The sequence below is a fragment of the Planktothrix rubescens CCAP 1459/22 genome (assembly GCA_904830895.1).
Taxonomy (GTDB): Bacteria; Cyanobacteriota; Cyanobacteriia; order Cyanobacteriales; family Microcoleaceae; genus Planktothrix; species Planktothrix agardhii.
Map to the genome: position 1 here is coordinate 3,297,672 of LR882958.1, position 115,343 is coordinate 3,413,014.

Consider the following 115,343-nt stretch of genomic DNA (forward strand, 5'->3'; position numbering starts at 1 on the left):
AATCTTAGGGATGTCAGAATCTCTTAAAGACGAGATTTTGGGATCGCTAAACGAAAAGCAATTAAAGGCGATCGGTATAGTCGAATCAAGCGGCGAACATCTTCTATCCCTAATTAATGACATTCTCGATCTATCAAAAATCTCATCAGGGATGATGGAATTAAATACTGAATCAGTCTCAGTCAAAAATCTCTGTGATTCTAGTCTGGTCTTTGTGAGACAGCAAGCATTTCAAAAGAAAGTGCAACTCAACAGCAACATTCCTAAGAATATCAACAAGATTAATGTCGAAGAGCGTCGCATCAGACAGGTTTTAATCAATCTGCTCACTAATGCTGTCAAATTTACTCCCAGCGAAGGGCAAGTAAATCTTCTCGTTGCAGTTGGTGGCGGCGATACATGGCAAGGAGAGGCAACAATCCCCCAGTACATCAAACTGATGAATTCACCGATGATCGTATTTCAAATCGTAGATACTGGCATTGGCATTGCTCCCAAAGATTTGCAACGCCTCTTCCAACCCTTCGTGCAAGTTAGCAGCAGTCTCAATCGTCAATACGAAGGCACGGGCTTAGGGTTAGCCCTAGTCAAGCAGATTGTCGAACTACATGGCGGTCAGGTCATGGCTGAGAGTAAAATCGGCAAAGGTAGCTCTTTCTCGGTTGCCCTACCCTATGATATATCCCAGTCTAGCGCTCCAGAATCCACAACAGTTTCGACTACTTTAGAGCCCACATTCCGCAGATATTTAAGCCAATTGAATTGCCAATTAAATTGGAATAAATAAAAGCCCAAATCATTATATGGCAATCATTTGGGCTATTTTCAATGTAGAATAATAATTAGAGTAGCTGAACAAATAAAAATATGAAAAACCCCCTAGAAGCGATAGAAATCGTGAATTTAGACCATTTAGGAATAGTAGCAGGCGTAATAGATGAGATGGAATTAGTAGAAGAAGTGAATAAAAAAGTGGGATTAAGAGGAAAAGAAGCCATAAGCCCAGGACAGGTAATGAAAGCAATGATTTTGAATGGATTAGGGTTTTTGAGCGCGCCGCTGTACCTATTCGAGAACTTTTTCGTAGGGAAAGCAACAGAACATTTAATAGGAGAAGGAGTAATAGCAGAGCAACTAAATGATGACAGAATCGGGAGAGCATTAGATAAATATTATGAAGTAGGAACAACAAATCTATTCACAGCAATAGCCCTAAAAGCCGCCCAAAAATTCCAAGTAGAAAAGGAAAGCGTACACCTAGATAGCAGTTCGATATCAGTAGAGGGAGAATACAAAAGTAAAGAAGAAGAAAATCAGGAAATAGAAGAAGAAATGAAAGCCATAAAAATAGTGCATGGATACTCAAGAGATAAAAGACCAGATCTGAAACAATTTATAATAGATATGGTAGTAAGCGGAGACGGAGATGTGCCATTATATCTAAAAATAGATGACGGAAACGCCGATGATAAAAGCGTATTTGTAGAAAGACTAAAAGAATTTAAAAAGCAATGGACATTTGAAGGAATATGTGTAGCAGACAGTGCATTATACACAGCAGAGAATATAGGAGCAATGGCAGGAATGAAATGGATAACAAGAGTACCATTAAGTATAAAAGAAGCGCAAAATAAGATTGTAGAGATAGAAGAGGAAGAATGGGAGCAGAGTCAAATAAAAGGATATAGAATAGCAACGAAATCAAGTGAGTACGCAAACATAAAACAAAGATGGTTAGTAGTAGAAAGTGAAGCCAGGAAAAAAGCAGCCCTAAAAAAAATATCAGAGCAAGTAGAAAAACAGTTAGAGAACGCCAAAGCATCACTGCGGAAGCTATTGAAACAAGAGTATGCTTGCATAGCGGATGCAGAGATTGGGATAAAAATGTTATCAGATTCGTGGAAATATCACGAAATAAAAGAAATAAAATGCACAGAAAAAGCCAGTAAAAAAAGCCAAAGTAAAACAGAAAAAGGGAATCAAGAAAAGACAATAGTTTATCAAGTAACAGGAGAGATAGAACCTAGAGAATCAGTGATAGAAGCGGAAAAAATCAAAGCCGGAAGATTTATATTAGCGACAAATATATTAGACAAGAAAGAGGTGAGTAATGAAAAGCTATTAGCCGAATACAAAGCGCAGCAAAGTAACGAGAGAGGATTTAGATTTTTAAAAGATCCGTTATTTTTCACAGCAAGTGTATTCGTGAAAAAACCAGAGAGAGTGGAAGCAATAGCGATGATAATGGGATTGTGCTTGTTAGTGTATAACCTAGCTCAAAGAAAATTGAGAAAACAATTAGAAACAGCCCAAGAAGGGGTAAGAAATCAGGTCAAGAAATTAACGAATAAACCGACGATGCGGTGGATATTTCAAATGTTCCAAGCGGTGCATTTAGTCAGGATAAATGGAGAAAACCAAGTGAGTAACTTAACCCAAGAACGTCAAGAAATATTGCAGCATTTAGGGAAAGATTGCTGTCAATACTATTTAATGATTCCTGGGGGATAAAGATTAAAAGAAAGGGGGAAATAGTTGTAAAAAATCTAAGTTATGAGTCAAGATGAGAACTCTTGGCTGAAAAGAATTTGGTGATAAAATACAAATATATTAAAAAAATGGAGTTCTATTTCTATTAAAAAATAGTAATTATTTATGTTTAGTTAAATAGCGGTAAACTAGCTATATAATTTGATAGTAAAGCCTCGGAAGTTCACCGAAAAATTGGAATAGGTTTCTATTTTTTAGAATTAGTGGAAAATTTGACCCCTATCTGCGGAATGTGGGCTTTAATCCATCCCGTGCGATCTCTATCAGTCAAAACCCGCACTTTTTGCCATTGTTTATCATCACTTTCTCCCAAAACAACCACTTTTTCTTGATAGGCAATGCCACCAATTCGGTTAGCCTCGGTACTGGGAGTATCGCGTAAAATCAAACCGATAGGCTGGGTCACAATTGCCTGATAAGCACCAGGTTCAAGTTTTTCTGCTTCTGGAGTTGGGATCGGGGTTGGCGTGACCGCGGCTTGGGGAGTAACTGGCTTTGCTGCTATTTTTGTTTGGGGGTTATCATTAGGAAAGGTCGGACGTTCTGGAAGTTCTGATAAACGGGCTGCAAAATATAAGGCGGTAGCGACCGTTGCACCCGCTAAAATTAAAATTGCCAGAAAAAAACCCACAATAAATTTAAAAACACCATAAAGATTCATAGTTTTGGGAATAGTTCTATACATAGGTTTTAAACCCCGATCTAAAGATACCTATAATACCATCAACCGGATAGGCGACGATTTAAACTACTCTGTCGAGAAGCTAAACGAGCTTTCCCCGCAGCAGCCCAATTTTGCAGAAACTCAATTTGCTCCTTCGCTGTTCTGGCTAAGGGGACAATTTGACTCGCCGCTTCTAAAATATCATCGGTGACGAAATCTCGGTTTTGACTAAAGCCAATGTGCATCGCTTCAATTAAAGTCTGTTCAATTTCCGCCCCAGAAAAATCCGGGGTTTCATAGGCTAATCGTTCTATATCATAGTTTCTAATATTTTGGGGACGTAGTTTGGATAAATGAACTTCAAAAATGGCTTTTCGTTCTTCTTGATAGGGTAATCCCACAAAGAAAATTTCATCAAATCGCCCCTTTCTTAACATTTCCGGGGGCAAAGATTGAATATTATTGGCCGTTGCGACCACAAAAACCGGGGAGGTTTTTTCGGCTAACCAAGTAATAAATGTCCCAAATACCCGATTACTGGTTCCTGAATCTCCTCTACCATCTAATCCCGAAAAGGCTTTATCAATTTCATCAATCCATAACACACAAGGCGCTAGGGCTTCTGCTAATTGAATCATTTGTCGGGTGCGAGATTCCGATTCTCCAACCAGTCCCGCAAATAAACGCCCCACATCTAATCTTAATAATGGTAAATGCCAATGATGGGCGATCGCTTTTGCCGTTAAGGATTTTCCCGTTCCTTGAATTCCTACTAATAATAACCCTCTGGGATAGGGTAAACCATATTGTCTCGCCCGTTCTGAAAAGGCACTTCCCCGGAGTAATAACCAATCTTTTAAATTATCTAATCCCCCAATATCCGAGATATTTTCCTGGGCAGAATAGAAGTCTAAAATTTGAGTTTGACGAATGGTTTGGCGTTTTTCTTCTAATATTAATTCAATATCATCAGCCTGTAATTCTCCATGGGTAGCGATCGCCTTTGCCAAAATTCGGCGAATCCTTTCCATCGAAAGTCCTTGACAGGAACGCACCATTTCATCTAATAAACGAGGATCTAAAGGCTGTCCTGTTGTAATTAATAATCGTTCAACTTCCGTCTTAATTTCTATTAGATTGGGTAAGGGAAATTCTAAAACCGTTAACACTTCACTCAAGTCAGAGGGAATCGCAATTTGGGGAGAAATAATTACTAAATTCTTAGGTTGAGACTTTAATTTTTTGGCTAAATTTCTTAATTTCCGCGAAATTGAAATATCTTCTAAAAATCTATGAAAGTCCCTTAAAATAAAGACAGCAGGCATCGCCTCTGGTAATTTTTCTACGAATTCTAAGGCTTGTAACGGATTCCGTTTTCCGGCGCCTAAATCATTAGGATTTCCCTGCTGATATCCTTCCACAAAATCCCAGACATAAACCCCACGGTTGCCCTGATCTTTTGCCGCTTGTTTAATTACAGTTTCGACTCGTTCTTCTTCTAAGGTCGGAATATAGATAATAGCGTAGCGCGATCGCAATAATAACTTCAATTCCTCATTGAATTTACTCATAGAAAGTGGGAGCAGGGGGAGGTAGGGGGGCAGGGGGAGCGTCCTCGCTCGCTGACTATCAAATGTTAACTATCAACACCTCTTAATTATTGTAGATTTTGCTTCAAAGATTGTAATGAAGCCCAACGTTGATCAACAATAGGCCGGGATTCGGTTGATATTGGTTGGGGAAGTTCACAGGGCCCCTCACAGAGTTGGCGTAGGGGTAGGGCTAAACACAATTGTTGATAGAGCCAATCCCCAAGTAAAAAATGACCTTGGGGATGCAGACTTTCCACAGGTTCATCTAAAGAAATTTCTACTTCAGCTTTAGAAGCATCGACTTTATCTACCGAAGCCATCAACCAAATTAATTCAGAAGTATCGACCTTTAACCGATGGTTATATTGTTTTAAACATCGGTCACAGGTCAGGGTAACAATAGTTTCCGCCTGAACCACCGCCTCGATATAAGTGGTTTTATGACTGACCCGCATCCGACCTCGAACCGGAGTTAGAGTTTCTAAGTCGGGGAAAAACTCTTGAAACTCAAATTCTAAAGATCGGTTTTGTGTCCTAAGTAAATCTGGGATATAGATGGAGTCCATAATTATTTTCCCACCTGCCAAAAATAAGCAAGGCTAAACAAAGTTTTCGGTGTCTAGCCTTTTATTTTAACCACCAAACGACGATCGGGTTCCTGTCCCCGACTATAGGTTTCTAAATCATCGCTTTCTTCGAGAAAAGAATGAATCAGACGTCTTTCTGCCGAAGACAGGGATTTAATTTCCACCTCTCCCCCGGTCTCTCGGACACGACTGGCCGCATGGTCAGCTAAAGCCCGCAATTCCAAATGACGTTGAGTTCGATATCCGTTGAGTTCTACGGTGTAAGAGGTGCGCTCCTCGTCGTCTTTGCCCAGGTTATGAATGGCGTTGAGTAAATATTGAATCGCATCTAAAACTTCCCCGTCCTGACCGATTAAAGTTGCCACCTGTTCGGGGGTGAGATTAACTTGATCAATGGTTAACCAACAGGAATCCGCTTCTAAACTAGGTTTTACCTGGGAGGGAACTGCCCCTAATTTGAGCAATTCCTCCAACCATTCTTGGCCCTGTTGTATATCGCTATTATTCATTTCTACGACTGCGCCTTTTTCTTAGAACGTCCCGGCTCAAAGGGTAATGCTTCTCTTTCCCCATCAACCGTTGCTAATTTAGCGGTTTTACTGGATTCTTCCACAATTTTTTGCAAGTGTTCGGGTAGAGGTTCCCGGGACAAAATAAATGCTTGAACCGTTTGGAAGATATTCGCAATCAGCATATACAGCAACACACCCGCCGGAAGGGGGAAGAAGAAAAACATCCCACTGAACAGCACAGGTGTAATTTTATTAATCGTATCTTGCTGAGGATTACCACTACTCGAACCTTGTCCCGATAAGACTTGGTTGAGATATAAAGATACCCCAAAAGCCAGAATCATCCCGACAATATCCCAGTGAATCGTACCATCGGGATCAACGGCCCCGACTCGACCCAAAGCATCAATAAACAGAAATCCTTTATCCGAAGCTAATCCCCTCAGACCCACTTGAATCGTGGCATCTCCAGGTGCTAAGGCCAGGATTTGACCGTTTTCACCGACTTGGATCTTATCTTCCCCTTTCAGAATTTTCCAGGTGGGGATTAGGTTTACTTCGGGATATTTTTCCAATTCCGATTTTAAGGGTTTACCGTCAACGGTTTGGAGTTCTACCTTTACCTTTTCATTCAGCCCTAAACGATTACCACCGGGAATCATCGCGACAACGGAGGTGTGAATTCCATCGGCGAAATAATAGTTTTGAGCTTTAGTAGCGTAGGCTTGGGGCTGAACCTGTTCAATTTGTGCTTGGGGTAAAATCTGTAGGTCTATGCTGTAGTTGACATCAGAAAAGGGTGAACCCCGCAAAGTAGCAAACAGAGCAAAAAGAATCGGCATTTGAATCAGAAGCGGGAAACATCCAGCTAAGGGATTTCCCAGTTCTTTGTAGACTCTGCTCATTTCTTCCCGTTGTTTCACCGGGTCATCTTTATGCTGTTGTTGGATTTGATCAACCCGTTCTTTCATCAACGGTTGGGTGACTTTCATTCGCCGCATATTGCGAATTGAACCCGCATTCAAGGGGTAAAGCGCGAAGCGAACCACTAAGGTTAACGCTACAATTGCTAAACCATAACTAGGCACGATCCCGTAGAAAAAATCTAGGATCGGCAACATCAAATTATTGGAAAGAAACCCGATACCAAAGTCCATTCTTTTGAGTTTATTGAACTGCTTGCGTAAAATATATATAATTTTAAGAACCATTAGCCGACGCTGGATTCGTGGGTTGGCGACAACCCATACCATCCGTCAGGCTTCAGGCTCAACACCGAAAAAACTGCATCCTTTTCCCAGATTATCGGCTGGTTATCGCACTGGCTTTTTGAGCCTGGGGTGAGATTTTATCGAGGATAAAGTCGTAGGCTTCTCGAAATCGAGGAATAGCCCGCAGTTCCAGACGAGAACCATTTTTCAGGGTGACAACCATATCCCCCCAAGTCCCGAGTCCTCTGGGAACCTTCACGATTTTGATAATTTCTGAATAGACAATATCGGTACGATCCTGTCCCATCCATCCACCGATCACAGATATCCGGCGGTTCGTGATCCGATAGCGCAGCCATAATGCCCGCACAATTGCCCCAATCGCCAGAGGGATACCAATAACCGTCAGTCCTATTAATAGATTGATAATCAGGTCGCCGATCGCCGGGCCTCCCTCATAAAAACTTTCCTCCCGTATACCCATTTAAAACCTCTGCTTCTACCAACAACTTTTCTAATTCTTGCAGAATTTCTGAATAATTGCACTGATCGGCCGTTGGTTTAACAACGATCACAACGTCCCAACCCGGTGATATCAAGGGTAAAAACTGATGCCAAACTGCTCTAATTTGACGTTTGATCCGATTCCGAACCACAGCCCGTTTACTCACTTTTTGACTGATGGAAATCCCCATCCTAGTCGGCTGAACACAGGACGAGTCGCTTAAATTCCGTTCTGTTCTATGGGGTTGACCTCGTAAGGCCCTCAAGGTTAAATGAGGGGTTTTGCGATGCAGTCCTTTGCTATAGACGGCTTTGAAGTCTTTGGGATGCCGGAGTCGATTGATTTTCGGTAACATTAATTAGGTACTGCTACCCACAAATTCAAAATTCCCTTTAGCTTGATCATCAGGATGGCAATGAGTTCGTGGGAATAGCAATAGGTTTTCTTGAATTGGGATCAAGGATTTAAAACGTTAAACGCGCCCGTCCTTTCTTGCGACGAGCTTTGATAACTGCTTGACCGTTTTTTGTCCGCATTCGTACTCTGAAGCCAGAAACTCTTTTCTTTTTGCGGTTCGTTCCTTGCAGGGTTTGTTGAGCCATTACTTACCTCCGGTGCCTTTTTGTTAATTTGTTAATTAAAAGTCACAATTTTTCAGTGTACCACAATTGTTGGACTTTAGGCGCGGGGTGCAAAAAGCTTCTCCACAACTACAATATTAATCAATACTCAAAACCCAAGTTCCCACATAACGCAACATCGGCACATCTCCGGGGGTGCGAATATTGGCATTAAAGTTGAAAACGCCCCCAAAGGTGGGATTTTTGACGTTAGAGAGAACGATTTCTACCTTAGTCCCCGCCGGAATCGGTTCTTGGGGATAAATTTGGATAATATGGTTCTCTTTATCCCAAATCACGTCTTCTAAGGGAATCGGCTTATCTTTAATGCGAATTTGTACTGATTTAGGATCAATTTTGCCTTTATAGTATTTGGGATAGGTGATGGAAATTTCGGCGATCGCTAAATTCAACTTATCAGCCGGAAGTCTTAATTTATAACGATCCCATTCTCCCGACCGTCCGCTTTGGAGAAAATAATTTAAGATGTTGGCCTTGTCGGGGCCACTCAACAGGGTCATCCCTGGTAAACCTTGGGCTTGGGTGATTTTAGCTAAACTTGTCAGGGCTAAACCCGTTATTAATAATGCAGAAAATAGTTGTCGCATATCGGCTCCTGTAAAAAAGTTAAATTTTGTTTAAATTTTAACAACTATATCAAATATAGGTTAAAGGATTAAGAATCTAAATCGACCAAATACGCGGGGAATTGTAACATTTTTTGGGTTTTTGTGCAACAATTACTCTATCTTATACTAATTATGGTATTTCTTGATTTCTGTTATATTTGTAGGTGTATTAGTTGTGAAGCCTTCTATCTAGGTTATGAGCATGGATATTACTGTTGAAACGAATCCAGATGATGTTATGACTTGGGAGGATATAAAAAAATAATTAAAGTGAAGCGATCGCTTAAACAAAAAAACAAGGAAGGGTTAAACAGATGTCATCAATACCCAGTGTTAAGCAAGAGTTATTAAATTTAATAGAACAGTTACCTGATCATAAAATGTCAGAAGTTGTGCAGTTTGTCAATTTTTTAATCTATTGTCAAAATCAATCTTTTAGTTTGAATTTTGATCAGAAAAAAAAACCGGATCATGAAGTAGATCCGCTTGCGGAATTTATTGGGGCTGTTGCTCATGGTTCATTAGCTCAGAATATTGATCAAGAAATTTATGGATAATCAACTTTTTGTTGATACTTGGGGATGGTTAACGTTACATGATCAGAGGGAAGATCGGCATCAAGAAGTTGTAAATTTTTATCACCAGTTCAGACTTAAATCTGATAATTAATATTATAAACTCTACGATTCTATCCTTTCGCGTACCCATTTACGAAATGATCTCAACGCTACACTCGTCCCCTTTATCCAACTCATTTCTACAAACTGAGAAATTACTTCTATGACTGGAAAATTGGCAAAAATTGGGCTAATTTGAGACTTAATATATTCTCCATTTCGCAGAACATAAATTTGCAATTGATCATTTTCATAGCGCCACAGTTCTGCAACACCGAGTGCTTGATAAGCACTTAACTGAGTTTTAGAGGTAACATCAACTTCAATGGCTAAATCTGGGGGTGGGTCAACCGTTAAATCTAACCGTTTTTTCCCAATCATCGCTTGATAATTTTGAATATAAAAACAATTATCCGGTTCAATTCCAGCCGCCATTCCTTGACGTTTAAATGTTGTTGATCCAAAACACTCCCGTTCCATTTCTAGTTCTTCTAGCAGAATTTTTACCATATCCCCAATAATTTCTTTATTAAATTCATGTTCTGGTAAAGGCATCCTAATCTCCAAAATTCCTTGAAAATAAGCCACTCGCGCCCCTCGATGTTCGCCCAACTCCGCTAAAATTGCCTCAAAATCTTGCCAGCTTACATCCAGAAACAGCACACGCTGTCCAGGGGGAACGCTGAGTTGCTTGAGTTGCAGTGTCACCATCACCATTACCCTTTTCTAAGAGTTACTTTTAGTTTAATACAATTCAAAATAAAAATTTTATCCTTGTTCCCTATTTTTTTAACGGAACATAACTAATAATGTCTTGATATTCATTTTCCTCCGCAGCTAAAGCAATTAAAATTAAATCCTCAATAATTTGACCAAAATTTGCTTGTTTTCTTAAAACTAAAATTCCAGGAATGTGATCCCCGTTGTTTAAATGATCAGCTAAATGGACAGGCATAGAACTGCGGTTATTAGTCACTAAAATAAATCCGAATTTTTCACACCAAGACAAAATTTCAGGATCAAGCGTTCCAATAGAGGGAGTATTCGGATCACCAATTCTTAAAACAATAAGATCAGAAACACGGTTTTTAAGCTGTTCTTGATAAACAGGAGGGAGATTTTCATCAATTAGATATTTTATGGGCATTCTTGACTCACCTTAACCGCTTCCTGTTCAGCTTTTAACTTCAGCAATCTTTTGACAACAGTAGGGGGATTTTGATCATGTTCTGTTTCAGCTTGATTCGTAGCTGTTAACCAATTTTCTAAATAATCAGAAACCTGTTCTTGATTTCTAAAATAATAAAGAATAGTGGCATAAATTTGTTCTAATGTAACTGTTGTAAAATGCTTTTGGATTTCTTCGGGGGATTGATGATTATAAAGATATTCATACAAAATCTGTTCAATGCTAATGCGTGTTCCTTTAATTCGGATATCATCAGAAGCAAGAACATTAAAATAATCGTGCAATTGAATCAATGATTGGATCATTTTCGTTAAAGTTTATAGTTGTTTAGGATGACCTTTTTTAGCTTGCAAGTGGGTGGTAATAATCATTATAACAATTTATTTAAAAAAATGATTGCCGTGAAGCGATCGCTTAAACTAAAAAAACAAGGAAGGTTTAAATAAATGTTATCAATAATGGAACGAGAGGAATTTACCCAATAACAATAACTTCAATTATTATCCGTATGATTATTACCAATATTCTCATCAATATTACAATCTTGTATAGATAATTCAGTGATTTCTGATGTGGGGATTGTTAGATGAAACTGAAAAACGATTTGATGTTGTTCTATATTAACAGTAGTGATATTAATAACGCTTTGTTTAGGTAATAAATTTTTAACAGGAACTTTGTTATCCAGCTTAGATTTATAACCGGATTCATCAAGCCATTCATAAATCTTGCGCCAGTTTTCTACTTTTTCTGCTTTATCTAACAAAGACTTTACATATTTATAAACCGTTGCACATAAATCAGACTCTACGCCTCTGGGAATTTTCTCTAACTTTTGAGCGATTTCCGAGGGACTACAGCCAGACAATAACCCCCTTAAGTGAGCTTTTTCAATGGGAGTGAGATGCTTTCCCTTCGCAGATGCCAAGTCAGCATAAAGACTTTCTAAATCCCATTCCTGGGCAGCCTGACTAAATATTTTGTCCACTTGAGCCATATTGCGGGTATAAAAAACAGCTAACACGATTCTAACATAAATTCTAACGTTAATCAGTAGACAATTAGAAGTTAGTTAATTTATTATCAGTTACAGAGGAGTTCGACAAACCAGAGAAAGATAGGAAACCTATGCCCACAGGGAATCTAGCGGATTTTGCGATTAACCAGGAACCACGATGTCCAGTTGTTTTGTTACTGGATAACTCAGGTTCAATGTCCGGTCAACCCATCCAGCAGTTAAATCAAGGGGTTGCCGTGTTTAAGCAATTCGTAGATTAATAGCAGAGATAACAAAATAATAACAGATTAATCTGAAGATCTGTTATTAAACTGTAAAATTATAACATTTAAGGATTGAGAACACATGGCTAAATATATTATTTCCAAAACAGATTTGGATCAATTCGGTCAATTTTTTGGCAGTATTGATAACGATACTATTACATTAGAAAATTATCAAGATACAATCTCTTACACAATATTAGGTTTGTCAGGACAAGATTCTATTGTTGGAGGTGAGGGGAAAGACATTTTGTTCGGAATGGAGGGAAATGATACAATATTAGGTAGGGATAATAATGATATTTTATATGGTAATGAGGGCAACGATTCGTTATACGGTGACTATGGATATGATACAATTTATGGAGGTCAAGGTAATGATATTATCAAAGATAGTGGTTATTCTTTTGATGGTAATAATGGCATAAGCTTTTTATTTGGTAATTTAGGAGATGACTCAATTACTGTATCCTCTAGTGGAAATGCTGATCTATTTGGAGGGCAAGGTAAAGATATTTTAACAGGAAATGAAGGGAGCAATAGTATTTCTGGAGATCGAGATCAGGATATATTAAGAGGTGATCTTTATGAAACAGGTGGAGCAGATACTTTTATTATCAGTAAAACTGCTGATCTTAATGAAATTCCAACGGGTACTGAAAATGCTGACTTAATTTTAGACTTTATCAATAGTGAGGATAAAATTGGTTTAGTTGGTGTTACCTTTGAACAATTATTAATTAGCGAGATCCAACCGCAACAGATTGATAGTATTTTTGGACAAGGAAGCGTTGAGGAAAACTTTGGGACTAATATTACCAAGTTTTTGAAAATTGAGTCCGGTGGTGAGTTACTGGCAGTGCTAGGACGAGATCGAGATAACTTTACTCTAACTGCTAATGATTTTGTGATTATTTAGCTTAACTTTTCTGATTTGATTTTGGAAATATCATTCAGTCCCTTATTTTATTGGTGATCGAACTATGAACGACAAAGAAAAGCAAAACTTGGTTGCTAGTCAAGTTAAATCAACGCTCAATGATGCTATTCAAGGATTAAAAATTTTCTTAGTTAATCCTGTAGGGGGTCTACCTATCTTTTTTCAAGGATTAGGAGAAAAAAGAGCATTAGGAGTGGGAATTACTTTTGGCGTAGCTTACGTTCTTTGTATAATCTTAGCATTTAATAAATTCAAAAGTCAGAATTCAATTTCTGAAATATCTGTTTTCAACCTAATTGCTCTGAGTATTACCAGTTTCTTAAGTATTGCTGGATCTAGCTTTTTAACCCGTAAATTATTTAGAGGTGCTGGCAGTATAAAAGCAGATATATTTATTGCTGGTACAGCTTTAATTCCTATATCATTATTAATTTTAATTTCTTACTTTTTGGGTTTTATTAACTTGGAAATCATTGCTATTTTTGCTGTAATAGCTATGACTTATACAATTTTAATGATTTACACAGGTTGTAATCAAATTTCAAAAATACCTGAAAATGGCTCTGCTTTAGCTGTATCAGTCATGTTAATTATTAGTGGGTGGCTATTTAAAATTTTAGTTTTTTCTAATTTAATCTCAAAATAGACTTAATATTTGAGATAGAAGAAGGGCGGGTTTAGTGAAATCTTTGATGGGTATTCAATATCTGGGTGAACCCGCCCCTACGGAGATTTTGTGGATTTAACCGGATATCATATCAACATTATCCTTTCTATGAGCAAATTCTAATGCTGAACAATTTTGGTAAATTTTTAATTGTATCAATCATTCCATTGATTGAACTAATTGGCAATTCTACATCAGTTTTGGCGCAGTCTACCGCAGTTCCCATGAGGTTACAACATGGCGAAGGAATTTATACAATGACTGTTCCTGACCGAGATACAACTCGTGCTGCTTATGGGGGAAAATTGAGGCTTTATGATGTGCATATCGCTAAAATGTTTGAAGTGACTTATTATGATTGTAATAATCAAGGTAGTTCAAGAACTTGGTTATATTATGCTGGCAATGGTCAAATTAATATGGGCGAATTCTTTATTAGTTGTGACCTTGCTAATCGAATGGCTAACCGCTATGGTTTAGGTCAACCTGAATCAACAGTGATTGAATACTCTCAAGAAGAAGCTGGGCCACCGATTCCTAGAACTCGTTCTATTCCGATTTTAGATATTACAGGTTCAAAAGTGGATTCATGGATTGATTTTGTCCAGGGATTTAAACCTGTTCGTTAAATTGGTATTATGCTGATAGCTAGAATTAAATTTCACTTCAGGACTTACGCAATTGCGCTACATATAGCACATAGAAAACCGAGCGATTTTCGGCGATTTAGCTCAAAGAATCGCAAGGAACCCGGATTAAATTAGTCTCAATTCATGAGTTTTAAAGCTCAATAAATTTTAGCTTCAAAGACGGATATTTAAGCTCTTGGGTAAAGTATTTAGACAATAAATTATCTTTTAATTCATAAACAGTTTGAGAAACTTTCCTCGCTGTTGTTGAGAGAAACGTCCAAACTAATAAAGCGCAAGCAATATGGTTTTTTTGAATTCTCCCTCAGCGACATTGACAAGATTCTATCCCGGTTAACTGTTTGATTTCCCATACAGGGCTACGCTACGCATAGCATAGCTGCGTAAGTCCTGTTAATGTAGAAGCAGAGGAACAAGATATTTTGATCAACGAAGATATGGTTGAAGATGAGTAGATACGGTGACATTGCGGGGTCAAGGATTTAGCCCTAAAGTTAAAATGGGCGATCGCATTCAAAATGAGCGTGGTCTGGCCGCCCATTGGAGCCGCGATTTCTACGGCTGCAAATGCCGCCACATCCGGTGGCAATGTTAGTCTTACCGCCGCAATTTATGGGCTTGTGGAGCGCTTATTATTACCCTTTGGATTATATCATATTTGGAATGTTCCTTTCTTTTTTCAAATCGGATCATTTCTTGATCCAATTACCAATAGGACAGAATATTCAAAGCGTTGATGCTGTCGCCTTAACTCGATTACGAGTTAAAATTATTGATAATAACCTGGTTGATGAAGATAAATTAAAAGCCGCAGGTGTGGAAGGAATTTTACGTTTACCCGACGGTATTTTACATCTATTAGTCGGTTTGGGTGCAGAACAATATGTAAGAAATCAGTAATCAGTCATCAGTGTAGAGACGTGCCACGGCGCGTCTCTAGTGGTTATCTGTATTAGATAGGTTTAAAATCAGTGTTAAGATTGAGTTGATTGGCTTGGACTCCAGGTAAAAATGCAATCAGTTCTTCTAAACCCGATTTATTAACATAAATACCTGCTCCGGTTCCATACCCGGATAAGGTTAAATCTTTAAAAGTAATTACATCATTAGTTTTATAAGCAAAGTAATCTTGACCTACAGTAAAATCACTAATAAAGGCAAAATCCGTTAAACCTCCGGCGGCGTAATAGGTGCTAGAATCAGAACTACCTAAGTAAAATCCATCTAATCCCGCACCCCCAACTAAAGTATCAATTTTACCCGCCCCTGGAGTGGTTGAATTAACATCAATCCCCGCAATAAAATCATCCCCAAGATCACCGGAAACATAATCATTTCCCCCACCACCCGCTAGGAGATCAATTCCTTGACCTCCAAACAAAGAATCACTATCATTTCCTCCAAATAATAAATCTGAACCTAAGTTACCAAAAATTTGATTTTTACCTGATTCTCCAATCAGAACATCGTCGTCTTTTCCTCCAAATAGCAGATCATTCCCTGGACTACCATAAATAACATCTGCTCCTATAGCAATCCTATTTGAGTTGTGTTTAAAATCCCTGATCAAAAGGGAATAGAGAACAGCCCCCCCAAACCCCCCGTGCACGTGGGGCTAGGGGGGGGAGGGATCTGGGGTAATACTTCTGGCCGTTTCATATCAGCATTAAAATGTTACAACCTATTTAGGATTGCTATAGATTGCCATTCATCGTATCATCGCCCTCAAGACCTTGCAGGGTATCATTTCCAGCCAAACCGTAAATTTCATCGTTTCCAATCAATCCAACTAGATTGTCAGCAGTTTCAGTTCCTAAAATTAAAGCCATTTTTAATCAGTTATTAGTTATTGGTAATCAGTTATAAAGCAATTGTCAGTTCTTGTCAACTACAATAAATCTTGATTTTGCTTTATTAACGGGATTTATTTTATTAACTGATAACTGATTACTGATGACTGATGACTGATTTCTGAGTAGTGGCGATCGCCACAATACCCGCAACAGAAATTCCCGACTTTTGGAATTGAGAAATGGCTGATTTAACCGTTGCACCTGTAGTATAAATATCATCTAAAATTAAAACCGAACCCTGGGGAGGGCGGCGCCGGAAATCCTGACCAATATTAAACACACTTTGCATTTCTTTTAAACGTTGATCGGGCGAAAGTTCATGGAGTGCTTCCGTTTGTTTAATTCGTTCTAAACCGTGAGAAGATAGGGATAAACCCGTTAATTCACAAAAACTTTTCGCCAACAGTTCTGCTTGATTAAACCCGCGTTTTTTTAACTTAGCTGGGTGGAGGGGAATGGGTACGACGGTCACAGGGGAGATCCCTAACCCGGGAGTCGATAACCAAGTTTGTGCCAATCCATAGCCCAAAGGTTTAGCTAATTCGGTATGATGATTATATTTGAGAGCAGCGATCGCTCGTTTGAGAACATCTTTGTACTGTCCCCAGACACAAAGCGGCACCTCAGAGGTAAATTTAACCCCAGGGGGAAACCGACAGCGAAGTAACTGTCGTTCGCAATAATCACAAAGTTCTGTTGTTGCAGGTCGGTCACATAACGGACAGTTGGGTTTGAGAAATAAACTTAGGAGCGCTTTCACAGTTCGGGTTTTCAGATCAAGTTATTACTAAATTTAGTTCAAAGTGTGGATAATTTTTATGGGCTTCACGAAATTCAATCTGATCATCGCGATTTTGTCGGGGAGCCAGCCTTTTATTTAAGCCAATTACTCCATCAGGGTCATCCGGTTTTACCCGGTTTTGTAGTTACGGATCAGTTATTTTGGGAGTTTTTAGAAACCATTAATTGGTTAGAACCCCGATTTGTTGATTTCCCCGAATTATCTCTGTATTTTGACATCAATCAACCCCGGCAATTACAAATTATTGCTCAACATCTTTGTCAACAAATGATGGACAGTCATTTACCCCCGTCATCGAGTCAGCCTATTCAAGACAGCATTGACAAATTAAAAACCTCAGCATTGATTTTTTATCCGAGTTTGAACACTCCCCATCACTTAAAGACATCGGGACTTTTTGACTCGGTGATCGGGTGGGCGCATACTCAAAAAGCTTTAGTGGGATTAAAACAAGCCTACTGTGAATTTTTTCGGGCAAAAAGTTTATTATATTGGCAACGATACAAAATTGAATTACAAAATTTACGTCCGGTGGTATTAGTTCAACCTCTCCAGTCCGCGATCGCTTCCGGTTTTGTGGAAATTCGCCCTAACTGTTGGGAAATAAACTCGACTTGGGGTTTGGAATTTTCCCTATTATGGGGAGAAAGCCATGCTGATATTTATTTGATCCAACCCCAAACGGGAATGATTCAACAACAAAAATTAGGCTCTAAAACGATTATCTATAATTTAAAATCTGCTCCTGATCAATCGACAAAATATCCCATTTCTCAAAAACAATTCGGAATTAAAAATCCTCAACTTCCGATTCATGCTACTTGGATTTCTGAACACCAACAAGGATTTTCCCTAAACCGTGAAAACCTACAAAAATTAATCAATATTATTCAAAAAATTATACAGTTTAATCCGGCAATAACTCGATTAGATTGGCGTTTATTGCAACAGCCGCAAGATCGAGAACCTCAATTCTATATCGTCGGGGCTAAATGTGCCAAAATCCCTCTTTCTTCTCCTTCAATAAAGTCTGATTATAGCACCCATCAACAGCATTTTCAAGGACTAGCTCTGGCGTCTGGAAAATCTAAAGGAACTGCATATATCTTGACGGAAACACAACCTATACCCTCACAATTACCGGAGAATACCGTGTTAGTAGTTCCGGCAATTACTTGGAATTATTTACCCCTATTAAAGCAGACTGTTGCTATTGTGGCTGAAAAGGGAGGAATGACCAGCCATGGTGCAATTGTGGCGCGAGAATTGGGTATACCTGCTGTTTGTGGAATCATGAATGCAACAATCAAAATCAAAACAGGGGAATCTATTTTTGTCGATGGAAATTATGGGGAAGTTTATGTTATTAAGCCTGAGCATTTAGTTGATCAACGGGTTTTAAAATGGAGTTTTCAGGAACAAAAACCGATTAAAATTCCTACCTATATAAACTCTACACCCCTAATGGTTAATATTAGTCAATCGAGTTCTATCCAGCGACTTCATTCTTTACCTTTACCGATTGATGGAGTAGGTCTATTTCGATCAGAATTGATCGCTCTTGAAATATTAAAACGTTCTGAATATCCGACTATAAACTCTTGGATTTCTCAGGAAATAGGGGACAAATCCTATGATTTTAATAAATGGATTTTACATCAAAAACAGCAAAAATTTATTCAAGAAATGGCCGAACTCATTGATCAGATGGCTAAAATTTTATCCCCTAGACCCGTTTATTATCGAGCCTTGGATTTAAGAGAAATAGAACAATCTGTATCGGGATTCAATTATTTTTATCCCCTGGTGGACTATAGGGAAAGTCAGAATAGGAAGTTATCCTCCGAGAATAGTATTAATAGAGGAACTTTTCCAGTTTCAGACTCTCCCTCTTTAGAACGTTTAGTTTTATTTGATTTAGAAATAAAAATTTTATTAAAAGTATATGAATTGGGGGACAAAAATATTCATTTGATTTTACCTTTTATTCGTTCCGTTGAGGAGTTTACTATTTATAAAAATCGAATCGAAGCATCACAATTAAGTCATTATCCTGAGTTTCAAGTGTGGATTATGGCGGAAGTTCCATCAATTCTATTTTTATTACCTGATTACCTGAAAGCAGGAGTTCAAGGGATTTCAATTGGCACCAATGATCTGACCAAATTATTATTTGGAATTGATCGAAATCAAATGCAGGTATTCCCAGGTTTATATGAAAGTAATCCGGCTTTTAAAAAAGCGATAAAACAGTTAATTGAAATTGCAAAAACTGCTAATATTCCTTGTTCAATTTGTGGAGATGCTCCCGCATTATATCCCGAATTAATTGAAGATTTAGTCCGGTGGGGAATTACATCAATTTCCGTTAATTTAGATGCCATTGAATCTACCTATATGGCGATCGCCAAATCAGAAAAACAGATTTCCCTAGAAACCTCTCGCCATCATCTTTAGAGAGTAGGTAGGGGCGAGGTCTTCTCGCCCTCAACCCTCAACCCTCAACCTTAATATTGAGTCCGTTGGAAGGCTTCTTCTGGGGAAATATTACCGTAAATTACCGATAAAATTCCGGGTAAATAGTCATCCATCGTCGTGACACTGGTATAGATTAAATGTTTAATCAATGCCGGGTTTAGAGCCGCATCTTCCGCATCTAAACTGGTTTTATATCGAAGTTCACCATCTTGAAAATTCATTTCAAAATTTCCCACCACTGTCCCATAGTTGAGCAGGGTGATAAATGTCGCCATATTATAGCGTTTATAGTCAGGAACTTTCACTGGAGAAACGGAATAAACCGCAATTTGCCGTTCTTCTTCCCTAACAATGGTATAACAATCAAATCGGCCGTTTTTGCCCTCTACACCCAATGCCAAGACTCGCCGATGTTCAATTTCTCTATAAACCCAACCATCTAGGGTCATAAAGTCAATGAGAACATCAAATACAGGCCGATCTGATGGGTATTCTTGAGAAAGTAATTCCGGGTTTTGTTCTGACACAGTAAACATCCTTAATTTTCCTATATCTACAAAGTTCTTTGAATAGTGGCTTTAACAATTACGCTCGATGGGAGTTATCTGGCGTTGGCATATTATACGCAATTTTATTTGCTTTAGCACTCCGGTAAACAATATTAGTTAATTCATAATAAATGGGGGGATACAAGGAGTAAAGTTGACCATAATAAAAACGATTTTGATATCGGTTATAATCTTGAATTTTTTTTCTAATTCCCGATCCTAAACGAGAATTTTTTTCAAAGGTTTTATCACTCTGTTCAATTGTCCATTTAATTTCCTCACCATCAACTCCGCGACTAATCAAATCAAAACACTGTTCAATAACTTGACGAATTCTTTCCCTGTCTTTGGACTGAAATTCTAGTCCCTCTTGCTCAGAATTTCTGGGTAATAACTCTAACCGATAGCATCCATTAGGATCAGCATGGGGATACCAACCGAGTTTTAAAGTATAACCCTTTTGATTAATAATCCAGTCTGTTTCCTTAAACTCAATTGATTGAATCACTAGCAAGTTTTCATGATAAAAATGCTGATTGAGAATGCGACCATCCTGTACAAACGGATCTTCATCCCCAAAAGAATTATCAGTGATTGCCCAACCACTAGGAATATTCAGACGAACAAGGTTTGATTGCATAAATTAGGATTGACTGGCTCAAGAATCAAGTAAACTCAGCTATCTAGTGTGCCGTTAGCAGCCATTAATATTGCTTTCTGCCCACTTACGAATTATAATGCAACTTCTGATCAATATCATGTTTTTTTATAGACCGCAAGGCAAAAGACACCTTTCCCTTTCCGGATCGAAGGTTGATAAGCGGATTAATGGAGGTGTGATTGCGTTGAAGTGAGTTTATGTTTAATATCGTATTTTAGCCTTAGCGACCCTGGTGGCGACTCTGAGTGTCGGGTTGAGTTCTCCGAGTATCGCTCAACTATTTGACCAGACATCATCACCATCGGACTCGAATGTACAAGCAACAGTTGATCCGAGTCAATTGATTACGGTCAGACTGTGAAATAAAACCAATCAAACCCTAGTTTATGCCTTAGCTAATGATCATTCCCAACGGTTAGCACCTGGTAAAACTGAAGAATTTTTAGTCAAAGTCGAACGTCAACCCGGAGAAACCAGCACAATTTTAATTAATACACCGGACAATACTTACCCGTTAATTTATAATTTCCGCGTCGTCCCTAAAAATATATTAACGGTTGAAATTAATCCTACCAGTGCAGACAATCCCAGCCAAAGATGCTATTTATATTCCTTAGTATCTTCTTTTGCCAGGTTAATTTGTCGTTTTAAATCCTTATCTGGTGGTTGAGAGGGTAATCTTCGCCATCGCTTTTTTCTAAATTGAAATCCATCTTCAGAAGTATCAGATGGAAAACTTAAACTATCTGAAAAACTATCCGAAGAAGGATTACTTAAAAACTCTGGATTTTTGATAAAATCTTCAATCAAATTGCGAAATTCCTGTTCAGCCTTTTTGCTTTTGCGATAGTGTTTTTTGATTAAATCATTATAACTTTTATCAAATTTCTCTAAACGCTTTATCTGATAAATCTCTAAGCCATTGGCTTCCTTGTTTTGCATCAACAAATTCTCCAATTTCAGGATTATCTCTAACCTCTTTTAAAGTGTCTGATAATACTTCTTGATAACTTTTATTTTCTTGTTCGATAGCATCAAGAATAGTATCAACTAAACCATCAATAGCATCAACGCAAAAAAGGAATTCTCTTTCTTGTCCAGTTATTTTAATTATTAATAAATAAACAAAAGACCAAACTTGTTGAGGAAATTTCCAAATACTATTGTTTGGCTCTATTAAATCATAAGCCAATTTGATCAACAAATCCTTATCTTCTTCTTCAAAATTATGCCATTCTTTTTGAATAGTTTTTGCCAATCTATGTAATTTTTTTCCTACAAGAATAAATTTTGATGGATTGACTACTACTCCATACTTAAAGTGTTTAATTTCATAAGGATTAACTATCACTACTGTAGTCACTAACGTCACCTCCATAAGATGTGACAAATGGTTTTAATCATCGAAGATGTCTTTTTTCTTTTGACAAAAACCTTGAAAACCTGAACCAATTTTAGCACATCCCGTATAAAACTGATAACTGACCCCCAAACCCCCGTAGGAGGTCTGGGGGCTGATGACTGAAAAGATCAGCCCGTATTTCGCATTCCGGCGGCAATGCCGTTAATAGTTAATAGAGCGCCTCGGAGTAATTCACCCTTGCTATAACGGGAATGGACGACACCCGAAGCCACGGATTTTCCGTGTTGACGTAACCGTTTTAACAAAGCCACTTGTAATAAACCTAGAGGAATAATCGTGGCATTGCGTAACTGCACCGAACGCTGTAGGACGGGATCATCTTCTAATAGTTGTTGATGTCCGGTAATTTCTTGGACTAACTGAATGGTGAGATTGTATTCGGCGAGGATTTGTTGGAATAATATCTCAAACCGTTCGAGATCATCGGGATGACTTAACTCCCGAACGTAGTGATGGGCGATTTCCATATCGACTTTAGCCAAGGTCATTTCCGTCTTGGAAATCAACACTTTAAAGAATGGCCATTTAACGTAGAAATACCGCAGGAGTTTCAGATTTTCCTGGGGTTCCTCGTTGATAAACGCCTGTAAAGCGGTTCCCACACCATACCAAGAAGGCAGTAAAAAACGGCTCTGAGTCCAGCTAAATACCCAGGGAATCGCCCTTAAACCAGAAATATCCTTTTTCTTATCACCACTGCGACGGGCGGGGCGAGAACTGATTTGTAGTTGGCTAATTTCTTGGATCGGGGTAACTTGATGGAAGAATTCGGGTAAATCAGGTTCTTCATAAATTAAAGCCCGATAGTGCGCCCGCGATCGCATTGACAACTCCTCCATAATTTGATTCCAGGGATCAATCTCATCAAAACCGTTATGGAGAAGACTGGCTTGGATGGCTGCGGTAGTCACGCTTTCGAGGTTAAATAAAGCCAACTGTGGGAGAGAATATTTAGACGCCAGGACTTCCCCCTGTTCGGTAATTTTAATCCGGCCATTAATACTGCGGCCCGGTTGAGCCAAAACCGCTTTGTAGGCTGGGCCACCGCCTCGACCCACCGAACCCCCGCGTCCGTGGAAGATTCGCAGACCGACTTTATAGGATTCAGACACTTTCTGCAAGGCTTTTTGGGCTTTATGAATTTCCCAGTTACTGCTCAAGAAACCCGAATCTTTATTACTATCGGAATAGCCTAACATAATCTCTTGTAGAGATAGATCGGGATCGTGACTCACAAGTTTATATTGTTCATAACCTCCAGCTAACATTGCCCGATATAAAGGTAATTCAAACAGAGTTGTCATCACCCGGGGAGCACGTTTGAGATCTTCTACCGTTTCAAACAGAGGAACAACAATAACATTCCCAATTCCGGTGGCTGGATCATAAAGTCCGGCTTCTTTTGCCAAGAGTAAAACTTCCAGTAAATCACTGGCTTCATTACTCATACTAATAATATAGGTTTGGCAAATTTCCGGCCCAAATTCCTGTTGTAATTCCCGCATTACCCTAAAGGTGGTAATGGTTTCGCAGGTTTTTTCAGAAAACGGTAATTCCGCCGGAATTAGGGGGCGACGGGTTTGGAGTTCTGTTGCTAACCATATACATCTTTCGGCTTCTGAAAGCTCGGTATAGGGTTTGGGTAAGACTTGCAAATAGTTAGTAATTTCGTTCAGAGCATTACAATGAATTGAAGACTCTTGACGCATATCTAACCGGGCTAAACTAAACCCAAAAACCTCCACCTGACAGATCAGATTTTCCAGTTCTTGACAGTTCATTCCCGTTTCTTCTAGGTTGCGTTGAATCATTTTCAACTCAACTTGGAATTCATTCCCAGAACGGTATAATTTACTGGCTTCGTGGTCAGGAACCAGACGCTCTCGGATGCGAGACATTTCGGCATTATTGTACATTTGCCAATTGCGATCGCGAGTATTTTCTAACCGTTTTTGGACATAAGAAAGTTTTAAACGATAGGGTTCTTGACGATAGCGAATGGCGGTTTGATCATAGATATCAGGTAATTGTCCTTGATCTCGATCCAAAGATTCTAATAATTCGGGAAGAACATCACTCCAATGTAAGGATAAACTCAATAACCGATTGAGGCGTTTCACCGCTTCAATATATTTTTCTAGGACAACATGACGCTGATAACAAGCAGTTTTCCAGGTAACTTCCGGTGTTACCGATGGATTTCCGTCTCGATCTGAACCCACCCAAGATCCGAATTTACAAAAATCATGTTTAGGTAATTTCAGATAGGGAAAAGAAACATTTAAAGCGTGTTTTAAGCGCTTATAAAGTTGAGGAATGGTGTCAAATATAACTTCCTGAAAATAGTGCAGGGAATAATCTACCTCATCCAAAACCGTAGGTTTAAATTGGTGGAGTTCATCGGTACGCCACCACAGCCGAATTTCTTCGGTCAAGTTTTCATGGAGTTCTTCTGTCAATTCCGACATAACGGAAGACTCTCCTAGCTCCTCAGTTCTGAGTCCGCCAAAACTTTCATCGACTTGATCAAGTTGTTCTAGGATAGTGGCAATCCGACGCTGTTTGGTTCTGATTGTATGGCGAACAATTTCCGTCGGGTGGGCCGTAAATACCATCCGCACATCTAGTTGATCTAATAACCTTTGGATCTTTTGGGCGGGAACATTTAACTGTCGCAACATCGGAAATAGGGAATGGAATGTTGCTAACTCCCGATCCTGTTCGGTGTAATTGGTGACATTAGGAAGGGGACTTTCTTCTTGATCGGAAAAACGTTGATTCCGAGTATCGAAAGTAGACATGGATTTCACCGGGGAGACAGGTAACTTTGCTTTCCCTTTTCCGTGGTTATAAGCAAGCTGTTGTTCCCGTTGTTCGTAGTGCTGTTCAACAATATTGATCAGTTGAAAATATAAGGCAAACCCTCTGGCCGCACGAATAGCCTGGTTAATATCAAGCTGTTCGATTAACTTGAGGGAATCCGATCCTTGAAATTCTTCAGCCTGTCCTTCCGGTGAGGTCATGGATGCTAACTGATGGAGTAAATCCACCAGTTGTTGACCGCACTCTTGACAGAGAACGGACTCCCAGACATCCTCAATAATCTTGAGACGATTGCGTAAAAATAAATCCGAAGTGGTGGTTGGCGGGTTTGACGAAACGACCGTATTTGGAGCCTGTTCGGAAGATTGGAGCAGTGAACTCATGATCGTCTTTTCCTGTGTGTGTGGCAAGAATATCCAGTTTATTGTATTGCCTAATTTCTCGCATAACCACAGAACTTTACAGTCAAATCTGTCACCGTTCTCTATTCTATTTTTTGTCTGATTCGGGAAAATGCAGAATCGGAAGGCGATCGCCTCGGAAAATTTCTTCGCTGTTGGTGCTAAGGTTCAACATAAAATCATGGAGTGCTTTGGTTCCCAGTGCAGCGATTAATAGGGGTGGAGTAGCCAAACTGACCAACCACTCTTGGGGAAAAGCAATGGGGTCGGGACTTTTTACTGGATGATTATTGGTGGGGGTGGGTTGCATAGATGATTTGTGCTCAAGCGCAACAACGGGGAGTTGATCTAAATTTTGGGCTAATCGTGCCAAAATTGTAGTCGAATTCTAACATGGGTGTTGTTGTATTTTTGAACCCATCTCAGGCATTAACCCTTGAGATTAGAAATGAAATTCACAAATCGGGCCGTTTGGTAGGGGTAGGGAGTTGAATTGAAGGCCAATAAAACAGTTTTAACCGGAGAGGGTTTAGCTTTAACCCAATGGGCAGAAAAAGCCGTTGGACTTGCGGATGTGCAGGTTCAAATTCGTTTGCGTGGCAATCATTTGCACGTTCTGTGTGAAGCACTGATCAGTCCCGATGAAAAAATCGCTACATCTAATTTTTCCGGGGCCTTAACCCAAACGAATCTAACGGCTTTACTACCGCCCAATCAACCAATCTACAAGATTTTTTTATCGGGTCGAAGTTTGGGGGCGGCACGACCGGATTGGACAGTTAAGCTCGAATACACGGAATTACAATTTCAGACATCTACAGGGCCTTCTAAGGCTGTTGAAAGCCCCCTAACATCAGAAAATATTCAACCTATTCCTGAGCCTAGACAGAATCCCTTAACAAAAATTACCAGCCTATTTAGACGCTCTCAGCCCCAGGAACTTGCTCCGGCCCACCGTATACAGCCAGGGGGGGTTGAGGAGACGATTCAACCCGAACCAGAACCATTTTCCTCCCTCGCCGATGAAGGTTTGGCTTTCACTTCCATGCCTTTGGAATTTAATACCGAAGCACCCGCAGCAGTGCCAGCGTCCTCCCTCCCTAATACACAATCATCAACAACCCTCAACCCTCAACCATTAACAACTAATAACGAACCATTAATACAACCATCAATAACTGACCCTCAACCGTCAACGGTTACAGCCATTGAGGTGTCAACGGAAAGTTTAGCCCGACAGGGTTATCCCGATGCGATCGCCAGCTACCTGAGCGAGATTTTAGGGGGATTGGGGGTTGGGGTAAAAGTGACGATTCGGGAAAAATCCCAAAAAGGCACAAAAACCGAAGCCCCACCGGAAACCAATCCATCGGGTCGGAGGCTGTGGGTATTGTGTGAATCGGCCTATAGTCCCGATCCCTCCCTATTAGCTCAACCCATTGCTCAACGGTTGCGACAGTTGCAGCTTGAGGGGTTTCGGGATGCTTGTATTTTGTTGCAAGTCCAGGGGGAATCTACCCCCGACTGGATGTTACGGATTGATTTAACTTCACCGGATCGGATTCTCAAACAGTGGGGGCGCTGGGGGGATGAACAGGCGATCGCCCGCTTAATCAATGACAAATTGAGTCAATTACAGATAGAAGTCCGAACTACGTTAAAAGAATCCACCCTGCATCTGTTCTGTCACTGCATTCAAACGAACGGTGCAACCAAAAGCCGCAAGCGTCAGGTTCCCGATAAACAGGCGGTGATGGATATTGTTATCCCCCTATTGGATATCCTGGCTCCTCAAGGAATTTGTGCCGCCACTGTCTATGGTTTAGAAACCACCGCCACCCAAGCTAAACCGGGTGCTCCGATTTGGGTAGATTGGTTAAATTTACCCGCGGCCCAACATTCTGACCTCCAGCCCACGGCTCTAACCTTAGCGGAACAGGGCAATCTTTCCGCCTTGCGCTTTGTTCTGACTCGTTTAGTTAATCCCGATTTAGAGCTAAAACTAGCCACGGGGGGGATTCGGGTACTGTTATTACAAAAAGCCGAATTACTGCACGTCATGACCGAGGGAGCCACTTGTCCGTCCCAATCTCAGGTGGCTCCGGTGATTGCTCAATTTTTACGCAACCATCGGATTAGTGGTATTTCCGGGGTGAGAATTTATGGCCGTCGTTCAGGACAGAAACTTCCTCTCTGGCGCTACGGGATTTATCTAAAAACCAGTCAACCTGATACTGTCCCCTCCGTCTTACCCGATTTTGTTACTCCCCCAGAGGAGGGCGAAACCCTGGGAGAAAAGTCATCTTTACCCGATGGTTTAGTCCTGCGTCCTGACTTAAATCTGGATCATCTTGAAGCCGATGTTTCCAAACCCTCAAATCTGCTCTATCCCAATTGGCGAGAGGTTTTAGATCGGGGGGCTGAAGTTCTCGCCCAAGGATTGGTAACTACCCGGTTATTTGCCCCACGGACGGCGATGATGGTTTCCATACCTAGCAAAACCCACCGTTATCAAAAAATTGCTTTAGCTTTAGTTTGGGCAACCTTGGGAGGATTATTTGTTGTACAGGTGGATAAAATTCTAGGGGAATTGTTAGTAGAAATTCCTCTGAGTCGGGTTGGGGAAATGGTAATCACTACTGATAATTCTAGTAATTTAGAGGAAAAAAACTCGGAAATTATCGTGGCATCAGATATTACGGAAAGTCAGAAAAATTCCAAAGAAAATGATATCTTTAATGGCAGTAATTTTATTTCTTCCACGGTCAAAAACCAAAAATGCAATTTATCTGATACAAAATTAGGGTTAGAAGCCTGTAAGTTAGCTCAATTTCTTTATCCAACTTTTAAAAGCCCCCAATTAGATGAACAGTTGGCTCGATATCAACATTTTATTTTGACGGAAAAACGCCCCCCGGATATTATGATTATTGGGAGTTCTAGGGCTTTACGGGGGATTGATCCTGGGGTTTTAGAAACGGAATTAAAAGCCCGGGGTTATGGGAAATTAAAAGTTTATAATTTTGGGGTGAATGGAGCAACTTTACAAATTGTTGATTTAATTATTCGTCAAATTTTACCCCCGGAACAATTACCCAAGTTAATTATTCTAGCTGATGGGGTACGGGCCATGAATAGTGGTCGAGTTGATCGTACTTATGAAACTATTTCTGCTTCGGAAGGTTATCAACAAATTTCCCAGGGAACATTTCAAATTCAGCCCCAAATTGAGCAGAAGCAGCCTTCTATTATAGGTTGGCAATCTAGTTTGGGAAATTTAGCTAAAAAGTTTCATCAAGGAGAGTTGAATTTTGAGGGGTTTCAAACGGAATTAAATCAACAGTTTGTAGGCTATTCACAAGTATATGAAAAACGCGATCGCCTGCAATTTCTATTACAGTCTATAGTCAGGGGAGAAGGGTTTAAAAACCAGATTGAATCCCCCGTTGATGAAGGTGAACCTTTTAATGACCAATCACTGAAAGCCTCTGAGTTTTTACCCAGTGGATTTTTACCTTTATCGACTCAATTTAGCCCTGAAATTTATTATCAAAATCATTCTCAAGTTTCTGGTTATTATGATGGGGATTATAAAGGGTTTGAATTAGAGGGAAAACAAACCACTGCTTTAAAAAATTTAATTGAATATGTAGACTCTAAAAATATAAATTTGGTGTTTGTCAATATGCCTCTTACTGAGGATTATCTGGATCAAGTGCGGATGGCTTATGAACAAAAATTTAGGGATTTTATGCAATCAATCAGTCAGGAAACGGGAATTACTTTTATTGATTTATCCGGCGAATTGTTACATAATTATAATTATTTTTCCGATCCGAGTCACTTAAATCAATATGGTGCAGTGGCTGTTTCTCAAAAGTTAGTTGAACTGGATCAAATTCCTTGGCCGAGAAGGAAGTAGACGAGGATTTAGTAGAGACGTGCCATGGCGCGTCTCTCTGGATTTAGTATAGACAGGGATGACGAAGGCTATATTGGCGCATCTCTACAACTGTAATGCGTAGCGCTATACATCGTCTCTAATATTTGTAACAATAGAATTATTTGAATGGTTTTTCCGCACATAGGAACCCCATGATGTTGACGCTGTATCTATTCTGTCTTACTATTGGTGGGGGTTTTGTGATTCTATCAGCCTTTGCTGGATTTGATGGAATTGATTTTGATACTCATTTTGAGATGGATGTCGAACTTTCTGAACCTAAAAATGATCCAGAAACTCTCACATCCAGAAGCCATCGAAAATCCCCTAAACCAGCATTTCACTTACCCTTTTTAACCTTACGATTTTGGACTTTTGGGAGTTGTTTTTTTGGCTTAACTGGATTTATTTTAACAAAACTTAATCCTCTGTTGCCTCCTATCCTGATTTTGGCGATTTCCTTGGGAATTGGAGTTAGCTTTGGAACCACAATTGTAGGAATTTTAGGCCGACTTCGCCGACAACAAGCCAATAGTTTAATTTTATCTGAAGATATGATTGGATTATCGGGAACCGTTGAAATTCCCTTTGATCAAAATTGCAAAGGCAAAGTCAGATTATATCTGAAGGAATCTATGGTAGATGTTGTCGCCATTACCGAAGATACCCATAGCTTTGAAAAAGGGGATAAGGTTTTTGTCGTTGGTAGAAGTCATAATAAAGTCTTAGTAATTTCGGAGGAAAACTTGAATTAAGGATTAAGATTGAGAAGAATCCCCAAAAATTAAAGATAATATAGCAATCATAAATAGGTTGTAACATTTTAATACTGACATGAAACAGTCAGAAGTATTACCCCAGATCCGGCGTTCCCTCCCCCCCTAGCCCCCCGTGCACGGGGGGTTTGGGGGGGCTGTTCCCTCTTAACTGATTAATTGGAGTAAAAATGACCCAAGATTATATCCCAAAAATTCACAATTCACCAATGATCACGGAAGTTGCCCAAGTTCCTAATGCTGATCTTCCTCCTGATAATAGTTCTGGCAGTATTGGAACGGCTTTACCCGTCGCCCTTTCTATTTTTGGTGTGATTGTTTTTCTGTGGTTTCTGAATACCTTTCTCCAAATTTGTAAACCCAATGAAATTTTGATTTTATCAGGTCGGAAACGTCGAAATCAAGACGGCCAGGAACTGGGTTATCGGGTAATTTTTGGCGGTCGGACAATGTGTATTCCGATTTTAGAAACCGTTAAAACCATGGATTTACGGACAATGCCCGTGCGAGTGGAAGTTAAAAATGCCTATTCTAAAGGGGGAACTCCGTTAAATATTCAGGCGATCGCTAATGTTAAAATATCTAATGATCGGAAAATTGTAGGAAATGCGATCGAACGATTTTTAGAGCGAGATCGTTCAGAAATTTCTCGGGTTGCTAAAGAAACCTTAGAAGGAAATTTACGCGGTGTTGTGGGAACTTTAACCCCAGAACAATTAAACGAAGACCGTCTACAATTTGCCGAAAGTATTGCCGAAGATGTCTCCCGTGATTTATCAAAATTAGGTCTACAATTAGATACTTTAAAAATTCAAAGTGTTTCCGATGATGTTGATTATCTTAACTCCATTGGTCGCCGTCAAATTGCCTTAATTGTTCGAGATGCGGAAATCGCAGAATCTAATGCCATGGCGGAAGCTGAACAAACTGAAGCTGACTGTCGGCGACAAGCAGAAGTGGCAAAAACCCAAGCCCAAACTATTGTTTTACAGAAGGGAAATGAACTCAGAAAAATTAAAGCTGAATTAGAACAACAAGCTCGTTCTGAGGAAGAAAGAACCACCGCAGCAGGAGAAGAAGCTCGGGCAAAAGCGGAACAATTATTGCAAACTGTCAGGGCAGAATTAGAGCGGTTACGGTTAGAATCCGATGAGGTTTTACCTGCGGATGCTCAACGTCAAGCGAAGGAATTAAGAGCCAGAGGAGAGGCGGCATCTTTAATCGAAAATGCCTTGGCTGCGGCAACGGTAACGGATTTATTAAATCAAGTGTGGAAGGAAACGGGATCGGATGCTTCGGAATTATTTAATTTACAACAAATTGAAATGATTCTCCGTGAAGCGGCTAAGGTTCCTAACCGAGTGAAGTTAAAAAATATTAATGTTATTGATAGTGGGGATGGGAAATCTGTTGCGGGTGTTGTTAATATCTATCCTGAAATTTTCCGGCAGTTTTTGGAAACTGTTGAGCATATTTTGGGGGTTAAATTATCATCAAAATAATCACGTTGTTGGGCCGTTGTTGGGCTTTAGCCCTCTTATCTTAATTTTGGAAGTTAACGTTGTTGGGCCGTTGTTGGGCTTTAGCCCTCTTATCTTAATTTGGGAAGTTAACGTTGTTGGGCTTTAAATCTTAAAGATTGCGCTTAAGCGCAACAACGGCGCAACAACATATTTTAGGAGATTTTAAACATGGGAATTATCATTGCATTGTTAGGGGTTCTGGGATTAGGAACGGGGGCGGGATTTTTGATTATTCGCAACCTATACTATATTTGCCAACCCAGTGAAGTGTTAATTTTTGCCGGAAGTCGTAGTCCCGTTGAAGGTGGAACAGACGTTGGTTATCGTTTGGTTAAAGGTGGAAGTAGCATTAGAATTCCTTTATTAGAAGATGCTTTTCGGATGGATTTAACCAATATGATTATTGAGTTAAAAGTCTCCAATGCCTATTCTAAAGGAGGCATTCCGTTAACGGTTGAAGGGGTAGCTAATATTAAAATTGCCGGGGAAGAACCGACAATTCATAATGCAATTGAACGGTTATTAGGCAAGAGTCGGAAGGAAATTGAACAATTAGCTAAGGAAACTTTAGAAGGGAATTTACGCGGTGTCTTAGCCAGTTTAACCCCGGAACAAGTGAATGGGGATAAATTAGCTTTTGCTAAAAGTTTATTAGACGAAGCAGAAGATGATTTAGAAAAGTTGGGGTTAGTGTTGGATACCTTGCAAGTTCAAAATATCTTTGATGAAGTGGGATATTTGGATTCTATTGGGAGAAAACAACGGGCGGATTTATTCAAAGATTCTCGAATTGCTGAGGCTAAAGCCCATGCGGAATCAATTATTCAAACCGCAGAAAATCAGAAAAATACTTCCTTGAAAAAATTAGAAACCGATATTGAAGTCGCCAAAGCTGAGGCAGAAAGACGGGTTAAAGATGCCGTTACAAAACGACAAGCTGTGATTGCGGAATCGGAGTCGGAAACGGCGTCTAAGGTGGCAAAAACCCAGGCTCAGGTGTTAGTTCAGCAAGCCCGAATTAAGCAGGTCGAACAACAGTTACAAGCCGATGTAGTTGCACCCGCCGAGGCTCAATGTAAACGGGCTATGGCTGAAGCGAAAGGGAATGCGTCTCAAATATTAGAAGCTGGAAAAGCTCAAGCGGAAGCTACTAAACGATTAGCTGAATCTTGGAAGTTGGCGGGGTCAAATGCCAGGGAGATTTTCCTATATCAAAAATTAGAAGTATTGTTAAAAACCATAGTGGAAACGGTTCCTAAAGTTGAAGTTGATAATGTTACCGTTGTCAATACTCAGCAAGGAGGAACTGCGACAAAGTTAGCCGCATTTTTAACGGAATTAAAGCAAACAACGGGGATTGATGTGGCAGAAACTATTGAAACCATGAGTCGAAATCATTCACCATCCCAACCGATTCCTCCAATTGTACCTCAAGTGTTACAATCAGTCTCCAAAAATTTCCCCGAATCTAATTCAGAAACCTAATTCTGTTGTAAATTAAACCGTAGGGGCGAGGTATCCTCCCCCTAAGCGATTAGTAATGCGGTGTTTCTAACTAATGAAGGACGGCGAACTTTTCTAAAATTATATGAACAGAAAAAACAATCTAAGTTCAAACATCCAGTTTTGGGGAAACAATGTACTTATCAAGAGGCGTTTGAACTTCAAGCGCGTTTGTTGGCCAAATATTTGATGGGTGATATTGAAAAATATCCACCTTTGGTGTTAGGATAGTTATGTTTATTGTGGTGTCTTACGATATTCCAGAGGATAAACGTCGCACTAAGATTCATTCGATCTTAAAATCCTATGGTCAATGGATGCAATATAGTGTGTTTGAATGCGAGTTGACAAACACGGAATATGCGAAATTGCGATCGCGTCTTAACAAAATTATTAACCCTGAAACGGATAGTATTCGTTTTTATTTCCTCTGTGCTTGTTGTCAGGGTAAGGTGGAACGTATCGGCGGCGAACAGCTACGCGATAGTACGATTTTTTTTGCTTAGTGGTGACAACCTGGGGGTGTACAACCTCAGCAAAGCATTTTAACGGCACTATCCCTTTCTGATGTTGAAACTTTAATTTATTCTCGGTCTTCGATCATAAATGTACTAGGAATATCACTCGCCATCACCGTAAAACATTTATGGCGACACTTGGGGCAAAAAACAGATTCTTGGTCTTTAAAACCTGCGGCGCTATTCCAAACTGCTCGGAAGTGTGTTTTACATTCAGGACAAGTATCTTCTTGTTCTTCGTGCCCATGATAATAATCAATTCCTCCTAGAATGGAAATGTATGCGTCTCGATTCATTGGAAAATTCCTCAATAGTATTCCCTTATTCTAAACTTTACTGGTTGAAAGCATACCGTAAGATTAAAATCGCCTATAATCCCTATCAGGGATTGAAACGAGAGCACCGACCAGCTTAAACTGTAAGCTTCAAGTTGAAATCACCTATAATCCCTTTCAGGGATTGAAACTTTTAATAAAATCCCCTCCAATAGTCCTGTTTCAGTTGCAATAACCTATAATCCCTATAAATAAGGATTAATCAACCCATGACCCAATCCCTAATTCCCCTAAAATTATTGTATGATTGCGACTTTTTAAAATGGACAGAAGAAACGATCACCCATTTACAGAATCGAGACTTTAAACAGTTAGATATTGCCAACTTAATAGAGGAAATAGATTCTTTGGGGAAAGCGCAGAAAAATGCCTTTAAAGGACAAATTAGGGCATTAATAGAACATATTATGAAGCGCTACTATGTTGATATGCCCCTAGAATATCATGGCTGGGAAAGGACAATTCGCAATATTCGCCCCGAAATTGAAGACTTGATTGAAATTTCTCCTAGCTTACAGAATGACTATCCCCAAGTCCTAGATACAGTTTATCAGCAATGTCTGAAAAAGCTGCAACCCGAATATAAAAACACAAAATTTCCTGATACTTGGCAATTTACCCGCTCCTTAGATGACCTTCTTAACCTAGATTTCTGGGAGTAAGGCAAAGCAGTTAGGAAGCGAGGACGCATGAATACGCCCCTGCTATACGTTGTGAATTAAACACCCACCCGACGCCGTTCTAATACCACTTCAAAACCTTCTCCGGGCTGGGGGTTGAGTACCCGGGTTGATAGATTTTCTTTAGCTAACATAGACCGAAAATCCTCTAAATTACCACTGACTTTTAATAACGAAACTAACCACCCTTCATAAACCACATCCCCGGCGGCGGCCGTGGGTAACATCACTTGGGGACTGACTAATTTAGCTAACTCCAAGGCTGTTTTTTGCCCGCGAATAATTGGCCCAATTAACGGTAAACTAATATCAATTAATGGGGTAATAACGACATCAATGGGGGCTAGTTCTTTTAATAGAGAATCATGATATCCATGGGGTTCATAATAAACAGTATTTTCTGTTATTAAATCTTTTAAAAGATAGGCATTTTCAAGAGTTGTTGGGCCGATGGGAGAACCTCGCAAGGATTTAATTTCTACCTGATTTTCTAAACAATAGGTTTGTCCATGTTCCAAAGCTTGTACTTGAGTATATCCCAACTCCTGAACAAGTTTTGCCGCACTAGGAGAGCCGACAACGGGGATATTTTTGTTCAGTTGTTTTAAGGTTTCAGGATGGGCGTGATCTTCCAATCCCTGAGATAATAAAATTAAGTCAATCTTTTCAGGAATGGGTCGGGAATTTCGTCTTTCCCCCTTAAATAACCAAGTTTGATTCCCAAAGGTTAATGCACCCACTAACCAAGGGTCAATCAAAATTTGTTTTCCGCCTATTTCCATTAACCAAGAGTTGCTATCGAGCCAAGTAAAATACATAGAGGTTGATTCCATTAGAACACTACTATTGTAGAAAAAAATCAAAAAACTGGCGAGTAATATTAAATCCCTATCAATTGGCTGGTAAAGATATCAACTTACACAGCCAAAAATTCAAGTTAAGAGCGAGTTTGACTGGCTTGCAACTGTTGTAACAGTTCTTCGGAGTTTTTGGCAGGTTTATTACATTTTAATCCCTGACAAACTAAGCCAATAATATCATGAGAAAGCGTGTTATCAACTTTAAAAATAGTTGAGGGGAAATACTGCACACCTAACCCTAAAATTTGTTCGGGAGAAGTCCGAACTAGGGTATTATTCCGATACCAGTCTAACGCCGTAAATAAACTCGGACAAGCTTGGGGGGATTTTTGCATCACCGAACTAAAGGCGGTTAAACCTTGTTCCGCTTGGTCTAAAAAATCCAGATTTTCTGTTAATAAAAACAGACGCACTAAATTAGCAATAGCTACCCCATTCGCCGCCGGAGTTGCATTATCAATATAACTGCGTTCTCGAACTAATAAATCTTTTCCGGTATCTTTGGCGGTATTAAAATAACCTCCTAATTCCACACTCCAAAGTAAATCATTAAATTCTTCTTGAACTTTTTTCGCCTGTTCTAACCAATAATCTGGCTGTACTAAAGCTGTAGTTAATGTTAAACTAGCTTGGTGTAAATCAATCAAAGATTTAACTAATAACGCATAATCTTCAGACTGAGCTACAACATCCGGTTTTCCTTCATAATTAACTCGATGTAAACGTCCATCTACCCATTGATGATTCAGAATAAATTGGGCTGCTTTTGTGGCTAATTCTAAATACTCAACTTCCCCAAAAACCTTTGCAGCCTTGGCTAAACCCGAAATCATTAAACTATTCCAAGCTACAATCATTTTAATATCCGTAACCGGAGGAATTCTACCTAACCAATTATGGGTTTTTGCCTCCTGATTATTGCGGGCGGGGGCAAATAGTTTTAATGTTTTTGGCATTTCCCCATACCGAACTTGAAACAGTTTTTCTAAACCAGATTCGATGATATCACTTAACTCATCTGCATTGCAACGTTGTAAGACATTTTTACCTTCAAAATTACCGGATTTTGTAATAGTAAATTGTTTTTGTAGGGCGGCATATTCTTCAGGAGTTAATATTTTTTCCAGTTCGCTATTATTCCAAACATAAAAAGCCCCTTCTTCCGGTTCTGACCACCCCGAAGCCTCCCCTTGGTAAGGGGGGGATGGGGGGGTAAAATTATCGGCATCTTGGGAAGCATAAAAATAACCTTCCGGGGCTGTCATTTCCCGTTTTAACCATTCAACAGTGCCTTGAATTGAGCGTTTAAAGGCAGGTTTTTGAATACCAGCACTCCATAAATCCGCTAAATATTCCACAATTTGCCCGTTATCATAGAGCATTTTTTCAAAGTGGGGAACTGTCCAAGTCGGGTCAACAGTATAGCGATGAAATCCCCCCGCAACGTGGTCATAAATTCCCCCTAAAGCTAAGTCTAAACCCCGTTGAGTACAGGCTTCTTTCCCATCATATTTTGACTCAAAATTAAACCGAATTGTTCGTAATGCCATCTCAGAATAGGGAATCATCGGAAACCTTGGCCCCCCATATTCATTGCGACTAATCACCCCAGTATTGGCTTCTAATCCTATTTGTAATAAATCTTCAGTTAATGTAGAAATAGGTAAAATTGTAGACTGCTGCAAATGCGTCATAATTTCATCTTTAAACGCTTGCAATTTGGTTTTTTCTAAGTCATAAAATCGACGAATTGCTTGTAAAACTTCTAAAAATCCTGGTCTACCATAACGGGGTTCTAAGGGGAAATAAGTGCCGCCATAAAAGGGGATTCTTTCATCGGGAGTTAGGAATATATTTAACGGCCATCCTCCTTGACCAGTCATCATTTGTAAGGCTTGCATATAAATACTATCAATTTCTGGCCGTTCTTCTCGATCAACTTTAATTGGCAAGAAATTTTGATTCATATATTGAGCAATTCCAGGGTCAGAAAATGCCTCTCCTTCCATTACGGTACACCAATGACAACTGGAATAACCAATCGAAAGAAATATGGGTTTATTTTGCTGATTTGCTGTTTCTAAAGCCTCGTCACACCAGGGCCACCAATCAATGGGATTTTCTGCGTGTTTGCGAAGATAGAGACTTTTGGACTCAGAAAGACGATTAACCATTACAGATACCTAAAGTTTAATATTAAGTAGAGACGTGCCATGGCGCGTCTCTGCGGGGACTATTAATTATATCAAATTTGGGTATAATTTTTTAAATTAGTAATTCATGGTTTAATATTAAATCTGGGTAGAGACGTGCCATGGCGCGTCTCTACGGGGATTATTATATATCAAATCTGGGTATAATTTTATGATTAGCAATTCATGGTTTAATATTAATATCGTAGTAGATAGACGCGCCGTGGCACGTCTCTACGGGGATTATTAATTATATCAAATTTGGGTATAATTTTTTAAATTAGCAATTCATGGTTTAATATTAATATCGTAGTAGATAGACGCGCCGTGGCACGTCTCTACGGGGATTATTAATTATATCAAATTTGGGTATAATTTTTTAAATTAGCAATTCATGGTTTAGTATTAATATCGTAGTAGATAGACGCGCCGTGGCACGTCTCTACGGGGATTATTAATTATATCAAAATTTTAAAATCATGGTTTCTCGACGACGCTTTAATCAACTTGCTGCTTATTTTTCTTTAGGATCTCTAATTCCTTCTGGTGTTTCTCAATTATTTAACTTTAGCACAAATGAAGCAGAAATTCAAGAGAAATTTAAAACTTTATTATCAATTTTAGATCCAGAAATTGAGTTATTAGTTCCGACTTATTTAGGTAATGATCAACGGCGTTTTTATGGGCGAGGAGTGCCGGAAAACCTGAAAGAAATTCATAAATTCCCATTAGGAACAGGAGTAACTTATGTGGGACGTACCCGTAAAGTTTGGAGTGGGGCGGGATGGACAGGACAACCAACTATTACCCGCGATCGCGGCAAAACCTATTTAATTATAGGAGCATTTGACCATTATTTAAGAAAAATAGAATTAGAAACTCAAAAGGAAATTTGGAGATATAAATTTGATGATGTGGTTAAAGGAACATCAAGTATTTATATTGATCAAACTGCAACAGATGAGAACCAAATTGTCGTTTTACAAGGGAGTCGTAGCAGTATGTCAAAAGGAGGATTAGCTACAAGTTTCCGGGCAATTTCCTTTAGGACGGGAAAAGAAATCTGGAAATTAGATTTACGTCCCACCCCAAGTTATAGTCGAGATAATGATAGTTCGCCGTTATATTTAGGGGATGGAGTTATTTTTAATGCTGGGGAAAATGCGATCGGTTATTTTCTCAATAGTTCAGCTAAAACGGCGGAAAAAAAATCGGGTTTCTTGCAACCTAAAATTTTATCAGAAGTCAAACTTTATCAGGATGGAGATAGTAGCAGACATGGGGGAAATTTAGTTAGTGAATCCTCTCCTTCTCGGTTAGATAATCGGATTTTTATGGCATCGGGTTCGGGACATATTTATGGAATTGATATAAAAAATAGAAAAATTATTTGGGATTTTTATACGGGTTCCGATATTGATGGGTCGGCGGTTATTTCTCAAGATGGTAAGTTATTTTGTGCGATTGAAAAACAATATATTCCGGGAAATGGAGGTGTGCTTAAACTCAATCCTAACAAGAATCCTCAAGATAGTTTGGAATGGTTTTTACCCACCCAAAATCGAAAATTTAATACCTGGGATGGCGGTATAATAGGTTCTGTGGCGTTAAATGATGAATATAACCCCGATGGATTTCCGGCTATTTTTGCCACCAATGCCATTGACGGTTATTTATATATTGGTTCTCAAATGATCACAACGGATAAAACCGTAACTGGGCCATTAGGAAAGGGAGAATATAAAACTCCTTTAATATTAGTCCAAGAAAAAATCGGAGCCTCGATTTCAACTCCTATTTTTACCGATGGTTATAAGTTAGTAACGGCGGGATATAATGGGGTTTATTTATTTAATTTATATTGGGAAGAAGCCAGAGCAAATCAAAGCAATGCTATTCCTAACCAACGGGGGGAATATTATCGGTTAAGAGTCGAAGAAAAGGGACGATTTAAACCCGAAGTTTCCTTTGAGTCAACGCCTGTGGTTTGGAATAATCAGGTGATGATTTGTGGACGGGATGGGGGATTATATACATTAGGTTAAAACTATCAGAAACCCGGTTTCTCCCAGAAGGGTTAGGGAATAGGAACTTTTTGGCTTTTTAATCAGGGTTGAGCCAGTTTTCTACTTTCAAATTAGGAACACGGGAAAATTCACGGACATTGTTTGTAACTACGGTTAGATTTAATGTCAAAGCATGGGCAGCAATTAATAAATCATTACTTCCAATGGGAGTTCCTTGCTGTTCTAAATAAGTACGAATTTCTGCATAATATTGCTCTACAGGATGAGTCAGAGGTAGTATTTCAATACTATCCAAGATAGTTTCCAGTTTTTCTATAAGCTTTTGAGAGTTCTTTTTTTTGGGCTCCAAACTTTGATTCACAGGCTACGATAATACTTGTACAAACTTGATATTCTCCGACCTCTTGAATTTTATAAAATATCACTCCTCTGGGGTTTTTAATTAATTCGGAGATGATGTTTGTATCTAATAAGTATAAATAATTCATTTTTATAATTCGATATCATCTAAGGGTAATAATCCTTCGTCCACGTCTGCAAAGTCTTCGTCTAAGGGTTCAAGGGTAGAAAGGGTTTGTAGGAGGGATTTTTTCTGGACGGGGGAAATAATAGCAAAGGGGATACCGTCTTGGATGATGGTGAGGATTTCGCCTGTTTTTTTTGCTTGGTTAATTAGGGTTTGGAGGGTTTCGGGAAGTTCAGCAAAGGTAATTTGTGTCATAATAAAAAAATGGGAAGTTTGGAAACCGCTTCTCTTCAGAGCGCGGAGGAAAAACGACTCAGGAGAATTTATTCTCGGTGAATACTAGATTAGGAATCGACAAAAATTGTTGTATTTGCCGATTCCCGGTTTTTTTGGTATTTCTACCACACTGATTTCTCAGGTAATGTTAGCTTCGCCAATGTTATCAGTCGGTACTTTCTCGAAAGCACTGTCTTACCCCTCGTAAAACTGTTTAACTTTCAAGTTTTAGAGCTTGGGACTAGCTTCGCATCCCAAGGTAAGAACTTTAACGCTTCCCGATAACGTAGCCAGTTAAGGCTAAGGCGGGTACGAGCTATCCAAAGGAGAGGCATGAAGCCCCGTCTCTTCAGAGCGGGGTGCTGACGGTGGTTTCTAGGGTTAGGGAAGATCAACTTGGCTTACATCTATTTTAACTGTGACGGCGGTACGATATTCTTTTAATAATATTACCCCAGCGAGCGAGGACGCTCGCACTACTCGATGGCAATTTTATCAATTTCTTTCATTAGTCTATCGGTTTCCGTCAAGGCAACGATAATTTTTTGATAATGGAATATGTCTTCAATTTCTAATTTTCGGTCTTTGCGGTCTTTGAGCCATTTTTGAGCGGGTTGATAGCCACCAATATAAAAGTTCCAAGCTATTTCGGGAACAAAATTAAAATATTGGGTATTGTTAATGTAAACCTTACCATCTTGATACTTTGGTTTTGTGACAATATTATCTCCATCTATGGGATATTGTGTAATATATTTTTCAACGGTTGGGCTTTCTAATAAATGGATTTGTCTGATTTCTCCACCTAATTTTACCAATTGCCAAAAAGTGTTTTGGTCTTTGGGATAGGGGACTCTCGGAAAATCAATTTTCAGAAACTCTTTATATTTTTCTCGGTAATTTGGCGAGTGTAAAACTGCATAAATATAGTCTAAAATATCTATGGGTGCAAATGTGTTTTCTGTGGTTTCTTTCTCGTTGGTAAAAGTTAATCCTAATTTTTCTGCTATTTGCTTTATAATGTCTGTGTTTAGGTTTGGTGTTCTTTCGGCTGTTTGCCCGATGATTTGTTGGGCGTTGGTTTCTGGATAAAGATAAAGAGGAGCGATATAATCTCCACCTTGCATTCCTGGTCTTGACCAACTTCTAAAATCAATTATATTTTTTGACACCATTGCGGAAGCAGAATTTTCTTCGGCATTACCAAGTTTATATACAATACCTACATTTCCTTTGGCAAAATGTTGCATTACTTCTGTTCTTGGATAACAATGAAACCCCTTTGATTTTCCTGTGTAAAATGTCCATCTAATATCAAAAGGTCTATAACTAATATTTACAATTGCTCCTTTGTTTGGATAATTATTTTGTAAGTCCTTTTTTGCAAAATTAACTTGCCAGTCTCTTACATCTTTACCTAAATCAAACCTAATTCTTGCCGTTTCATCATCTAAACTTAAAAATTCTTCAATAGTTTTTTGCAATTCAAATTTTGTTTTATGTATTGTAAAACCATCCCTTGCGGTAACAATACCAACATTATTTAATGTAAACAATTCAGTTATCTTAATGCCATTGTTATATGTTTCTTGAACATCAAAATCTTTTGATACAAAAAAATAATTAGGAGCGATATTAGGTAGTTCTTTATAAGGAACAGTTTTTAAAGTATTATCAGAAAGAAAATCATATTTCATTTCTCTTTTGCCATACAAGTCAAAATGAAATAGTTTTCCTAATTCGTTTGCCTTTTTCTTTCCTGTTTTTACAAATAAATTTATTGAAACACCTTGCATAATGTCAAATACATTAACATCAGCACTTCCATCAGGTGCAGTTTCTTTTTTCTTGCTATTTCCGTGTAAGTCTATAGTATAAATTTTGTCATAAGTTTTTAGCAAATTCCAACGCATTCCACGAAAAGTTGGGTTATCTAAAAAGCCGTGGGGATTGATAAAAGCCAAAACACCACTTCCATTTTTTTCAATAAAATGCTGTCCGTAACGCAAGAATTTAACGTAATCATCATTAATCCATTTTGGATTTCGTTCGTTTAATTTTAATTTTCCGCCGGGTTCTTTTTTATAATCTTCCATTAAGCTCATAATCCATTCACCCTTATTGGCACTTTCTCCACTATAAGGTGGATTCCCAATAATACACATTACAGGCGTATCTCTTTTAATATAATTAGCTTCATTAGCTTCGGCACTTAACCAACTTGCAAATAGCGTTCCCGTGTCGGGGTGCTGTTCTTCTAAGCTGTTAGTAAGGTACACTCTAAAACGTTGATTTGTAGTGGGTTTATAGCCAGTTTCAGTTAATAGTAAATCCAATTGAAGATGTGCCATGGCATAACTCGCCATGAGCAACTCAAAACCGTTGAGACGGGGCAATAAATGGGTTTCTACATAATTGCTCCAAATCCCTTGTTGTCCGGCAAATTTGTTATGAATATGTTTAATAACTTCCGCCAGAAAAGTTCCGGTTCCGGCGGCGGGGTCAAGGATTTGGACTTTGTGAACTTCCTGCTCAACCAGTTTTCCCTGCACATCAACCTTGATTTTAGTTTTGCTATTGTCCGCCAGTCCTTGGGGTAAATCAAATTCCGTTTTTAAAATATCATCAACCGCTCTAACTATAAAATTTACAACGGGTGCGGGTGTGTACCAAACACCACGAGCTTTACGCAATTTTGGGTCGTATTCACTTAAAAAGGTTTCATAAAAATGGATAATTGGGTCTTCCATTTTTGTAGATTTACCGTAATTTTTTAAAATTTCTTCGACATTACAAGCTAAAAATATTTCTACTAAATTATCGACTATCCATTTAATTCGATCATCAATATCTGGCCCAGCAATGTATCCAAATAGCTTTCTTAAAAACGGATTTGATTTAGGAATAAGTTCCGCAGCTTTCTGTCGGCTGAAAGTTTCTAAAATCGGGTCATGTAATCGAGCCGCAAACATCCCATAAGCAATAGTTTGAGCATATACATCAGCAAATTCTTTAGGGGTAATATCGTGAATTAGGATTTTCTTAAAAGCACCCATTTGGTCTTTAAGCGTACTATTTTCTTGGTTAATTTCGTCACTCATTAAGGCTTTTTCAATTACTCCTGAAAGAAGACGAGCTTTCCCTGCCATCATTTCTGCTAGTTTTTTAGGACTTTTGATCGTTTGTCCGATGTGAGTACAAAAATCTCTAATTAGGTTAGTAAATGTTAAGAAATTTTCGGGTAAAGATTTAATCCCTTTCTCTGTTACTTCTCCTATGGCAATTTTAGTAATAAATTCGCCATCTCTATATAAATGAAAATCAAGATAATCCGTGAAAATTAAGTTATTTAAAGATGCTTTGTAACGATCAAATTGTTCTTTATTACCTGTCTTTTTAGCTCCTTTAAGGTCTTTATCCCCAATATCTTTGGCTTCTATAAAACCAACGGGTATATCTTTTTTTGTTAAAATATAATCCGGTGCTCCACAGGATTGCCGTTTAGGTTCATTGGTCGCACTAATAGTAGGAACCAAATTTTCAATCAGTTGTTGTAAATCGCCTCGAAAGGTATGTTCAGTTGCATTACCTAGTTGATAACGCTTATTTATATCTTGAATGTATTTTTCTATCATTTCCGACCTCTTGAATTTTATAAAATTGAATATAGAACTCAAAAAACAAAGTAGCCTATTCAAGTTCTTTCAGACGATTTAACACCTCTTGATAGGCAGCTTTTCGACCTAATTTGTCATAAAGTTCCGCCGCTTTTTGAAAATCCGATCTGGCGTTAATTTTATTCTTCAATTCCAGATAAGCCAAAGCTCGATTATAATAGGCATCAGCAAAACCAGGATTTAAACGAATAGCTTCGGTATAATCCTCAATTGGATTAGGGGCACGGGTGGGTTCACCAATATTAGTGGCTAAAAGAGTCCGGGCAATTCCTCGATTAAAATAGGCTTCAGGAGTGTTAGGATCTAATTCAATCGCGTGATTAAAAGCATCAATCGCATCCCAGGTTTCACCTTGATCTAATAAAGTTAACCCTTGAAAATAAAACGCCTGATAGGTTCGCGGAAAATCTAAGGAAACGGGGTTAGCTTCCGGTAGTTTTTCATCAATGACTAAATCCGATAATTTTAAGCCTGTTTCTAACAATTTTGTGATAAATAAATTGATAGGAATAGCCGCATTGAATCCCGTTTTAATCGGGGCGACATCACCGGAACTGGTTTGAGCAAAGCCAAATTCTCCCTGTCCATGTAACCCCACCACTCGGCCTTCAGAATCGAAAACTGGCCCCCCACTCATCCCGCTCCAAGTCACCGCTTGATAGCGTAAATTATAGCCTTCTGGACGACTTTTCGGGCGACTGGTAACTAATCCAGGGGATAATTCGGGTTCCCTTTCTACTCCATTTAATCCCCCGGTTGCGGGATATCCATAAACATAAATCTGAGCACCAATAACTGCTTGTTCAGAATTACCTAATGTAGCAATCGGATAGTTTTGAGAACTTTCAAATTGAATAATAGCTAAATCCGGTTCTTTATCATCATTTTGTAACCGAACAATTTTTGTCTGTGGATGACTATTTCCATCGGAAGTTCGCACGGTATATTTAACATTTGGATCTTCTACAACATGATTCACCGTCAAAACCGTATAAACCTTGCCATTTTTAGCAATAATCACCCCAGACCCATCCCCTAACGGGCTGTTAATTTGTACTGTAATAGGTTCGGCGATTGCTGCCACCTGTTGCGCTGTTTTTGCCAGGACAATTGCAGACTGACTGACAACCAGGGTGACAACTGTTGCTGTTCCCGTTAGCAGATAAAGAAGGGAATCAGACGAAAACAACCCTAAACCCATAATTTAACTCCTAGATATAAATTCCCTTGATTTGTCATTATCCGTTACCCACTACCCGTTAAAAACTAGGACAAAATTCGTAAGAGGACATTTTGATCAATAGACGCAAATTCACTGGATTTTGTTCATCATTTTTCTGACTTTTATTTTAAGTTAATCCAAATTCGGTGTAAACAAACAATTTCAATATAACATTTCTGACTCCCTCCCCGCTAAAGACCTTGCATGGTCAGGAGACTGTTTCACATAAATAAGTTGGGAGTTTGGAAGCCCTGCATCTTCAGAGCCGGGAGGAAAAACGACTCACCGCAGTTTTAACTGTAGTCAGGACTTACGCAAATTTGGGGATGTAACCCTATAGCAATCCTAAATAGGTTGTAACATTTTAATACTGACATGAAACAGCCAGAAGTATTACCCCAGATCCGGCGTTCTCTCCCCCCCTAGCCCCCCGTGCACGGGGGGTTTGGGGGGGCTGTTCCGGTGTTCCCTTTTGCCCAAGACTTTTGAACACAACTCAAATAGGATTGCTATAGATGTAGGGGTAATTCATGAATTACCCCTACTAGGTTTGGTATCCACACCTATTTGCTATTTCTGATTAATTTTTTCCCAGAATGTTTCGATAATTTCAGTTAATATTAAACCCAAGGTTAATAAAATTTCTATGAATAGAAATAACGGCAGTAAAATTACTTGAAATAATCCCAGTAAAATTTTATTACTATTTTTCATCTGGGTTTGGACGGTCATCATTCTTAACCCCCGAACTAATAGTCTAATTAAGCGAATTCTATAGCTAATTTTTAAGTCTTTAAACTTGGGATTATCAAATTGAATTTGACCGGAATCAAAGATTTGATTTAATCTTGAAATCGAACTTTTGGTGTCAATTTGATTAAAGTTTAAGTGGAGCCAAGTTAAACCACAAAGTCTGCCTAAAATAAAATCCTGTTCTCGGTATTTTCTATCAAAAAATCCTCCAAAAGCGTTGATAAAATCTGAAGCTAATACTTGCTCGACGTCTGTAGGTTTCTCGACTAGAGGAGTTTTGAATAAATATCGGAATTTTTTATATAGATTTTCTAATTCCTCTTGCGCTTCTACATTTTCAATCCCTGAAATTTGATTCAAAATTAAGGGTGTAATGGGCGATAATTGGATATGATGATAGGGGATGGCTTTTTCTAGGTCGGTTTTTATTTTAGAAACAGTTTCCCCGGACTGGTTGGTGGGTAAAGTCTCTAAAAGGGATAATATATTCTCTTTATAATCCACTTGTTGATTGATTTCTACAATCTTTTTTAACTGTATGGCATCCTGTTGAGCAGACGGAATATTTAACCCATCAAATAACAAGTCAAATAGATTAAAATTGTTCTTTTTTAAGCTGGGTCTACTTTCTAAGTTTTCCAAAGATGAGGGAGAAACATAAGCATAAATTCGCTGCTCTCGTTCGGCTTTAGTTTTGATGTTAAAATCATGACTGAATTTAATAAAATCCGCCCCTTCTTCTTGAATTAAATACTCTGAGTTGGGCAAAGAAGTTAAGTAAATTCTCGCTTCTAAATCAATGGCTTTGAGAATGGGTAAATTATCTAAAATTCCCCCGTCACTATACCAAAATTTGAGAGTTTCTTGGCTACAAAACATCGGTAGAGCCGGATCTAGTTGTTGTTTTCTGGATTTATCAGAGATTGTAAAATAAGCTGGACTCAGATTTTTTAAGTTATAACTTTTAACATTAGATGAATCTTGAATTGGAGGGAAGGCAACGGGAAATGCTCCCGAAATTAGGCTGGTGTCAATTACTTTTTTCCAAATTTTTTGTAAGCGATCGCCTTGACGATTTAACTCAGAATGAAACAAAAACTGCCGAGTTTCTGCATGGTTAACGGCTGGAATACCGGAAAAATTGCGACATTTGTTTTCATAAGTTACTAACAGCCCTTGTAAATTCGTAACCGTCATTACTAAGGCTAAGGGTTGATGAACTTTCAGTTGATCGGTATTTTCCGTAATTAAATTAGCAATATTTTTAATCCCTTTTTGAGATAATAAACTTTCATTTTGACTGTTAAATAAATTATTCAAAACTTGACGGTAATCTTCAATGGCAAACACCGTATCAATATCTTTCATATCAGCTTTTTCTACCCAAGCTCTTTGTAAGATATTTTGGGACTCATACTCAGTATCAGTAATCTCTCGATTTAATAAATAATAAGCTGTAATTGCTCCGGTCATCGCCCCAGCAGATGCTCCGGTAATCAAATCAATTAACAGGGGAGAATTGTCTTTTCTGGCTTGTCTAACTAATTCAAAACACACCCCAGCCATATAAGCTCCGAGGGCAATTCCTCCTGACAAATTTAGGGAAATTTGACTAGGATTGGGAGAGGTATTTTCTAGGGTCATAACTATTAGAATTTGCAGAAAGGCACCGTTGTTGGGCTTTAGCCCTTTCTTCTTAGGGCTAGGAGGGGCTAAAGCCCAATAATTAGGAGGGGCTAAAGCCCAACAACTAGCCCAATAATTAGGAGGGGCTAAAGCCCAATAATTAGGAGGGGCTAAAGCCCAACAACTAGCCCAACAACGGGATATTAGGATTGAAGTTTGGCTTTCGGACGCAAAAACTTAATAACTGCATATAAATCCGGGTCGGTTTTGGCTTCCTCTCGATAACGGGCACTCAGATCAATTGCTTGCTCTAAATTTTCAACGGCTAATTCCGTTTGACGTTGTTGAGCATAAATAATTGCTTTATTATAATAAGCATCGGCATAATCGGGTTTTAAAGTTAACGTCCGATCTAAACTTTCTAGGGCTTCTTTTCCCCGTTTTAACTTAATTAAAACATAACCGCGATAATTCCAGGCTTTAGAATTATCCGGGTCAAATTCAATCGCCTGATCAAAAGATGTTGCCGCATCTTGATATCTTTCAATTGCTTGTAATGCCATACCTCGATTTAACCAAGCCACACTATCTTCTGGTTTGGCTTTCACCGCCTGATCAAAGGCTTCAAAGGCGTCTTGATGTTTTTGTAATTTGCCATAGGCTACACCTAAATCTACCCAGGCTTGGTGATAATCTGGTTTAATTTCTAGGGCTTTTTTATAGGATGCGATCGCCTCATTTTGACGTTTTAATCGACTTAATGCCATGCCTCGATTTAGCCAAGATCGGTAATCATTGGGTTGCAATTCTACTACTTGATGAAAGGTAGCTAAAGCATCTTCATAACGGCCTTCAGCAAACAATAAATTCCCCCGTTGCACATAATCATCAACATTTAAAAATAACTCCGGTTTATTGGATTTTAACCGATCTAATTGTTCGGAAATGGTGTCAATTTTCTGGATCATTTCTGAAACCGCCGATTCCATTAAATCCGTTGGCGAAACGGCTAATAACTGTTGGAGAATTTCATCTTTTTTCACCAAAGCTTCCGACTGCATTGCCACTAATTCTTGAAAAATCCCCGCTTTTTGAGCATTAGCATCCGCTTGAACTTCTGTGATCTGTTCCGTTAACATTAAATCAAATTTATCTAATTTATTAAAAGTAGAATCCTTGCGGGTTTGTAAATCTCCTCTTAACTGTTCAATTACCCCAGTTACATCTTGATCAAACTTCTCTAACCGTTGGACAATTCGTTCTTTTTGGGTTTTCCATCCGGTTTGACTATCAGCAATAATGGTAGCATATTCCGCTTCTAATTGTTGTAATCTTTGTAACTTTTCATCGACTTGAATCTGTAATTGTTGTTGATAGGTTGCTAGTTGGGTTTCTGCTTGCTGTTCCAACTGTTGAATGCGTTGGAGTTTCTGCTCCATTTGTCCTTGAATTCTGCCTTGGGATTCGGAGAGTTGAGTCACCGCATCCTTGCCAAATTTCTCTAAATTTTTCAGGGCTAAATCAATTTGTTCTTGAGCTTTTTGTTCCGATTTAATTCTAATTTCTTCTAGTTGCGGAGCGAAATCCGTTTCATAACGTTCTAAACGAGCAAAGACCCGATCTTTTTGGGTTTCTGCCTGTTTTTGTAGTTGGGATAACTCCTGAGCTAATTCAGTTTCAATTTGTTGTAAATTCTTGCCCACGGTATTTTTTTGACCTTCGACATCGGTTTGCCAACCGGATACGGTGGTTTTAAATTCTGTACCCACCTGTTCAAGAGTTTTGAATAGGCGATCGCGTTGATTTTGAACTTGAATTTGTAACTCGGATAATTGATTAGTTAAAGTGGCTTCTGATTGTTTGAAATTCTCTAAAACCGTATTTTTTTGACCATCCACATCCGCCTGCAACCCGGCGACATGATTCGCGTAATTTGTTCCCAGTTTATCTAAGTTTTGTAAGATTAAATCCTGTTGATTACTAGCGCGATTTTGTAAATCTGCCAATTGTTTAGAAAACTCAATTTCTAAGCGATTAATTTCCTGGGTAACTTCTTGAGTTTCCTGTTGAAAATTTTGTAATGCTCCTTGACGAACTTGGGATAATTCAGTTAACCATTCCCCAATTTGATTGCGATGGGTTCCTAATTCATCCTGAAAATCATCCGCTTCTGCATTCAGGTCTTGAGCAATTTTATCGGTTTCCCGAATCACCGCTTGCATTTGTTGATTAGCGACGGCAATTTTTCCTTCTAAATCCCCTAATTCATTCAGATGATTTTTAACAATAACGGTTACTTCTCGGACAACGGAACGCCGTAATAACCATAATCCCACTAAGGTTGCTGCTAATAGAATTCCTAACAATCCTAATAGGAGATTAAACAGGGTCATTGTCTGTTTAAAGGTGCGTTGAGCTTCCGCTTGAACTTGTTCCTGTAAAAGCTGCTGTTGTCGCAGTTGTTCCAGTTCCAGCCGCTCCTTGGGGGATAGGGTTTTTGTCGGAGTGCTGGGTTTCGGTTCTGGAGACTTGGGGGACTGAGCCATGCTGACTCCCGCCGAAAGTAATACTAAAGTCAGAATCACGCTGCTGCGGGATATCCAGGCCAAAAAATTCAGGCGTCGATCCGAGATCACACCAGCATCAGTCCGTTGATAATTTTGCATGAATAGCTTTGTCTGCTTAACCAAGTCCGAGTTCTCCAACCCATCCCCTATAGTTTACCCTAAATCCAAGCGATCGGATTCTTAATCAATTACCTGATTCCCCGATCAATGAAAACTAATTTCCAATCTGGGACTGACCTAATAATTGATCTGATTAGGGTAACAATTGCGGTAAAATCATCAAAATTCTAGGGTAAAAATGATGATTTTTAAGAGTCGATGGATGACTTTAATCTTAACCAGTAGTTTGTTTATTTTTAGCGGGGGATGTAGTAACACAAACCCGACAAAAACAGCAGAAGTCGCCGCAGAAATTATCAAACCTCAACCCCCCAAACCCCAATCTTATACAAAAGAAGCAGAATTAATCGCCGTGGGGGATATTATGATGCACGGAGCTCAAATTAAATCCGGTTATAACCCAACTACAAAAACCTATAATTATGATAATTTTTTTAAAGAAGTTAAAGGAATTTTATCATCAGGAGATTGGGTGATTGGCAACTTAGAAACTACCCTATCAGGCCCGGAAACTGGATATACAGGATATCCTTTATTTAATGCTCCAGATTCTTTAGCAGATGCGATTACTAAAGCCGGATTTAATATTATCTCAACTACAAATAATCATTCTTTGGATCGAGGAGAAAAAGGCGTTTTAAAAACCTTAGAAAATGTGAAAAAACGAGGTTTAATTTCCGTGGGAACGGCTGCCTCGGTTGAGGAAGCTGAAAAAATAGTTATTGTTGAAAAAAATAATATTTCCATGGCAATTTTGGCTTATAGTTATGGTACTAATGGTATCCCGATTCCCAAGGGTAAAAATTATTTAGTCTCATTAATAGATGCTAAAAAAATCACCGAAGATATTACTAAAGCTCGTAAATTAGGGGTAGATGTGGTCACGGTTATTTTACATTTTGGTTCAGAATATCAACGTCAACCGAATACCGAACAAAAAACCTTAGTAAAACAGTTAGTTGATGCTGGGGCTGATATTATTTTAGGGAGTCATCCCCATGTTGTGCAACCCTATCAAGTTTTTGAACAAACTGGGAAATTAGGAAAGTCTAAAAAAGCTGTAGTTATTTATTCTATGGGGAATTTTGTCTCTAATCAACGGGAAAAATATCGAGATTTAGGGACTATTTTTAAAGTGAATATTTTAAAGAATTTTCCTGATAAAACCATTGAAATTAAAGACATTCAAACCCTACCCACTTGGGTACATCGCTATGATCAGAATGGGAAATATCAGTTTCGGATTCTACCCATAGCACAGGTATTAAAATCTGGCAAAGATCCCTTATTATCGGCGGGAGATTATCGACAGTTAGAAATTGACTTAAATAATATGAATCGTCATCTTAATTCTTTAAAGTAGAGTATTCAAGAAACCGGGTTTCTAATTAAGATTAATTGTATCCGATCAATATTTGTTGAGAAACCCGGTTTATGTCGTGCGATCGGGAGTGTAGTAATCAATCCACTCTCTTAACTTTTGGACAAGTAAATGAACTTTTGTACTGGGATTAGCTTGTATTGGTGCAACTCCCTTTTGGGCCTGTAAAAGAATTTCAGCCCGTTCAATTGCGTTTAATTCATTACCAAATTGGTTGATTTTTTCGACTATCTGTATATTACCATGATCGTATACGAAATTAGACTCATTGGGATTTTGCCTGATAAGTTCTCCTAGACGAGTGTAAATATCCGATCTAGGAATAGGAGGATGTGAAGGCACTTCTTCTAAGTGTAGTAAAAACCAAAGCTCAAAAGCTTCATTACTATATGCGATTTCAAATTTATTTTGGTTTGCTATTTCAAATGCTTCGTCAAAATTCTTTCGTGTATTAACATTAAAATCTGCATCATCTTTATCAAAAACAACCCAAACAGCATCATCTCTGCCAAACTCTTTTTTAGATTCTGCTTCTAATTCAGCTTTTTCAATAATTGCTTGATTGACAACACCTAATGGTGACAAACCTGTACCTACTGGTCTTAAATACAATGTACCATCAGGAAACAGATCAACAAATTGTTGAAAATATTCTGGCTCAGTTTTTTGATCTTCACAAACAATTAAAAAAAAGTATTCGTAGCGCCGCACTCTTTTTGGACGTTCAATTGTTTCTTTAGTTGCCTTTTGTTTTAACTTACCTTTCCTTGCCATTGCTTTTTATAATTACACTAGATTAAAATTTCCTAAAACTGGAATTGCCCCATATCTACCTTCAAAATATCTTTTTTCTTTATCTGTATCGGGTCTTTCTTTTTCAGGTATTCCGTTTTTTTTATCCATATAAATAAAATCAGATAAAGAATAAAATTCCGTCGATTCCCAAGGATTTTTTTCAGTAAAATATATCTGATCTCTTCTCAAATTAGCATAAGACAATAAATTGGTATCATGGGTAGCAAAAATTAATTGAGCATGATTAGGGTTAGTCTTATTATTCAAAAACATATTGATTGTATGAAGCGTCATTATCGGATGCAATTTTCCTTCTATTTCGTCAATAATTAATATGCCTCCATTCATCAAAGTCCATAGTATGGGCCCACTTAAATGAAATACTTTTTGAGTTCCTGGGGATTCATTTTTATTCAATTCCCAAGCTATTGATTTTTGAGTTTCTTGGTATTGACTGTTATAAATACGATGTGTTGAATAGACAGTATATTTTTTCGCTACGGTGAGTTCATTAATCAAAAAATTCTTAAATTCATCTGATATTTTTTCTGACAATTCTAATGGATCAAAATCTTGGTCTTGAACCTCTAAATCAATAATTCCAAAATTTAGGCTAGTAAAATATGCCTTAATTTTTTGACGATATTCTTGATCGTCCCAAAGACTAATGGTTTTGATTGCCTCATGATCTGTATTTAATCCGTCGATGATTGTATATTTCTTAAACCAATGAAGAATATTTTTTGCTTCTTCAATATTTAATATATCGCAAGTTGATAAAAATAATCCGTTGTCTCTTGTTGCTTCTATTGCGGCATCAATAATCGTTGAAGAAGCTTTTAAACCCGAAGAAACATCAATGATATCTTGGCTTCTTTGAAATAATTTAACTTCTCTACCTATAGATTTTCTAAATAGCCATTCTGAAACTATTTCATTTTGGTTGAATTCAATTCCATATCTGTATCTATCTTCTGCAATTAAAAAAACAATTTCCAAAAAAGTAGGTTTATTAATCCAATCTTCTCTAAGTAAAAAAGGGTCGTATGGTAACTTTGTTGTTGAAGAGAAACGTGCAGAAAAATTAATTAATTTTCCTAATATACCCATTGCTTTCAACAGGTTGGATTTTCCACTAGCGTTAGCACCATATATAGCCACAGCATTTAAAGCCTGATGCTTTCCCCTTTGAATGATATTTTCATAATGCTCCTTTTGCTTTGGGGCAGGAACCAAGCTTAACACTTGTTCTTCACCAATTGATATGTAGTTAGCGACTCTAAATTCTATCAACATTGCTTTTTTAGGGTTATTTTCGCAAAATCATACTGGTTCGATAATTTTAATATAACCAACCAGTATGATTTTGTCAATTAACCAGGACTACAGTTGTTTAACTTCCGAAACCAACTTAGCCACAACATCCTTGGCACTGCCAAACAACATCATGGTTTTATCCTTATAAAACAGTTCATTTTCTACCCCGGCAAACCCAGTGCTCATACCGCGTTTAATCACAATGGTATGTTTAGCTTTGTCCACATCCAAAATCGGCATCCCATAAATGGGGCTATTTTTATCTTCCCGTGCCGCCGGGTTCACCACATCATTGGCTCCGATAACTAACGCTACATCGGTTTGATCAAACTGCGGGTTAATGTCATCCATATCATATAATTGAGGATAGGGAACATTCGCCTCCGCTAATAGGACGTTCATGTGTCCGGGCATCCGTCCCGCCACCGGATGAATGGCATATTTGACATCCACCCCATTACTTTCCAATTGATCCACCAACTCCTTAACACTATGCTGGGCCTGGGCTACAGCCATTCCATATCCAGGTACAATCACCACAGAACGGGCATATCCTAACATCATCGCCCCTTCTTCGGTGTCAATACTGCGAACCGTTTGATCCGTTGAACCACCGCTACTAACAGTCCCAGAACCACTTTCTCCCGTGCCAAATCCGGCAAATAGCACGTTAGTTAAAGAACGGTTCATCGCCTTACACATAATCACCGTTAGGATAATCCCCGACGCCCCAACCAACGCCCCAGCAATGATTAACAGGTTGTTCATCACCACAAACCCGGCTGCTGACGCTGCCAACCCCGAAAAGGAATTTAACAGAGAAATCACCACAGGCATATCGCCACCCCCGATGGGAATGACAAATAACACCCCCAAAATTAGGGAAATGAACACTAACCCTAAAAATACCGACACATTAAAAGGAGTTAGGCAAATATAAACACTGCCGACTCCAAAAGCAACAAACAGCAGAATATTAAACTGTTGTTGCAGAGGAAATAAGATCGGAGAACCACTCATAATTCCCTGCAATTTGGCAAAGGCAATCATCGAACCTGTAAAGGTTATTCCTCCAATTAATACTCCTAAAATCGCAGTAATTGTTGTGCCTAAAGGGGGAGTTTCTGCTAGGGCTAAATAGCGCCAAAATTCTCCCACCGCCACCATTGAAGAAGCGGCACCCCCCAAACCGTTTAGTAAACCCACCATTTGGGGCATTTCTGTCATTTGAATTTTATAAGCCATCACTGCCCCAATGACCGAACCAATCACTAAGGCAAGGATAACCCATTCATAGTTCAAAACCTGCCGATCTAACATCGTGGCAACAACAGCAATTAACATCCCAATGGCGGCCCATAAATTGCCACTTCTAGCTGTTGCTGGAGATCCTAACTTTTTCAATCCAAAGAAAAAGAATGTGACAGCTACTAAATAGCTGAGTTGTATTCCCGTTAAGCGAATATCCATTAGGCTTTAACCTCTTTTTTCTTGAACATTTCCAGCATTCGATCTGTGACTAAAAAGCCACCGACAACGTTAATCATGGCGAGAATAATTGCAATAAATCCCAGAATAACGGTGACATTCCAATCGCGATCGCCAGCAATAATTAACGCTCCTAAAACGGAAATTCCTGAAATCGCATTTGCCCCAGACATCAGGGGAGTATGCAAAGTTGGCGGAACTTTCGTAATCACTTCAAACCCCGCAAATGTTGCTAAAACAAACACAAACAATGCGGAAATTAATGTTTCTGCGGTCATATAATTTTAGATTTAGAGATTGTGAACTTAACCAGAAATCGAGACTTGTTGACTATTTGCGCTTAAAGCATCTTTAACCCGCCCGGAACGAATTTCACCATTATGGGTTACACAAGATCCATCGAGAATATCATCACTAAAATTAATCTCCAATTGCTTATCTTTATTAATCATTAATCCCAATAAAGCCGAAATGTTTTTCGCATAAACTTCACTGGCATGAATGGGCATGGAAGCAGGTAAATTAATCGGCCCAATAATCGTCACACCATGTTTAACCACATCTTTTCCGGCTTCGCTGCATTCACAATTTCCCCCCTGTTCGGCAGCCAGATCGACGATCACCGAACCGGGTTTCATTTGGGCTACCATATCCTCCGTGACTAACACCGGGGCTTTTCTCCCCGGAACTTGGGCCGTTGTCACCACCACATCAGAAGCCGCGACGTGCTGCGTCAGGACTTCCCGGGTGCGTTCCTTGGCTTTTTCGGAAATTTCCTTAGCATAACCCCCCTCGGCCACGGTATCTTCCTCTAGGGACACATCTACAAACTTAGCCCCCAAACTTTGTACCTGTTCTTTAACTTCGGGACGAATATCAAACCCTTCGACGATAGCACCCAGACGTCGGGCCGTGGCGATCGCTTGTAACCCAGCGACTCCAGCCCCCAAAATTAACACCTTGGCGGGACGAATGGTTCCCGCGGCCGTGGTTAACATCGGAAAATATTTCGGTAAGGCTGCTGCGGCAATTAATACCGCCTTATATCCGGCCAAGTTTGCTTGGGAGGATAGGGCATCCATGCTTTGGGCGCGACTGGTACGCGGGATCAATTCCATACTAAAGGCGGTCACGTTCTGCGCCGCCAGTTTCTGGACTAATTCTGGGTTTCCCAAGGGGTTTAAAAAGGTAATTAAAACCCCTCCAGACTTGAGTTGAGAGACTTCAGAGTCCTCTAATACCCCGACTTTCAGCAGGACATCCACTTCGCCCCAAAGTGTCCCCTGATCAACGATTTTCGCCCCAACCTGTTCATAAGTTGCATCGGAAAAACAGGCCCGTTCCCCGGCCCCTGTCTCCACCCATACTTCCACACCCTGTTTAACCAAACGGGCGACAACATCAGGGATGAGGGCCACTCGCCGTTCATCTACCTGAATCTCTTTAGCAATGCCAATTTTCATAAATCTCCTGATAATTTGTTCACAGTTAACAGTTAACGATTAACAGTTATGTTGTTTCCTCCGCTTAGGCAAGTTAATGCAATATTGGTCAATCCCGATAACATGAACAAGATCGTGTTATATTATATGCGAGGTTTTGGAAATTCGATAAGATTCCAGACATACAAGTTTAGGTTATATCTTAATACAGATAAACAAATATCCCTAAGAAAAAAGGAACTAATGTGATTAATCAAATTTAATATTTACATTTGGTATATTATTTTGCCTAATCCATTCTGTCATTAAATAAGGATGTACAATATGCAGAGATTTACCCGAATTAGAGTAAATTAAATGTTTCTCCACTTCGATAATATGTGTATCTTTAGATAAAAAGTCCTTAAGATTTTTTGTTACTAACACAGAAGCATTACCAGCCAAGGCTGTTTCAAGAACATGACGATCTTCAACATCACGTAATGGAATAACGCCAGTTCCTCCTAAAGTTAACTGAGGGCCACCTATTATTCCGGCTTCTGCATAAGCCTGGATTGTCCGAACGTAATCTTGTGCTGTAGATTCTGAAACACCCATTTTATTGACTAATACCAAATATAGACGATCTAGCATCTCATAGGAGATAATAAGTTGAACACAACCCAACTCGCAGATTCCTTCTTGAACAACGTTAACTAAAAATTGGCACGCTGTATTTTGCCAGCCTTTCTTATTAGCAAGCATAACAGCACACCAAATATTGAGGTCAAGGCATAATCGTAGTATGTTATTCATAAAAATTGATTAGCAAGTCAGAGAAACTGCTAGAGATAAAAGTTCATCTTCAGTTTCAATTTCTTCTAGTGTTTCTACTTTCATTTCTTCCATAACTAATTGATTGGCTTTTTCATATTCAAGATTTAGCAATTGGCGAGTAAAATCTTTTGTTGATTTTACTTCAAAATCAGAACTTTCTGAAAGAGAATTAAGACCTAACATGGCTAAAGACAATAAAATTTCTAAGGCTTTTTTGTTGCCATTTAAAGATTCATAAAGCATTAGACTGTTAAAGTCTTCTAAGCTAATAGTTGATAGTAAAAAAAATTTTTCTTGATTTGTAATATTGAAATTTATTTCTATTTTTTCGATCTCATTTTTGAAACCAAGTTTTTCTAATTCTCTGAGTTGATCATTGTTAAAATTTTTCTCATTCAGCCAAGATATTTTATATTCTAAATCTTGATTACCTTTCAGACCTCCAATGCGAAAAGTGCCATTGGGCATTTCATAAAAATCAATCCCCAAGGATTTTAAAGAGGCAATTGTTTCTTGTTTTGCTTTAACAATATCCATCGTTTTTACCTTGATTCTTGTTTGATCCTAAATCAAGATTATCATAAATTCTCGAAAATAGCTATAATCCTTAACTGGGTTTCTCAAAATATTATTAGTTATGATAAGTTTATGAATATGGGTAATCTCAAGGAAATGGCAATGCTAACTAAACAAGATTGGGACTGGTTGGCGACTGGATCAGAATATCAAATGGCTGTAACTATCGAGCAACTATTACAGGAGAATCAAGTGATGGAAGCCAGAGAAGGACTTTATGCCTTAATTGAATCTATGGGAAAATCGAAAAAATTAGCATTAAAAAGTCAGTTAATTCGGTTAATGGTTCATGTGATCAAATGGAAATGTCAACCTCAAAAACGCACGAATAGCTGGGCGATCAGTATTCTCTCAGCCCGTCGAGAAATCGAGGATATTCAAGAGGAAGTTCCCAGCTTGAATCGAGATTTTATTGAATCAATTTGGGATAAATGTTTTCAAGCTGCTGTAAAAGAGGCTGAACTGGAAATAAGGAAAGTTAAATGTCATTTGACTTCTCTTTCTTGGTCAGAGGTTTTTGAGGATGAATATATTTTATCGGATGATGAGCAAGAAGATTAAGGTAGCGATCTGAAACAGAGTTTCTCCAAATCCTATTAGTTATGATAACCTTTTTTTAAAGATTTAACAACAACTAGAACTATCAGGAGCGCAACAGGAATTATCAGAATTTGTGATCGTAACGTGATAATGCTCTCCCTTGGTTTCTTCGGGTTTACGAATAGCATTCCGTCTACAATCGAATTCTGGGGCTGATTCAATATAAAACGGCGACTTATGGGAATACCAATTTCTACTCATTTTCAACCCCATCTTCGTTGATCAAAATATCTTGTTCCTCTGCTTCTACATTAAATTCCACACGACTCTGTAAAACAATTTCTTCAATTACTGCTGCACCTTTACCCCGTTCTAAAACCCTATCAAAATGACTCATCAGTTCTGGAATATTAATCACTTCTTCTATAGATTCCATATATTTTTGAACAATAGCTTTAATATTATATTTTTCCGTCGCTTTTTCTCTGATTTTGTTTAAGATTGTTTCAACGGTATGTTCTGTTTTCACAACAAAAGTAATCGGATATCTCTGAACCTTGTCAATATCGAGAAAATATTTACCTGCATCAAGAGTTTCTGTGACTTGAAAAAATCTTCCCAGGGGTTTCATTACAAAGTCTATACCCCCATCATTTGCGTTGGTTCGACCCGTTTTATATAAAATTAAATATTCCACGTTCAGTTCATCGGGTGACCAACCCCAATATATTTGTTGGTCTGCATAATATTCTTTCAAAATAGCATAGCTGACAATTTCAAAAACTCTTGCATCTATATTAGGTTTCAGTAAATCTTTAATAAATTTAACCGCTTGTGAAGGATCTTGTTTCTGAATATTGATCATCTGTTGACAATAGATCATAAAGTCATTGAATGCTTGACCACGCGCCAATATATAAGCATCAATAATATCTTTAATCGCTTCAGCAATATTTATTTGAGAATTATCAATAGAACATTTCAAGAGATTTTCATTAATCCAATATTTATTGGTTTTAGCATCTCTGATTATAGGTACATAATATGATGTTGGAAAGTATTTTTTAAATTCTTCATTTAGTCTACTATTGAGGGCATGATTTTGGAGTTTACTTCCAAATGGAAGTTCTCTTTGTCTCTGAAGAAGTGTTGTAAATTTTGCTCCTTCATAATCACTATAATTGCCATTAATATGAAACTTATTATTTAGATAGTCCTCGACCAAGACATATATAGCATAATGATTTGCCAATCCTGCTCGTGACTTGGAACCACGATTAGCAGCTTTTGTTTTAATATTTAGATATTGTAATAACTCGCTAGAATCTAAGATTTTACTTCCCTGTTCAGGGAAATATATATTTAAAATTTCAGTAATCTTATCGGTAAATTCATGCTGTACTGTCGGCATTAAAAAGCTCCTTTTGGATGAAATCAAAATTTTGAATTTTTTTATTTCTTCTAGTCTGTTTTTTCTGTGGAGGTAATAGCTGATCACCTTTATATTCTTGCCATCCCAGAACTCGCCTTAGACCAATTTTAAGATACTCCTCTTGAGATTCTATACTAATAGAATTTCTTCCTAATCGTTTGGATACTGCACCCGATGTAAATGTACCTCCAAATGGATCAAGTACAATACCACCCTCCTGACTACTAGCAAGAATTATCCTCTCTAGCAATGCTTCAGGTTTTTGGGAAGGATGGTTTTCATATTCTTCCATAAGATATCTAACACGAGGAAAATACCAGACATTCCCCGGTACTTTTTCCGAATTATAGGGACTAGGAACCGATTTTCTATAATCAATTAACTTTCTTTGTGCGCCTGTTTTTGCTTCTACTTTAATATTGTTCGAGTTGAATACATAATTACTTTTATTTTTAACACAATAAAGTATGGGTTCATACATTGATCCAAAGTATTTTTTAGCTTGAACTCCTGAACTATCATAATGCCATATAATGCGACTCAAAATTACTATTTTATTTCTTAAATAAAGATCAAAATATGGCATCGCTTGGGTACTTGCCATCACATATAAAGTTCCATTAGGCTTTAATATCCGAATACACTCATCCAGTAACTTATAAGCCCATACTGCATATTCCTCATCAGACTCCCACTTATCGTGGAAATTTGAGAATTGTTTCCCGATATTGTAGGGAGGATCAATAAAAATTAGATCTACAGATTCAGATGTTATTTCACTCGACAAAATAGGTAAAGAATCACCGTGAAATATAATATGTCCCTGGTCTTCATATCGTTCAAACATTACCATTGGTTAGGAAAGTAATTTATAAACCAATAAAGTGTTTCTAGCTATTAGCGATCGCCCTAATCTAAAGTTACTAAATATCACCTTAGATCAGTACTTATTATAACCTTTTTTTAAAGATTTAACAACAACTAGAACTATCAGGAGCGCAACAGGAATTATCAGAATTGGTGATGGTAACGTGATAATGCTCTCCCTTGGTTTCTTCGGGTTTACGAATAGCATTCCGTCTACAATCGAATTCTGGGGCTGATTCTAGGGGGATAGTTTCATGGGGTAAAATTCCTAAAATATCTTGATAATAGGGGCCGTTTATGTTATTATAAATATGGTAGGTTTTATCACAAACTGCCATCCGTTCCCCCCGATATAAAATATGTCCGTCATCGTCCATGACTTGTTTCCAAGGCCCTTTATAAATCACGGCTTGGTTTACATCTAAACAGGGGCCGTCTTTGCCTTTAAATGCAGTAACCGTTAGGGAACGAAACTCAATACCATCAATAACTTGCCAAGGTTCTTCCTGTCGAGCTAATATCTCAATGCCGTAAAATCCGGCCTGTTCAAACCGTTCTAAAAATTCATTTTCCCGAAACGCTCCAGCAATACAACCACTCCAAAGATCGGGATCATTTAAAATCCTAGGTGTGGGATCTTGATCGCAAACAATATCGGAAATAACTGCCCTTCCGCCCCGTTTTAAGACTCGATAAATTTCTTGAAATAGTTGATCCTTATCCTGGGGACGGACTAAATTTAAAACACAATTAGAAATAACAACATCAACACTATGATCAGCAATTAAAGGGTTTTGTTGACGGAGGCGATCGCATTCTAACTCAAATTTTCCTAGGTCTTCAATTGATTGAATCGGATTAACTTTTAAACTCTGTTGAACTTGATCTAAATCTAAGGCTAAATCCTGAATTTTTGCCTTAACAAAGCTGGTATTAAAATAGCCTAATTTCTCCGCTATTTCCGGTTGATAGCTGCGGGAAAGAGCCAACATTGTATCATTAAAATCTACCCCAATCACTTGACCGGATGCTCCTATTTTTTGCGCGATCATATAACAATTTTTACCCGCCCCGGAACCCAAATCAACTACGGTTTCCCCTGGGTTAACATAACGAGTAGGATCACCACAACCATAATCTTTATCTATAATTTCCTGGGGAATAATTTCTAAATATTGATTTTCCTGATATTCCACCGGACAACAGAGGGAAGGTTGTACCGTTTGGGCTCCCGCTTTGTAGCGTTCAATAACTGTTTCTTCAATATTGTAATTCATATCACGGATTTAAGAGGATTTGAACACGGATTAAGAGGATTTCACGGATTTCACGGATTTTAATTAGTTAATGGTTCACTATTAACTGTTCACTATTAACTGACAACTATTAACTGTTCACTATTAACTGACAACTATTAACTGATAACTGATAACTGTTAACTGATAACTGATTTCATCCGCCCCAGATTTTTTTAATTACTTGATCGGGAGAGATATCAGACATTTTGCCTGAAGGAGATTTAAGCCCAATTACCCGATCGCTTTTTGGTAATAATTTAGCGGGTTCTGTTGGGCCAAATAAGGCGATCGTATAGGTTCCCACCGCAACGGCTAGGTGCATGGGGGCGCTATCGGTACAAAGCATTAAATTCGCCGAGGCGATCATCGCCGATAATTTACCAATATCCTCCGGTTGGGTGACTTTAACCTGGGGACAAGATTCGACAATTTGCCGCACTAAGGCCCCATCTTCTGGCCCCTGGACAATGATCACGGGGAGGTTAGGTTGGCGCTGTTGAATATCTTGAATAATTTTTTGCCAACTGGCCACGGGGTAGATTTTATCAATGCCTTTTTGTTTGGCTAACTGGCTAGATCCCCCATGAATCAAAATATAACCACTATCCTTGACTCCTAACCGTTTCTGTTCCGCTTCTCCCCAGTCGAGATCCAGTTTGGGCACATTAATTGATAATCCTGGGAAGGGACTAATAATATCCAACCCTTTGAGCAGGTCATAATACATTTCGGCGGCGTACTGCTCTGGTTTTAAGGGGACTGGGTTGCTAATAAATAACCCCTCACCCCCGCCTGCGTAACCAATGCGGGTGGGGATACCCGTTAACCACAATAACAACCCGACTGTCCAACTTTGACCCAGGGAGACTACCACTTCATATTCCCGGTCACGGACAATTCCTAAAAAATTTCCCCAGTCGGCTAAACTGTTCCGTCCCTTGAAATCATAGGTTAAAATTTCAGAAACGGACTTACAAACTCGATAAGCTCCCCTGGCTCTGGGTTCTACCATAACAGAAATTTGGGCTTCAGGATAGGCTTGCTTGAGGCCATCAAGGGTGGGAAAAAACAGGATTTGATCGCCTATTCCACCTGGGACAAGGGCTAGTATTCTCATAATTAAAGAGTTAATCTACAAGGTCAGCTTAATTCTAATATGAACATAGAATTGTCAATTTTACCTCTAAATTTTCACAATGCACCTATTAATTCCGGCGGCGGGTATGGGACGAAGAATGGGGAGCGATCGCAACAAATTGCTCCTAACTTTATTGGATAAACCCCTATTAGCCTGGACACTTGAAGCGGCGGAGGCTTCAGCTTGTATTGAATGGATCGGGATCATGGGTCAACCCGTGGATTTTCCCGACTTTCAGGAAATTTTAGCCCAGCTTAATTTAACTAAACCCGTCGAGTTAATTCAGGGGGGTGAAACCCGTCAACAATCAGTTTATAATGGCTTACAGGCCTTACCAACCGATGCGGAGCGGGTGTTAATTCATGATGGGGCGAGATGTTTGGCCACACCGGAGTTATTCGAGCGCTGTGGGATGGCTTTGCAGACTTGTTCGGGGTTAATTGCGGCGGTTCCAGTTAAGGATACGATTAAGGTTGTTGATCAAAATGGGTTAATTTTAGATACCCCAAATCGCCAACAATTATGGGCGGCGCAAACTCCCCAAGGTTTTGAGGTGAAATTATTAAAAGAATGTCATGATCAGGGACGTCAACAGGGTTGGGAAGTCACCGACGATGCCGCTTTATTTGAAAAATGTGGGTTATCCGTTCATATTGTTATGGGAGAAGAAACTAATTTGAAAGTGACAACTCCTGTAGATCTAAGTGTGGCAGAATTTATTTTAAGATCAAAAATCAAAAATCAGGAATAAAAATATGATCGCCAAAACTACATTGAATAACTGGAAAAATATCTTAATTCGTGAGTTCATTAATCTCGGAATTATTAATTTATATTTAGCCTCATCCTTTAGTATTTTAGTAACCTTAAATTCCCTAGCTTTAGTTAAATATGGCATTAATGGCTTTAACTACGGAATTGAGATTATGGGAGCTTTAGTTTTAGGAAAGGTAATTCTTTTATCGGAAAAAATGCCAATTGTAGAACGCTATCAAGATAAGCCGTTAATTATTTCGGTGGGTTATAAATCCGTTTTATTTACCATCATTGCTTTGTTTTTTAATAGTATAGAACATTTAATTGTAGGTTTATTTCAACATGAATCTCTGGAACGGATTTTAATAGAATTTAAAAATCAAGTTTCTCAAATTGATTTATTTTATCAAATTTTATGTTTATTGATTGTTTTTATTCCTTTCTTTATGATGAGAGAATTGAATAAAATCTTAGGAAAGGGAACCTTATTTAATTTGTTTTTTAACAATAGGAGTTTGAAGGTTAAGGAAGTTGCTTCAATGCCTGTTCAAGAACTTCTACTCCAGCATGGGTCAGATGGGCATTTTCACTAATATAACGTTTCCAGGCTTTTGTCCCTGGTTGTTGGGCAAATAAATCTAAAAAATGGCGGGTCATACTATTTAGTTTTACCCCTTTTTTTAACCAATATTCCAGATAGGGATACATAGCTTCTATGACTTCTTGACGGGTCAAGGGAGGTGTCTTTTCTCCATAGATTTCTTGATCCGCCGTTGCAAACAAATAGGGGTGATCATAGGCGGCGCGTCCGATCATCACAGCATCAACAAATTGCAATTGATCTTTAACTTCTGTTAGGGTTTTAAACCCGCCATTAATTTCAATAAATAGCTGAGGAAACTCTTGTTTTAAACGATGAACTTCTTCATATCTTAATGGGGGAATAGTCCGGTTTTCTTTGGGGCTTAAACCCTGTAACCAAGCTTTGCGTGCATGAACACTAAAATGTTGACATCCGGCGTTAGCAACTATTCTGACAAAATTCGCCATATCTTCATATTTATCCTGGTCATCAATACCAATTCGATGTTTAATTGTCACCGGAATATTAACTACTTTTTGCATTGCTTCTACTGCTTTAGCCACTAACTCCGGTTGCGCCATTAAACAAGCCCCAAAATTGCCATTTTGCACCCGATCACTGGGACATCCCACGTTTAAATTAACCTGGTCATATCCGATATCTTCGGCTATTTTAGCGCAAGTTGCCAGATGATTCGGATTATCTCCTCCTAATTGTAATACTAGGGGTTTTTCTTCGGGTGAAAATCCCAATAATTGCTCTTGATCTCCATGCAAAATTGCCGCCGTTGTCACCATTTCGGTATATAGCAAAGTTCGCCGGGTGATTTGTCGCATAAAATAGCGATAATGGCGATCGGTGCGATCCATCATTGGTGCAATACTGAGGGGATAAACCTGATTTGAGGTGACAATTGAGGTCGGAAGATTCATGGAATTTAGGATTTTGTTGCTTTTAATTCTAAGGTGATTTTGAGTTTTCCACTCACGGGGTTAGACGGTTGCCAAGTTAGGAGTGATCGGCGAATTTGATCAATAATTAGGGCCTGTTTGAGATTATTCTCTAAATCCAGATCAGAGTCAAGATCATCAAAAATAGCTCGTTGGACATTGCCTTGATCAATAATTATTTCAAAGGTCACTTTTCCATTAATTTCATTGGCTAAATTTAAGCCTTGTAAATAACGGTTGAGGTCATTAATTAGGGTGCGATCGCTAATTCCTGTAACTTCAACAACTGTTATTTTTACCTGACTATTTCCAACTGCATTAATATTTGTGGGTTGTGGGTTTATTCCGCGAACAGGAGGGGGCGGTGGCGCAATTTCTGGACTCCGTTGACTGCCATAATTATTATAACCAGATGCAGAACGAGTTCGTCCTAAACTCATGGGTTTTGCTGATGGCAATTGAGAGGTTTCTGGAGTGCCAAAAATACCGTCATAACTCACCCCTTCGGGCAATTCTAGGGGAACTTCTACGGTGTGACGAGTTCCATTAGGATCGACTCTAACTTCTTCGCTGACGGCGACAAAAGCGGTATATTCAGATAGTAATTGATAGGATAAAGCGGTGCGTGTTACTCCTTCAACTCCTGATTTTGTTTCCCCGGAAAACATTTGATTCATCAGGTCTTTAATTCTCGCCCGTCCCCACAATTTGGCGATCGCAATATTACCAGATTCGTTATTATTGATCTCAGGAAAATTAACGGGTAAGGTTTGTTCATAGCGATCGCCTTTGGCGGTTATTCCGGTAATTTTTAATAAGCCATTACGACGATCTAATTTACGTCCAAATAATACTAAAGGTTGATTATCAAATAAATCAGATAAGCTTACCGGATAAATTTCAGGTTTTAATCCTTCCCCTTGCCAAGTGATTTCCAAATCGGTTAGAATGGGGTTATTAATCTGTTTAAAAAATGTTTCCACGACGGTTTCTGTGGGTTCATCTTGACGAACAATTTGGGTTGTTCCCTGGCCAATTTCTCCTAAACGATTAAGTAAAAAACGATTGACAGAACTTCCCACCCCAAAGGCGTACAATCTATTTCCGGGTTTAAGTTTATTTTGCACTGCTGCAATTATTTCTTGATCATTTCCAATATATCCATCTGTTAATAGAACAATACTGCGTAAGCGACCCTGGGAGGGAGAGGTAAACCTCATAACCGCCTGGATTCCATTTAATAATTCCGTCCCGCCATCTGCTTGTAATTGATTAATATAATTAATCGCTTTTTGTCGGTTAGCGGGGGTATTTTCTAAGGGAATTTCTGATAAGGTATTGGTGGTATTGGCAAAATCAATAATATTAAAGGTATCTTCGGAATTTAATCCTTGAATAAATCTTTTCATTAATTCTTGAGATTTTTTCAGGGGTTCTCCTTCTTGGGAACCGGAGGTATCCATCAGAAAAATAACATCTTTCGGAATAATTTGATTAGGATTATAACTAATTGCGGGTAACAAATAGGCGGCAAAATGTCCTCCCTGTTGATCTGCTTCTGTTAATACCGATGCTCTGGTATTTTCTCCTGAAATCTGATATCTTATAATTAGATCTTTATTAGGAATTTGATCGGATTGATCTAAACTAACAAATATCCGATTTCCCTGCTGTTGGGTAATAATTTTATGGGAAGTTGATCGGACATTTTCAATCGCAACCCCAGCATCAATTTCAACATCAACTTGAATATTATGGGGAGATTTTGCCTCCTGTTCAATAATTGGTGACGTGATCCGATCCGCATCGGGAACTTGATTAGTATTGGGTTGATTTTTATTAATTAATTGACCGGGAATATAACGGGGGCCAACTACCATCGGAAACACAAATTCATAGTTTCCCCCTTCAAATTTTAATTGATCAATATAGCGAATCGTTACGGATATTTGTTCGCCCGGTTGAATATTAGCTACAGACTGAGTAAAGATATTATCTCTTTCCTGTTCTAATAATGCGGTGGTGCGACCTTGAGCTTTAGCCCGTTGATAGATTTCTTTGGCGCCTTCTCGGGTTTCAATTTTGGATTTTATGGTGCGATCGCCTATTTTAATTACCATCTGATCAACGGCGGCTTGATCGGGAAGGGGGAATACATAAATCGCTTCTAAAGGTTCTTGAAACGGATTTTCAAAGGTTTGAGAAACTTCAACCTGTGAAACATTTCCCGAAATTTTAGCCTTAACCTGGGTTTGCTTTAGGGGAAAAACTTGGCTTTTAGTTTCAGATTTAACATATAAACCACCTAATTGTTTATCCATGGTTTGTTGCGGAAGTTGTGCTAATTTTAATACTGAGGATTGAGGATTCAACTGTTGAGGTAAACTGGCAAAACTTGGGGTAGTATTTCCAATAAAATGTAACCCACTAAAAATCATAATTCCCAAAGAAAGCTTTGTTATATTTGATAAAGGGTTCATAAATAAAATTGTCATTATTTGAGTTAGACTATTAATTGGAGATACTCACTAAGACCCGATTCTGATTATAAACGTTCCTGAGTCAGATCACTTTTTTACATTCCCAAAACGACCGCAGGAAAAGCTACAATTTTCGTCTGTAAGTAGTGATTGTATCGTTTTTTACTCCGTCTGAATCATCAGATTTTCAGGAAAATTCAGCAGGGACTCAATAAACGGCTATAATCTGAGGTTGGGTTATGAATAAAACCGATCTAATCCGTTCCCAAATTATTTACTATTGAGTTCTAATGCTTCCAAATCAAACCCTAATTCGGATTTTTATAAGTACGGGAGAAGTCTCTGGCGATTTACAAGGGTCAATGTTAATTGAAGCCTTATTCAGACAAGCCAAAAATCAGAATATCCCTATAGAAATTATAGCATTAGGTGGGGAAAAAATGGCCGCAGCCGGAGCAATATTATTAGGAAATACTACAGGAATTGGTTCCGTTGGGCTTTTAGAATCTTTACCATATATTATTCCGACTTATTTAATTCAGCAAAAAACTAAACAATATTTAAAAAATCATCCCCCCGATATTGTAATTTTAATTGATTATATGGGGCCGAATATTGGTATCGGAAATTTTATTAAAAATCACTTCCCCAAATTGCCGATTTTCTATTATATTGCACCGCAAGAATGGGTCTGGTCATTAGGTTCAAAAAGTACGGAACAAATTATTAAGTTAACCGACCAAATTTTAGCGATTTTTCCAGAAGAAGCTCGTTATTTTAAATCAAAAGGTGCGAAGGTTACTTGGGTGGGTCATCCTTTATTAGACCGGATGAAAACGGCTCCCAGTAGAGAAGAATCTCGGATAAAATTAGGGATGAAACCCGATGAAATTGCGATCGCCTTACTTCCGGCTTCCCGATGGCAAGAAATTAAATATTTAATGCCAATATTATTGGAAGCTGCTAAACAAATTCAATCCAAAATTCCTGGGGTTAAATTTTGGATTCCGGTATCTTTACCCGAATATTATAAAACCATAGAAACCGCCATTAAAAACTATCAATTAAATGCGGTTTTAGTTTCAACAAAATCAGGAAATTGTCAAACCTTAGAAGTAATATCCGCCGCCGATTTAGCCATTACCAAATCAGGAACAGTTAATTTAGAAATTGCCTTATTAAATGTTCCCCAAGTTGTGGTTTATCGAGTCAGTAATTTAACCGCTTGGCTGGTTCGTCGTTTCTTAAATTTTTCAGTTCCGTTTATATCCTCAACTAATTTAGTGCAAATGCAAGCCATCGTGCCTGAACTTGTTCAAGAAGAAGTGACTCCTGAAAATATTGTGCGAGAGGCGATAGAATTGCTAACTAATCAACCCAAACGACAGGAAATATTAAATCGCTATCAACAGATGAAACAAGCATTAGGAGAGGAAGGAGTGTGCGATCGGGCAGCTTTAGAAATTCTCAGTAGTATAGCAGGGAACACCGGAACAGAAAAGACATCATAGGAAAGTTTTTCGGCTGAATATCTTGCCAAAATTAGGGTTTCTAAGATATCATAGAGACGGGCAATCATTCTATCGCCTAACATGAATTTGTGATCCTTGGGCAAACGATTTAAAATGGGGACATACCATTTAATTAAATCGTAGGTTTTTTGGATAATCGGCAGTTCTTCCATTAACAAAACTTAATATTTTAGAAAAAATAAAAACGCTCGCTTCGCTCGGACACAAGGGAAAAGAAAAAAGAAGGGTAGAGGGCAAAAGAGCTAAAGAAAATAGGGCTAAGAATCCCGCACACTAACCAGGGACGCACCTACAACCCAACAAACCCGAAAGCCGACGCTGACGCTGAAGTAGACGGGGTGACCGGTGATACGATTAGCAGAACGGCAGTAATCAGGATCGCTGATCCACGAACCGCCCCGCACACAATGAGATCTTTCATCACTTAATAAGTTGACTAAATTTTCAACACTATAGATTTGATAACGATTATCATTCTTATTCTGCTCATCCCAAACTTCCCCTTGTGTTGGTGCTCCTTGATAGTTTTCATGCCAAGGGTCGGCGCACCATTCCCAGAAATTACCATGTAGATCATACAACCCAAAGGCGTTGGGAGGGAATTGACCAACAGGGGTGGTTTCCTGTCGATATATTCCCTTGGGTTCCTCTGCATAGGTTTCAGTTCCATCATAATTGGCTAAATCACTGGTTAGGGTTTCTCCAAAGTAAAATGGGGTGGTAGTTCCCGCACGACAAGCATATTCCCATTGGGCTTCTGAGGGTAAACGGTAGGGGCGTCCGGTGCGTTGCAGCAGTCGGGCACAAAATTCTACCGCATCGTACCAGGAAACGTTTTCTACGGGTCGGTGAGAACCCCCCCTAGCCCCCCCTTGGTAAGGGGGGGAACTGGAGGTTTCTGAAGCCCCTGTTTCTAAAGGGGGTCGGTTAGAACCCCCCCTAGCCCCCCCTTGGTAAGGGGGGGAACCGGAGGTTTCTGAAGCCCCCCCTTTGTAAGGGGGGGTTGGGGGGGGTTTGCTTGTTAAAGGGGGTTGGGGGGAAACTCCTAAAGCCCCCCCTTGGTAAGGGGGGGTTGGGGGGGTATCTTTGAAGCGAGAACAGTCAGGATCAAGATCCCGTTGAATTTTAGGCCCCTTAGCCACGGCTTTCCACTGGGCTTGGGTGATGGGATATTTGGCCATGAAAAAAGGAGGGACTGTAACTTGATGTTGAGGATATTCGTCTTTGTCTCCTTTCCCCTCCAGTGAACCCATGAGGAATGTCCCCCCAGGAATATAAACCATGTCTAAGGTGACTCCATCCCCCAAGTCTTCGGTGAAGTATTGGGCCTGTTTGGTTTCCTGGTTGATAATTTTCCCCCAGTTATTAACAGTAACGGTTTCAAAGGAAAACACCGATAGGGGCAGTTCTTCAGAGGGTTCGGCTTCTAACTGTTGTGCTAGGGTGAGGATAGGGGCAAAGCCAGCTTCTTGGAGTAAATCCCCATAACTTTCGACTAAAGAGGCTAAACGCACCCGTTCTTGAGCATCGGCTTTTTTTAAAGCTTGTTGTATCGCTATTTTAATTTGTTCAAGGGCTTCCCCTGGTCGAGTATAGGCTAGGGCTGTCCAGTGGGGTTCGGGGCCTAATTGCCAAGCAATGCGGCTATTATTAGGTAGGGAAATTTGTTGTTGGATGTAACCTGTCATATAGTCCGCCAGACGGTTGAGGCGACGTTCTCCAAAGTTGGCTTTGAGGCGACGGAGTAACAAGTCTCGGACTTTGCCATCAATAGCATAGAGTTCCCGTCCGACTGAAACACAGAGGGAAGATAACAAGATATCCGCAACAGCAATAAAATCACAGTCAGGAACGAAATTTTCCCGCAAACAATATAATAAATGAGGCGTGAGGGCGAGGGGAAAAGCCGCATGACATAATAAGTCCATCGTCTTGGGCTTGGGTTTAAAGCGTTCTGCAAAGGCTTCAAACCGATGGTCAGCGAGTTGTTGTCGGATATCATTAACCATTAGAAATCGGGTTTTTTTCCTTGTTCCCTGGTTCTACCAGGGAATATTAACGGGAGGCTCTGCCTCCGAATCATAGCAGGCGGAGCCTGCAATAAGCATTGCTAGGTAGAACCTAGCAACGAGAAATTACACGAACCATGGCATTGAGTCCAGAACAGTTAAACTCAAACATGGGAAGATGGAGAGTTTCTATTATTCCTGATGCTGTTGTATTTTGCCAACGATCTTCGGGTAAAGGATTAAACCAAATTATAGACCGTACTAAGGGTTCTATTTGATCAAAAAAGACTTGAGTTAATTCAATTCGTTCTGGATTATAATTTCCCCGTCCTGCTCCCCCATCACTAAAAATTACCACAATAGTTCGATTTTTGTGCAGGGTTGGAAGAATTTCATCCAGGGGTTTTGCTTGGGGTTGGTTGGGAAATAAATAAAGATAATTATGGGGACAATTTCTAAAGTAATAAATTTGGGTTTTCCCAAAGGTGTGTTTTTTGAGACTGGTGATTAATTGTTGGGCTAGAATATGAAACGGAATCATGGAACCATCCCAGTCTATTAACAATAATAATTCTAGGGAATTAACCCGACGAGGACGGAAAACGGGTTCAAAGATTTGACCTTGACGGTAAATTTGAGCTAAGGTTGCGGGGATATCGAGTTCAGTTGCATGACCTTCTGGAATGGGATATCGTAAAAAACGCCAACTTTGCAGGATTTGTCGTTCTGTAACGGGTAAATTTTGAACGTTAAAACTAAAGTCTTTGGAGGGTTTTTTTTCGTTTTGGGGTCGAAATCCTTCGCCGCGTAAAGCAATGGGAATTTGCACGGAATTGGATGGTTTTGGGGTGGGTATTTTGTCAGGAGTTGAGGGGTTTGGGTTGGGGGTGATTTCGGGAGTGGGGGGAGTTTTAATTGTCTCAGATTTTAATGGGGTTTCCGGTAATTTTTGTGACTGAAAACGGGCAAAATAACGATCAAATTCCGTATCAAAAATACCAGAATTAAAAGATTCTTTGGGTTTAAACCACAGCAAACGACAGAGTTGTTTCAGGTCGGCTAAATTGCTTTGACCAAACCCTAAAGTTAACGCTTGTTGAAATAACAGATATTGTTCAACGGTCAGCGACATTCCTGCGTCTCGTAGGTGCAGAAATAAACCTAAATAATTAGGGTAATTTGGGTTATTCATCGCATTTCCGTTGATAGGAGTCTTGACTTTCTTTGGTTTTTAGTAAAGTTCCCAATAGAGGGAGATTACTCGCTAAATCTTTAATATCTTCAAATGCTTCAGATACAGGTTTCTTAAGGAGAATTTTCATCAAGTCCAACAGTTCGCTAGTTCCGGCTTTTTTAGCATTTGGGCGGTTACTTCCCATTTCTCGTACACCTAAAAACTGATCAACTGCTTCATCAACTAATTCGAGTTGGTCTGAGTTGAGATTAGGAAAATGCAGGTTAACAATTTTAATTAATTCTTCTTCATCAGGAAAATTCAAGTAATAATATAAACACCGACGGAGAAACGCATCAGGAAGTTCTCGTTCTCGGTTACTGGTAATAATCACAAGGGGAGATTGTTCCGCTTTGATGGCATTATCTCCCGTGGCTCCAATTTCAGGTATTTCAAACTCTAATTTATCTAATTCTAACAATAAATCATTGGGAAAGTCAATATCGGCTTTATCAATTTCATCAATTAATACAATCGGTCTAACTTCTTTGACTGCAAAAGATTTTCCTAATTCTCCTCTTTTTAAATAGGCTTTTTGATTGTTTAATCGTTTAATAACGGCTTTAATTTCATTTTCTTCTAAATAGTTTTTTGAGTTATTCATCCCTAAAAATTGAGCATCTCTTAAGCGGGCGATCGCATCATAGGTGTATAATCCATCCTGGGCGCGAGTGGTGGATTTAATATTCCAAGGAAAATAGGGCCATTTTTGATTATTTTCCTTGAGATAACGTTGACTAAATTCATAGGCGATCGCAGGTGCGAGTTGTGTTTTCCCACAACCGGGTTCCCCTTCTAAAAGTAAGGGACGTTCTAAAGCGATCGCTAAATTAACTGCTTGAATTAATCCCTTTTCAGGACGATAGGGACACAGTTTCTTTCCCCGTTGATTCGGTTCCGGTTGCGGTTGACATTGTTTATCACCTGTGTATTCTAAAGGTTGATTCATAACGTAAAACTCCGTTCTATATCTGAATAATAGTTTATACTGCAAGACTCACAAATTTGCTCTAAAGTGAAAATTGGTAGACTGTTTTGTTCTATAATATCTTCAATACAACCTTCGATCTGTTCTGTGGAGTAGTTGTATAATAAATTAGGGAGTTGAGCACCTCCCCATGTCCGAATTACTCCCTCTTTAAAATCCTGTATGGGGGTTAAGTCAATGAGTAAGTTAGAAGGTGAGTTAAAAGTTTTATTTCCTACAATAAATAAGATCATTTTAAAAGGGTTTTTAGAAGAATTATGGTTATTAATTTTATCAATAACTCTTAACCAGACTCGTTCTAAAAATGACTCTAAACCTTGATCAACTTTATGAATATCTGTAATGGATAAAATAACAGTTCGAGTAGTCCACTGTTGATAAAGTTGTTCAGCGATCGCTTCAGGATTAGGGTAACATTTGATTGATTCTCCCATATCTTCCCAAAAATCTAGGAGAGGTTTTTTATGGGGAATATTAAGAGGTTTTTGGTAAGCGGTGGAATTATAAGGAATTAAACCTGCTAAACGGTTCACTAACCATCGTTGTCCATAGCCTTTTTCCCCATGAATTAAAAAGGCTCCAACAGATTCCATTTGTCCCAAGGATCTGCGAAAATGATATTCTTGATCAATATAATTCAGATCGAATAACGCTTCCTTTAGTTTTTGGCTAGGAGTATTTGAGTTATTAAATATATTTGATTGTGATAGATCAACAACATCGGAGAACTCCAAACCCAATGTTTTAACAATTTCTTTAGCATAATCTGTATTAACGTTTTTACCAGCAAAGAAGCGTTTAACTGTATCTACTGAACAACCAACTTTAACAACTATTTGCTCATAAGTCCATTCTTTTTTTGTTTCCTGGGTTTTAGATTTCTGCGCGTTTCGGAGTAAGTTTTGTCCCTCCTCACTAGCTTTAACTCTACGCGGTTCTCTTTTTTTAATCATAGATAACAGTCATCACAGTGACACTAAACCTAATCCATTTTAGGGCAAATAGGGCAAATAGGGCAGATAGGGCAGATCAAATAGGGCAGTAGGGCAGATCATTTAAGTAACACGATCTGCTCTTGAACACAACAAATCATCTTGATAGGGTATTTACAGAAGCAAGAAACAAACGTTTTGCGCTGGGCCTGAACCTTGACAACTGCATAGCAACCTTTCGGTTGACATGAAAGGCCATCGATTCAGTTATCTGTTCAGACAAGTAAATCAACGGCAAAACTAATGATTAGTCAGATTGTACAACAGAACAACGGTGTTTCCTCACGAAAAAGGGTTAGTCAGCCCCTGACTATCGAGAAATTCCTGATCCCACTCAAGGAAATTCCCTCTCACCTGTTAACCCTGGACACATTCAAAGACCTGGTGACTCGCTTAGATTTACCGAAGGAATTTTGGGAGGCATTTGTAATGTTTCACCCTGATCGCTATGGCCATCAAATCCTGTTTCGGAATGATTCTGTTGAGGTGCTGGTGATGTGTTGGGGGCCAGGTCAACTCTCTGGCGTTCACCCTCATAAACAGGCAGCCTTAAATGTTACGAAAGTGCTGCAAGGGACTATTACGCAACAGCGATATATTACTGACGAAAAACGGAAGTTATTCTGTTGGAAAGAAGAAACCGTAAGTGCGGGAGAAATTACCTGGACTGACCGTTATGAATACCACCAGTTAGTTAATAACAGTGATGAAGATTGCGTAAGTTTAAACCTGTACGCACCCGTTCGCAACTAGGAATTAAATCACAGGAAAAGGTAATATTTTGCCTTTTCCTTTCTGAAGATTTCTGTTAGGAGGAAATATTATGGACTGTCTCAGAAATACCAAAGGCAAGAGAATGTGCGAGTTAGTTCAAATCCCCAATACAACCAAAGAGTTCATGTGTACTGAATGCAAAAATCAGTTTATCAAAAAAGGCGAGGGTAGCGATTTTGATGGGGTTTGGATACTGTTGATATTGTCTCTGCTATTCTTTGTTTTTCTGTTAAGTGGGTGTAGCAAACAATCAACCAAGTTACTGTTAATCAGAATTGCGGATAGTAGTGCTTCAGCCCTCAATGATCCGAAGCAAGCAAAAGGATCTAAAGATACTTGTTTTGGTCTGGCAGATGGGGCAAAACCAGGGGATCAACAGGCCTTAATTCAAGTGAGTCAAGACATTATTGCCACCGACCCAGCGATGATCAAAGACTCCAATGATGGCTATGCTGTCTGCCATCAAAAAACCGAATCTAAAGGCCAAGGAACCTATGTCTGTCCGGCTTTAGATTTGGCTGTTGAAATGAGCGATCGCCACCCTGAAACCCCAATTATTGTACTACAAATTCAGGCCAACGAAGGAGAAGAATTTTGTCCAGACACCTTAAAAACCTCGCCAATAAAGTCTCATCCCGACAAGGAAAACTCTTGATTATTGGCAGTACCAACGATGGCAATACGGGGTTTAATACTAATCTTTGGAATAGCCTCAAAGATTTACCTAACACCCAGTTTTGCAATCAGAATATCCGAAGCTGTGTCAAAGATTCAATCAAAAATATTCGTTCTAATCAGGAGAAGTAAACCTATGATTTCCAAATTTGATGAAGACGTGATTTTACAGGAATTTATTGCTGAGAAGTTGTTACCTGAACAACTCCCCAATATCTTCGTGCTTTACCCTCGCTTAAGCCAAAATTTGACGATTTTAGCGCCGTTAAAATATGCCTTAGAAATGAAGCGACGGTATCAAGTTAGTTAATTATCCTTCCCACTCGAACAATTAAACTTTGTTAGGAAAGTGTTGTTATTTTATATTCAATGCTACTAAAGTACACTTTCCTAAATCTTTAATCCATCTTACTCTGTGAGGAAAATTATCCTATGAACTTACACAAATTTATCGTTCTTTTCTGTATCACAATTGCTGCATTAATCAATAGTCGTGGACCCTTTGCGGCTTTAGGTGGATTTCCTGGCGAATGGCGCTGGGTTATTGCGATCGCAGTTAGTTTTCCTCTTGTTTATTTCACAGAATGGGCTATTGCTTATGATGTGGCAATTTCCAGTATTAAACGAGATATTCACCATGATCAGGAGCAAATAGAAGCCAAAAAAAGAAACACCAAAAATCAACTAATTGCAGTGCGCGCAGAAGCAGAACAAATGGTCTTTAATGCAGTTTTGAAAGACTATTTACATCAAAAAACAAAAGTCTTTGTTGTTTTTGCCACTGGGCTTTTAATTGTGGAGTATGCAGCCACTCTATTTTATGTGCGTTTTCAAGGGGAAGATACCGATTGGATTATCTATATTGTCCCCTTACTCGGAATCATTTTAACAATAATGACAGGATTTTATACCGGAAAAATTATTCGTTATCCTGAATATAAACGGCAAATTTCCCAAAAGTTTGATGCTTATTATCAACAACGTTATCAAGAAAACCCCGATGGAATTAAACACGCCAGTCGTGAGTTTTGGGTCTTAGAAGAACTAACTAAGTATGTGTTAGATCATCCTCAATCTACCCCTGAACAACGCAATCAAAAAGAAAATCAAGTTTGGATTGAACTGCTAATTCATCAACATAATCAAGTCTTGAAACAAGGACAAAAAGCAATTCAGGAGAAAAGACGCCAGTTAAATCAAAGTCCAGTGGGGTTAATTAGTCGAGAAGCTTGGGAAACTGCCATTAATGAGGAGATCAAAGCCATCACTGAGGAGTTCCAATTAGAACTTTACCAGATTCAAAGTGAATTAAAACGACGGGGCTATTCTATGGAATCTAATCAGGTCTTATCGACTGAAAAAATGAATTCTATTAAGCCTCCTAAATGGCAACTTAAACCTGATTCTCATTCCTAATTATTCAAGGAAGTCTCACTGATGCTAGGTGGACTTCCTTAAATTTAAGGGAAATTAAGAAGAACTATCAACCTCATCATCCGAATAGTCTACGGATCGATATTCAACATAATCTGTTGAATTATCATTCGGACGGCGATCTTCAGAATAGCGATATTCTGAAGAAGCAGAGGGACGACGGCGAGATCGGGGTGCATCAGAAGCCGAAGTTGTCCAATCTTCTCGATCTACCGCAGGCGTTGCGGGAGGGCGGTTAGAGCGACTTCTGGGAGGTCTTTGTTGCCGTTCTCTAGGGGGTTCTCCCCAATCCGAGGTCGGTTCTGGACGAGATTCTGGACGAGATTCTGGACGAGATTCTGAACGAGATTCTGGACGAGATTCTGGACTGGGACGACGTTTGCGAGGACGTTCCGCCGAGGTCGGATAGTCAACGGCACTACTTTTGCGACTAGAGGGACGCCGACGAACCGTATCATCCTCATAAGCATCGGCTCGGCTCAAACGAGTATCACGACTCCCGCGAATTTGACGGGCCATCGGCATATATTCGTCCGTCGGTTCGAGTTCATCTAATTCTGCATCCACCCGATAAACGTCACTGACATAGCGTTCATCGTCCACAATGGGCCCTCGTTCCTTAGCTTGGACAACGGCAATTCCTCTGAGGCGAACACTTTCCACCGCAAAGAAAACCGCACTTCCAGTTAATAAAAATTGACCAAAGGCTAGAATTGGATCAAGTCGCCATCCTTGAAACAACAGAATCCCGCCACAGAGTAACGCAATGGCAGCAAAGAAAATATCATGATCCCGTGCTAGTTTTGGCCGCCAAGAACGCAGGAAATATAATCCAGCACCAGAAACCGCGAGGGCAATGCCCACTAAGCTGCTGAAATTTAAACCTAAATTAACCATTATTTTTTCTCCTATGCCAGTCCTATCTTAGCGATTTCTTTTGAAAATCTCTAATCACCGGAGCTTGGGGCTGGGTATTTTGGCAACAATACAACATTAGGGGCTATCGATTCAGACAAAATTCTGATTCTTAGCCCCTAAGTTTATGGGTTTAACCAGGATTTTGGCAAGTCTGCCTAGACCTGTTCCCAGATAACCAGTCTAGGAACGAATTACTTTATCTTTTTTGCTGATAAAGAGCAGACCGACAGTTGCAGGAATCACCACAATCAGGATTCCAGCCAGCAAACTATAGAAAAAGTTCATTAATGAAGGTGTCATAACAAATGCGATCCTTGTCTTAGATTGATTTCTTGGTTTAACAGTTTAACAAAATTTCACAATCTTGAGAAGGTATTTGTCTGTTTATGAGAAAACTTCCCAAAACCGCTAGAATTGATCCGATAAACAGTAACAAAACTTAAAATATTTTTTCCGATCCTATGGACACAATAACAATTTTAACTTGGGGTTTAGGTTTAATTCTGGGTTTGATGACCTTTTTGTTTATTTTCAGAATCGTCCTCACCTGGTATCCCCAAGTTAACCAGCAGCGTTTTCCATTTAACCTAATTGTTTGGCCCACCGAACCCTTTTTAGTCATTACCCGCAAAATTGTTCCCCCCGTGGGAGGGGTAGATATTACCCCGATTATTTGGGTGGGACTATTTAGTTTGTTACGAGAAATGCTCCTCGGTCAACAGGGATTATTAAGAATGATGTAGGTTAATCTTTGAATATTAGTGGATCAGGATTTAGATCAAAACAGTGTATTATGTCCGATACTGGCGGTTTTGTCCAGAATTTCAATAACAACTATATTGTCTAAGTCTATTTATGTTAAACCGAATTATTCAATTTTTCAAACGACTGATTCAACGCCTGTTTGGGAAGCAACCTAGTCCTCCATCGCCATCGGTTGAAGCAACTCCAACTCGCACGGATACGGAATATGAAGCCCTATTTCTGCAACTGTTGGACACCTTACAACCTAATAGCAGTCGAGGACAAATTAAGGGATGGTTAATTGGTAACAGAGTTCAAGAAGCGCAGTTAGTGGCTTGGTTGGAACGGTTTGGAACTCGTTTACAGGAAATACCCAGCCAACACGAAGAACTCGCACGACGTCTGGTATTTTTAGCGAGTCTGGATATTGGTGATTTAGGAGATGTGGCGGGAAGTATTGGCAGAAGCATTTTGGCCCAATTAACTCCACAAACCGAGGTTATAAATTCCGATATTAATGAGATTAAACCAATCATTGATGCAGAATTTATCGAGGATGGGGTTGCGACTCCAGCAAATCCTTCTGAGAATATTGAGGTTTCTCCAATTATTAATGCAGAATTTATTGGGGATGGTGTTGCAATTTCAAGGGAAGAAGAAACCCCAATAGTTGAAGAAACTCCCGTTATTTCCCAACAGGAAATTACTCCTGAAGTTACTCCAATAGTTGAAGAAACTCCCGTTAGTTATCAGCAGGAAATTGTTCCTGAAGTTACTCCAATAGTTGAAGAAACTCCCGTTATTTCCCAACAAGATATAATTCCTGAAGAAACCCCAATATTTGAGGAAACTCCCGTTATTTCCCAACAGGATATAATTCCTGAAGAAACCCCAATAATTTCCCAACAGGAAATTATTCCTGAAGAAACCCCAATATTTGAAGAAACTCCCATTATTTCCCAACAGGATATAATTCCCGAAGTTACTCCAATAGTTGAAGAAACTCCCGCTAGTTACCCACAAGATATAATTCCCGAAGAAACTCCAATAGTTGAAGAAACTTCACCAGAAGTTAAACAATGGTTTGAGCAAGGAATAAAACAAGATGAAGCTGGAGACTTTTATGGTGCTTTAGACTCATTTGATCAATTGCTTCAACTACAACCGAATCATATTCGTGTTTGGTTTTATCGAGGTAATACCCTCAGAAATTTAGGCAGAATTGAAGAAGCTCTATCCTCCTTTGAACAAGCGATTATCCTGAAACCAGAATATGCAGATGCCTGGAATAATCGAGGTAGTGTTTTAGAGGTTTTAGGGAATATGGAAGAAGCCTTAAAATCCTATCAACTTGCAGTTGATTTAGAACCCAATGATCCTTATATTTGGAATAATCGCGGAAACGCCCTATCGGATTTAGGAAGATTAGAAGAAGCCTTAGAATCCTATCAACAGGCGATTCAATTAGAGCCTAATTATTTTAACGCCTTATATAACCAAGGCATTTCACAACTCAATTTAGGACAATTAGAAGCAGCCTTAATTTCCTTTAACCGTGCGCTAGAATTGCAACCGGATGATGCCGATGTTTGGTATAATAAAGGTCTGACATTACAGGATTTAGGACAAACAGAAGCAGCCGTTGCCGCCTTTGAAAAAGTCAGGGAATTGCAACCGGATGAAATCGAAGGTTAAACCCATTAAAGTAGGGTGCGTGTATTGGAATACCCGCACCATTGCACTAAAATTAATATAATATTTATGCGTTTTAACCCCTATTTATTAAAGACCGTAACGGTTGTTGCGATCGCATTTTCCCTAAACAGTTGTAGCAGTAAACCCGCAGACTGCATCAAACTTATCGGTATCATCAATGAAGGTCAAACCCTAGTAGTTAACCTCAGTCCTAAATTAGATGGGAAAACCACACAACAACTGTCTCAAGAATTAAACAGTATTGCCAAGGAGATAGAAACCCTAACGATTAAAGATGAATCCTTACAAACCTTTCAAAAAAACTCAACCCAACAGTTTAAAGACCTCTCCAATAGTCTCAAACAAATCGCTGAAGCTCTAACCATTGCGGAGAAAGCTCCCGTTACTCCAGAAGGGAAAAAACAACTATTAGAAGCCCAGAAAACTGTCCAAGAAGCCGGAGAAAAAGCCAAACAAATTGTTTCCAACAATGAAGTATTATTCAAAGAATTAGTAAATTATTGCCCCCAGAAAAAACCGTAAGAACTTGTAGGGTGCGGGTATCGTGGCGCACGCATCATCTAAGTGAAATTAACAATTAGGAAAAATGCGATCGTAGCGATCGCCATTCTTGTCATATCTTTTTTAGATGCAACAATTCTTATAAAGAGATGGCATTGCTATCTTCCTAGAGTATTTGAGTGCTAATTTTCCCATAGCATTGTTTTTATTGTAATTTTTATCGAGTTGTAGTATAGTAGAGTTAGGAATGGGGAAAACTTATATTAGTACCAGTTTCAGGTACAGCAACAACAGATAAGTAACCGATTCTCTGCCAGAAAACAAGCCAATCAAGGTAAAGTATATGGAAACTCAACCTCTCACAGCGTCTATACAAGATTTACAGAAAAAGGTAGTAGAAACACTGCAAGAAACAGGCAAGTTAATGGGACGTGCCAGCAATCTATTTACGATAGAGAGTGAAAAGAAAAAATATATTCAATTTCAGAATCAAATAAATGAGGCACTTCCAAGTATACAAAATTTTGAACTGAGAGTTGTGATTGTTGCACCAACCAGTGCTGGTAAATCTACCCTGGTCAATGCCATGATTGGGAGAGAGTTACTCCCTAGTCGTACTCTTGATATGACAGCTTATCCTACAGAAATAGTGTTTAAAGCAGAATTAACAGAACCAGTTTTAACCATTAGTGAAGCTACTTTATCTTTATTTAATGAAGCAATGGAAACATTGCGAATTAAAATAGTAGAATATTTAGGATGGGATGATACGTTAAAGAAAATTGCTGATTATCCACTCCTAAAAAATTTAGCTGAGAAAGTTAAAGAAAGAAAACTAATTTTTCCACCGCAGATTACAGGATATGAGAAGATTAAAGAAGCTCTAACAGAAATCAATGATTTTGTTAGGCTTTGTAGAAAGTTAGATCCTAGCATTAATCAGACTTGGAGTGAAATTAAGGATCTACCTCGTATCGAAACACCTTTTATACAAGATGAAAAAATTAACATAACAAAAAGGCTCGGTAATTTAGTCATTATTGATACACCTGGGCCAAATTCCAGAGAAAACAATACAGAAAAAACACCAGAAGATATTAGAAAGCAACTTATTAGAAAACAACTCAATCAAAGTTCAGTTGTTTTAGTTGTCTTAGATTATACAGTTTTTAATACTGAAGTCGATAACCAGATCAGAACTGAGATTAAAGAGATTGTAGAGGTTATTGGTGAAGACAACTTATACATTTTAGTGAATAAAATCGATCAACGTAAACCTGGTGACACAATAACTTCTAAAGAATTGCGAGAGTCAATTATAGCCAGCTTTAATCTAAATTCTTCTAACAACAGAAATAATAAAATTTTTGAAGTTTCAGGAAGAAGGGCTTTTTGCGCTACTAATTTTATTCAAGAAATTAAACAATATTCTCCTGAAGCAATATCTGAACTAAAAATATCTGAACTAAAAACGGCTGAACCTTTAGCGGCAGAAGTTTTTGGGATGGACTGGAAAGAAGAACTAGAGGATACAACAATTGATACACTTCAAAAAAAAGCTAGAAAGCTCTTGGAGAAATCAAAGTTCAGTGATTTTTTGGAAAATACCATTAATGTACTTTTAGTTAAGAGCGCTCCTCTTTCTCTTAAAAGTTCACTTAAGAAGAGTGAAAATCGTTTAAAGAATCTTAATAATGCTCTGATATGTTGGCAGAGTGGTTTCAATAGAGATTTTAACCAAATTCAAGACGATATTAAATTTGTTGAAGAGGAAAAGAAACAGATTGAAACTAATGAAAATCTTTTAGAATACAACCTAAATCAAGAGTTGAATTCTTTAAATAATGACTTGGATTATGCACTAAAGAATTGGACTGATAATATTCGCTCTAGCGATTTAGATAAAAAGATATCTGCTATTGGTATTAACACCAAATTTTTAGAGTGTACAAGTGATAAGGATGCTAATAATAATTCTGAAAAAATAAAAGCGTGTACAGAACAATATTTTAAAGGGCTTCTATCAGAAAAAGGGATACCAATTAAGAATTGTATTTCAGCTACTGAGGATAATTTATCTAAACTGATTAACCAATATTTACCAGGAATACAAGATTCTGCAATACGGGTTCGGACAAGAATACAAACTAATTTTTCAATTAATTTAGAACTAACTAATAAGTGGAAATTGCCAGATTTTTCTGCCAATAAAATCCCTGATAAAATGTCTAATATAAACATGGGTATTGAATCCAAAATTTCTATTTGGGGTCAATTGCATAATAATTTTGTTGCACCTCTAAATTTATTGAGATTGAACATTCCGATTGTTCAAGAAAAATATTCCATTGATGTGCAACAGTATATTCAAGAAGCTACTGAGTTAATGAAAGATAAATTTGAAGAGAGAAAATCTGAAATGAAAAAGTATATTACCAACCAATTATCTAAAGAATATATTACGAATGAAAATAATGTTTCTTACAGTGATTATATCGATCAAATATCAACCATTTTGCAGCAAATCCTTGAATCCAAAAAATTATCAGAAGAACCTTTGAAAGAACTCAAAGTTAAACTTGAATTTGCAATCAAAGAAAGCCAAGAATTATTGAGCCAAGTTGAAGATCAGTTAATAGATGTAGAAAAATTAATAGACTAACAAAAATCAATGATTTCAATTGAAAACGGGGGAGAAGATTGACACCCCGTAATCTTTTCCCTGCACCCAAAACCTGACACCCGTTAATGATGAATTTCCAAACTTAAAACATAACGACCCATTTGTAGATTTTCTGACCAGAGTTCGTATTCTAAACGCACATATTCAGGTAGAGGATGTCCGACTAACTCCAACTTCCGAGTAAAATTACGCAGACGCAATTGACTGGCCATGGCCTGTAAATCCGTTTGTAAATAATAGCGACTCAAGCCATACATTCCCTGTTGCCATAAATGACGATAACTATATTTCCCCTGTCCCTGCATCGTCATCACCGCCCGATAGGGAGACACCTCTAACCACAATAGACGGGGTTTTTGGGGCGGGGGGGCTGTTTCTTGGGGCAAAATATCGGGCTCCCATTCCACTAACGCAGGTTCATGTAACAATAAATGGAACTGATCTCGCTCCTTCTGATAGAGGGTTGCCGACCCCTCAATTAAAGAGCGTAGGGGTAAGTCTATAGCAACTAAAGACAGACTCACAGGGACGCGATAGTGTGTTAACATAACTCATCTCAATATTAGGTAAAATTCTCGATGTTTCCAATTTGCTTAAAGTCGAGAAAGCGGTAGGATCACCTTTAGCCATCGGTGACCTAATCTAAAATCATAAAATGCAAGAGACCATCATAACAACAGAAAATAGAGAAACTGAGCAAATATTAACAATACACCCCCCCAAATTGGGATTATCCTTACAAGGTCGCATTCGCATTCCTGGGGATAAATCAATTTCCCATCGGGCTTTAATGTTAGGAGCCTTAGCCCAGGGTGTGACCACCATCGAAGGGTTATTGTTAGGGGCAGACCCCCGCAGCACTGCCCAATGTTTTTCTCGGATGGGGGCAGAAATTTCCCAGTTAAATTCCGAACGGGTAGAAGTTAAAGGCATTGGACTGGGTAATCTTCAAGAACCCCTGGAGGTTTTAGACGCCGGAAATTCCGGTACAACCCTACGGTTAATGTTAGGAATACTCGCCTCCCACCCCGGACGATTTTTTACTGTCACCGGGGATAGTTCCCTGGTACGTCGCCCCATGTCCCGCGTTACGCAACCTTTACAACAGATGGGGGCAACTATTTGGGGCCGTCAAGGGGGGTCTTACGCGCCCCTAGCGGTTCAGGGTCAAGCCCTACGCCCCATTCATTATATTTCCCCCATTGCTTCAGCCCAGGTGAAATCCTGTATTCTGTTAGCCGCGTTGATGACGGAAGGGGAAACCACCGTTACCGAACCCGCCCTATCACGGGATCACAGTGAACGAATGTTAAGGGCATTTGGGGCCAATTTAACCGTTGAACCGGATACCTTTAGTGTAACCGTTAAAGGGCCAGCAGAACTGAACGGTCAGCACGTTGTAGTTCCGGGGGATATTAGTTCGGCGGCTTTTTGGTTAGTGGCGGCGGCCATTGTTCCCGGGTCGGAATTAGTCGTGGAAAATGTGGGGGTTAACCCGACTCGCACGGGGATTTTAGAAGCTTTGGAAAAAATGGGGGCGAATTTACAATTAGAGAATGAACGCACTGTGGCGGGGGAACCTGTGGCGGATATTCGAGTTAAATATAGTCTGTTAAAAGCCTGTGAAATTGGGGGGGATATTATTCCTAGATTAATTGATGAAATTCCGATTTTGGCGGTGGCTGCGGCTTTTGCTGAGGGGACAACTATTATTAAAGATGCGGAAGAATTAAGGGTGAAAGAAAGCGATCGGATTACGGTAATGGCGACTCAAATGAGTCAATTGGGAGCTAAAATTAGTGAACGTCCCGACGGTTTAGAAATTACCGGGGGTTTTCCTTTAAATGGGACAGAAGTTGATAGCGATACGGATCATAGAATTGCCATGAGTTTAGCGATCGTGGCTTTGAATTGTCAAGGAAAAACTACTATTCACCGCGCTGAAGCCGCCGGAATTTCTTACCCGAATTTTGTTGCCACGTTAACCGAAATTTGTACGGTTTAAAATTGTCGCAGAAACTCAAGAAACCGGGTTTCTAATTATTTGAGAAACCTGGTTTTAATAATAGCGATCGCATCTTTAAAATATACTTTTATATTATTTTTGTTCAGCAAAATCTTCACTACTGGTGGAAGCATGAGCATATTTTCCTTGTAGGTTACTAATCAAAACTTTTTGCTTTTTGAGTTTATCAACAGAAATTAATCGCTCTTCTAAAACATCTTCCTTGCCTTTTTCAAAAGATTCTTTAAACCCAGGAATTTTAAGTAATTCTTCTGTTGCTTCTTGACTTTCTCGTTCTGCTAAATATGATAAAAAATCCGCAGCTACCATGAGTTTTTCAGGAGATAGCTGATCAACATACTGTTTAACTTGATTGCGAATATCGGTAATATTCATAAAGTGCTTTTGAATTGGGTTATTGTTTATTATATATTTTTTTTTAAGAATGCGATCGCAAAAACTCAAGAAACCCGGTTTCAACAGAAGCGATCGCAGTTAACTCAACCTGAGTATTATAGCGGTATGAGATTGCATAAGGTATTGTAGGTAAACATCCTTTGCCTGGACAAAAGTTTTTGTTTTACAAAGTGTTTAATGTTGCTATATAATAAATAAATCTGCTTACTCTAAAAGAGATGTTATCTAAACTACGAGTTCAGCACTATAAAAGCCTCTTTGATACAGAAGTTAATTTAGAACCCTTAACTGTCTTTATTGGGCCGAATGGTTCGGGAAAATCAAATATTTGTGAATCTTTAGCTGTATTATCTGATTTTATCCAAAGGTTGATAGCTACTACGAGTAAGACAGAGGTAATACCTTTGTTTGCCAATTCTTTAACAATTGTCAGTAAGAATCAACAGAGTTTGGAATCTAAATTCTGGCATGGGAAACTAGATTCACTGTTGTTTAAAGTGATTACCCATCCTCCAACAGAAAGCAATTCTTCTGAAGAAACTACAATATTTTCAGATTTATTAGTTCATCTTGATTATCCTCAGCAAAAAGTTTCTATAGGAAATCTTAAACAAACTCGTAATCAAATCAGTCAGTTTGCTGTTCAACTCGGAAAATTTTTGGTTTCTAATCAATACCCCGATTCTTTTGTTGCCAATGCCTTAAGAAAGGTGAGTATTTACGATTTTTCCCCAGTTTACTTATCCAATAATGGCTCATCAAATGGTGACATGGAAAGGACAGGACAAGGGATTGTTTATGCTCTAGTTGATATTTTGCACGCTAATCGTAAAAAGTTTGATGAATTAGAGGAACGTTTAACACAACTTGTTCCGAATATACAAAGAATTACATTACCTCGTATAAATAATCAAACTTTTTTGCTGGAATTAGTGGATAGATATTCAGAACATCATATCCCAACTTCTGACATATCCGATGGAACATTGAGAATCCTGGCTTTTCTAACTGCACTTTATCAAGAAGACACTCCGAGTATTCTTTGTTTTGAAGAAATAGAGAACGGAGTTCATCCCTGGTTACTGCATAAAATGATGGAATTATTGAAAATAGTATCAACAGAAGGAATAGCGGGTAAACCTGTTCAAGTTTTAATTACAACCCATTCTCCTGTCCTGTTAAATTATGTTGAACCTTATCAAGTTCGTGCTGTTGAACTAGATAACGAAGGTAAAACTCAAGTTCATAGTTTACCCATAGATTCTGTGCGTTTTCAAAAAGCACTGGAAGCTTATGATGGCGCTTTAGGTGAACTTTGGTTTACCAATGTATTTGGAGGAAATCCTGCATGAGTCGTCCGATTCGGATTGGATTAATTGCTGAAGGGGAAGCAGAATTAGGCGCAAGTATTCCTTATATTAAACCCGAAGACGGTGGAAAAATTATTGACAAGGATAAAGAAGGAGCGCTTCATACTTTAATTAGACGAGAACTCAAAAGTGCGAGATTATCTGATTGTGATTTTGTACATTGAACAACTGGAGAATATAGAAACCTTAGATGAGATCAAAAATGTTTTAGAAACTGCGATCGCAAAATCAACTTATCTCTCAGAAGTTAGTAGCAATCAACGACCACTTCAAATCCGATGGAAACTAGGGTTTGAGATTGATTTAGACATTATTAAAACTTGTTGTTCAACTGGATATGCTCCTTTCACCAAAGGTTTAACGGAGGCTGCAAAAGTTGTGATGGATGTACTAGACTAAAATAATATTCATCCGTTGCATTCCTCCCAGTCAATGTTATGATTGTTTTTGTTGAGCAAAATCTTCACTACTGGTGGGAGAATGAGCATATTTCCCTTGTAGGGTATTAATCAAAACTTTTCGTTAGTTGTTTTAAGGTTTCCATTTCCATAAATTTAGAAAATAGATGAGTAAAATAAGCCTAATTTTATTTTACAGTGTGATCGCTGATTCTGAAAAGAATCAACAAGTACCATAAAAACCCCTATTAATTCTGTTAACTTTTATAATATTTTTTGAAAATAATCTTGTGAGTTTTTAAAGACTCAAGTAAAGTATATAAAATATTGTTAACTGGAGATCAACATTGATGTTAGTTCCTAATCGAGACCAATACCGCCCTTCGGAAGAAGAAATTGAGCAAATGTGGCAAGAATTACAAGTCGTATATACCCCCCTAGAAGATCCATCTGTTAATAAACTCCTCCAAGAATTAAGAAAAATTTTGGTTAATGGGGGTGCGGAGTTCGCCCGATTTAAGGTTTCTCCCCATGCGGTGTTAAATTGGTTTGGCTCCAGGGACTTACTGAATGAAATTAATTTTTTTGAACAGTTTGTTACCTTACCCCCAGTGATGGATGGTTTATCAGCTTTAGAAATTGAAACCCCTTTAACCACAGACCTAGACCTAACGGAAGATACCAGTGCTTTCACCTTAGATGGAGAATTAGCAGAGGCTTTATTTTTAGGTGGCGCAGATGAAGAATTTGAAGGAACTGCGAAACAAGCCAAGGATATCGGGATGAAATTTTGTGAGACTTTGTTTGGAAGTCGCTATGATGAAATTCAGATGTATATTTCTCAAGAACCTTGGACAGAGTGGTTCGCGGGCGTTTCTTGGGATGTGACTTGGTTTGGAATTGATAAGCGAAACTATCAAGTTTGGGTATTGTGTATTACGGATACCGATTAATTAGAGAGCGATTCCTAGTCAATAAGTTGGGATTACACTTTTTGGTTTTCCCCGCTATAATTGGCTTTAGGGTGAAATTCAAGCCATCGTCATCGAGAATTAACACCTAAATTAAAAAAAAGATTGCTTTTTCAAAGTTTATGCTATACTCATGATCGAGGAAGTTGCTTTGAGTGGCATCAGCCCTGTATGCAAAGAAAAATCGTTCAGGTTGGAAAGCGTTAACCCTTTAGAAATTAGAACAACTTAAGAGGTATTATGAGCCAAAAGGTTATACACCCGATGGATAAATTACAGCGTCAGGTGGATTCCCTGGTCAAGTCTGACATTATCAAACCTTCCGATAGTCTATGGAAAATTGCCCTTCTCTATGGCGATGAATGGAAATATTGGAAACAGGAATTGTTAGAATTTGGTTTCTCCATGCAAGATCCACTCAGCGAGTTATTAGCCGTTGAAGCTTGGGATGAAGACGAAGATTAGAAACCTATTTCTCAAACTCTCCTTGATTTCAGTCGGTCTATAATCAATCAAAAATTCATCCTTTCAAATTCCACTGTCTAAAGTTTTGTATTTCTCTATCCGTGGCTTTTAGTCCTTTGCTCTTTCCTCCTGCTTTGCATAAATCTTCCTCACGATTTGATCAATTTAGGCACTGGGCTAAAGCTTGAGATAGAGATTGAGCCGTTGGATAGCGATCCTTGGGTCGGTATTCCGTGGCTTGTTCAATCACTTTTCGCAGTTGAGGCGTAATCGTGGGAACGTTATCGAGTTCAAAACCATAACTATTCCCTCGTTTACCATAGAATTTGAGGGGTGTTTCGGCGGTCAGTAAAAAAATTAAGGTTGTACCGATCGCATATAAATCCGATTGAGTCAGGGGTTGTCCTCGATCCTGTTCAGGAGCGCTATATCCTTCAGCCCCGATGCGGGTTCCGGGCGGCGTTCCGATCTCCTTCACGGCTCCAAAGTCCAAAACTACAATGCGGTGATCCCGTCTCCGCAACAGCAAATTGGCAGGCTTGATATCTCGGTGGATTAGAGGCGGATCGAGGGAGTGAATATAGTCCAATATCTCGCAGGTTTGAATCATCCACTGAATCGCCTGTTGGGGAATTACTGGCCCCCGTTGATGGATATACTGTTCCAGATCGGTGCCATGGATCATTTCCATGACTAAATATTTTTTGCCATCTTCCACGAAAAAGTCATAAAACTGGGGAATTCCCTCATGGTTTAAGGCTTTTAGGGTACGGGCTTCCCGTTCAAATAATTCTTGGGCCTTGGCAATTTGTGCCATATCCGCATTCATTTCTTTGAGAACAACGACAACAGGCACAGCCGATTTAGCCGTGGTAGAATCCCAGGCTAGGGTGGTTGTTCCCATTCCTCCCTGTCCGATGGTTCTCAATACTTGATATTGTCGGATTGTGCGTTCAACCAGAATGGGAAGCCCACAATGAATACAGAATAAATTCCCCGGCGTATTCCCCTGATGCTTACAGGAGGGAGGAGTGGCCGGAATAGCAATGACACTGGCCTGAAGTTGAATTTGCAATAAGGGGCCATCTTTTGCTAATTCAATTAAAGCACCATCCCCGACTAAACCCTGATTCATGAGAACCCCATTCACAAAGGTTCCATTTGTTCCCTTACTCACGAGTAACCAAAGGGAATTCAGGGTTTCATCCGTTGGACGGTGTAACTCCAGATGATAACGGGAAACCAAGGAATCAACGATTACAACTTGATTATCCGCCGCCCGTCCAACTCGAATTACCGCCTCCTGTGCAAATGTCCACTGTCGCAGGGGGGTTTTTTGTTGGGGGTCTAACAACGTTAGAATTAACATAAATTCAGTTATCAGTTAAGAGAATTACGAATAGGTAATGATTAATGGGTAATGAGTTTACCGATACTTTTTTGCTAACGTTTGTTAACAAATACATAAGTCAAGATGTTTTCTCAACCAAGGCGTATCAACCAATGCACGAAGGAAAATCCCTCGCGCACCATTTAGATCCCTATCCATATTTAATTGGGTAGATGTCGATCTTGAAACATAATTTCTGAACGTGCAAGTTAGAATCTTTACCTAGCCAACCAAAAGATGTTTCAGAAAAAAATGTCATGAATGTGCGAACACCAGGATCTAAGGCAACAACTCTCCCTTGATTCTCGGAATTTAGTTGCTGCACTTCTGTAGCAATGGTCAAGTAATACTCACCATAAATTAGTGTTAATCGACCATCACTAAAATTATCAGGAAGTGCTTCTTTGAATTTACACCCTCCTAATATACTGTGGTAAATTCCACAATCTTTAATTGCGGATTTAGGGATGTAAATTGATTGCTTTACATCCTTGCGACTCCGAAATTTACATCGACGAATCTTACCATCTACCTTAAACCCTTTTTTTGCAGCTTTAACTGAAGCACAAGCATCTTTGATGGCTATTGATTTAATTTGATAAGGGACGGGTTTAGCCCATTCAGGTAATCCGTTTAAGATTCCTGTTTTAATCGCCATCCAGTTGGCTTTTGTATCAGGTTGCTGCAAATATTTAATGGTTTCGTTGTAGACAAATCTACTAACTCCGAACCATTGTTTGAGCAATTTTTTTTGTTCAGGGTTTAGGTAGATTCGGATCTTCTTTGATTTTTTTGCTGTAGCTTCTGAGTCCGTGCATCCGACAAGAAAAGACACCAAGGATGGAGAGAAGATCGGCTGTGAGTTCGGTTTCTGGGCAGTATATAGGATTTTCGAGAACCACGATGTTTCCACCGTTTTGTTCTGCCATAAACTCGAATAATTGAAATCCGAATCGACATAATCTGTCTCTACAGGCAACAATAATTGTGAGCTTATCTCCTCGCATAAGTCTGACCAGTAACCCTTGCAATCCTTTCCTTTTGAAGTTAAGTCCTGAACCGATATCTCGGACAATTTCTGCATCTGGGTAGACTGATTGCATATAGACAACTTGTCTATCGAGGTCATCCCGTTGTTTTGTTGAACTAACTCGGCAGTAGCAAACAGTGGTAGCGACCACTGTATCTCTGATGTAGGATTCGACATCGTACAGTCTTTGTCCTGCTGGGTTTTTGATGCTTTTGATCTTCCCTTCATCGGCGTATTTTCTCAACGTATTTGGATGCAGATCCAGAAATTCGACCGCTTTTCTGAGTGGTATGTATGCCATGTATAGCAATCCTATTTGAGTTGTGGAGATAAATGAGCCTACAACCCAGGCACAGCAAGGAGCAAGTGTTACAACTTATTTAGGATTGCTATATTAAACTATAACATACGTTAGCATTTGTTAATAAAACTTACGCTGTTAAACAACCTCCCTATGCTCCCTCTAAGAGAGTCCTAAAGGACTCACTACGTTGAGACACCCCTTCCCCTAAACCCAAGCTCGAACTACAATAGCCGTAATATTATCGTGACCATTATGTTGATTCGCCAGAGCAATTAAACTGTCTACTGCTGTGGATAAAGGGGTTTCGGGCTTGAGTAAGGGATCAAGTTGAGTTTCGCAGAATATTTCTAAGAGGTTATTATCCGTTAAGCCGTCGGATGCTATAATTAGAACCGTATCTTCCTCAATTTCCAAAAACTGAACCTCTGGATGAACAAACTGCTCCTCCCTCGGCCCTAAGGCTTGAGTTAATTGATAGGCGTCGGGACGAGAGTAAGCCAGTTCGGGATCAATTCCTTTTTGAATTTCCCGTTGTCCGACTTCATGATCAACGGTAACTTGCTGTAACCCATGGGTGCGAGTTAAACGATATAATCGACTATCTCCCACATGAGCCACCGCCACTTGGTGACCAACCACTAAGGCCATCACTAAGGTTGTACCCATGCGACCCACACCGGAACGGACTCCCTGTTGATTTTCAGTATAAATCGCTTCATTTGCCTGAAGAATTGCATCCTGTAGGATTTCTGTCGTGGGGAGTCCATCGGGATATTGGTTTTGGAAATAGTCTTTCAGGGTGTCAACCGCCATTTGACTCGCCACTTCCCCTCCGGCGTGTCCCCCCATCCCATCACAGAGAATATATAAACCCCGGACGGAGCTTGTTTGTCCCAGGGGTGTTTCTTGAATCTTGATTTGGGTTTCCATCCCAAAACAGTCCTCATTGTGATCCCGTTGACGTCCGATATCGGTACGTCCCACCGCTTCTAGGGATTTGAGTTTCTGAGCCGGAATTACCGTTGGAGCTTGATTTAAGCTCGATGGCGGGGTTTCTGTTCGATCTATCGGTTGGGGAGTTGAGGTTGAGGGAAAATTAATTTCATCTAAAACTACCATTAAATCTTTTTGCAATTGTTCAACGGTTTGAATTTTTCCTTCAATTAAATCGCGTAATTTTTCTTTTAAGGAACCTACATAAGTCCGTTGGGATTGTTGAAATAATTCCTGCCATAATAATCCTAAATCCGATAAACTCAGTTCATAATTAGGCGATTCAAAATACAATTGTTTTAAACATAACTGTTGAGAATCTTCAGAAAAAACCCTTAAATTCTGAATTTCTAATAAACTTTGACGACAGTTCCAAGGTTCCAACAATACCCAGAGTTTTACTAAGTCCTCTAACCAATAAACAATTTGTTTGGCTGTGTTTTTCTTGTTACTCCACTGGTCAGATAATAGGGGGAAATTAGTAAAATCTTCTAAAATAATCACACTATAGAAAGGCTGTTCCCAGGCATCTTGTAAGCGAGGGAAATAGTTAGAATGCTCGGAAGCTAAGGAAAAATAGGGTTGTGCCGCCGTAATAATAAAGGTCTGTAATTGCTTGTCTGAGGGGGTAGAATCTTGTTTTTCTAGGGCTTTTAGGGGAGACACCTGCAAGGGCTGGGTATCCAAAACCTTCACCGTGATGGTTTCCCCTGACTGTAGCGGAGGTAAGGGTTCGAGGAGTTGATAACGCTGTTGGGGGTCTAAATAGGCTCCAATAGGGAGTTCGAGCGATTCCATATCCTGCGATGACGGTTCACCGGAGGGACTCAGGGCATCCTGGGGGGCGATGGTGATGGCTTCGATATCTGCTTGGGAGAAAATTTCTTCTTCGGGTTCAATAGCCGCAGGTGTTGGGTCTGACTCTTGAGGGGTTTCAGGAGTAAGGGGTTCAGTCTCAATTCGATCTGAAATCGCTTCCTCGACGGTATTGGCCCCCTCTAAATGGTCATTATTTAAAGATTCTAATTGATCAGGTTGAGCAGCGACTAAGGACGAAGGGCTAACCACGGCTAGATAAACTGTTCCAGTTACTGTCCCGCAGTTGTGACATTCCAGGGTATTTAGGGGAACGGTAGCCGCACATTCAGGACAATATTTCTGGGTAAGGGAAGTACCGCAGCTTTGGCAAAACTTATTTAGATTAGGGTTTTCAAATTGACACTGGGGACAAACGACCATAGTTAGATTCCCTGCCTTTTTAGAAATCACACAGGGATATTTTAAGGGTACGATTTTTTATTATACAACAGGATTAGGAAAAATGGATCATTCCCGATTCATGAATCTTAACTTCCATTATTTTAAATTTTTAAGTTCAGTTTTTGTTACCTTCCTTGATGATGGTTTGAATCGCGATTGATTCGAGGGTTGACAAGGGAATTTTACAGAAATATCGACGGCGAAACTGTTCTTCTTGGATGGTATCTAGGAAGTTTTGGATTAATTGATTCAGGGTTTCAGAAGCATAAAAACTGGATAATTTTTCCCAGCTAATATCTAACTTTTGATCCTGATATTCAATATCAAATCCTAATTGTTGCAAGATTTTAAAACCAATTTTTAAGGGAATTACTCCTAAGTTTAATTGATTTCGGAGTTGTTGAATAGTCACGGGTTGATGGGTGCGACTGAGATATTTGGCAATACCGATCAGTTGTTCCCAAATTTTTTCAGGCGGTAATAATTCGGGTAGGGTATAAGCGATCGCTAAAGGTCTTTTTTCAGTATGGGCGCGGCGAAACCAAGATTGTAAATCTTCCCAACAGGTGGGACAGTCATTGAGAATTAATAAGTGATCAGATAAAGGTTGATTAAAGTTTTGATTACGATAATCTAAAATAGGATGGTTAGCAAGATTAATAGAGGCTGGAGGATTCTGATCTTGAGCAAAACGTAATTCTAAGATTCTAATTTCATATTGTTCTTTAAAGGTATTAAAATCGAGTTCTACAATCACATCTAATATTCCTTCGGGTAGCTCATCTTTATAATGTCCCCACCATACCCCAGGAAATCCAGTTGATATAGACTGATCCCATAGTTCAAAGGTGGTTTTAATATATTGAACTTTTTTCCCTCTTAAATCCTTTTCTGAAATATTCCAAGCATTAGTAAACCAACAATTTTTAATTAATATTTTAGGAACTGGGTTTCCCATACCACAGGGTTCTAATAGTTTTAATTCCTGAAATAAATCAAACCCTAATTCGGCAACGGTACAAACTAAATCAACTTGAATATTTCGTTGTCCAATGTCCGACAAATCAGATTCTAATTTTTCTCGCATTTGGCGATTAATTGCATCTATAAATATCGGAATATTTTTTATTGGCAAACTCAACCCGGCGGCGAAGGGATGACCCCCAAAACGATGCAAAAGATGGGCTTGACTTTTGACTAATTCATATAAGTCAATTTGATTCACTGAACGAGCAGAACCCCTGGCTAATTTTACTTCTGAATTATCGCTAATTTCCTGCTGATAATTGCTTAAATCTATGCTTCCTTCTGTACTTAATAAAATGGTCGGTCGTCCATACTCTTGAGCTATTTGACCCGCCACTAAACCCAAAACTCCTCCTTGCCATTGCGGATCAGATAACACAATAACTTGAGTTGTAGATAGGTCAATTTTTTTTAATTTTTTCATCACATCGTGACTAACTTCTTTTTGTAATCCTTTGCGCCGGGTATTAGCTAATTCGGTTTCTATCGCTAATTCTTGACAGCGTTTTTTATCCTTGCTGGTTAGAAGTTCAACACAGAATTTAGCATCCCCATAAATGCGACTCACGGCATTAATTCGAGGGCCAAGACCAAAGGAAATATCGGTAGGACGATCGCCCGTTCGTTTGCATAAATCTAACAGTTTGGCAACCCCTGGACGGGTAGGATTTTTTAATTGTTGTTGTAATTTTTTTATTCCTAATTGAGCTAAATAGCGACAATCTCCTTTAAGTTGAACTAAATCAGCAATTAAACCAATGGCGACTAAATCCAATAAATCTTCTAAGGGACGTTGGGGAATATCGGGCAAAGTTTCATATAATGCTTCAATTAATTTATAAGCAACCGCCACCCCCGATAGATGATATAAAGGATGATCTAAAGATAAATAACGGGGATTAATAATAGCAACTACTGGAGGTCTTTCTTCAAGTAAAGTATGATGATCGGTAACAATAATATCAATGCCTAATTGATTCGCATATTCAATTTCTTTTAAGTTGGTACTTCCGGTATCGCAAGTAACTATTAACTGACATCCCTGTTGATATAATTGATCAATTCCGGCACAATTTAATCCATGGGATTCGGTTAAACGATTGGGTATATAATAGGATAATTGTTGATTTTCTCGACTAAAAAATTGTCCTAAACCATCCCATAATACGGAAGTTGCGGTAATTCCATCGGCATCAAAGTCCCCCCAAATTGTGATAATTTTTTGTTGATTTCGGGCTAAAATTAATCGCTCAATTGCCCTTTCCATCTCTATTCCAAATTCAAATGGACTGGATGGTTGATAACAATTATAGTTTAAAAACCCTAGCAATTGTTGAGGGGTTTGTATACCTCTATGTAATAATAATTGAGCCACATATTTCCCTGAAATTTGAGGAGCGTACTCTTGAATAATTGGGATAATCCAATCAGGAGTATCTAAATTTGGTTGAATTTGCCACATAGGAATGATGATTTCTTTAAATTATAACTTCTTGGACTTGATCAATATTATATAGATTCAGAGAATTTAAAGGTTGATCCAGGGATAATTCTTCGGAAACCCGTTGACAACGGATAGCAAATTGACAGGATTTACAATGTCCTTGACTTTGATCAACTTGGGGGAAAGATTCACCCTGTTGATAACGGTCTAAATAGTTATGAAATTGATCAATTAGTTGGTTTAAATCCTGTTGATTTTTCTGATGTTGTTGTTGAGTATAGGGAAAGTTTAAAAATTCAGGTGGTTGTTTTTGAGGAGACTTAACAAACCAATAGGTCATTGAAACTTGTTCGGGTAAATATTGACTGGTTTCGACTAAAAGATAGGGATATAAACGAGTTTGCCAATTATTTTCTAAAAGTTGGCGATTTTGAGGACGAGGATAGGTTTTCCAATCAAAGATTTGGGCCTGTTTTTCTTCGGCTTTAATTAAATCATAAATAACTACTAATAAATCATTCCTAAAATTTAAACTACGGTAATGTTCTGCTTCTCTAAAAAAGAAGGTTGCGGGATCGGAATTTAACCTAAAAATATCCGATGCTACACTTAAAAATTCATCATAACAGCGTTTTAATTCCTGATCTTGGATCAGTAACAAATCCACAGGTAATCCTAACTCATGTTGCTGCATTAACAAGTGAAACTGATTTCCCCAGGCGATGCGTTCTTCCTGTTCTGGGGAAGTGGGTGAAACTAATTGATCTAAATAGGTATATTGAAATTTTCGAGGACACAGAGACAACAAATTTAAGTGTTGTTGAGATAGTCTAAATTGAGTCATGGCGATTGGATTAACAAACAATTATAATCTGAATTATAGCAACCGTCAAGGCATTAAAATAGTTGTAGTTATTGTTCCTAATAAGGATCAAAAAAAATGATTTATTTTAAAGAACAGCTATCAAAACTGCATCGTGTTAAGCGTTTTCTCCGGGAAGCCACAAAGCTATAAATTTTCGGCCCTAAGAGGGAAGCACCCGGAAAATAAAGGATGAATAATAACGGCCAGAGAAGGGGTAGATAGTGAATCATTTCGCGCAATGCAAAGAAACCTGTTTTCACAGAACCATTAGGAAAAATGAGATGAATTTCAGCTAAACAGGCTTCTAAAGAAAGCTGAGGATAGGTCTTTTGAAGGGTCGTCCATTGTTCTTCAACGGGAATATAATTGAATTGTTGAAACCAGTCACAATAACATAAAAGGGTCATGGAACGAATACACAGAGGACAGAAACCATCATAAAGAATTTCCGGTTTTGGTTGACCCGAAAAATTGAGTTGATAACAGGAAAACATTTTAACCATCCTATTTAAAGTTGTTCAATTACTTTGGCTTGGTCTGATAATTTAGCCTGTTGTTGTCCTTGGAAACGAGCATTTCCATTAAATAAGGAGATGGGGGTACTAATTAAATCCACGATTTCGGCTTTTCCGGTTAAGAGTTTGACCGTACCCAGGGGTAATTCTTTTAAAAACCAACGTCCTAACCGATATAAATATTCTGAAGTTGTTAACTCTTTCATTAAATTAATCCCATGGAGTTCATGCAAATACCGATTTGATTCTCCATAGCGTCGCCACTGACTTTTTAATGCTTTTAAAGTTGACCGATGACGGTGTTTAACTATTGCTTGGGATGCTAATTCTAATTGATAATTGGTTTGTTGTTGAATCCGCCAACACATATCCGCATCTCCCCCAGTGGTGAGGTAGGGACGGAACAAACCCACCTGTTCAAAAATAACGCGACGTATGGCTAAATTAGCGGTTTGACCGTAGGGTAAAAAACTATTATTTAAGGTATGTTTTTGGGATAAAGTTTCTTGTTTATCTGCATATTTTTCTAATAGATTTTGACTGGGTAAGGCGATGATTTCACCTGCTACTAGACCAATATTGGGGTTAGAAAAGGGCTGAATTAATTGCTCTAACCATTGGGGTTCCGGTCGGCAATCCATATCGGTAAAGGCAATAATATCACTGGTTGCGACTTTAATTCCGGCATTGCGAGCGGCATAGGAACTTTGGATATTATTTTCTGATAATGAACGAATATTAATTGAAGAAGATGCGGCTAATTCCTGAACAATAGAAACAGAATTATCCTGACTATTGTTATCAACTAATAAATATTCTACTTGATCTGCCGGATAGGTTTGCGATCGCAAACATTCAATTAAATCCGGCAAATCAGTCTCGCCATTATAAACCGGAATGACAACAGAAAGGTTAATCATGATTCGGCCAAAAACCTAAAAAGGATTGTATCCTATAAGCAGGGTAATTAACACTAAGATAGCATTAATTAAATAGAAACTCCCTACTACTTGGGTTTCATGCCATCCTGATAATTCTAAATGGTGATGTATAGGAGCCATTTTGAACAGACGTTTACCCACACCCTCGGCGTTTTTTGTAGCTTTATAATAGCTAACTTGAGCAATTACAGAGAGGGTTTCCACGAAGAAAATTCCGCTAATTATTAATAACACCCATAAACTATTAGTTAATAGGGCAACCGTGGCTAAACTTCCTCCCAATGCTAAGGCTCCCGTATCTCCCATAAATACTTTTGCGGGGTTGCGGTTATGGGTAACAAATCCTAAACAACTGCCACTCATACAGGCACAAAAGGTGGTTAATTCCGGTGCGCTGGGCGCAACATAGGCTCCTAAACCCAAAAATGCGATCGCACCTAAACCGCCCATTAACCCATCCACACCATCGGTTAAATTGGTGGCATTACTTTCAGCAACTTGGACAAAAATTGCTAAGGGCCAGAATAATAATCCCAGGGGAATTGCTAATCCTAAAGGTAAAGTAACGCTGGTTAAAGTGGAAGATTGAGTTAATGCTAACCACACACAAAATAGCGTTGCAAAACCTACCTGCAACGCCAATTTCATTCGAGGAGAAATCCCTTTATTTGATTTACGTCTTAAAATCTGCCAATCATCTAACCAACCAATAAATCCATAGGCTAAGGTTAGGGTAGAAACGGCGATCACATTGGGATTAAATTGAGTTAAAATTAAAGCGATCGCCACTCCCACAGGAACAAAAAATATCCCTCCCATGGTTGGAGTTCCGGCTTTTTGTAAGTGGGCTTGGGGGCCATCTTCTCGAATAAATTGTCCGGCTTTAATCTTGACTAAAAGCGGAATTGCCCAATATCCTAAGATAGAAACGGCGATCGCACAAATCAAAGCGGGTAAAAATAACGAGCCTTGAACTTGAAATAAATTATCGTTCACCCAATCTAAACTAAAAGCGAATACACTCAACCCTAAACTCAGTAGAAACAATAGGGTTTGTCCAGACCAGTTGGATGATTTAACCGAATAAAGTTTGCTATCCACAAAAATTTTTAATCCTCAACACCACAAAATCACCATCCCAGAAATCGCTAGTTTCCTAGCGTCTATTTCTAGCTTTCTGATATATCATCATCATCATCATCATCATCATCGTCATAGGCAGAGTCATCAACGGAAATCAGATCGGTGATTTCTTCTTCCTCCTCCAAATAGTCAACGGTTGTGGTAGTACTGACGGTGGTATCTCGTTCGATTAGACGTCCGGTGGACTCTAACCAAGCTATCAGTGAAATTTCTTGTTTGGAAGGAATCACATCAGCCGGTTCATGGGCTGGGATTTCTCGCAAGGATGGGTTAAGCATTTTTAGTTTTCGGTGTCAAATATAATTGAGTTAGACTTAATCTAATTTTACAACAACCTCGCACAAATATTTTGAGTCTTATAGATTTAAAAAAGCTAACCAACAATCATTTAAACATAAGATAAAACTATGATTGACTCCAAAAAAGCCCTTTTATTAGAAATGATTGCGGGGAAAAATCGCGGTCTACTCGCCACCCCAGGGGATAAAGCCGCTATTTTATCCGCCCTGACTCAATTGGAAGAATTTAATCCCAACCCCCGCCCCCTAGAAGTTCCTCAACTGTTAGAGGGAAATTGGCGACTATTGTATACCAGTAGTGATGAATTACTGGGAATTGGTCGATTTCCTTTACTGCAATTGGGACAAATTTATCAATGTATTCGGGTTGGGGATCGGAAAGTTTATAATATTGCAGAAGTTCAAAGTTTACCACTATTAGAAGGATTAGTTAGTGTAGCCGCAGAATTTGAACCCGTTTCAGAAAAACGAGTTAATGTTAAATTTAATCGCTTTATTATTGGTTCTCAAAGGTTTATTGGGTATCAATCTCCTAATAGTTTAATTTCGGATATTGAAAAGGGGAAAAAATTCATTGCGATTGATTTTAGTTTACAAGCGCGGGATCAAAAAGGCTGGTTAGATATTACCTATTTAGATGAAGATTTAAGAATCGGACGGGGAAATGTAGGGAGTGTGTTTGTATTAACAAAAGTCATTTAATTTCTCACTATTCATTCGTAATTCGTAATTCGTAATTAACTATTATGTTATTAAAATACAATCCCGGTCTTTGTTTACCTTCTGCGGAAGATTTACCCGATTCTGATGATACGCCTGTGGATAACGAACTGCAAGATTTAATCCCGGGACTCCTGAAAATTCTCCTAGCTTCTATTTGGTCTGAACGTATGGATTGGTTTTTTGGGGTTGATATGGGAATTTATTATGATCCTGAACAACCTGCTATTGTTCCCGATGGTTTTTTAAGTGTGGGAGTTCCTCGAATTATTGATGAAGATTTACGCTTGAGTTATGTACTTTGGGAAGAACACGAAGTCCCTATTCTCATTATTGAGGTGGTGTCTCACAAACGCCGGGGAGAATATACGAAAAAGAAACAGTTTTATGCAGAAATGGGGGCATTATATTATGTGGTTTATAATCCCCTACGCAAACGAAAACCGCCTTTAGAAATTTATAAACTGGAAAATGGTACATACCAATTGCAAGCGGGTGAACGAGTTTGGTTAACGGAATTACAATTAGGTATTGGTCGAGAACGGGGAACCCATGTAGGAATTACGAGAGATTGGTTATATTGGTATAATCAACAGGGAAACCGTTATTTAACCGCCGAAGAACGTCTGCAACAATCTCAACAAAAAATACAACAACTGGAAGAACAATTACGACGTTTAGGAATTAATCCTAATCAACTAGATTAATATTAATTTGGAGAATTGTTGCCAATAAAATTAATTTCCTAACGTAGAGACGTACCATGGTACGTCTCTACAATAATTTGGAAACTTTTTAAGGGTTGCGATCGCTAATCCACATCAAAAGTTAAAATAGGACAGTTGTGCTAAATGGGATGTTAGTGACGTCGCTCGGATGCAGTAGATAAGAAATTGGGCTACAACTGTTTCACCAGTCTACTGTTGAACGATTAACGTCTGTTTTAACATCAAAGCGATAAAATCCAAACCTCAAATATGATAGAACGGTATACTTTGCCCGAAATGGGCAATTTGTGGACAGAGACTTACAAGCTACAAACTTGGTTACAAGTAGAAATAGCCGTCTGTGAGGCCCAGGCGGAGTTAGGATATATTCCATCGGCAGCCGTTGAGGAAATTAAGGCTAAGGCGAATTTTGATATCAAGCGGGTACTGGAAATTGAAGCAGAAGTCCGCCATGACATGATTGCCTTTTTAACCAATGTTAACGAATATGTTGGGGATGCCGGACGCTACATTCATTTAGGCTTAACCAGTTCCGATGTCTTGGATACGGCCTTAGCGTTGCAATTAGTGGCCAGTGTGGATTTGTTGTTAGAACGCACCGAAGCCTTAAGTCAGGCCATTCGTTACCAAGCGCAACAACATCGAGATACAGTAATGATCGGGAGATCCCATGGTATCCACGCTGAACCTATCACCTTTGGGTTTAAATTAGCCGGATGGTTAGCGGAAGTTTTTCGTAACCGGGAACGTTTGGTGCGTCTGCGTCAAACCGTGGCAGTGGGCAAAATTTCTGGGGCGGTGGGAACCTATGCTAACGTTGATCCGAGGGTAGAAGCGATCGCTTGTCGGAATTTAGGACTCGAACCCGATACCGCTTCCACCCAAGTTATTTCCCGGGATATTCATGCGGAATATGTGCAAACTTTAGCCTTATTAGCTGCTAGTATTGAACGGTTTGCGGTAGAAATTCGTAACCTGCAACGCACCGATGTTTTAGAAGTAGAAGAATTTTTTGCTAAAGGTCAAAAAGGTTCCTCTGCGATGCCCCATAAACGCAACCCTATTCGCAGTGAACGCTTAACCGGAATGGCGCGAATTATTCGGGGAAATGCGGTGGCTGCATTAGAAAATGTTGCCCTCTGGCATGAACGGGATATTTCCCATAGTTGCGTTGAACGAATGATCTTACCTGATTCTTCAACTGTGGCTCATTTTATGTTAGTGGAACTCACGGATTTAGTCAAGAATCTGTTAGTTTATCCCGAAAATATGCAGCGCAATATGAACCTTTATGGCGGTGTTGTCTTTAGTCAACGGGTATTATTAACCTTGGTTGAAAAAGGAATTAACCGCGAAGAAGCCTACAAAATTGTTCAATCCTGCGCCCATATTGCCTGGAATCAAACCGATGGAGATTTCCAATCTTTAATTAGAGAAAATGAACAAGTTAAAGCAACATTATCTCCCACAGAAATTGATACTTGTTTTGATCCTAAACATCACTTGAAAAACCTCGATCAAATCTATCAACGTTTAGACATATAAAAAGAAACCGGGTTTCTTCTCCTAACTTCTGGGATAAAATCAATATATTTCTTTCGGAAACCCGGTTTCTAACTAATTACATCACCATCATTTTAACCCTATGCTTTCTAAACTCTTGATGCGATTATTCTTATTTTTACTCCTAATTTTGGGTATTAACTGTAATTCCGTTCATGCTCAAAATTTAAACGCCCCTCCTGCTTCTCCTCCTGCTTCCCCTCCTCCCCTAGTAATTCAAGATTATAACCAAGTGCCAGAAACAGACAAATTAGTTGATATTAAAAGCGTTAACCTGAATATTCGTCACGATATTCGCTACGCCACAACCAACAATTTTTTAAAGAAAAAAATCTATTCTGTTCCCCGATGTTTATTACGTTCTGATGTTGCCCAACGGTTATCAAGAGTTCAACAGGATTTAGAACAAATGGGGTTAGGATTAAAAGTCTATGACTGTTATCGTCCCCTATCTGTGACTCGTCAAATGTGGGCAATTTTACCCGATACTCGTTATGTTGCTAACCCCGCCAAAGGGTCTCGCCATAACCGAGGGGCTGCGGTTGATTTAACCTTAGTTGATTTACACACCGGGGCTGAATTAGAAATGCCAACCGCCTTTGATGATTTTACCGATAAAGCCGCCAGGGCTTACCCCGGAAATTCTCCCAAGTTCGTCGGAATAGTGACTTACTTGCTGTTAAAATGAAGAAACAAGGATTTATTCCATTAATTACAGAATGGTGGCATTTTGATGCCCCCGGATGGGATAAATACGGCCTTTTGGATATTCCTTTAGAAAATATTCGTTAAAATAAATAATGCTCAAACCTTGATAGAGAACTCTTTTCTTTCCTATTCCCTGTTCTCTACTATACAATAGTGAGGTGCAAGACCTTATGGGAGTTGGGGGTTGTAAAGCCCCCCTCGACCCCTAATTTACCCCCTAAATTGAAAATAATAGAAGTATGAGTTCCACAATCACAGAAAACCCGCTATTAATTGGTCAGGGATTACCCCCTTTTGAACAGATTACACCCGATCAGGTTGTCCCTGGAATCACGCAACTGTTAACAGAATTAGAACAGGATCTTATTCAGTTAGAAACTGATGTAAAACCAACTTGGAAGGATTTAGTTGAACCTTTAGAAAAACTACAGGAACGGTTAACCTGGAGTTGGGGAATTGTGGGTCATTTAATGGGTGTTAAAAATAGCCCTGAACTCAGAACAGCCCATGCAACGGTTCAGCCTAATATTGTTCAATTTATCAATAAACTAAATCAAAGTAAAGCAATTTATCAGGCTTTTAAACAGTTAAGAAATAGCGATGAATGGGATAATTTAGATTCGGCTCAACAACGAATTGTGAATACGGCTTTACGAGATGCTGAATTATCTGGAGTTGGATTAGAAGGAGAAGATCGCGATCGCTTTAATACCATTCAGTTAGAATTAGCCGAGCTTTCCACTAAGTTTTCTAATCACGTTTTAGACGCAACAAAAGCCTTTAGTTTAACCTTAACAACACCGGAAGAAATCGCCGGATTACCCCCAAGTTTACTCAGTTTAGCTGCTCAAGCTGCCCGTTCATCGGGGTCAGAAAATGCCACCGCCGAAAACGGCCCCTGGCGAATTACTTTAGATTTACCTAGTTTTAGTCCCTTCTTAAAATATAGTCAGAGAAGAGATTTACGGGAACAAGTTTATCGCGGTTATATTAGTCGGGCGTCGAGTGGAGAATGGAATAATTTTCCCTTAATTGAAAGAATTTTAGAACTCAAAAAACAGAAAGCCAATATTCTCGGTTTCAATAGTTTTGCCGAACTGAGTTTAAAGAGTAAAATGGCTCCCAATGTGGAAGCAGTAGAAGCATTATTAGAAGAATTACGTCTTGTTAGTTATCAAGCAACTCAACAGGAATTTCAAGATTTAAAAGCCTTTGCTCTTGCAAAAGGAGCAGAAGAAGCCGAGAATTTACAACATTGGGATATTAGCTTTTGGTCAGAGCGACAACGGGAAGAAAAATTTGCCTTTACCGATGAAGAATTACGGCCTTATTTTTCCTTACCTCAAGTGTTAGATGGGTTATTTGGATTAGTTCAACGTATCTTTGAAATTACGATTATTCCCGCCGATGGTCAAGCCCCGATTTGGCATCCAGAAGTCCGTTATTTTCAAGTAGCTAATTCAAGCGGAAATCCGATCGCATTTTTCTATTTAGATGCCTATAGTCGCCCCGCAGAAAAGCGGGGAGGGGCATGGATGGATGATTGTATTAACCGAGCTAAATTCGTCGAAAATGGCGAAACTAAAATCCGATTACCTGTTGCTTATTTACAATGTAATCAAACGCCCCCGGTGGATGATAAACCTAGTTTAATGACCTTTGGAGAGGTAGAAACCTTATTTCATGAATTTGGTCATGGCCTGCAACATATGTTAACTATTGTTGACTATCCTGGGGCGGCGGGAATTAATAATGTGGAATGGGATGCGGTGGAATTGCCTAGCCAATTTATGGAAAATTGGTGTTATGATCAAGCCACATTATTTGGTATGGCAAAACATTATCAAACCGGAGAAACTTTACCCGAACATTATTATCAAAAGTTATTAGCGGCTAAAACCTACATGAGTGGGACAGCCATGTTAAGACAGTTACATTTTGCCTTGCTGGATATCGAATTACATCACCGTTATCAACCCGGAGGGAATGAAACTATTAACGATGTTCGTAACCTGATTGCCGAGAATACTATGGTTTTAAAACCTATAGTTGAAGATGCGTTTTTATGCGCCTTTGGTCATATTTTTGCCGGGGGTTATGCGGCCGGATATTATAGTTATAAATGGGCAGAAGTATTAAGTGCTGATGCCTTTGCCGCCTTTGAAGAAGCAGGATTAGATAATGAAAATGCGGTATCTGAAACCGGGAAACGCTTCCGAAATACGGTATTAGCTCTGGGGGGAAGTTTGCATCCCATGGAAGTATTTAAAGCCTTCCGAGGACGGGAACCAAGTACAAAACCTTTATTAATTCATAATGGTTTAGTTGCGGCTTAGTAATCAGTCATCAGTGATCAGTTAACAGTCATCAGTTTAAGAGTTATCAGTTAAGAAGTTAATAAATCAACTATCAACTATTAATAGTTAACTGATGACTGATGACTGACCACAGCTTATTCCAAGAATAAATTAGGATCTGGTGCATTATTTCCACCACTGGGGGCAGGTTCCGGTGCAGGTTCCGGTGCAGGTTCCGGTGCGGGTGCAATCTCCTGGGCTGGAGGTGCTGCGGGTTCGGAATAACTAGGTTGTGAATAACTAGGTTGTGAATAACTAGGTTGTTCGGAATAGCTAGGTTCGGAATAGCTAGGTTCGGAATAACTAGGTTCGGAATAACTAGGTTCGGAATAACTAGGTTCGGAATAACTAGGTTCGGAATTGTTATAATAACCCGAATCATTTGAATAGCTGGGTTCTGAATAGCTAGGTTGTGAATAGCTAGGTTCGGAATTGTTAGAATAGCCCGAATCATTGGAGTAGGAATCTTGATATACCGGACGGGCGGGTTCTGTGGGGGCTTGTTGGATCGCAAGCGACGCATCTCTTTCGGCCGCCCAACCTGCCACCGCCCCTTGAGCTTCAGAATATAATGCCCGACCATAGCGAATTTGAGCAGCTTCGGCGATCGCCTCACTCAGATTTCCCTTTTTCGCTAAATTATAAGCTCGATCCAAAATCGGTCGATCTTCGGCGGTTTGAACCGTGGCCACCCAACCGGAAACTTTATCCTGTGCCTGCTTATACAACGCTCGACGGTTGCCAATTTTGGAGGCTTTGTCAATTGCAGCACTCAGATTGCCTGCCTTGGCCAAGGCTAAAGCTTCATTAAGGACAGGCTGATCTTCAATAATCTCAATCCGTTTGTTCCATTCGGCAATTAAACTTTGAGCCTCCACCCGCAAGGGACGCCCCAAAGCCACCTGACGGGCTTGTTGTACCGCCAGGGAATATCCTTCCGGGGTTTCCGTCTGGGCTAACCGTTGCGCTAAAGCCAGATAGGGTCGATCCTCAAGACGTTGAATTTCCTTACGCCAATGGGCGACTAAGGTTTGAGCATGAACCCGCCGAGGCTGTTGGGGGGTAATCATCTGAGCTTGATCAATCGCCAGTTGTAAGGCAAAAGGGTGTTCAATATTTGCCACCGCCGTTGCCAATTGTAAACTGATTAGATCTTGGATTTGTCCTGAGACTTCTGTGGAGGTTACTTTAGCTTCCTCATAGGGCAGGGGTTGATTGCCCATTTTATCGAGGGTTGCTTGTCCTTCCGACAGAATCGCCATTTGTTGCCAAATAGATTTGCTACTGCCTTGATTCCAACTGAGGGCTTTCACTTCCGCCATTAAAATTAAATTTTGCGCTTCTGAATATAAAGGAGAATAGTTAGGAACTAAACCCGCAATTTTTGTTAAACCCTCTATATTTTTTTCCTTTAATTGTTTAGCAGCTAAATCAAGTAAAGATCGACTCCAATTTTTAATTTCTTTAATTGCCCCCGCTTGAATATAAAGTTTTTGATCAATTTGATTAGCTAAGGCGATCGCTTCGGCTAATTTTTCCGGGGTATTTTCCTTCGCCAACTCCCTAGCTTCATTCAGACGTTGATTCCCTTGACGTTCTAAGCTCAAACGATCCATGACTTCATTAAACCGTTTTTGACTCCAATGACTATTATTTAATTTGGATAAAGCCTGGGCATATTCAAAGGCTTTACTCCAATCTAATGCCTTCATTGCTTCTTGGGCTTTGTCATAAATTTTTTGCCCCTGACCCCAATTATTTTTCCATCCCTCAATAGCGACGGCCACCGATTCATAAGCGGGGGTATTTTTCGGGACAATATTAACAATGGCTAAGGCATCCTCTAAATTTCCGGTTTCAATCTTCTTCTCTGCAATTGTAATTAAAGTCTGTGACCACTCTTTCATTTTTTTCTGCGCTAGTCCCTGGAGGGGATGGTCAGCCGGCCAACTAGCAACCAGGGCAAAGGCTTGACGTAAGGGTTCAATTTTGCCCGACTTTGTAGCCATATCGGCACAATACAAATGTTCACTATCGGGAGATAGGGACGAAATATCCTCACAGTTTGGCACGGGTGGCATTGTCAATAACCACAACAACGCCCCCGTCCCCATCGTCCCAAACCCCAGCAAGACAATCAGCCAGAGAAATGGCCAACCCCAAAACCAAGCCGGAAGTTTCAACGGGATTTTTTTCTCGGTCTTGGCGGTTTCCTCTACCGGGGTTTCTAAAGCATTTTCCGATAGGATAGGACTCGAAACTTCCTGATTGGGTTCTGATGGAGAGACATGGGTTTTGTCAAACTGTGGCATTGTCATGACTGCGCCTTATTCGGTACGATCTTTCAAAGTTGCCTTATTGACATCCTCACCGCCCTAAAAGCGCGACGATTCCTAAATCTCACGATTTAGGTTTGGTGCTTTTTTGCAACTGCCTCCACATTCTAATACAAAGCCTAACTACGAAGTTAAAGATTTTAGACCTAATTTTTCGATAATGGTGGGAGGCTTTGACATATCCCTGAGTAGTTGTGGTGCTGGTGTTCAAAACTCTGTTTGTCCAGTAGCTTAGACTAAAGCGATTATCAAACAGTTAGTGACATTACGGCAAGGAACGGTTAAAGCTGAAAATGAAGGTTAGGGAAAAGGATCTATTTTTACTATTAATTTTCCCTTGCAAAAATCTTCCTATTTAACCTCTTTTAATTCAATTAATTAGGAATTTTAATCATGAAACGCTTAGAACAATATACCACTAAACGCCCTCAAGAAGTTTTAATTGTTAAAATTGAAATTGATGGCGAATTTGATGAAATTGCGATTTTTAAAGGATTTTCTAGTTCGTTAATGCGTCCCACCGCTTTTGATCCTGATATTCCTATTATTCCTAACACAGCTAAAATCCTTGAAATTGATCGTCTATCTAGTCCTTATAATCCCACCGAACCCCATTATATTCAACAGGGATTAACCTGGGAAATGATGCAGGAATTATTAACAGAATTGGGGCTATAATTGTTGATTCAGAAACCGTGTTTCTCAATTGATCTTTCTGTTAATAGCAAAAGTTATGGCAGAAACCAGGTTTCTTGGTATTCATTTCAAGATGCGATCGCTTACAATAATATAGATTGATTCACCTCTAAACTTCTATGTCATGGACACCGGGCTACCAGTTGCGTCAGCGTCCCTATGTTATTGAAACAATTCTGGGACAAGGGGGTTTTGGGATCACCTACAAAGCCAAACATTTACAATTAGATCATCAAGTTGTTCTGAAAACTCCTAATGCGGGTCTACAAAATGACCCCGAATATCCTAAATATGTTCAACGCTTTATTCAAGAAGGTAAAACTTTAGCGAAACTTTGCCAAAATTCCCATCCCCATATTGTCCGAGTTAGTGATTTATTTGAAGAAAATGGGCTTCACTGCTTAGTCATGGAATTAATTGTGGGGCAGAGTTTATGGGAATTTGTGCAAACAAAAGGTCGGTTATCGGAAGCAGAAGCAGTTAATATTATTCGTCAAATTGCTGATGCTTTGGTTATGGTTCATAACGCTGGAATTATTCACCGAGACGCTCATCCGGCGAATATTATGTTAAGAAATAATACCTCGGCGGTGTTAATTGATTTTGGACTAGCTGCGGAAATTATGCCCAGGGTGATGAGTTCAAAACATCCGGCTAATTTAAACTTTGCCCCCTATGAACAATTCCTAGAAGGCAGTGGGAAACCGACGGTTGATGTTTATTGTTTAGCGGCTTCTTTATATTATGCCATTACCGGACAATTACCAACCCAGGCTTTAACTCGCAAGTTGAAAAATCAAGCCTTAATCCCACCTAATAGAATTGTTAAAATTAGTGATAAAATTAATGATGCTATTGTGAAAGGCTTGGGGTTAGAACCGGAACAACGTCCTCAAACGATGGCGGAGTTTTTGAGATTATTAGATATTCAACCCCAACCTGTTCAGATTCCCCAACCGGATATAGAATTAAAGTCAGCTAAAGGGGTTAATTATCATCAATTAGAACAACTTTTGAAAGCCGGAAGTTGGAAAAAAGCTGACGAAGAAACGGCTAACAAAATGTGTGAAGTCGCCGGAAGAACAAAGGAGGGATATTTAAGGGTTGAAGATATTAATAAATTTCCCTGTGAGGATTTACGCACCATTGACCAACTTTGGGTAAAATACAGCAATGGTCGCTTTGGATTCAGTGTCCAGAAGAAGATTTGGCTGGAAGTCACTTGTGAGCCGGAAGTTGGCGATATTGATGAATATGAGATAGAATTTAATCTGGGTGATCGCGTTGGATGGAGAAAGAACGACAGTTGGATGGATGGTTGGATGAACTACGATGATCTGACCTTTTCCATATTAGCTCCTGTAGGCCACCTCCCTGTTCGTTGTGTGTGGGTTTTGCAGTTTTGGAGTTTGGGGGCGGGTTCGTGGAGTCCGGTGTTGGGTGCAGTTTCTTCTCTCGCGTCGAGACTAGCAAACTGTAACATATAAGGCTTACATATTTTCGTAAACATTTATGACATTGATTGAATGTAGGGGCGGGTTCGCCGGGATTTTTGTTAATAATAATTAACCTAAATAAACTCGCCCAACCCCATAATAGGAATCAATATCAACCCGGTTTTATTAACGTTAAATTTTGGTGAGGTGGGGCAGGTTTATCAAGATTATTTGTCAGATTTGAAAGATTTTGTCGAACTCGCCCCTACGGGTTTTAAAGTTGTTCGCAAATTATTAAGTGATCGGAGGTTTGATAAATGAAAAACGATATTTTTGATCAGTTTCTTGGTTTCTTACAAAATTTAGATCAACAAGAAATTAGCTATTCTCTAGCTCATCATCGGGATGAGGCGATTATGGTGAGTGTTGCGCTTCCTGGGGAGCGTTGGGAAGTTGAATTTTTGAATGATGGATCTGTCGAGATTGAAAGATTTATTAGTCAAGGCGAAATATCGGGAGAAGAATCTTTAAACGAATTATTTTCTCGATATTCAGATCCAGAGGATGTTTCTATTAAGACTAATTCAAATCCTAACTTGGTATCTATGTTCTTAATTCCCAATAATGTCCAATAATTCCCAATTTACCGATGAACAAATCTATCAACAACCTCTACGACTTACTCGAAAAAATTAAACAAAAACCAGGAATGTATATTGGGAGTCCTAATATTAATAATTTATTGATGTTTTTGTGTGGTTATCAATACGCCTGTGAAGCGATGGAACTTCCTGAAAGCGAACAAGAAATGGAATTTACACAATTTCAGCCTTGGTTACAAGCTAAATTTGGGGTCAATACTTCCGCATCTTGGGCTAGAATTATTTTATTGTATTCTAGTGATGAAGCCGACGCTTTTAAAAATTTCTTTGATTTATTAGCCGAGTTTAGAAATCAGCAACATGATTCAGAAACAATTAAAAAAGAGTCGTTATCTTTAAAGGTTTAAATTGCTGGTGAGTGAGGGTTAGAAACCGGGTTTATTAAGAGAAACCCGGTTTCTTGTTTGTTATTCGATAACACCACCAGCCGCTTGTAACCGCGCTCTGGCTCTTTTAATAGCTTTTGTCGCTTTAATTTTGGCTTTTTTAGAATCACCAGTTTCAGCCGCTTCTAAATCAGCTTGAGCCTTGGTATAGGCGGTACGGGCAGCTTCTAAATTAATAGTATCACCCCGTTCAGCACCATTCACCAAGATGGTGACTTCATTGGCTTCCACTTCAGCAAACCCACCCATTAAGGCGATAGGAGTCCATTTATTTTTAGACCGAACCCGCAGCACCCCGGTATCTAAGGCTGTCAATAGGGGAGCGTGACCCGTCAGAATACCCACTTGGCCGGTTGTACTCGGAAGAATCACCTCATCAGCATTTTCATCCCAGACCGTCCGATCTGGAGCGATTACACGCACAGTTAATGTCATTTGTCAAGAGTTAATAAAATATTATCGAGATCAAAAAATAAGGGTTGTTGGGCCGTTGTTGGGCTTTAGCCCTCCCAATCCTAGCCCAACAACAGTCGGTCAACCTTAGCCTTTGAGTTTTTCGGCTTTAGCAATCACTTGGTCAATGTCGCCCACCATGTAGAATGCTTGTTCTGGCAGATCATCAAGTTCTCCAGCCATAATCATATTGAAGCCTTTGATGGTTTTTTCCAGGGTGACATACTGACCCGGAGAACCTGTGAACACTTCCGCCACAAAGAAAGGCTGAGATAGGAATTTCTCAATTTTCCGAGCGCGAGCCACGGTCATTCGATCTTCTTCAGACAGTTCATCTAAACCTAAAATGGCGATGATGTCTTGTAATTCTTTATACCGTTGCAGGGTGGATTGCACAGCCCGGGCGGTGTTATAGTGTTCGCTACCGACAATCGACGGCTGTAACATCGTCGAAGTGGAATCCAGGGGATCAACCGCAGGATAGATACCTTTAGAAGCCAAACCCCGTGATAATACGGTGGTAGCATCTAAGTGAGCAAAGGTGGTGGCTGGGGCGGGGTCAGTTAAGTCATCCGCAGGCACATAAACCGCTTGAATCGAAGTAATAGAGCCTTCTTTAGTAGAAGTAATCCGCTCTTGCAATTCACCCATTTCTGTCCCTAGGGTGGGCTGATATCCCACAGCAGAGGGCATCCGACCTAACAGAGCGGACACTTCAGAACCCGCTTGCACGAACCGGAAGATATTATCAATAAACAGGAGCACGTCTTGTTTGCTGATATCGCGGAAATATTCGGCCATCGTCAAAGCCGACAGACCCACCCGCATTCTAGCTCCGGGGGGTTCGTTCATCTGGCCATAAACCAGAGCCACTTTTGATTGAGTCAAGTCTTTGGTGTTGATCACCCCAGACTCGATCATTTCATTGTAAAGATCGTTCCCTTCCCGGGTACGTTCGCCCACACCGCCGAACACGGAAACTCCCCCGTGCGCCTTAGCGATGTTGTTAATCAGTTCCATAATAATAACGGTTTTGCCGACTCCGGCTCCACCGAACAGACCAATTTTACCGCCCCGACGATAGGGGGCTAACAGGTCTACCACTTTAATCCCCGTTTCAAACACAGAGGGTTTTGTTTCTAACTGAGTAAAAGCTGGGGCGGGACGGTGAATGGAAGAAGTTTCTTCGGTTTGCACCGGGCCTAAATTATCGACGGTTTCGCCGATAACGTTAAAAATCCGTCCTAGGGTCGCTGGGCCAACGGGAACACAAATCGGAGCGCCCGTATCAACAACTTCCATCCCTCGGACTAAGCCATCGGTGGTACTCATGGATACGGAGCGAATTTGGCCGTCGCCTAGAAGTTGTTGGACTTCGCAAACAATAGAAATATCTTGACCAACTTCGTTTTTGCCACTAATTTTTACTGCATTGTAGATTTCCGGCAAATGACCGCTCGGAAATTTGATATCTACAACCGGGCCAATGATTTGAGTGACGTGGCCTACATTTGTTTTTTCTGCGGTGCTGACCATGGGTTTGCTTATTGGTTAATACAAGTTGATTCCGAAATCGTCTCGGAAACGTTTAGAAGAATTTAATATTGCCATCTTTTAGGTTATCACTGATCAGTGATCACGTTTGAGCGATTTGATTCTATTGAAAATCCGATCCCAATAATTCTACAACCCGATTTAGTTGCACCGAATGGGAGGCTTTAAATAAAATCCGATCCCCGGGCTGGATCAAGGCTTTTAACTGTTGTACCATTTGAGCATGAGCATCGGAGGTCTGTACATCAACTATTGACACTAACGGAACACCGCCAGCCCCCTTTGCTAAGGCATTGGCGGCCTCAAACTCTGCCAAAATCAATAATCCGTCCAAATTCAGTTCCCGCACGGTGCGCCCCACTTGTTCATGGAATTCTAGCGATCGCTCTCCTAACTCTTTCATCGTCCCTAATACGGCAATATGGCGTTTCCCTGGGGTTTGGGCCAATAACCGCAAGGCTGCTAACATTGATTCCAACCCGGCATTATAGGTTTCATCGAGGATCACTAAATCTTCCCCCCACTGATAGCGTTTTGCCCGGCCATCGGGTAACTGTACCGCTATTGGTTGCTGAAAAGGCT

At 39.2% G+C, this 115,343-nt stretch carries 112 protein-coding genes and 2 pseudogenes (2 of these 114 cut by a window edge); 45 read left to right on the top strand and 69 right to left on the bottom strand.

What is annotated here, in order from left to right; translation table 11 throughout:
• Together NMG86_RS15400 and NMG86_RS15405 are read left to right on the top strand one after the other, a co-directional pair.
• On the top strand, nt 1-787 hold the final stretch of the coding sequence (locus NMG86_RS15400) for a PAS domain S-box protein (protein WP_087882150.1). The gene continues 2,663 nt to the left of window position 1, outside the view; 787 of the gene's 3,450 nt are visible here — the last part of the coding sequence; its start codon lies beyond the left edge, outside the window; its stop codon occupies nt 785-787.
• 80 nt (nt 788-867) lie between these two features.
• Nucleotides 868-2,511, top strand: a complete 1,644-nt coding sequence (locus tag NMG86_RS15405; protein WP_026796751.1) for an IS1634 family transposase — start codon at nt 868-870, stop codon at nt 2,509-2,511.
• Nucleotides 2,512-2,737: 226 nt separating this feature from the next.
• Here the strand turns inward: NMG86_RS15405 and NMG86_RS15410 are convergent, their stop codons facing one another.
• From NMG86_RS15410 to NMG86_RS15450, 9 genes are all read right to left on the bottom strand, one after another.
• Nucleotides 2,738-3,235 carry an SH3 domain-containing protein gene (locus NMG86_RS15410; protein ID WP_499103713.1) on the bottom strand — a complete coding sequence of 166 codons (498 nt, stop codon included), beginning with the start codon at nt 3,233-3,235 and terminating at the stop codon, nt 2,738-2,740.
• 38 nt (nt 3,236-3,273) lie between these two features.
• The gene (locus NMG86_RS15415; protein WP_026797997.1) at nt 3,274-4,785 is read right to left on the bottom strand and encodes a Ycf46 family AAA ATPase; all 1,512 of its coding nucleotides are present in this window, start codon (nt 4,783-4,785) and stop codon (nt 3,274-3,276) included.
• 86 nt (nt 4,786-4,871) lie between these two features.
• Nucleotides 4,872-5,372: a YceD family protein gene (locus tag NMG86_RS15420; RefSeq protein ID WP_026786222.1), complete on the bottom strand. Its 501-nt coding sequence runs from the start codon at nt 5,370-5,372 to the stop codon at nt 4,872-4,874.
• A 53-nt stretch (nt 5,373-5,425) separates the two neighbouring features.
• Nucleotides 5,426-5,902, bottom strand: coding sequence for a Jag family protein (locus NMG86_RS15425; RefSeq protein WP_026786221.1), 477 nt, complete (start codon nt 5,900-5,902; stop codon nt 5,426-5,428).
• Nucleotides 5,903-5,904: 2 nt separating this feature from the next.
• Nucleotides 5,905-7,062, bottom strand: a complete 1,158-nt coding sequence (gene yidC / locus NMG86_RS15430) for a membrane protein insertase YidC (RefSeq protein ID WP_026797998.1) — start codon at nt 7,060-7,062, stop codon at nt 5,905-5,907.
• Between the two features lie 145 nt (nt 7,063-7,207).
• Entirely contained in the window at nt 7,208-7,600 is a 393-nt protein-coding gene (locus NMG86_RS15435; RefSeq protein ID WP_026786219.1) for a PH domain-containing protein, read from the bottom strand.
• The gene (gene rnpA / locus NMG86_RS15440) at nt 7,572-7,976 is read right to left on the bottom strand and encodes a ribonuclease P protein component (protein ID WP_026786218.1); all 405 of its coding nucleotides are present in this window, start codon (nt 7,974-7,976) and stop codon (nt 7,572-7,574) included. Before rnpA ends, NMG86_RS15435 begins: the two co-directional genes overlap by 29 nt.
• A 109-nt stretch (nt 7,977-8,085) precedes the next feature.
• Nucleotides 8,086-8,223, bottom strand: a complete 138-nt coding sequence (gene rpmH / locus NMG86_RS15445) for a 50S ribosomal protein L34 (RefSeq protein WP_071783091.1) — start codon at nt 8,221-8,223, stop codon at nt 8,086-8,088.
• Between the two features lie 116 nt (nt 8,224-8,339).
• On the bottom strand, nt 8,340-8,849 hold the full coding sequence (locus NMG86_RS15450) for a DUF2808 domain-containing protein (RefSeq protein ID WP_026797999.1): 510 nt from the start codon (nt 8,847-8,849) through the stop codon (nt 8,340-8,342).
• A 335-nt stretch (nt 8,850-9,184) separates the two neighbouring features.
• Between NMG86_RS15450 and NMG86_RS15455 the strand changes: the two genes are divergently transcribed.
• Entirely contained in the window at nt 9,185-9,427 is a 243-nt protein-coding gene (locus NMG86_RS15455; RefSeq protein ID WP_026786216.1) for a hypothetical protein, read from the top strand.
• Between the two features lie 123 nt (nt 9,428-9,550).
• On the opposite strand, the gene NMG86_RS15460 is transcribed toward NMG86_RS15455, so the two are convergent.
• From NMG86_RS15460 to NMG86_RS15475, 4 genes are all read right to left on the bottom strand, one after another.
• The gene (locus NMG86_RS15460) at nt 9,551-10,198 is read right to left on the bottom strand and encodes a Uma2 family endonuclease (RefSeq protein WP_026798000.1); all 648 of its coding nucleotides are present in this window, start codon (nt 10,196-10,198) and stop codon (nt 9,551-9,553) included.
• A 70-nt stretch (nt 10,199-10,268) separates the two neighbouring features.
• Entirely contained in the window at nt 10,269-10,634 is a 366-nt protein-coding gene (locus NMG86_RS15465; RefSeq protein WP_026786214.1) for a DUF5615 family PIN-like protein, read from the bottom strand.
• The gene (locus NMG86_RS15470) at nt 10,625-10,981 is read right to left on the bottom strand and encodes a DUF433 domain-containing protein (protein WP_420884301.1); all 357 of its coding nucleotides are present in this window, start codon (nt 10,979-10,981) and stop codon (nt 10,625-10,627) included. The genes NMG86_RS15465 and NMG86_RS15470 overlap by 10 nt, the downstream gene beginning before the upstream one ends.
• Nucleotides 10,982-11,169: 188 nt before the next feature.
• Nucleotides 11,170-11,700 carry a helix-turn-helix domain-containing protein gene (locus tag NMG86_RS15475; RefSeq protein ID WP_237747621.1) on the bottom strand — a complete coding sequence of 177 codons (531 nt, stop codon included), beginning with the start codon at nt 11,698-11,700 and terminating at the stop codon, nt 11,170-11,172.
• A gap of 339 nt (nt 11,701-12,039) precedes the next feature.
• Between NMG86_RS15475 and NMG86_RS15480 the strand changes: the two genes are divergently transcribed.
• From NMG86_RS15480 to NMG86_RS15490, 3 genes are all read left to right on the top strand, one after another.
• Nucleotides 12,040-12,876: a calcium-binding protein gene (locus NMG86_RS15480; protein WP_026798001.1), complete on the top strand. Its 837-nt coding sequence runs from the start codon at nt 12,040-12,042 to the stop codon at nt 12,874-12,876.
• A gap of 64 nt (nt 12,877-12,940) precedes the next feature.
• Nucleotides 12,941-13,543: a hypothetical protein gene (locus NMG86_RS15485; protein ID WP_026786210.1), complete on the top strand. Its 603-nt coding sequence runs from the start codon at nt 12,941-12,943 to the stop codon at nt 13,541-13,543.
• A gap of 143 nt (nt 13,544-13,686) precedes the next feature.
• A complete protein-coding gene (locus tag NMG86_RS15490; protein WP_199918647.1) occupies nt 13,687-14,193 on the top strand; it encodes a hypothetical protein in 507 nt (168 codons plus the stop codon).
• Nucleotides 14,194-14,344: 151 nt separating this feature from the next.
• Here the strand turns inward: NMG86_RS15490 and NMG86_RS15495 are convergent.
• Nucleotides 14,345-14,563, bottom strand: a pseudogene (locus tag NMG86_RS15495) (IS701 family transposase); the annotation flags it as partial.
• 169 nt (nt 14,564-14,732) lie between these two features.
• Between NMG86_RS15495 and NMG86_RS15500 the strand changes: the two are divergent.
• Together NMG86_RS15500 and NMG86_RS15505 are read left to right on the top strand one after the other, a co-directional pair.
• Nucleotides 14,733-14,951 (top strand): PTS transporter subunit EIIC, encoded by a 219-nt coding sequence (locus tag NMG86_RS15500; protein WP_071782563.1) that lies wholly within the window; start codon nt 14,733-14,735, stop codon nt 14,949-14,951.
• On the top strand, nt 14,911-15,114 hold the full coding sequence (locus NMG86_RS15505; protein ID WP_071782562.1) for a PTS sugar transporter subunit IIB: 204 nt from the start codon (nt 14,911-14,913) through the stop codon (nt 15,112-15,114). Before NMG86_RS15500 ends, NMG86_RS15505 begins: the two co-directional genes overlap by 41 nt.
• A gap of 52 nt (nt 15,115-15,166) precedes the next feature.
• Here NMG86_RS15505 and NMG86_RS15510 read toward each other — a convergent pair whose 3' ends face one another.
• The 3 genes from NMG86_RS15510 to NMG86_RS15520 form a co-directional block, all read right to left on the bottom strand.
• Nucleotides 15,167-15,784: a calcium-binding protein gene (locus NMG86_RS15510; RefSeq protein WP_158442161.1), complete on the bottom strand. Its 618-nt coding sequence runs from the start codon at nt 15,782-15,784 to the stop codon at nt 15,167-15,169.
• A 124-nt stretch (nt 15,785-15,908) separates the two neighbouring features.
• Nucleotides 15,909-16,043, bottom strand: coding sequence for a hypothetical protein (locus tag NMG86_RS15515; RefSeq protein ID WP_081694489.1), 135 nt, complete (start codon nt 16,041-16,043; stop codon nt 15,909-15,911).
• Between the two features lie 118 nt (nt 16,044-16,161).
• Entirely contained in the window at nt 16,162-16,827 is a 666-nt protein-coding gene (locus tag NMG86_RS15520; RefSeq protein WP_233422912.1) for a ComF family protein, read from the bottom strand.
• Between the two features lie 45 nt (nt 16,828-16,872).
• Between NMG86_RS15520 and NMG86_RS15525 the strand changes: the two genes are divergently transcribed.
• A complete protein-coding gene (locus NMG86_RS15525) occupies nt 16,873-19,326 on the top strand; it encodes a putative PEP-binding protein (protein WP_026798003.1) in 2,454 nt (817 codons plus the stop codon).
• A gap of 50 nt (nt 19,327-19,376) precedes the next feature.
• Here NMG86_RS15525 and NMG86_RS15530 read toward each other — a convergent pair whose 3' ends face one another.
• The 6 genes from NMG86_RS15530 to NMG86_RS15555 form a co-directional block, all read right to left on the bottom strand.
• On the bottom strand, nt 19,377-19,874 hold the full coding sequence (locus NMG86_RS15530) for a type III secretion system chaperone family protein (protein WP_026786205.1): 498 nt from the start codon (nt 19,872-19,874) through the stop codon (nt 19,377-19,379).
• A gap of 58 nt (nt 19,875-19,932) precedes the next feature.
• Complete coding sequence (locus NMG86_RS15535) at nt 19,933-20,535, bottom strand: hypothetical protein (RefSeq protein WP_026794646.1); 603 nt, start codon at nt 20,533-20,535, stop codon at nt 19,933-19,935.
• 621 nt (nt 20,536-21,156) lie between these two features.
• Complete coding sequence (locus NMG86_RS15540) at nt 21,157-21,498, bottom strand: hypothetical protein (RefSeq protein ID WP_051319569.1); 342 nt, start codon at nt 21,496-21,498, stop codon at nt 21,157-21,159.
• Nucleotides 21,437-21,919 carry a hypothetical protein gene (locus NMG86_RS15545; protein ID WP_026794647.1) on the bottom strand — a complete coding sequence of 161 codons (483 nt, stop codon included), beginning with the start codon at nt 21,917-21,919 and terminating at the stop codon, nt 21,437-21,439. Before NMG86_RS15545 ends, NMG86_RS15540 begins: the two co-directional genes overlap by 62 nt.
• A gap of 167 nt (nt 21,920-22,086) precedes the next feature.
• Nucleotides 22,087-25,185 carry a phosphoenolpyruvate carboxylase gene (gene ppc, locus NMG86_RS15550; protein WP_026798004.1) on the bottom strand — a complete coding sequence of 1,033 codons (3,099 nt, stop codon included), beginning with the start codon at nt 25,183-25,185 and terminating at the stop codon, nt 22,087-22,089.
• A 106-nt stretch (nt 25,186-25,291) separates the two neighbouring features.
• A complete protein-coding gene (locus NMG86_RS15555; protein ID WP_036832171.1) occupies nt 25,292-25,513 on the bottom strand; it encodes a hypothetical protein in 222 nt (73 codons plus the stop codon).
• A gap of 183 nt (nt 25,514-25,696) precedes the next feature.
• Here NMG86_RS15555 and NMG86_RS15560 point away from each other — a divergent pair, with 183 nt between their 5' ends.
• The 6 genes from NMG86_RS15560 (at nt 25,697) to cas2 (ending at nt 33,454) form a co-directional block, all read left to right on the top strand.
• Nucleotides 25,697-29,125: a hypothetical protein gene (locus NMG86_RS15560; protein WP_026786202.1), complete on the top strand. Its 3,429-nt coding sequence runs from the start codon at nt 25,697-25,699 to the stop codon at nt 29,123-29,125.
• Between the two features lie 173 nt (nt 29,126-29,298).
• On the top strand, nt 29,299-29,901 hold the full coding sequence (locus NMG86_RS15565; protein ID WP_237746679.1) for an NfeD family protein: 603 nt from the start codon (nt 29,299-29,301) through the stop codon (nt 29,899-29,901).
• Between the two features lie 230 nt (nt 29,902-30,131).
• Nucleotides 30,132-31,424: a flotillin family protein gene (locus NMG86_RS15570; RefSeq protein WP_420884303.1), complete on the top strand. Its 1,293-nt coding sequence runs from the start codon at nt 30,132-30,134 to the stop codon at nt 31,422-31,424.
• A 189-nt stretch (nt 31,425-31,613) separates the two neighbouring features.
• Nucleotides 31,614-32,930: a flotillin family protein gene (locus NMG86_RS15575; protein ID WP_043938571.1), complete on the top strand. Its 1,317-nt coding sequence runs from the start codon at nt 31,614-31,616 to the stop codon at nt 32,928-32,930.
• A gap of 60 nt (nt 32,931-32,990) precedes the next feature.
• Nucleotides 32,991-33,179 carry a hypothetical protein gene (locus tag NMG86_RS15580; protein ID WP_026786199.1) on the top strand — a complete coding sequence of 63 codons (189 nt, stop codon included), beginning with the start codon at nt 32,991-32,993 and terminating at the stop codon, nt 33,177-33,179.
• A 2-nt stretch (nt 33,180-33,181) separates the two neighbouring features.
• A complete protein-coding gene (gene cas2 / locus NMG86_RS15585) occupies nt 33,182-33,454 on the top strand; it encodes a CRISPR-associated endonuclease Cas2 (protein ID WP_026798005.1) in 273 nt (90 codons plus the stop codon).
• Between the two features lie 77 nt (nt 33,455-33,531).
• Here cas2 and NMG86_RS15590 read toward each other — a convergent pair whose 3' ends face one another.
• Nucleotides 33,532-33,762, bottom strand: a complete 231-nt coding sequence (locus tag NMG86_RS15590; protein ID WP_026798006.1) for a hypothetical protein — start codon at nt 33,760-33,762, stop codon at nt 33,532-33,534.
• A 248-nt stretch (nt 33,763-34,010) separates the two neighbouring features.
• Between NMG86_RS15590 and NMG86_RS15595 the strand changes: the two genes are divergently transcribed.
• Nucleotides 34,011-34,463, top strand: a complete 453-nt coding sequence (locus tag NMG86_RS15595) for a DUF29 domain-containing protein (protein WP_026786196.1) — start codon at nt 34,011-34,013, stop codon at nt 34,461-34,463.
• A 56-nt stretch (nt 34,464-34,519) separates the two neighbouring features.
• On the opposite strand, the gene NMG86_RS15600 is transcribed toward NMG86_RS15595, so the two are convergent.
• A complete protein-coding gene (locus NMG86_RS15600) occupies nt 34,520-35,299 on the bottom strand; it encodes an MBL fold metallo-hydrolase (RefSeq protein WP_026798007.1) in 780 nt (259 codons plus the stop codon).
• A 119-nt stretch (nt 35,300-35,418) separates the two neighbouring features.
• Nucleotides 35,419-37,515 carry a thioredoxin domain-containing protein gene (locus NMG86_RS15605; protein WP_026798008.1) on the bottom strand — a complete coding sequence of 699 codons (2,097 nt, stop codon included), beginning with the start codon at nt 37,513-37,515 and terminating at the stop codon, nt 35,419-35,421.
• A gap of 497 nt (nt 37,516-38,012) precedes the next feature.
• Here NMG86_RS15605 and NMG86_RS15610 point away from each other — a divergent pair, with 497 nt between their 5' ends.
• Nucleotides 38,013-39,578 carry a PQQ-binding-like beta-propeller repeat protein gene (locus NMG86_RS15610; protein WP_043938569.1) on the top strand — a complete coding sequence of 522 codons (1,566 nt, stop codon included), beginning with the start codon at nt 38,013-38,015 and terminating at the stop codon, nt 39,576-39,578.
• A gap of 58 nt (nt 39,579-39,636) precedes the next feature.
• Here NMG86_RS15610 and NMG86_RS15615 read toward each other — a convergent pair whose 3' ends face one another.
• The 7 genes from NMG86_RS15615 to NMG86_RS15645 all read right to left on the bottom strand — a co-directional run bounded on the left by NMG86_RS15615 (nt 39,637) and on the right by NMG86_RS15645 (nt 50,246).
• The gene (locus tag NMG86_RS15615) at nt 39,637-39,855 is read right to left on the bottom strand and encodes a PIN domain-containing protein (protein WP_237747622.1); all 219 of its coding nucleotides are present in this window, start codon (nt 39,853-39,855) and stop codon (nt 39,637-39,639) included.
• Nucleotides 39,848-40,048, bottom strand: a complete 201-nt coding sequence (locus NMG86_RS15620) for a PIN domain-containing protein (protein WP_237747623.1) — start codon at nt 40,046-40,048, stop codon at nt 39,848-39,850. Before NMG86_RS15620 ends, NMG86_RS15615 begins: the two co-directional genes overlap by 8 nt.
• A 2-nt stretch (nt 40,049-40,050) precedes the next feature.
• On the bottom strand, nt 40,051-40,281 hold the full coding sequence (locus NMG86_RS15625; protein ID WP_026798010.1) for a prevent-host-death family protein: 231 nt from the start codon (nt 40,279-40,281) through the stop codon (nt 40,051-40,053).
• A 497-nt stretch (nt 40,282-40,778) separates the two neighbouring features.
• Complete coding sequence (locus NMG86_RS15630) at nt 40,779-43,937, bottom strand: type ISP restriction/modification enzyme (protein ID WP_026798011.1); 3,159 nt, start codon at nt 43,935-43,937, stop codon at nt 40,779-40,781.
• Nucleotides 43,938-43,992: 55 nt separating this feature from the next.
• Entirely contained in the window at nt 43,993-45,180 is a 1,188-nt protein-coding gene (locus NMG86_RS15635; protein WP_026798012.1) for a tetratricopeptide repeat-containing S1 family peptidase, read from the bottom strand.
• A 591-nt stretch (nt 45,181-45,771) separates the two neighbouring features.
• On the bottom strand, nt 45,772-47,598 hold the full coding sequence (locus NMG86_RS15640) for a patatin-like phospholipase family protein (protein ID WP_026798013.1): 1,827 nt from the start codon (nt 47,596-47,598) through the stop codon (nt 45,772-45,774).
• 185 nt (nt 47,599-47,783) lie between these two features.
• Nucleotides 47,784-50,246 (bottom strand): tetratricopeptide repeat protein, encoded by a 2,463-nt coding sequence (locus NMG86_RS15645; RefSeq protein ID WP_043938566.1) that lies wholly within the window; start codon nt 50,244-50,246, stop codon nt 47,784-47,786.
• Between the two features lie 199 nt (nt 50,247-50,445).
• Here NMG86_RS15645 and NMG86_RS15650 point away from each other — a divergent pair, with 199 nt between their 5' ends.
• Nucleotides 50,446-51,630: a CapA family protein gene (locus NMG86_RS15650; protein ID WP_026786186.1), complete on the top strand. Its 1,185-nt coding sequence runs from the start codon at nt 50,446-50,448 to the stop codon at nt 51,628-51,630.
• Nucleotides 51,631-51,699: 69 nt separating this feature from the next.
• Here NMG86_RS15650 and NMG86_RS15655 read toward each other — a convergent pair whose 3' ends face one another.
• From NMG86_RS15655 to NMG86_RS15685, 7 genes are all read right to left on the bottom strand, one after another.
• Nucleotides 51,700-52,422: an RloB family protein gene (locus NMG86_RS15655; RefSeq protein ID WP_026786185.1), complete on the bottom strand. Its 723-nt coding sequence runs from the start codon at nt 52,420-52,422 to the stop codon at nt 51,700-51,702.
• A 12-nt stretch (nt 52,423-52,434) separates the two neighbouring features.
• A complete protein-coding gene (locus NMG86_RS15660) occupies nt 52,435-53,739 on the bottom strand; it encodes an AAA family ATPase (protein WP_193372477.1) in 1,305 nt (434 codons plus the stop codon).
• An 87-nt stretch (nt 53,740-53,826) separates the two neighbouring features.
• Nucleotides 53,827-55,230 carry an NAD(P)(+) transhydrogenase (Re/Si-specific) subunit beta gene (locus NMG86_RS15665; protein WP_026786184.1) on the bottom strand — a complete coding sequence of 468 codons (1,404 nt, stop codon included), beginning with the start codon at nt 55,228-55,230 and terminating at the stop codon, nt 53,827-53,829.
• Nucleotides 55,230-55,526 carry an NAD(P) transhydrogenase subunit alpha part 2 gene (locus NMG86_RS15670; RefSeq protein ID WP_026786183.1) on the bottom strand — a complete coding sequence of 99 codons (297 nt, stop codon included), beginning with the start codon at nt 55,524-55,526 and terminating at the stop codon, nt 55,230-55,232. Before NMG86_RS15670 ends, NMG86_RS15665 begins: the two co-directional genes overlap by 1 nt.
• 27 nt (nt 55,527-55,553) lie before the next feature.
• Nucleotides 55,554-56,711: a Re/Si-specific NAD(P)(+) transhydrogenase subunit alpha gene (locus NMG86_RS15675; RefSeq protein WP_026786182.1), complete on the bottom strand. Its 1,158-nt coding sequence runs from the start codon at nt 56,709-56,711 to the stop codon at nt 55,554-55,556.
• A 228-nt stretch (nt 56,712-56,939) separates the two neighbouring features.
• Nucleotides 56,940-57,485, bottom strand: a complete 546-nt coding sequence (locus NMG86_RS15680; protein ID WP_026798015.1) for a PIN domain-containing protein — start codon at nt 57,483-57,485, stop codon at nt 56,940-56,942.
• 9 nt (nt 57,486-57,494) lie between these two features.
• On the bottom strand, nt 57,495-58,043 hold the full coding sequence (locus NMG86_RS15685) for a hypothetical protein (protein ID WP_052338749.1): 549 nt from the start codon (nt 58,041-58,043) through the stop codon (nt 57,495-57,497).
• A gap of 111 nt (nt 58,044-58,154) precedes the next feature.
• Between NMG86_RS15685 and NMG86_RS15690 the strand changes: the two genes are divergently transcribed.
• Nucleotides 58,155-58,643 (top strand): DUF29 domain-containing protein, encoded by a 489-nt coding sequence (locus tag NMG86_RS15690; protein WP_233423043.1) that lies wholly within the window; start codon nt 58,155-58,157, stop codon nt 58,641-58,643.
• A 63-nt stretch (nt 58,644-58,706) separates the two neighbouring features.
• On the opposite strand, the gene NMG86_RS15695 is transcribed toward NMG86_RS15690, so the two are convergent.
• From NMG86_RS15695 to NMG86_RS15715, 5 genes are all read right to left on the bottom strand, one after another.
• Nucleotides 58,707-58,883, bottom strand: coding sequence for a hypothetical protein (locus tag NMG86_RS15695; protein WP_155806284.1), 177 nt, complete (start codon nt 58,881-58,883; stop codon nt 58,707-58,709).
• Nucleotides 58,876-60,033: a hypothetical protein gene (locus NMG86_RS15700; protein ID WP_026798016.1), complete on the bottom strand. Its 1,158-nt coding sequence runs from the start codon at nt 60,031-60,033 to the stop codon at nt 58,876-58,878. Before NMG86_RS15700 ends, NMG86_RS15695 begins: the two co-directional genes overlap by 8 nt.
• Complete coding sequence (gene yhdJ / locus NMG86_RS15705; RefSeq protein WP_237747625.1) at nt 60,014-60,907, bottom strand: adenine-specific DNA-methyltransferase; 894 nt, start codon at nt 60,905-60,907, stop codon at nt 60,014-60,016. Before yhdJ ends, NMG86_RS15700 begins: the two co-directional genes overlap by 20 nt.
• Nucleotides 60,908-61,025: 118 nt before the next feature.
• Nucleotides 61,026-62,198: a DUF8838 domain-containing protein gene (locus NMG86_RS15710; RefSeq protein WP_043938564.1), complete on the bottom strand. Its 1,173-nt coding sequence runs from the start codon at nt 62,196-62,198 to the stop codon at nt 61,026-61,028.
• 175 nt (nt 62,199-62,373) lie between these two features.
• Nucleotides 62,374-63,336, bottom strand: a complete 963-nt coding sequence (locus tag NMG86_RS15715; protein WP_026786175.1) for a glycosyltransferase family 9 protein — start codon at nt 63,334-63,336, stop codon at nt 62,374-62,376.
• 79 nt (nt 63,337-63,415) lie between these two features.
• Between NMG86_RS15715 and ispD the strand changes: the two genes are divergently transcribed.
• Both ispD and NMG86_RS15725 read left to right on the top strand, forming a co-directional pair.
• Entirely contained in the window at nt 63,416-64,108 is a 693-nt protein-coding gene (gene ispD, locus NMG86_RS15720; RefSeq protein ID WP_026798019.1) for a 2-C-methyl-D-erythritol 4-phosphate cytidylyltransferase, read from the top strand.
• A gap of 4 nt (nt 64,109-64,112) precedes the next feature.
• Nucleotides 64,113-64,706 carry a hypothetical protein gene (locus tag NMG86_RS15725; RefSeq protein WP_026798020.1) on the top strand — a complete coding sequence of 198 codons (594 nt, stop codon included), beginning with the start codon at nt 64,113-64,115 and terminating at the stop codon, nt 64,704-64,706.
• On the opposite strand, the gene dusA is transcribed toward NMG86_RS15725, so the two are convergent.
• Nucleotides 64,636-65,628: a tRNA dihydrouridine(20/20a) synthase DusA gene (dusA, locus tag NMG86_RS15730; RefSeq protein ID WP_026798021.1), complete on the bottom strand. Its 993-nt coding sequence runs from the start codon at nt 65,626-65,628 to the stop codon at nt 64,636-64,638. The two genes, NMG86_RS15725 and dusA, sit on opposite strands and share 71 nt — an antisense overlap.
• A 5-nt stretch (nt 65,629-65,633) precedes the next feature.
• Complete coding sequence (locus NMG86_RS15735; protein WP_237747626.1) at nt 65,634-68,126, bottom strand: VIT domain-containing protein; 2,493 nt, start codon at nt 68,124-68,126, stop codon at nt 65,634-65,636.
• Between the two features lie 290 nt (nt 68,127-68,416).
• Between NMG86_RS15735 and lpxB the strand changes: the two genes are divergently transcribed.
• Nucleotides 68,417-69,637, top strand: a complete 1,221-nt coding sequence (gene lpxB, locus NMG86_RS15740; protein ID WP_199918646.1) for a lipid-A-disaccharide synthase — start codon at nt 68,417-68,419, stop codon at nt 69,635-69,637.
• A gap of 278 nt (nt 69,638-69,915) precedes the next feature.
• Here the strand turns inward: lpxB and NMG86_RS15745 are convergent, their stop codons facing one another.
• The 4 genes from NMG86_RS15745 to NMG86_RS15760 all read right to left on the bottom strand — a co-directional run bounded on the left by NMG86_RS15745 (nt 69,916) and on the right by NMG86_RS15760 (nt 74,842).
• Nucleotides 69,916-71,667, bottom strand: coding sequence for a formylglycine-generating enzyme family protein (locus NMG86_RS15745; RefSeq protein WP_499103714.1), 1,752 nt, complete (start codon nt 71,665-71,667; stop codon nt 69,916-69,918).
• Nucleotides 71,668-71,779: 112 nt separating this feature from the next.
• Nucleotides 71,780-72,859, bottom strand: a complete 1,080-nt coding sequence (locus NMG86_RS15750) for a hypothetical protein (protein ID WP_026798023.1) — start codon at nt 72,857-72,859, stop codon at nt 71,780-71,782.
• A complete protein-coding gene (locus NMG86_RS15755) occupies nt 72,852-73,850 on the bottom strand; it encodes an AAA family ATPase (RefSeq protein ID WP_026798024.1) in 999 nt (332 codons plus the stop codon). The genes NMG86_RS15750 and NMG86_RS15755 overlap by 8 nt, the downstream gene beginning before the upstream one ends.
• Entirely contained in the window at nt 73,847-74,842 is a 996-nt protein-coding gene (locus NMG86_RS15760; RefSeq protein ID WP_026798025.1) for a hypothetical protein, read from the bottom strand. The genes NMG86_RS15755 and NMG86_RS15760 overlap by 4 nt, the downstream gene beginning before the upstream one ends.
• A gap of 282 nt (nt 74,843-75,124) precedes the next feature.
• On the opposite strand from NMG86_RS15760, the gene NMG86_RS15765 reads away from it, so the two are divergent.
• The 4 genes from NMG86_RS15765 (at nt 75,125) to NMG86_RS15780 (ending at nt 77,746) form a co-directional block, all read left to right on the top strand.
• The gene (locus NMG86_RS15765; RefSeq protein WP_026798026.1) at nt 75,125-75,634 is read left to right on the top strand and encodes a cysteine dioxygenase; all 510 of its coding nucleotides are present in this window, start codon (nt 75,125-75,127) and stop codon (nt 75,632-75,634) included.
• A gap of 70 nt (nt 75,635-75,704) precedes the next feature.
• Nucleotides 75,705-76,310, top strand: coding sequence for a hypothetical protein (locus tag NMG86_RS15770; RefSeq protein WP_026798027.1), 606 nt, complete (start codon nt 75,705-75,707; stop codon nt 76,308-76,310).
• A 156-nt stretch (nt 76,311-76,466) separates the two neighbouring features.
• On the top strand, nt 76,467-76,640 hold the full coding sequence (locus NMG86_RS15775) for a hypothetical protein (protein ID WP_158442074.1): 174 nt from the start codon (nt 76,467-76,469) through the stop codon (nt 76,638-76,640).
• Between the two features lie 122 nt (nt 76,641-76,762).
• Entirely contained in the window at nt 76,763-77,746 is a 984-nt protein-coding gene (locus NMG86_RS15780) for a hypothetical protein (RefSeq protein ID WP_026798028.1), read from the top strand.
• A gap of 54 nt (nt 77,747-77,800) precedes the next feature.
• Here NMG86_RS15780 and NMG86_RS15785 read toward each other — a convergent pair whose 3' ends face one another.
• Both NMG86_RS15785 and psbX read right to left on the bottom strand, forming a co-directional pair.
• Nucleotides 77,801-78,661 (bottom strand): Ycf66 family protein, encoded by an 861-nt coding sequence (locus tag NMG86_RS15785; RefSeq protein ID WP_026786164.1) that lies wholly within the window; start codon nt 78,659-78,661, stop codon nt 77,801-77,803.
• Between the two features lie 201 nt (nt 78,662-78,862).
• Nucleotides 78,863-78,982 carry a photosystem II reaction center X protein gene (gene psbX, locus NMG86_RS15790; RefSeq protein ID WP_071782561.1) on the bottom strand — a complete coding sequence of 40 codons (120 nt, stop codon included), beginning with the start codon at nt 78,980-78,982 and terminating at the stop codon, nt 78,863-78,865.
• Between the two features lie 161 nt (nt 78,983-79,143).
• Here psbX and NMG86_RS15795 point away from each other — a divergent pair, with 161 nt between their 5' ends.
• The 4 genes from NMG86_RS15795 (at nt 79,144) to NMG86_RS15810 (ending at nt 84,305) form a co-directional block, all read left to right on the top strand.
• On the top strand, nt 79,144-79,425 hold the full coding sequence (locus NMG86_RS15795; protein ID WP_026786163.1) for a YggT family protein: 282 nt from the start codon (nt 79,144-79,146) through the stop codon (nt 79,423-79,425).
• A 112-nt stretch (nt 79,426-79,537) separates the two neighbouring features.
• Complete coding sequence (locus NMG86_RS15800; RefSeq protein WP_026786162.1) at nt 79,538-81,121, top strand: tetratricopeptide repeat protein; 1,584 nt, start codon at nt 79,538-79,540, stop codon at nt 81,119-81,121.
• A 66-nt stretch (nt 81,122-81,187) separates the two neighbouring features.
• Nucleotides 81,188-81,664 (top strand): hypothetical protein, encoded by a 477-nt coding sequence (locus NMG86_RS15805; RefSeq protein WP_026798029.1) that lies wholly within the window; start codon nt 81,188-81,190, stop codon nt 81,662-81,664.
• Nucleotides 81,665-81,986: 322 nt separating this feature from the next.
• Nucleotides 81,987-84,305 (top strand): dynamin family protein, encoded by a 2,319-nt coding sequence (locus tag NMG86_RS15810; RefSeq protein WP_026798030.1) that lies wholly within the window; start codon nt 81,987-81,989, stop codon nt 84,303-84,305.
• 83 nt (nt 84,306-84,388) lie between these two features.
• On the opposite strand, the gene NMG86_RS15815 is transcribed toward NMG86_RS15810, so the two are convergent.
• A complete protein-coding gene (locus NMG86_RS15815; RefSeq protein ID WP_026794682.1) occupies nt 84,389-84,874 on the bottom strand; it encodes a hypothetical protein in 486 nt (161 codons plus the stop codon).
• Nucleotides 84,875-84,981: 107 nt separating this feature from the next.
• Here NMG86_RS15815 and aroA point away from each other — a divergent pair, with 107 nt between their 5' ends.
• Complete coding sequence (gene aroA / locus NMG86_RS15820) at nt 84,982-86,331, top strand: 3-phosphoshikimate 1-carboxyvinyltransferase (protein ID WP_026786159.1); 1,350 nt, start codon at nt 84,982-84,984, stop codon at nt 86,329-86,331.
• Between the two features lie 93 nt (nt 86,332-86,424).
• On the opposite strand, the gene NMG86_RS15825 is transcribed toward aroA, so the two are convergent.
• Nucleotides 86,425-86,727, bottom strand: a complete 303-nt coding sequence (locus NMG86_RS15825; RefSeq protein ID WP_071782917.1) for a hypothetical protein — start codon at nt 86,725-86,727, stop codon at nt 86,425-86,427.
• Between the two features lie 239 nt (nt 86,728-86,966).
• On the opposite strand from NMG86_RS15825, the gene NMG86_RS15830 reads away from it, so the two are divergent.
• The 5 genes from NMG86_RS15830 (at nt 86,967) to NMG86_RS15850 (ending at nt 89,952) form a co-directional block, all read left to right on the top strand.
• Nucleotides 86,967-88,100, top strand: coding sequence for an AAA family ATPase (locus NMG86_RS15830; RefSeq protein WP_026786158.1), 1,134 nt, complete (start codon nt 86,967-86,969; stop codon nt 88,098-88,100).
• The gene (locus NMG86_RS15835; protein WP_026786157.1) at nt 88,097-88,282 is read left to right on the top strand and encodes a hypothetical protein; all 186 of its coding nucleotides are present in this window, start codon (nt 88,097-88,099) and stop codon (nt 88,280-88,282) included. The genes NMG86_RS15830 and NMG86_RS15835 overlap by 4 nt, the downstream gene beginning before the upstream one ends.
• Nucleotides 88,248-88,517, top strand: coding sequence for a hypothetical protein (locus NMG86_RS15840; protein ID WP_199918644.1), 270 nt, complete (start codon nt 88,248-88,250; stop codon nt 88,515-88,517). The genes NMG86_RS15835 and NMG86_RS15840 overlap by 35 nt, the downstream gene beginning before the upstream one ends.
• A gap of 349 nt (nt 88,518-88,866) precedes the next feature.
• Nucleotides 88,867-89,469: a hypothetical protein gene (locus NMG86_RS15845; RefSeq protein WP_026786155.1), complete on the top strand. Its 603-nt coding sequence runs from the start codon at nt 88,867-88,869 to the stop codon at nt 89,467-89,469.
• A gap of 258 nt (nt 89,470-89,727) precedes the next feature.
• Nucleotides 89,728-89,952, top strand: coding sequence for a DUF4327 family protein (locus NMG86_RS15850; protein ID WP_026786154.1), 225 nt, complete (start codon nt 89,728-89,730; stop codon nt 89,950-89,952).
• A 160-nt stretch (nt 89,953-90,112) separates the two neighbouring features.
• Here NMG86_RS15850 and NMG86_RS15855 read toward each other — a convergent pair whose 3' ends face one another.
• From NMG86_RS15855 to NMG86_RS15900, 10 genes are all read right to left on the bottom strand, one after another.
• Entirely contained in the window at nt 90,113-91,321 is a 1,209-nt protein-coding gene (locus NMG86_RS15855; protein WP_026786153.1) for a protein kinase domain-containing protein, read from the bottom strand.
• Between the two features lie 172 nt (nt 91,322-91,493).
• A complete protein-coding gene (locus NMG86_RS15860) occupies nt 91,494-92,087 on the bottom strand; it encodes a transposase (protein ID WP_202962703.1) in 594 nt (197 codons plus the stop codon).
• Between the two features lie 10 nt (nt 92,088-92,097).
• Nucleotides 92,098-92,673 carry an IS607 family transposase gene (locus NMG86_RS15865; RefSeq protein ID WP_071782560.1) on the bottom strand — a complete coding sequence of 192 codons (576 nt, stop codon included), beginning with the start codon at nt 92,671-92,673 and terminating at the stop codon, nt 92,098-92,100.
• A gap of 207 nt (nt 92,674-92,880) precedes the next feature.
• Entirely contained in the window at nt 92,881-94,908 is a 2,028-nt protein-coding gene (locus NMG86_RS15870) for a serine/threonine phosphatase (RefSeq protein WP_026798032.1), read from the bottom strand.
• 136 nt (nt 94,909-95,044) lie between these two features.
• On the bottom strand, nt 95,045-97,417 hold the full coding sequence (gene recJ, locus NMG86_RS15875; RefSeq protein ID WP_026798033.1) for a single-stranded-DNA-specific exonuclease RecJ: 2,373 nt from the start codon (nt 97,415-97,417) through the stop codon (nt 95,045-95,047).
• 16 nt (nt 97,418-97,433) lie between these two features.
• Nucleotides 97,434-98,243: a PD-(D/E)XK nuclease family protein gene (locus NMG86_RS15880; RefSeq protein WP_026798034.1), complete on the bottom strand. Its 810-nt coding sequence runs from the start codon at nt 98,241-98,243 to the stop codon at nt 97,434-97,436.
• A 101-nt stretch (nt 98,244-98,344) separates the two neighbouring features.
• Complete coding sequence (locus NMG86_RS15885) at nt 98,345-98,758, bottom strand: thiol-disulfide oxidoreductase DCC family protein (RefSeq protein ID WP_026786149.1); 414 nt, start codon at nt 98,756-98,758, stop codon at nt 98,345-98,347.
• A gap of 14 nt (nt 98,759-98,772) precedes the next feature.
• Nucleotides 98,773-99,699: a glycosyltransferase family 2 protein gene (locus NMG86_RS15890; RefSeq protein WP_026798035.1), complete on the bottom strand. Its 927-nt coding sequence runs from the start codon at nt 99,697-99,699 to the stop codon at nt 98,773-98,775.
• Nucleotides 99,700-99,714: 15 nt separating this feature from the next.
• Nucleotides 99,715-100,821 carry a phospho-N-acetylmuramoyl-pentapeptide-transferase gene (mraY, locus tag NMG86_RS15895; RefSeq protein ID WP_026798036.1) on the bottom strand — a complete coding sequence of 369 codons (1,107 nt, stop codon included), beginning with the start codon at nt 100,819-100,821 and terminating at the stop codon, nt 99,715-99,717.
• Between the two features lie 68 nt (nt 100,822-100,889).
• Nucleotides 100,890-101,141 (bottom strand): DUF3134 domain-containing protein, encoded by a 252-nt coding sequence (locus NMG86_RS15900; RefSeq protein WP_026798037.1) that lies wholly within the window; start codon nt 101,139-101,141, stop codon nt 100,890-100,892.
• A gap of 129 nt (nt 101,142-101,270) precedes the next feature.
• On the opposite strand from NMG86_RS15900, the gene NMG86_RS15905 reads away from it, so the two are divergent.
• From NMG86_RS15905 to NMG86_RS15925, 5 genes and pseudogenes are all read left to right on the top strand, one after another.
• Complete coding sequence (locus NMG86_RS15905) at nt 101,271-101,864, top strand: PAP/fibrillin family protein (RefSeq protein ID WP_026786145.1); 594 nt, start codon at nt 101,271-101,273, stop codon at nt 101,862-101,864.
• A 44-nt stretch (nt 101,865-101,908) separates the two neighbouring features.
• Complete coding sequence (locus NMG86_RS15910; RefSeq protein WP_026794691.1) at nt 101,909-102,589, top strand: Uma2 family endonuclease; 681 nt, start codon at nt 101,909-101,911, stop codon at nt 102,587-102,589.
• A 270-nt stretch (nt 102,590-102,859) separates the two neighbouring features.
• Nucleotides 102,860-104,155: an adenylosuccinate lyase gene (gene purB / locus NMG86_RS15915; RefSeq protein ID WP_026794692.1), complete on the top strand. Its 1,296-nt coding sequence runs from the start codon at nt 102,860-102,862 to the stop codon at nt 104,153-104,155.
• Nucleotides 104,156-104,255: 100 nt separating this feature from the next.
• Nucleotides 104,256-104,965: pseudogene (locus NMG86_RS15920) on the top strand (M15 family metallopeptidase).
• A 155-nt stretch (nt 104,966-105,120) separates the two neighbouring features.
• On the top strand, nt 105,121-107,217 hold the full coding sequence (locus NMG86_RS15925) for a M3 family metallopeptidase (RefSeq protein ID WP_026798038.1): 2,097 nt from the start codon (nt 105,121-105,123) through the stop codon (nt 107,215-107,217).
• Nucleotides 107,218-107,333: 116 nt separating this feature from the next.
• Here NMG86_RS15925 and NMG86_RS15930 read toward each other — a convergent pair whose 3' ends face one another.
• Entirely contained in the window at nt 107,334-109,550 is a 2,217-nt protein-coding gene (locus tag NMG86_RS15930; protein WP_237747628.1) for a hypothetical protein, read from the bottom strand.
• A 417-nt stretch (nt 109,551-109,967) separates the two neighbouring features.
• Between NMG86_RS15930 and NMG86_RS15935 the strand changes: the two genes are divergently transcribed.
• The 4 genes from NMG86_RS15935 to NMG86_RS15950 all read left to right on the top strand — a co-directional run bounded on the left by NMG86_RS15935 (nt 109,968) and on the right by NMG86_RS15950 (nt 112,715).
• Nucleotides 109,968-110,252: a DUF7734 family protein gene (locus tag NMG86_RS15935; protein WP_042155755.1), complete on the top strand. Its 285-nt coding sequence runs from the start codon at nt 109,968-109,970 to the stop codon at nt 110,250-110,252.
• A gap of 137 nt (nt 110,253-110,389) precedes the next feature.
• A complete protein-coding gene (locus NMG86_RS15940) occupies nt 110,390-111,757 on the top strand; it encodes a serine/threonine-protein kinase (protein WP_026798041.1) in 1,368 nt (455 codons plus the stop codon).
• A 266-nt stretch (nt 111,758-112,023) separates the two neighbouring features.
• Complete coding sequence (locus NMG86_RS15945; protein WP_043938561.1) at nt 112,024-112,341, top strand: hypothetical protein; 318 nt, start codon at nt 112,024-112,026, stop codon at nt 112,339-112,341.
• Between the two features lie 14 nt (nt 112,342-112,355).
• Nucleotides 112,356-112,715 carry a hypothetical protein gene (locus NMG86_RS15950; protein ID WP_052338750.1) on the top strand — a complete coding sequence of 120 codons (360 nt, stop codon included), beginning with the start codon at nt 112,356-112,358 and terminating at the stop codon, nt 112,713-112,715.
• A 60-nt stretch (nt 112,716-112,775) separates the two neighbouring features.
• Here the strand turns inward: NMG86_RS15950 and atpC are convergent, their stop codons facing one another.
• The 3 genes from atpC to NMG86_RS15965 all read right to left on the bottom strand — a co-directional run.
• Complete coding sequence (atpC, locus tag NMG86_RS15955) at nt 112,776-113,189, bottom strand: ATP synthase F1 subunit epsilon (protein ID WP_026798043.1); 414 nt, start codon at nt 113,187-113,189, stop codon at nt 112,776-112,778.
• 105 nt (nt 113,190-113,294) lie between these two features.
• Nucleotides 113,295-114,743 carry a F0F1 ATP synthase subunit beta gene (atpD, locus tag NMG86_RS15960; protein WP_026794700.1) on the bottom strand — a complete coding sequence of 483 codons (1,449 nt, stop codon included), beginning with the start codon at nt 114,741-114,743 and terminating at the stop codon, nt 113,295-113,297.
• A gap of 121 nt (nt 114,744-114,864) precedes the next feature.
• Nucleotides 114,865-115,343: the final stretch of a UDP-N-acetylmuramoyl-tripeptide--D-alanyl-D-alanine ligase gene (locus tag NMG86_RS15965; RefSeq protein ID WP_026798044.1), read on the bottom strand. 907 nt of this gene lie beyond the right edge of the window; only the last 479 of its 1,386 coding nucleotides appear in the window; its start codon lies beyond the right edge, outside the window — the gene reads right to left on this strand; the stop codon is at nt 114,865-114,867.

Bases quoted from the DNA above. Each gene is read 5' to 3' on its own strand.
- NMG86_RS15405 (WP_026796751.1), top strand. From the start codon at position 868: ATGAAAAACCCCCTAGAAGCGATAGAAATCGTGAATTTAGACCATTTA.
- NMG86_RS15410 (WP_499103713.1), bottom strand. From the start codon at position 3,235: ATGTATAGAACTATTCCCAAAACTATGAATCTTTATGGTGTTTTTAAA.
- NMG86_RS15415 (WP_026797997.1), bottom strand. From the start codon at position 4,785: ATGAGTAAATTCAATGAGGAATTGAAGTTATTATTGCGATCGCGCTAC.
- NMG86_RS15420 (WP_026786222.1), bottom strand. From the start codon at position 5,372: ATGGACTCCATCTATATCCCAGATTTACTTAGGACACAAAACCGATCT.
- NMG86_RS15425 (WP_026786221.1), bottom strand. From the start codon at position 5,902: ATGAATAATAGCGATATACAACAGGGCCAAGAATGGTTGGAGGAATTG.
- yidC (WP_026797998.1), bottom strand. From the start codon at position 7,062: ATGGACTTTGGTATCGGGTTTCTTTCCAATAATTTGATGTTGCCGATC.
- NMG86_RS15435 (WP_026786219.1), bottom strand. From the start codon at position 7,600: ATGGGTATACGGGAGGAAAGTTTTTATGAGGGAGGCCCGGCGATCGGC.
- rnpA (WP_026786218.1), bottom strand. From the start codon at position 7,976: ATGTTACCGAAAATCAATCGACTCCGGCATCCCAAAGACTTCAAAGCC.
- rpmH (WP_071783091.1), bottom strand. From the start codon at position 8,223: ATGGCTCAACAAACCCTGCAAGGAACGAACCGCAAAAAGAAAAGAGTT.
- NMG86_RS15450 (WP_026797999.1), bottom strand. From the start codon at position 8,849: ATGCGACAACTATTTTCTGCATTATTAATAACGGGTTTAGCCCTGACA.
- NMG86_RS15455 (WP_026786216.1), top strand. From the start codon at position 9,185: ATGTCATCAATACCCAGTGTTAAGCAAGAGTTATTAAATTTAATAGAA.
- NMG86_RS15460 (WP_026798000.1), bottom strand. From the start codon at position 10,198: ATGGTGACACTGCAACTCAAGCAACTCAGCGTTCCCCCTGGACAGCGT.
- NMG86_RS15465 (WP_026786214.1), bottom strand. From the start codon at position 10,634: ATGCCCATAAAATATCTAATTGATGAAAATCTCCCTCCTGTTTATCAA.
- NMG86_RS15470 (WP_420884301.1), bottom strand. From the start codon at position 10,981: ATGATCCAATCATTGATTCAATTGCACGATTATTTTAATGTTCTTGCT.
- NMG86_RS15480 (WP_026798001.1), top strand. From the start codon at position 12,040: ATGGCTAAATATATTATTTCCAAAACAGATTTGGATCAATTCGGTCAA.
- NMG86_RS15485 (WP_026786210.1), top strand. From the start codon at position 12,941: ATGAACGACAAAGAAAAGCAAAACTTGGTTGCTAGTCAAGTTAAATCA.
- NMG86_RS15490 (WP_199918647.1), top strand. From the start codon at position 13,687: ATGCTGAACAATTTTGGTAAATTTTTAATTGTATCAATCATTCCATTG.
- NMG86_RS15500 (WP_071782563.1), top strand. From the start codon at position 14,733: ATGAGCGTGGTCTGGCCGCCCATTGGAGCCGCGATTTCTACGGCTGCA.
- NMG86_RS15515 (WP_081694489.1), bottom strand. From the start codon at position 16,043: ATGGCTTTAATTTTAGGAACTGAAACTGCTGACAATCTAGTTGGATTG.
- NMG86_RS15535 (WP_026794646.1), bottom strand. From the start codon at position 20,535: ATGCAATCAAACCTTGTTCGTCTGAATATTCCTAGTGGTTGGGCAATC.
- NMG86_RS15540 (WP_051319569.1), bottom strand. From the start codon at position 21,498: ATGCAAAACAAGGAAGCCAATGGCTTAGAGATTTATCAGATAAAGCGT.
- ppc (WP_026798004.1), bottom strand. From the start codon at position 25,185: ATGAGTTCACTGCTCCAATCTTCCGAACAGGCTCCAAATACGGTCGTT.
- NMG86_RS15555 (WP_036832171.1), bottom strand. From the start codon at position 25,513: ATGCAACCCACCCCCACCAATAATCATCCAGTAAAAAGTCCCGACCCC.
- NMG86_RS15565 (WP_237746679.1), top strand. From the start codon at position 29,299: ATGATGTTGACGCTGTATCTATTCTGTCTTACTATTGGTGGGGGTTTT.
- NMG86_RS15570 (WP_420884303.1), top strand. From the start codon at position 30,132: ATGATCACGGAAGTTGCCCAAGTTCCTAATGCTGATCTTCCTCCTGAT.
- NMG86_RS15575 (WP_043938571.1), top strand. From the start codon at position 31,614: ATGGGAATTATCATTGCATTGTTAGGGGTTCTGGGATTAGGAACGGGG.
- cas2 (WP_026798005.1), top strand. From the start codon at position 33,182: ATGTTTATTGTGGTGTCTTACGATATTCCAGAGGATAAACGTCGCACT.
- NMG86_RS15590 (WP_026798006.1), bottom strand. From the start codon at position 33,762: ATGAATCGAGACGCATACATTTCCATTCTAGGAGGAATTGATTATTAT.
- NMG86_RS15595 (WP_026786196.1), top strand. From the start codon at position 34,011: ATGACCCAATCCCTAATTCCCCTAAAATTATTGTATGATTGCGACTTT.
- NMG86_RS15600 (WP_026798007.1), bottom strand. From the start codon at position 35,299: ATGTATTTTACTTGGCTCGATAGCAACTCTTGGTTAATGGAAATAGGC.
- NMG86_RS15605 (WP_026798008.1), bottom strand. From the start codon at position 37,515: ATGGTTAATCGTCTTTCTGAGTCCAAAAGTCTCTATCTTCGCAAACAC.
- NMG86_RS15610 (WP_043938569.1), top strand. From the start codon at position 38,013: ATGGTTTCTCGACGACGCTTTAATCAACTTGCTGCTTATTTTTCTTTA.
- NMG86_RS15620 (WP_237747623.1), bottom strand. From the start codon at position 40,048: ATGAATTATTTATACTTATTAGATACAAACATCATCTCCGAATTAATT.
- NMG86_RS15625 (WP_026798010.1), bottom strand. From the start codon at position 40,281: ATGACACAAATTACCTTTGCTGAACTTCCCGAAACCCTCCAAACCCTA.
- NMG86_RS15630 (WP_026798011.1), bottom strand. From the start codon at position 43,937: ATGATAGAAAAATACATTCAAGATATAAATAAGCGTTATCAACTAGGT.
- NMG86_RS15635 (WP_026798012.1), bottom strand. From the start codon at position 45,180: ATGGGTTTAGGGTTGTTTTCGTCTGATTCCCTTCTTTATCTGCTAACG.
- NMG86_RS15640 (WP_026798013.1), bottom strand. From the start codon at position 47,598: ATGACCCTAGAAAATACCTCTCCCAATCCTAGTCAAATTTCCCTAAAT.
- NMG86_RS15645 (WP_043938566.1), bottom strand. From the start codon at position 50,246: ATGCAAAATTATCAACGGACTGATGCTGGTGTGATCTCGGATCGACGC.
- NMG86_RS15650 (WP_026786186.1), top strand. From the start codon at position 50,446: ATGATGATTTTTAAGAGTCGATGGATGACTTTAATCTTAACCAGTAGT.
- NMG86_RS15655 (WP_026786185.1), bottom strand. From the start codon at position 52,422: ATGGCAAGGAAAGGTAAGTTAAAACAAAAGGCAACTAAAGAAACAATT.
- NMG86_RS15660 (WP_193372477.1), bottom strand. From the start codon at position 53,739: ATGTTGATAGAATTTAGAGTCGCTAACTACATATCAATTGGTGAAGAA.
- NMG86_RS15665 (WP_026786184.1), bottom strand. From the start codon at position 55,230: ATGGATATTCGCTTAACGGGAATACAACTCAGCTATTTAGTAGCTGTC.
- NMG86_RS15670 (WP_026786183.1), bottom strand. From the start codon at position 55,526: ATGACCGCAGAAACATTAATTTCCGCATTGTTTGTGTTTGTTTTAGCA.
- NMG86_RS15675 (WP_026786182.1), bottom strand. From the start codon at position 56,711: ATGAAAATTGGCATTGCTAAAGAGATTCAGGTAGATGAACGGCGAGTG.
- NMG86_RS15680 (WP_026798015.1), bottom strand. From the start codon at position 57,485: ATGAATAACATACTACGATTATGCCTTGACCTCAATATTTGGTGTGCT.
- NMG86_RS15685 (WP_052338749.1), bottom strand. From the start codon at position 58,043: ATGGATATTGTTAAAGCAAAACAAGAAACAATTGCCTCTTTAAAATCC.
- NMG86_RS15690 (WP_233423043.1), top strand. From the start codon at position 58,155: ATGAATATGGGTAATCTCAAGGAAATGGCAATGCTAACTAAACAAGAT.
- NMG86_RS15695 (WP_155806284.1), bottom strand. From the start codon at position 58,883: ATGAGTAGAAATTGGTATTCCCATAAGTCGCCGTTTTATATTGAATCA.
- NMG86_RS15700 (WP_026798016.1), bottom strand. From the start codon at position 60,033: ATGCCGACAGTACAGCATGAATTTACCGATAAGATTACTGAAATTTTA.
- yhdJ (WP_237747625.1), bottom strand. From the start codon at position 60,907: ATGGTAATGTTTGAACGATATGAAGACCAGGGACATATTATATTTCAC.
- NMG86_RS15710 (WP_043938564.1), bottom strand. From the start codon at position 62,198: ATGAATTACAATATTGAAGAAACAGTTATTGAACGCTACAAAGCGGGA.
- NMG86_RS15715 (WP_026786175.1), bottom strand. From the start codon at position 63,336: ATGAGAATACTAGCCCTTGTCCCAGGTGGAATAGGCGATCAAATCCTG.
- ispD (WP_026798019.1), top strand. From the start codon at position 63,416: ATGCACCTATTAATTCCGGCGGCGGGTATGGGACGAAGAATGGGGAGC.
- NMG86_RS15725 (WP_026798020.1), top strand. From the start codon at position 64,113: ATGATCGCCAAAACTACATTGAATAACTGGAAAAATATCTTAATTCGT.
- dusA (WP_026798021.1), bottom strand. From the start codon at position 65,628: ATGAATCTTCCGACCTCAATTGTCACCTCAAATCAGGTTTATCCCCTC.
- NMG86_RS15735 (WP_237747626.1), bottom strand. From the start codon at position 68,126: ATGAACCCTTTATCAAATATAACAAAGCTTTCTTTGGGAATTATGATT.
- lpxB (WP_199918646.1), top strand. From the start codon at position 68,417: ATGCTTCCAAATCAAACCCTAATTCGGATTTTTATAAGTACGGGAGAA.
- NMG86_RS15745 (WP_499103714.1), bottom strand. From the start codon at position 71,667: ATGGTTAATGATATCCGACAACAACTCGCTGACCATCGGTTTGAAGCC.
- NMG86_RS15750 (WP_026798023.1), bottom strand. From the start codon at position 72,859: ATGAATAACCCAAATTACCCTAATTATTTAGGTTTATTTCTGCACCTA.
- NMG86_RS15755 (WP_026798024.1), bottom strand. From the start codon at position 73,850: ATGAATCAACCTTTAGAATACACAGGTGATAAACAATGTCAACCGCAA.
- NMG86_RS15760 (WP_026798025.1), bottom strand. From the start codon at position 74,842: ATGATTAAAAAAAGAGAACCGCGTAGAGTTAAAGCTAGTGAGGAGGGA.
- NMG86_RS15765 (WP_026798026.1), top strand. From the start codon at position 75,125: ATGATTAGTCAGATTGTACAACAGAACAACGGTGTTTCCTCACGAAAA.
- NMG86_RS15770 (WP_026798027.1), top strand. From the start codon at position 75,705: ATGGACTGTCTCAGAAATACCAAAGGCAAGAGAATGTGCGAGTTAGTT.
- NMG86_RS15775 (WP_158442074.1), top strand. From the start codon at position 76,467: ATGATTTCCAAATTTGATGAAGACGTGATTTTACAGGAATTTATTGCT.
- NMG86_RS15780 (WP_026798028.1), top strand. From the start codon at position 76,763: ATGAACTTACACAAATTTATCGTTCTTTTCTGTATCACAATTGCTGCA.
- NMG86_RS15785 (WP_026786164.1), bottom strand. From the start codon at position 78,661: ATGGTTAATTTAGGTTTAAATTTCAGCAGCTTAGTGGGCATTGCCCTC.
- psbX (WP_071782561.1), bottom strand. From the start codon at position 78,982: ATGACACCTTCATTAATGAACTTTTTCTATAGTTTGCTGGCTGGAATC.
- NMG86_RS15795 (WP_026786163.1), top strand. From the start codon at position 79,144: ATGGACACAATAACAATTTTAACTTGGGGTTTAGGTTTAATTCTGGGT.
- NMG86_RS15800 (WP_026786162.1), top strand. From the start codon at position 79,538: ATGTTAAACCGAATTATTCAATTTTTCAAACGACTGATTCAACGCCTG.
- NMG86_RS15805 (WP_026798029.1), top strand. From the start codon at position 81,188: ATGCGTTTTAACCCCTATTTATTAAAGACCGTAACGGTTGTTGCGATC.
- NMG86_RS15810 (WP_026798030.1), top strand. From the start codon at position 81,987: ATGGAAACTCAACCTCTCACAGCGTCTATACAAGATTTACAGAAAAAG.
- NMG86_RS15815 (WP_026794682.1), bottom strand. From the start codon at position 84,874: ATGTTAACACACTATCGCGTCCCTGTGAGTCTGTCTTTAGTTGCTATA.
- aroA (WP_026786159.1), top strand. From the start codon at position 84,982: ATGCAAGAGACCATCATAACAACAGAAAATAGAGAAACTGAGCAAATA.
- NMG86_RS15825 (WP_071782917.1), bottom strand. From the start codon at position 86,727: ATGAATATTACCGATATTCGCAATCAAGTTAAACAGTATGTTGATCAG.
- NMG86_RS15830 (WP_026786158.1), top strand. From the start codon at position 86,967: ATGTTATCTAAACTACGAGTTCAGCACTATAAAAGCCTCTTTGATACA.
- NMG86_RS15835 (WP_026786157.1), top strand. From the start codon at position 88,097: ATGAGTCGTCCGATTCGGATTGGATTAATTGCTGAAGGGGAAGCAGAA.
- NMG86_RS15845 (WP_026786155.1), top strand. From the start codon at position 88,867: ATGTTAGTTCCTAATCGAGACCAATACCGCCCTTCGGAAGAAGAAATT.
- NMG86_RS15850 (WP_026786154.1), top strand. From the start codon at position 89,728: ATGAGCCAAAAGGTTATACACCCGATGGATAAATTACAGCGTCAGGTG.
- NMG86_RS15855 (WP_026786153.1), bottom strand. From the start codon at position 91,321: ATGTTAATTCTAACGTTGTTAGACCCCCAACAAAAAACCCCCCTGCGA.
- NMG86_RS15865 (WP_071782560.1), bottom strand. From the start codon at position 92,673: ATGGCATACATACCACTCAGAAAAGCGGTCGAATTTCTGGATCTGCAT.
- NMG86_RS15870 (WP_026798032.1), bottom strand. From the start codon at position 94,908: ATGGTCGTTTGTCCCCAGTGTCAATTTGAAAACCCTAATCTAAATAAG.
- recJ (WP_026798033.1), bottom strand. From the start codon at position 97,417: ATGTGGCAAATTCAACCAAATTTAGATACTCCTGATTGGATTATCCCA.
- NMG86_RS15880 (WP_026798034.1), bottom strand. From the start codon at position 98,243: ATGACTCAATTTAGACTATCTCAACAACACTTAAATTTGTTGTCTCTG.
- NMG86_RS15885 (WP_026786149.1), bottom strand. From the start codon at position 98,758: ATGTTTTCCTGTTATCAACTCAATTTTTCGGGTCAACCAAAACCGGAA.
- NMG86_RS15890 (WP_026798035.1), bottom strand. From the start codon at position 99,699: ATGATTAACCTTTCTGTTGTCATTCCGGTTTATAATGGCGAGACTGAT.
- NMG86_RS15900 (WP_026798037.1), bottom strand. From the start codon at position 101,141: ATGCTTAACCCATCCTTGCGAGAAATCCCAGCCCATGAACCGGCTGAT.
- NMG86_RS15905 (WP_026786145.1), top strand. From the start codon at position 101,271: ATGATTGACTCCAAAAAAGCCCTTTTATTAGAAATGATTGCGGGGAAA.
- NMG86_RS15910 (WP_026794691.1), top strand. From the start codon at position 101,909: ATGTTATTAAAATACAATCCCGGTCTTTGTTTACCTTCTGCGGAAGAT.
- purB (WP_026794692.1), top strand. From the start codon at position 102,860: ATGATAGAACGGTATACTTTGCCCGAAATGGGCAATTTGTGGACAGAG.
- NMG86_RS15925 (WP_026798038.1), top strand. From the start codon at position 105,121: ATGAGTTCCACAATCACAGAAAACCCGCTATTAATTGGTCAGGGATTA.
- NMG86_RS15930 (WP_237747628.1), bottom strand. From the start codon at position 109,550: ATGCCACAGTTTGACAAAACCCATGTCTCTCCATCAGAACCCAATCAG.
- NMG86_RS15935 (WP_042155755.1), top strand. From the start codon at position 109,968: ATGAAACGCTTAGAACAATATACCACTAAACGCCCTCAAGAAGTTTTA.
- NMG86_RS15940 (WP_026798041.1), top strand. From the start codon at position 110,390: ATGTCATGGACACCGGGCTACCAGTTGCGTCAGCGTCCCTATGTTATT.
- NMG86_RS15945 (WP_043938561.1), top strand. From the start codon at position 112,024: ATGAAAAACGATATTTTTGATCAGTTTCTTGGTTTCTTACAAAATTTA.
- NMG86_RS15950 (WP_052338750.1), top strand. From the start codon at position 112,356: ATGAACAAATCTATCAACAACCTCTACGACTTACTCGAAAAAATTAAA.
- atpC (WP_026798043.1), bottom strand. From the start codon at position 113,189: ATGACATTAACTGTGCGTGTAATCGCTCCAGATCGGACGGTCTGGGAT.
- atpD (WP_026794700.1), bottom strand. From the start codon at position 114,743: ATGGTCAGCACCGCAGAAAAAACAAATGTAGGCCACGTCACTCAAATC.